The sequence below is a fragment of the Brachybacterium sp. sponge genome, from assembly GCF_001613775.1.
GTDB classification, from domain to species: Bacteria; Actinomycetota; Actinomycetes; order Actinomycetales; family Dermabacteraceae; genus Brachybacterium; species Brachybacterium conglomeratum.
This window is the reverse complement of sequence record NZ_LRMP01000004.1, coordinates 1-113612: the sequence shown is the minus strand read 5'-3', so window position 1 is coordinate 113612 and position 113612 is coordinate 1. Positions and strand designations below refer to the sequence as shown.

At 71.7% G+C, this 113612-nt stretch carries 99 protein-coding genes and 1 pseudogene (1 of these 100 running past the window's edge); 33 read left to right on the top strand and 67 right to left on the bottom strand.

Translation table 11 applies throughout. The features are described 5' to 3' along the window. A protein-coding gene (locus tag A4A78_RS15015) for a DUF3097 domain-containing protein (protein ID WP_062950660.1) crosses the window boundary here: on the top strand, positions 1-595 show its 3' portion. 302 nt of this gene lie to the left of the window's left edge; the window shows 595 of its 897 coding nt (coding positions 303-897); the start codon falls outside the window, past its left edge; its stop codon occupies positions 593-595. A gap of 203 nt (positions 596-798) precedes the next feature. After that, positions 799-1722, top strand: a complete 924-nt coding sequence (locus A4A78_RS15010; protein WP_062950659.1) for a DUF4870 domain-containing protein — start codon at positions 799-801, stop codon at positions 1720-1722. A gap of 218 nt (positions 1723-1940) precedes the next feature. Here A4A78_RS15010 and A4A78_RS15005 read toward each other — a convergent pair whose 3' ends face one another. From A4A78_RS15005 to A4A78_RS14975, 7 genes are all read right to left on the bottom strand, one after another. Further along, a complete protein-coding gene (locus A4A78_RS15005) occupies positions 1941-2231 on the bottom strand; it encodes an iron chaperone (protein WP_197466696.1) in 291 nt (96 codons plus the stop codon). 26 nt (positions 2232-2257) lie between these two features. Further along, the gene (gene hemW / locus A4A78_RS15000; protein WP_062950656.1) at positions 2258-3415 is read right to left on the bottom strand and encodes a radical SAM family heme chaperone HemW; all 1158 of its coding nucleotides are present in this window, start codon (positions 3413-3415) and stop codon (positions 2258-2260) included. Then, positions 3412-4197 (bottom strand): MOSC domain-containing protein, encoded by a 786-nt coding sequence (locus A4A78_RS14995; protein ID WP_062950654.1) that lies wholly within the window; start codon positions 4195-4197, stop codon positions 3412-3414. The genes hemW and A4A78_RS14995 overlap by 4 nt, the downstream gene beginning before the upstream one ends. Then, positions 4194-6077: a translation elongation factor 4 gene (gene lepA / locus A4A78_RS14990; protein ID WP_062950652.1), complete on the bottom strand. Its 1884-nt coding sequence runs from the start codon at positions 6075-6077 to the stop codon at positions 4194-4196. The genes A4A78_RS14995 and lepA overlap by 4 nt, the downstream gene beginning before the upstream one ends. Before the next feature lie 175 nt (positions 6078-6252). Beyond that, positions 6253-6915: a M23 family metallopeptidase gene (locus A4A78_RS14985; protein WP_369816767.1), complete on the bottom strand. Its 663-nt coding sequence runs from the start codon at positions 6913-6915 to the stop codon at positions 6253-6255. Between the two features lie 18 nt (positions 6916-6933). Then, the gene (locus A4A78_RS14980) at positions 6934-7851 is read right to left on the bottom strand and encodes an alpha-E domain-containing protein (protein ID WP_082835370.1); all 918 of its coding nucleotides are present in this window, start codon (positions 7849-7851) and stop codon (positions 6934-6936) included. Next, positions 7838-9478: a circularly permuted type 2 ATP-grasp protein gene (locus A4A78_RS14975; RefSeq protein WP_062950651.1), complete on the bottom strand. Its 1641-nt coding sequence runs from the start codon at positions 9476-9478 to the stop codon at positions 7838-7840. The genes A4A78_RS14980 and A4A78_RS14975 overlap by 14 nt, the downstream gene beginning before the upstream one ends. A gap of 62 nt (positions 9479-9540) precedes the next feature. On the opposite strand from A4A78_RS14975, the gene A4A78_RS14970 reads away from it, so the two are divergent. Then, positions 9541-10176 (top strand): type II toxin-antitoxin system PemK/MazF family toxin, encoded by a 636-nt coding sequence (locus A4A78_RS14970; protein ID WP_062950650.1) that lies wholly within the window; start codon positions 9541-9543, stop codon positions 10174-10176. A gap of 362 nt (positions 10177-10538) precedes the next feature. After that, a complete protein-coding gene (gene rpsT, locus A4A78_RS14965) occupies positions 10539-10805 on the top strand; it encodes a 30S ribosomal protein S20 (protein WP_062950649.1) in 267 nt (88 codons plus the stop codon). 85 nt (positions 10806-10890) lie between these two features. Here the strand turns inward: rpsT and holA are convergent, their stop codons facing one another. The 8 genes from holA to A4A78_RS14925 all read right to left on the bottom strand — a co-directional run bounded on the left by holA (position 10891) and on the right by A4A78_RS14925 (position 21843). Then, complete coding sequence (gene holA, locus A4A78_RS14960; protein WP_062950647.1) at positions 10891-11877, bottom strand: DNA polymerase III subunit delta; 987 nt, start codon at positions 11875-11877, stop codon at positions 10891-10893. Positions 11878-11942: 65 nt separating this feature from the next. Beyond that, positions 11943-14309 carry a ComEC/Rec2 family competence protein gene (locus A4A78_RS14955; protein ID WP_062950645.1) on the bottom strand — a complete coding sequence of 789 codons (2367 nt, stop codon included), beginning with the start codon at positions 14307-14309 and terminating at the stop codon, positions 11943-11945. Between the two features lie 28 nt (positions 14310-14337). Then, positions 14338-15225 carry a ComEA family DNA-binding protein gene (locus A4A78_RS14950; protein WP_062950643.1) on the bottom strand — a complete coding sequence of 296 codons (888 nt, stop codon included), beginning with the start codon at positions 15223-15225 and terminating at the stop codon, positions 14338-14340. A gap of 102 nt (positions 15226-15327) precedes the next feature. Further along, entirely contained in the window at positions 15328-16041 is a 714-nt protein-coding gene (locus A4A78_RS14945) for a vitamin K epoxide reductase family protein (RefSeq protein WP_062950641.1), read from the bottom strand. Positions 16042-16078: 37 nt separating this feature from the next. Further along, positions 16079-17071 (bottom strand): NAD(P)-dependent oxidoreductase, encoded by a 993-nt coding sequence (locus A4A78_RS14940; RefSeq protein WP_062950639.1) that lies wholly within the window; start codon positions 17069-17071, stop codon positions 16079-16081. Beyond that, entirely contained in the window at positions 17068-19737 is a 2670-nt protein-coding gene (locus tag A4A78_RS14935) for an alpha/beta fold hydrolase (RefSeq protein WP_062950638.1), read from the bottom strand. Before A4A78_RS14935 ends, A4A78_RS14940 begins: the two co-directional genes overlap by 4 nt. Then, complete coding sequence (locus A4A78_RS14930) at positions 19731-20762, bottom strand: 3-oxoacyl-ACP synthase III (protein WP_010551714.1); 1032 nt, start codon at positions 20760-20762, stop codon at positions 19731-19733. Before A4A78_RS14930 ends, A4A78_RS14935 begins: the two co-directional genes overlap by 7 nt. A gap of 115 nt (positions 20763-20877) precedes the next feature. Continuing rightward, positions 20878-21843 (bottom strand): sugar phosphate isomerase/epimerase, encoded by a 966-nt coding sequence (locus A4A78_RS14925; RefSeq protein ID WP_082835369.1) that lies wholly within the window; start codon positions 21841-21843, stop codon positions 20878-20880. 63 nt (positions 21844-21906) lie between these two features. On the opposite strand from A4A78_RS14925, the gene eis reads away from it, so the two are divergent. Together eis and A4A78_RS14915 are read left to right on the top strand one after the other, a co-directional pair. Next, complete coding sequence (eis, locus tag A4A78_RS14920; RefSeq protein WP_062950637.1) at positions 21907-23181, top strand: enhanced intracellular survival protein Eis; 1275 nt, start codon at positions 21907-21909, stop codon at positions 23179-23181. Between the two features lie 79 nt (positions 23182-23260). Continuing rightward, complete coding sequence (locus tag A4A78_RS14915) at positions 23261-23890, top strand: thymidine kinase (protein ID WP_062950636.1); 630 nt, start codon at positions 23261-23263, stop codon at positions 23888-23890. Positions 23891-23941: 51 nt separating this feature from the next. On the opposite strand, the gene A4A78_RS14910 is transcribed toward A4A78_RS14915, so the two are convergent. Continuing rightward, the gene (locus tag A4A78_RS14910) at positions 23942-24346 is read right to left on the bottom strand and encodes a hypothetical protein (protein WP_062950635.1); all 405 of its coding nucleotides are present in this window, start codon (positions 24344-24346) and stop codon (positions 23942-23944) included. A 283-nt stretch (positions 24347-24629) separates the two neighbouring features. Here A4A78_RS14910 and A4A78_RS14905 point away from each other — a divergent pair, with 283 nt between their 5' ends. Then, entirely contained in the window at positions 24630-28082 is a 3453-nt protein-coding gene (locus A4A78_RS14905; RefSeq protein WP_082835368.1) for a bifunctional proline dehydrogenase/L-glutamate gamma-semialdehyde dehydrogenase, read from the top strand. 236 nt (positions 28083-28318) lie between these two features. On the opposite strand, the gene A4A78_RS14900 is transcribed toward A4A78_RS14905, so the two are convergent. From A4A78_RS14900 to A4A78_RS14890, 3 genes are all read right to left on the bottom strand, one after another. Further along, the gene (locus tag A4A78_RS14900; protein ID WP_062950633.1) at positions 28319-29347 is read right to left on the bottom strand and encodes a hypothetical protein; all 1029 of its coding nucleotides are present in this window, start codon (positions 29345-29347) and stop codon (positions 28319-28321) included. Between the two features lie 284 nt (positions 29348-29631). Then, positions 29632-31020 carry a UTP--glucose-1-phosphate uridylyltransferase gene (locus A4A78_RS14895; protein ID WP_062950632.1) on the bottom strand — a complete coding sequence of 463 codons (1389 nt, stop codon included), beginning with the start codon at positions 31018-31020 and terminating at the stop codon, positions 29632-29634. Between the two features lie 2 nt (positions 31021-31022). Then, entirely contained in the window at positions 31023-32645 is a 1623-nt protein-coding gene (locus A4A78_RS14890) for an ATP-binding cassette domain-containing protein (protein WP_062950631.1), read from the bottom strand. 305 nt (positions 32646-32950) lie between these two features. Here A4A78_RS14890 and A4A78_RS14885 point away from each other — a divergent pair, with 305 nt between their 5' ends. Continuing rightward, entirely contained in the window at positions 32951-33763 is an 813-nt protein-coding gene (locus A4A78_RS14885) for a DUF899 family protein (protein WP_062950629.1), read from the top strand. On the opposite strand, the gene A4A78_RS14880 is transcribed toward A4A78_RS14885, so the two are convergent. Next, complete coding sequence (locus A4A78_RS14880; RefSeq protein ID WP_062950627.1) at positions 33757-34638, bottom strand: DUF817 domain-containing protein; 882 nt, start codon at positions 34636-34638, stop codon at positions 33757-33759. The two genes, A4A78_RS14885 and A4A78_RS14880, sit on opposite strands and share 7 nt — an antisense overlap. 347 nt (positions 34639-34985) lie before the next feature. On the opposite strand from A4A78_RS14880, the gene metG reads away from it, so the two are divergent. Further along, entirely contained in the window at positions 34986-36791 is a 1806-nt protein-coding gene (gene metG, locus A4A78_RS14875; RefSeq protein WP_062950625.1) for a methionine--tRNA ligase, read from the top strand. Positions 36792-36997: 206 nt separating this feature from the next. Further along, entirely contained in the window at positions 36998-38455 is a 1458-nt protein-coding gene (locus tag A4A78_RS14870) for a sugar porter family MFS transporter (protein ID WP_082835367.1), read from the top strand. Positions 38456-38485: 30 nt separating this feature from the next. On the opposite strand, the gene A4A78_RS14865 is transcribed toward A4A78_RS14870, so the two are convergent. The 5 genes from A4A78_RS14865 to A4A78_RS14845 all read right to left on the bottom strand — a co-directional run bounded on the left by A4A78_RS14865 (position 38486) and on the right by A4A78_RS14845 (position 44688). Then, on the bottom strand, positions 38486-40354 hold the full coding sequence (locus A4A78_RS14865) for a transketolase (protein ID WP_062950623.1): 1869 nt from the start codon (positions 40352-40354) through the stop codon (positions 38486-38488). A gap of 95 nt (positions 40355-40449) precedes the next feature. Continuing rightward, positions 40450-41178 carry a PIG-L deacetylase family protein gene (locus tag A4A78_RS14860; protein ID WP_062950622.1) on the bottom strand — a complete coding sequence of 243 codons (729 nt, stop codon included), beginning with the start codon at positions 41176-41178 and terminating at the stop codon, positions 40450-40452. A gap of 9 nt (positions 41179-41187) precedes the next feature. Beyond that, a complete protein-coding gene (locus tag A4A78_RS14855; protein ID WP_062950621.1) occupies positions 41188-42303 on the bottom strand; it encodes an FAD-dependent oxidoreductase in 1116 nt (371 codons plus the stop codon). 50 nt (positions 42304-42353) lie between these two features. Next, positions 42354-43658, bottom strand: coding sequence for an O-acetylhomoserine aminocarboxypropyltransferase/cysteine synthase family protein (locus tag A4A78_RS14850; protein WP_062950620.1), 1305 nt, complete (start codon positions 43656-43658; stop codon positions 42354-42356). A 166-nt stretch (positions 43659-43824) separates the two neighbouring features. Further along, the gene (locus tag A4A78_RS14845; RefSeq protein WP_062950619.1) at positions 43825-44688 is read right to left on the bottom strand and encodes a siderophore-interacting protein; all 864 of its coding nucleotides are present in this window, start codon (positions 44686-44688) and stop codon (positions 43825-43827) included. A 111-nt stretch (positions 44689-44799) separates the two neighbouring features. On the opposite strand from A4A78_RS14845, the gene A4A78_RS14840 reads away from it, so the two are divergent. Both A4A78_RS14840 and A4A78_RS14835 read left to right on the top strand, forming a co-directional pair. Beyond that, on the top strand, positions 44800-46317 hold the full coding sequence (locus tag A4A78_RS14840) for an NAD(P)/FAD-dependent oxidoreductase (protein WP_062950618.1): 1518 nt from the start codon (positions 44800-44802) through the stop codon (positions 46315-46317). A gap of 96 nt (positions 46318-46413) precedes the next feature. Continuing rightward, positions 46414-47958, top strand: a complete 1545-nt coding sequence (locus A4A78_RS14835; protein ID WP_369816766.1) for a peptide MFS transporter — start codon at positions 46414-46416, stop codon at positions 47956-47958. Between the two features lie 81 nt (positions 47959-48039). Here A4A78_RS14835 and A4A78_RS14830 read toward each other — a convergent pair whose 3' ends face one another. The 4 genes and pseudogenes from A4A78_RS14830 to A4A78_RS18205 form a co-directional block, all read right to left on the bottom strand. Continuing rightward, positions 48040-48219 (bottom strand): hypothetical protein, encoded by a 180-nt coding sequence (locus tag A4A78_RS14830; protein ID WP_062950616.1) that lies wholly within the window; start codon positions 48217-48219, stop codon positions 48040-48042. Continuing rightward, positions 48216-48431, bottom strand: coding sequence for a hypothetical protein (locus A4A78_RS14825; RefSeq protein ID WP_062950615.1), 216 nt, complete (start codon positions 48429-48431; stop codon positions 48216-48218). The genes A4A78_RS14830 and A4A78_RS14825 overlap by 4 nt, the downstream gene beginning before the upstream one ends. Positions 48432-48503: 72 nt before the next feature. Continuing rightward, entirely contained in the window at positions 48504-49820 is a 1317-nt protein-coding gene (locus A4A78_RS14820; protein WP_231881064.1) for a hypothetical protein, read from the bottom strand. Between the two features lie 67 nt (positions 49821-49887). Then, positions 49888-50100 (bottom strand): annotated as a pseudogene (locus tag A4A78_RS18205) (sodium:proton antiporter); the annotation flags it as partial. A gap of 247 nt (positions 50101-50347) precedes the next feature. Here A4A78_RS18205 and A4A78_RS14815 point away from each other — a divergent pair. The 3 genes from A4A78_RS14815 (at position 50348) to A4A78_RS14805 (ending at position 53186) form a co-directional block, all read left to right on the top strand. Beyond that, the gene (locus tag A4A78_RS14815) at positions 50348-50875 is read left to right on the top strand and encodes an HNH endonuclease (protein ID WP_062950613.1); all 528 of its coding nucleotides are present in this window, start codon (positions 50348-50350) and stop codon (positions 50873-50875) included. 83 nt (positions 50876-50958) lie between these two features. Then, a complete protein-coding gene (locus A4A78_RS14810) occupies positions 50959-52494 on the top strand; it encodes a UDP-N-acetylglucosamine 1-carboxyvinyltransferase (RefSeq protein ID WP_062950609.1) in 1536 nt (511 codons plus the stop codon). Positions 52495-52568: 74 nt separating this feature from the next. After that, positions 52569-53186 (top strand): TetR/AcrR family transcriptional regulator, encoded by a 618-nt coding sequence (locus tag A4A78_RS14805; RefSeq protein ID WP_062950607.1) that lies wholly within the window; start codon positions 52569-52571, stop codon positions 53184-53186. Here A4A78_RS14805 and A4A78_RS14800 read toward each other — a convergent pair. The 13 genes from A4A78_RS14800 to A4A78_RS14740 form a co-directional block, all read right to left on the bottom strand. Beyond that, positions 53176-54000 (bottom strand): ABC transporter ATP-binding protein, encoded by an 825-nt coding sequence (locus tag A4A78_RS14800; RefSeq protein ID WP_062950605.1) that lies wholly within the window; start codon positions 53998-54000, stop codon positions 53176-53178. The genes A4A78_RS14805 and A4A78_RS14800 overlap by 11 nt on opposite strands. Then, positions 53997-54941 (bottom strand): ABC transporter ATP-binding protein, encoded by a 945-nt coding sequence (locus A4A78_RS14795; protein ID WP_062950604.1) that lies wholly within the window; start codon positions 54939-54941, stop codon positions 53997-53999. Before A4A78_RS14795 ends, A4A78_RS14800 begins: the two co-directional genes overlap by 4 nt. Continuing rightward, positions 54938-55939 carry an ABC transporter permease gene (locus A4A78_RS14790; RefSeq protein WP_062950603.1) on the bottom strand — a complete coding sequence of 334 codons (1002 nt, stop codon included), beginning with the start codon at positions 55937-55939 and terminating at the stop codon, positions 54938-54940. Before A4A78_RS14790 ends, A4A78_RS14795 begins: the two co-directional genes overlap by 4 nt. 1 nt (position 55940) lies before the next feature. Next, positions 55941-56951, bottom strand: a complete 1011-nt coding sequence (locus A4A78_RS14785) for an ABC transporter permease (protein WP_062950601.1) — start codon at positions 56949-56951, stop codon at positions 55941-55943. A 7-nt stretch (positions 56952-56958) separates the two neighbouring features. After that, positions 56959-58779 (bottom strand): ABC transporter substrate-binding protein, encoded by a 1821-nt coding sequence (locus A4A78_RS14780; RefSeq protein WP_062950598.1) that lies wholly within the window; start codon positions 58777-58779, stop codon positions 56959-56961. A 185-nt stretch (positions 58780-58964) separates the two neighbouring features. After that, on the bottom strand, positions 58965-60860 hold the full coding sequence (locus tag A4A78_RS14775; RefSeq protein ID WP_062950594.1) for an FAD/NAD(P)-binding domain-containing protein: 1896 nt from the start codon (positions 60858-60860) through the stop codon (positions 58965-58967). After that, the gene (locus A4A78_RS14770; RefSeq protein WP_082835364.1) at positions 60857-61285 is read right to left on the bottom strand and encodes a hypothetical protein; all 429 of its coding nucleotides are present in this window, start codon (positions 61283-61285) and stop codon (positions 60857-60859) included. The genes A4A78_RS14775 and A4A78_RS14770 overlap by 4 nt, the downstream gene beginning before the upstream one ends. 74 nt (positions 61286-61359) lie before the next feature. Continuing rightward, positions 61360-62346 carry a LacI family DNA-binding transcriptional regulator gene (locus tag A4A78_RS14765; RefSeq protein WP_062950592.1) on the bottom strand — a complete coding sequence of 329 codons (987 nt, stop codon included), beginning with the start codon at positions 62344-62346 and terminating at the stop codon, positions 61360-61362. Between the two features lie 24 nt (positions 62347-62370). Then, positions 62371-63504 (bottom strand): Gfo/Idh/MocA family protein, encoded by a 1134-nt coding sequence (locus A4A78_RS14760; RefSeq protein ID WP_062950590.1) that lies wholly within the window; start codon positions 63502-63504, stop codon positions 62371-62373. After that, positions 63501-64295, bottom strand: coding sequence for a ThuA domain-containing protein (locus tag A4A78_RS14755; RefSeq protein ID WP_062950588.1), 795 nt, complete (start codon positions 64293-64295; stop codon positions 63501-63503). Before A4A78_RS14755 ends, A4A78_RS14760 begins: the two co-directional genes overlap by 4 nt. 49 nt (positions 64296-64344) lie before the next feature. After that, positions 64345-65154: a carbohydrate ABC transporter permease gene (locus A4A78_RS14750; protein ID WP_062951263.1), complete on the bottom strand. Its 810-nt coding sequence runs from the start codon at positions 65152-65154 to the stop codon at positions 64345-64347. 5 nt (positions 65155-65159) lie between these two features. Beyond that, positions 65160-66098 carry a carbohydrate ABC transporter permease gene (locus A4A78_RS14745; protein ID WP_062950586.1) on the bottom strand — a complete coding sequence of 313 codons (939 nt, stop codon included), beginning with the start codon at positions 66096-66098 and terminating at the stop codon, positions 65160-65162. 18 nt (positions 66099-66116) lie between these two features. Then, the gene (locus A4A78_RS14740; RefSeq protein WP_062950583.1) at positions 66117-67373 is read right to left on the bottom strand and encodes an extracellular solute-binding protein; all 1257 of its coding nucleotides are present in this window, start codon (positions 67371-67373) and stop codon (positions 66117-66119) included. Between the two features lie 319 nt (positions 67374-67692). Here A4A78_RS14740 and A4A78_RS14735 point away from each other — a divergent pair, with 319 nt between their 5' ends. The 4 genes from A4A78_RS14735 (at position 67693) to A4A78_RS14720 (ending at position 72599) form a co-directional block, all read left to right on the top strand. Beyond that, a complete protein-coding gene (locus A4A78_RS14735; protein WP_197466695.1) occupies positions 67693-69243 on the top strand; it encodes a DUF1846 domain-containing protein in 1551 nt (516 codons plus the stop codon). A gap of 138 nt (positions 69244-69381) precedes the next feature. Further along, positions 69382-70146 (top strand): hypothetical protein, encoded by a 765-nt coding sequence (locus A4A78_RS14730; RefSeq protein ID WP_156488641.1) that lies wholly within the window; start codon positions 69382-69384, stop codon positions 70144-70146. Positions 70147-70189: 43 nt separating this feature from the next. Continuing rightward, a complete protein-coding gene (locus A4A78_RS14725) occupies positions 70190-70942 on the top strand; it encodes an alpha/beta hydrolase (RefSeq protein WP_062950581.1) in 753 nt (250 codons plus the stop codon). A 292-nt stretch (positions 70943-71234) separates the two neighbouring features. Then, a complete protein-coding gene (locus A4A78_RS14720; protein WP_062950580.1) occupies positions 71235-72599 on the top strand; it encodes a GntP family permease in 1365 nt (454 codons plus the stop codon). 52 nt (positions 72600-72651) lie between these two features. Here the strand turns inward: A4A78_RS14720 and A4A78_RS14715 are convergent, their stop codons facing one another. From A4A78_RS14715 to A4A78_RS14685, 7 genes are all read right to left on the bottom strand, one after another. Continuing rightward, positions 72652-73608: an endonuclease/exonuclease/phosphatase family protein gene (locus tag A4A78_RS14715; protein WP_062950578.1), complete on the bottom strand. Its 957-nt coding sequence runs from the start codon at positions 73606-73608 to the stop codon at positions 72652-72654. A gap of 218 nt (positions 73609-73826) precedes the next feature. Next, complete coding sequence (locus A4A78_RS14710) at positions 73827-74666, bottom strand: Ltp family lipoprotein (protein WP_082835363.1); 840 nt, start codon at positions 74664-74666, stop codon at positions 73827-73829. Between the two features lie 266 nt (positions 74667-74932). Then, positions 74933-75274, bottom strand: a complete 342-nt coding sequence (locus A4A78_RS14705) for a hypothetical protein (protein ID WP_062950577.1) — start codon at positions 75272-75274, stop codon at positions 74933-74935. Continuing rightward, positions 75271-76515 carry a hypothetical protein gene (locus A4A78_RS14700; protein WP_062951259.1) on the bottom strand — a complete coding sequence of 415 codons (1245 nt, stop codon included), beginning with the start codon at positions 76513-76515 and terminating at the stop codon, positions 75271-75273. The genes A4A78_RS14705 and A4A78_RS14700 overlap by 4 nt, the downstream gene beginning before the upstream one ends. A gap of 55 nt (positions 76516-76570) precedes the next feature. After that, a complete protein-coding gene (locus tag A4A78_RS14695) occupies positions 76571-77434 on the bottom strand; it encodes a CorA family divalent cation transporter (protein WP_062950576.1) in 864 nt (287 codons plus the stop codon). 96 nt (positions 77435-77530) lie between these two features. Continuing rightward, a complete protein-coding gene (locus A4A78_RS14690; RefSeq protein ID WP_062950574.1) occupies positions 77531-78028 on the bottom strand; it encodes a nuclear transport factor 2 family protein in 498 nt (165 codons plus the stop codon). A gap of 56 nt (positions 78029-78084) precedes the next feature. Next, the gene (locus tag A4A78_RS14685) at positions 78085-78930 is read right to left on the bottom strand and encodes an SDR family oxidoreductase (protein ID WP_062950573.1); all 846 of its coding nucleotides are present in this window, start codon (positions 78928-78930) and stop codon (positions 78085-78087) included. Between the two features lie 190 nt (positions 78931-79120). Between A4A78_RS14685 and A4A78_RS14680 the strand changes: the two genes are divergently transcribed. The 3 genes from A4A78_RS14680 (at position 79121) to A4A78_RS14670 (ending at position 83831) form a co-directional block, all read left to right on the top strand. Next, positions 79121-80668 (top strand): DHA2 family efflux MFS transporter permease subunit, encoded by a 1548-nt coding sequence (locus A4A78_RS14680; RefSeq protein ID WP_062950572.1) that lies wholly within the window; start codon positions 79121-79123, stop codon positions 80666-80668. Positions 80669-80744: 76 nt separating this feature from the next. Beyond that, complete coding sequence (recQ, locus tag A4A78_RS14675) at positions 80745-82634, top strand: DNA helicase RecQ (RefSeq protein WP_197466693.1); 1890 nt, start codon at positions 80745-80747, stop codon at positions 82632-82634. A gap of 57 nt (positions 82635-82691) precedes the next feature. Beyond that, entirely contained in the window at positions 82692-83831 is a 1140-nt protein-coding gene (locus tag A4A78_RS14670) for a hypothetical protein (protein ID WP_062950571.1), read from the top strand. Positions 83832-83834: 3 nt separating this feature from the next. Here the strand turns inward: A4A78_RS14670 and A4A78_RS14665 are convergent, their stop codons facing one another. From A4A78_RS14665 to A4A78_RS14640, 6 genes are all read right to left on the bottom strand, one after another. Next, complete coding sequence (locus tag A4A78_RS14665; RefSeq protein WP_062950570.1) at positions 83835-85028, bottom strand: metallophosphoesterase family protein; 1194 nt, start codon at positions 85026-85028, stop codon at positions 83835-83837. Positions 85029-85148: 120 nt separating this feature from the next. After that, positions 85149-86855, bottom strand: coding sequence for an ABC transporter ATP-binding protein (locus A4A78_RS14660; RefSeq protein WP_062950569.1), 1707 nt, complete (start codon positions 86853-86855; stop codon positions 85149-85151). Continuing rightward, positions 86852-87883, bottom strand: a complete 1032-nt coding sequence (locus A4A78_RS14655) for an ABC transporter permease (protein ID WP_062950568.1) — start codon at positions 87881-87883, stop codon at positions 86852-86854. The genes A4A78_RS14660 and A4A78_RS14655 overlap by 4 nt, the downstream gene beginning before the upstream one ends. Position 87884: 1 nt before the next feature. Continuing rightward, positions 87885-88970: an ABC transporter permease gene (locus A4A78_RS14650; protein WP_062950567.1), complete on the bottom strand. Its 1086-nt coding sequence runs from the start codon at positions 88968-88970 to the stop codon at positions 87885-87887. Beyond that, positions 88967-90613 carry an ABC transporter substrate-binding protein gene (locus tag A4A78_RS14645; protein ID WP_062950566.1) on the bottom strand — a complete coding sequence of 549 codons (1647 nt, stop codon included), beginning with the start codon at positions 90611-90613 and terminating at the stop codon, positions 88967-88969. Before A4A78_RS14645 ends, A4A78_RS14650 begins: the two co-directional genes overlap by 4 nt. Positions 90614-90789: 176 nt before the next feature. Continuing rightward, the gene (locus A4A78_RS14640) at positions 90790-91752 is read right to left on the bottom strand and encodes a hypothetical protein (RefSeq protein ID WP_062950564.1); all 963 of its coding nucleotides are present in this window, start codon (positions 91750-91752) and stop codon (positions 90790-90792) included. A gap of 61 nt (positions 91753-91813) precedes the next feature. On the opposite strand from A4A78_RS14640, the gene A4A78_RS14635 reads away from it, so the two are divergent. Beyond that, a complete protein-coding gene (locus A4A78_RS14635; RefSeq protein WP_062950563.1) occupies positions 91814-92980 on the top strand; it encodes a benzoate/H(+) symporter BenE family transporter in 1167 nt (388 codons plus the stop codon). On the opposite strand, the gene A4A78_RS14630 is transcribed toward A4A78_RS14635, so the two are convergent. The 3 genes from A4A78_RS14630 to A4A78_RS14620 are packed head-to-tail and all read right to left on the bottom strand — an operon-like array spanning position 92968 to position 95351. Next, complete coding sequence (locus A4A78_RS14630) at positions 92968-93342, bottom strand: DoxX family protein (protein WP_062950562.1); 375 nt, start codon at positions 93340-93342, stop codon at positions 92968-92970. The two genes, A4A78_RS14635 and A4A78_RS14630, sit on opposite strands and share 13 nt — an antisense overlap. Positions 93343-93396: 54 nt before the next feature. Beyond that, entirely contained in the window at positions 93397-94227 is an 831-nt protein-coding gene (locus A4A78_RS14625) for a uroporphyrinogen-III synthase (protein WP_062950561.1), read from the bottom strand. 17 nt (positions 94228-94244) lie between these two features. Further along, on the bottom strand, positions 94245-95351 hold the full coding sequence (locus A4A78_RS14620; RefSeq protein ID WP_062950559.1) for an NYN domain-containing protein: 1107 nt from the start codon (positions 95349-95351) through the stop codon (positions 94245-94247). Positions 95352-95980: 629 nt separating this feature from the next. Between A4A78_RS14620 and A4A78_RS14615 the strand changes: the two genes are divergently transcribed. Further along, on the top strand, positions 95981-97663 hold the full coding sequence (locus tag A4A78_RS14615) for an HNH endonuclease signature motif containing protein (protein WP_062950558.1): 1683 nt from the start codon (positions 95981-95983) through the stop codon (positions 97661-97663). A gap of 76 nt (positions 97664-97739) precedes the next feature. Here the strand turns inward: A4A78_RS14615 and A4A78_RS14610 are convergent, their stop codons facing one another. Further along, a complete protein-coding gene (locus tag A4A78_RS14610) occupies positions 97740-98084 on the bottom strand; it encodes a cupin domain-containing protein (RefSeq protein ID WP_062950557.1) in 345 nt (114 codons plus the stop codon). Positions 98085-98182: 98 nt separating this feature from the next. On the opposite strand from A4A78_RS14610, the gene A4A78_RS14605 reads away from it, so the two are divergent. Beyond that, the gene (locus tag A4A78_RS14605; RefSeq protein ID WP_062950556.1) at positions 98183-98635 is read left to right on the top strand and encodes a hypothetical protein; all 453 of its coding nucleotides are present in this window, start codon (positions 98183-98185) and stop codon (positions 98633-98635) included. On the opposite strand, the gene A4A78_RS14600 is transcribed toward A4A78_RS14605, so the two are convergent. Then, positions 98574-99482: a LysR substrate-binding domain-containing protein gene (locus tag A4A78_RS14600; RefSeq protein WP_062950554.1), complete on the bottom strand. Its 909-nt coding sequence runs from the start codon at positions 99480-99482 to the stop codon at positions 98574-98576. The genes A4A78_RS14605 and A4A78_RS14600 overlap by 62 nt on opposite strands. A gap of 62 nt (positions 99483-99544) precedes the next feature. Between A4A78_RS14600 and A4A78_RS14595 the strand changes: the two genes are divergently transcribed. The 7 genes from A4A78_RS14595 to A4A78_RS14565 all read left to right on the top strand — a co-directional run bounded on the left by A4A78_RS14595 (position 99545) and on the right by A4A78_RS14565 (position 104961). Continuing rightward, entirely contained in the window at positions 99545-100606 is a 1062-nt protein-coding gene (locus tag A4A78_RS14595) for a YeiH family protein (RefSeq protein ID WP_062950552.1), read from the top strand. Positions 100607-100653: 47 nt separating this feature from the next. After that, a complete protein-coding gene (locus A4A78_RS14590) occupies positions 100654-101100 on the top strand; it encodes a molybdopterin-binding protein (protein ID WP_062951257.1) in 447 nt (148 codons plus the stop codon). Beyond that, on the top strand, positions 101097-101867 hold the full coding sequence (modA, locus tag A4A78_RS14585; protein WP_062950550.1) for a molybdate ABC transporter substrate-binding protein: 771 nt from the start codon (positions 101097-101099) through the stop codon (positions 101865-101867). Before A4A78_RS14590 ends, modA begins: the two co-directional genes overlap by 4 nt. After that, positions 101864-102634, top strand: coding sequence for an ABC transporter permease (locus tag A4A78_RS14580; protein ID WP_062950548.1), 771 nt, complete (start codon positions 101864-101866; stop codon positions 102632-102634). The genes modA and A4A78_RS14580 overlap by 4 nt, the downstream gene beginning before the upstream one ends. Further along, positions 102631-103638 (top strand): sulfate/molybdate ABC transporter ATP-binding protein, encoded by a 1008-nt coding sequence (locus A4A78_RS14575; RefSeq protein WP_062950546.1) that lies wholly within the window; start codon positions 102631-102633, stop codon positions 103636-103638. The genes A4A78_RS14580 and A4A78_RS14575 overlap by 4 nt, the downstream gene beginning before the upstream one ends. Then, positions 103635-104249: an endonuclease III gene (locus A4A78_RS14570; protein WP_062950544.1), complete on the top strand. Its 615-nt coding sequence runs from the start codon at positions 103635-103637 to the stop codon at positions 104247-104249. The genes A4A78_RS14575 and A4A78_RS14570 overlap by 4 nt, the downstream gene beginning before the upstream one ends. Before the next feature lie 463 nt (positions 104250-104712). Continuing rightward, the gene (locus A4A78_RS14565; protein WP_062950543.1) at positions 104713-104961 is read left to right on the top strand and encodes a hypothetical protein; all 249 of its coding nucleotides are present in this window, start codon (positions 104713-104715) and stop codon (positions 104959-104961) included. Here the strand turns inward: A4A78_RS14565 and A4A78_RS14560 are convergent. The 7 genes from A4A78_RS14560 to A4A78_RS14530 all read right to left on the bottom strand — a co-directional run bounded on the left by A4A78_RS14560 (position 104927) and on the right by A4A78_RS14530 (position 113160). Next, complete coding sequence (locus A4A78_RS14560) at positions 104927-105964, bottom strand: DUF3644 domain-containing protein (RefSeq protein WP_062950541.1); 1038 nt, start codon at positions 105962-105964, stop codon at positions 104927-104929. The genes A4A78_RS14565 and A4A78_RS14560 overlap by 35 nt on opposite strands. A gap of 43 nt (positions 105965-106007) precedes the next feature. Next, entirely contained in the window at positions 106008-106877 is an 870-nt protein-coding gene (locus A4A78_RS14555; RefSeq protein ID WP_062950539.1) for a hypothetical protein, read from the bottom strand. After that, complete coding sequence (locus A4A78_RS14550; protein WP_156488640.1) at positions 106877-107794, bottom strand: S-4TM family putative pore-forming effector; 918 nt, start codon at positions 107792-107794, stop codon at positions 106877-106879. The genes A4A78_RS14555 and A4A78_RS14550 overlap by 1 nt, the downstream gene beginning before the upstream one ends. A gap of 6 nt (positions 107795-107800) precedes the next feature. After that, positions 107801-108622 (bottom strand): hypothetical protein, encoded by an 822-nt coding sequence (locus A4A78_RS18005; RefSeq protein WP_197466692.1) that lies wholly within the window; start codon positions 108620-108622, stop codon positions 107801-107803. Positions 108623-108626: 4 nt separating this feature from the next. Further along, positions 108627-110567, bottom strand: coding sequence for an SNF2-related protein (locus A4A78_RS14540; RefSeq protein ID WP_082835360.1), 1941 nt, complete (start codon positions 110565-110567; stop codon positions 108627-108629). A gap of 405 nt (positions 110568-110972) precedes the next feature. After that, positions 110973-111317: a hypothetical protein gene (locus A4A78_RS14535; RefSeq protein ID WP_062950534.1), complete on the bottom strand. Its 345-nt coding sequence runs from the start codon at positions 111315-111317 to the stop codon at positions 110973-110975. Between the two features lie 145 nt (positions 111318-111462). Then, a complete protein-coding gene (locus tag A4A78_RS14530) occupies positions 111463-113160 on the bottom strand; it encodes a hypothetical protein (RefSeq protein WP_062950532.1) in 1698 nt (565 codons plus the stop codon). An 85-nt stretch (positions 113161-113245) separates the two neighbouring features. On the opposite strand from A4A78_RS14530, the gene A4A78_RS14525 reads away from it, so the two are divergent. Further along, positions 113246-113612 (top strand): hypothetical protein (locus A4A78_RS14525; protein WP_156488639.1); only part of this gene is annotated, 367 nt, incomplete at its 3' end.

Below are 113612 nucleotides of genomic sequence, written 5' to 3'. Positions count from 1 at the left end.
GCAGAAGGCGCCGGTCCGCAAGCGCTCCGCCTCCGGCTCGGTGTATGTCGAGGGGGCGAAGGCGCGCACCGCACGTGCGTCGCGGATCTGGGTCGAGGGCACCCATGACGCGGAGCTGGTGCAGAAGGTGTGGGGCCACGACCTGCGGATCGAGGGCATCGTCGTCGAGCAGCTCGAGGGCGCCGACAACCTCGCAGAGCGCGTGCGCGAGTTCGGCCCCTCCCCCGGCCGCCGGCTCGGGATCCTGGTGGACCACCTGGTGAAGGGGTCGAAGGAGTCCCGCATCGCGGCCGAGGTGATGGCCCTGCCGGGCGCCCGCGGGAACGTCACCGTGCTCGGCCACCCGTATGTCGACGTGTGGCAGGCCGTGAAGCCCGCGCGAGTGGGGCTGAAGGAGTGGCCGCACATCCCCAGGGGGACGGACATCAAGGTCGGCTCCCTCGCCGCGCTCGGCTGGCCCCACGAGGACAAGGCCGACATCGGCCTGGGCTGGAAGCGGATCCTCTCCACGGTCCGCTCCTACGCCGATGTCGAGCCGACGCTCTCGGGGCGCATCGAGGAGCTCATCGACTTCGTCACCGTCGACCAGGGCTGACCGAGCCGCGGCACGGGATGGGGAGGCGAGCCGTCGATGCGCCTCTCGGCGCGGCCGACGGCGACTCTCGGGAGTCCACCAGGGGGATATCCCCCAGCGGATGCGGCGGACCGCCGCGCTGACCGCGGGGTCTCCGGCTCGTTAGGGTGAACCCGTCACCCGAGACGACGGCCCCCGCGCCGACCGAGACGAAGAAGGATCCCATGAGCCAGACTCCGCATCCGCACGACCCGTACGGCACCGAGCCCGGCACCCCCGCCTCCGACTCGCTGCCCGAGCAGCCTGCCGCGCGCCCGGCCTCGGACCACCTCGACATCGACACCCCTGCCGCCCCCGCGCCGCAGGAGCAGGGCAGCGCGACCTCGGACCCGTCAGAGCATCCCTACGATCCGTTCGCGCAGTCCGCTCCCAGCGCGCAGCCGGCCCCCGCCGCGCAGCATGATCCCTTCGCGCAGCAGGACCCCTACGCGCAGCCGGGCTCCGCTCAGCAGGCGGATCCCTACGGGCAGTCCGCGAGCTCGGCCGCTCCGGCCGCAGCGCCGGCCTCCCCCTACGGGGCGCCCTCGCCGTCCCAGCCCTCCGCGCAACAGGCCCACGCCCAGCAGCCGTACGGGCAGCACCATGCTCCGCACGCCCAGCAGCACGCTCCCTACGCCGCCCACGGACAGACCTCAGCCGGAGGAACCATGAACCCCGACCAGGCCCCCGCCCACGTCAAGGGCGTCTTCGACGGCCCGCTGATCGGCCAGCCCACCACCGAGTCCGACACGAAGCTGTGGGCGATGTTCGCGCAGCTCTCGGCGATCGTCGGCTACGTGATCGGCGCCGGCTTCCTCGGCTGGCTCGGCCCGCTGATCATCTTCCTGGTCTACAAGGACCGCAACCGCTTCGTCCGCTACAACGCGGCGGAGGCGCTGAACGCGGCGATCGCGACGCTGATCGCGGAGATCGTGCTGGGCATCGTCTTCGGGATCATCACGATCATCACCCTCGGCTTCGGCTCCGTGCTCTTCGCCCTCATCGGCGTCCCGGCGCTGGTGCACATCATCTTCGCCATCATCGGCGCGGTGAAGGCCAACCAGGGCGAGTGGTGGAACTACCCCGTCAACATCCGCCTCGTGAAGTGATCCGCGTCCGCAGCAGCTGAGTCACGGCCGACGGCCGGACGCTGGAGCCCCCGGGAGTCGCTCCCGGGGGCTCCTGCATGTCGCGGCGCGGGCGACCGACCTCGCGCACCACAACCGGATGCCGCGCGCCGGAACTGGATACCGCGCGCCCGGGCCGGACGCCGTGGGCCAGGACTCGACACCGCGCACCGGGTCCTGCCGCACGGCGCCGCGGCCCGTCACATCCAGTTCACGCCGTCCTGCTCGAACTCGGCCAGACGGTGACGGGCCATGCGGCGCAGCAGATCCTCGAGGACCGGCGCGTCGTAGGGGAGCTTCACGCTGCCCTTGCCGGTCTCGAGCCCCTCGAGCTCCGCGGCGAAGGCCTCCTTCGCGCTCGGGGTGACGGTGAAGTTCGCGTGCGCCTTGTGGGCGCTGATGACGAGCAGGATCGTGCCGCGGGGGTGGACGAAGGCGGGGCTGCCCCCATCGATCGCCTCGGTCGCCTCGGACTCGACGGGCTCGGTCATCGAGATCGTTCCGCGGCCGACGGGTCTCAGGGCACGAGGTCGCGGATCACCGCGTCGGCGAGCAGACGCCCTTCCCTGGTGAGGACCGCGCGGCCTGCGGCGAGGGCGTCGGGATCGAGGTGGCCCCGATCGCGGTGCACCTCGAGCATCGAGCGGTTCTGCTCGGGCACGACGTCGACGGCGAGGCCGTCGGCGATCCGCAGCTCGAGCATGATGCGCTCGACGAGCCGGTCCTCGGCGGCGACCTGCTCGCGGTCCGCGACGGGCAGTTCGCCCGAGGCGAGCATGCGCGCGTAGCGGCTGGGATGCTTCACGTTCCAGGAGCGCAGGCCGTCGCGGTGGCGGTGGGCGCCGGGTCCGATCCCCCACCAGTCCCCGCCCTTCCAGTAGGCGAGGTTGTGGCGGGAGCGGTGCTCGGGGGTGCGGGCGAAGTTGGAGACCTCGTACCAGGTCAGGCGCGCCTCGCGCGTGAGGTCGTCGACGAGCTCGTACTTGTCGGCCATGTCGTCGGGGTCGGGCGCCTCGATCTCGCCGCGGCGCAGCTGCCGGGCCATGGCGGTGTTGCCCTCGATGATCAGCGAGTAGGCGGAGAGGTGGTCGACCTCGCAGGCCAGGGCCGCGCGCACGGAGGTCTCGACGTCGGCGACGGTCTCCCCCGGCGTGCCGTAGATGAGGTCCAGGCTCACCTGCAGCCCGGCGTCCTTCGCCCACTGGACCACCTGCGGCACCCGTTCGGGGTCATGGGTGCGGTCCAGGGTCGCGAGCACCGACGGGACCGCGGACTGCATGCCGATCGAGACGCGGGTGATCCCGCCGTCGGCGAGGCGCGAGAGCGAGGCGCGGGTGACCGAGTCGGGGTTCGCCTCGGTGGTGACCTCGGCGTCGTCCGCGAGCGGGATCAGCGAGCGGAGGTGGTCGAGCATCCGCACGAGGTCGTCGGCGGGCAGAAGGGTGGGGGTCCCGCCGCCGAAGAAGACGGTGGAGATCTCCTCGTACTCGTACCCGGCCGCGCGGTCCGCCGCGAGGGTCAGGTCCATCTCGGCCATCGCGTTGTCCGAGTACTCGGCCTGGGACCCGCCGCCGCCCAGCTCGGCGTTCGTGTAGGTGTTGAAGTCGCAGTACCCGCAGCGCACGGCGCAGAACGGAACGTGGATGTAGGCGGAGAGGTCCTTCACGGCCGTCACAGCCCGAGACCGAGACCGAGGCCCCGTCCGGTGGAGCGCAGCCGCTCCGGGAAGTCCTCGCGCTCGCCCGCTCTGGCGAGCGTCTTCTGCGCGGCGCCGACGAGGGTCTCGTACAGCACGGTGCCGCTCGCCTCCGCCCAGTCGAGCAGGGCGCGGGCCTGCGCGGCGTCCAGTCCCCGGAAGGCGTCGGCGATCGTCACGCCGTGGTCCGGCCGCTCGAGCACCTCGATCGCGTCGCCGGCGCGCACCTCGCCCTCGACGAGCACGCGGAAATAGGCGCCGGCCCGGCCCTGGTCGGTGAAGGCGCGGCCCCAGCGGCGGTCCCCCATCCAGGCGGCGAAGGTGCCGCAGGGGTTGCGGGGGCAGGTCGCCTCGAGCTCTGCGCCGCCGATCCGCCAGCGCTCCCCGATCACCGTGCGGTCGGTGTCCTGGCCGACGGTGGCGAGGTTCTCGCCGAAGAACCCGTCGGGCAACTCGTGGCCGAGCGCGGAGGCGTAGGCCTCGCGCACCTCCCGAGAGTAGGCGTAGACGGCCTTGAAGATCCCGCCGTGGTGCTCACGGTCGCCCTGCACGTCGCCGAGCACGCCGTGGGTGAGGAGCGTGACGGAGCCGCCCGCCGGGCGCTTGTCGATCCCGCTCATGAGGGAGCGCTCGCGCACCTCGAAGAGCTGGGCGACCGTGCACACCGCCCCGAGCCGGCCGCCGCCGGGTTCGAAGGCGACCTCGAGCGGGTCGAGGCGGCGCGGGGCTGTCTCGGGCAGCGGGCCGGGCGCGGTGCTCACTTCTTCTTCTTCTCGTCCTTCGAGGGCTCGGAGGCGTCGGAGGAGAGCGCGGCGATGAAGGCCTCCTGCGGCACCTCGACGGAGCCGATGTTCTTCATGCGCTTCTTGCCCTCCTTCTGCTTCTCCAGCAGCTTGCGCTTGCGGGAGATGTCGCCGCCGTAGCACTTGGACAGCACGTCCTTGCGCATGGCGCGGATGTTCTCGCGGGCGATGATGCGCGAGCCGATCGCGGCCTGGATCGGAACCTCGAACTGCTGGCGGGGGATGAGGTTCTTGAGCTTGCCGGACATGTCCACGCCGTAGGAGTAGGCCTTGTCGCGGTGCACGATCGCGCTGAACGCGTCGACCGGCTCGCCCTGCAGGAGGATGTCGACCTTCACCAGGTCCGCGGTCTGCTCGCCGGAGACGTCGTAGTCCAGCGAGGCGTAGCCGCGGGTCTTGGACTTCAGCTGGTCGAAGAAGTCGAAGACGATCTCGGCCAGCGGCAGGGTGTAGCGCAGCTCGACGCGGTCCTCGCTGAGGTAGTCCATGCCGCCGAGGGTGCCGCGCTTGGACTGGCACAGCTCCATGACCGCGCCGATGAACTCGCTGGGCACGAGGATCGTCGCCGAGGCGACGGGCTCGCTGATCTGGTTCACCTTCCCCTCGGGGAAGTCGGAGGGGTTCAGCACCTCGATCTCTGTGCCGTCCTCCATCACGACCTGGTAGACCACGGAGGGGGCGGTGGAGATGAGGTCGAGGTCGAACTCGCGCTCGAGTCGCTCGCGGATGATCTCCAGGTGAAGCAGGCCCAGGAAGCCGACGCGGAAGCCGAAGCCGAGGGCGGTGGAGGTCTCCGGCTCGTAGACCAGAGCGGCGTCGTTGAGCTTGAGCTTGTCCAGCGCATCGCGCAGCACGGGATAGTCGGAGCCGTCGATCGGGAACAGGCCCGAGTAGACCATCGGCTTGGGATCGGCGTAGCCGGCCAGCGGATCGGTCGCGCCGCGCACCGAGGTGGTGATCGTGTCGCCCACCTTGGACTGGCGCACGTCCTTCACGCCGGTGATGAGATAGCCGACCTCGCCGGCGCCGATGCCCTGGGTGGGGTGCGGCTCCGGGGAGCTCACGCCGATCTCGAGCAGCTCGTGGTGGGCGCCGGTGGACATCATGTCGATCCGGTCGCGGGCCTTGAGGAAGCCGTCGACGACGCGCACGTAGGTGACGACGCCGCGGTAGGTGTCGTAGACGGAGTCGAAGATCATCGCGCGGCAGGGGGCGTCGACCTGCCCCTCGGGGGCGGGCAGGGTGCGCACCACGTGGTCGAGCAGCTCGGGCACGCCCACGCCGGTCTTCCCGGACACGCGCAGCACGTCCTCGGGGTCCACGCCGACGAGCTGGCCGATCTCGGCCGCGTACTTCTCGGGCTCGGCGCCGGGCAGGTCGATCTTGTTCAGCACCGGGATGATGGTGAGGTCGTGCTCCATCGCGAGGTACAGGTTCGCGAGCGTCTGCGCCTCGATGCCCTGCGCGGCGTCGACCAGCAGGATCGCCCCCTCGCAGGCGGCAAGGGAGCGGGAGACCTCGTAGGTGAAGTCCACGTGCCCGGGGGTGTCGATCATGTTCAGGGCGTAATTGACGCCGTCGACCTGCCAGGGCATGCGCACGGCCTGGGACTTCACGGTGATGCCGCGCTCGCGCTCGATGTCCATCCGGTCGAGGTACTGGGCGCGCATGGCGCGCTCCTCGACGATCCCGGTGATCTGCAGCATCCGGTCGGCCAGCGTCGACTTGCCGTGGTCGATGTGGGCGATGATGCAGAAGTTGCGGAGCCGCTCCTGGGGCGTCGACGCGGGAGCGATGTCCCGTGCCTCATCGGCAGCGATCCTCGGGGTCACCGGCATTCGTCCTCTCGTCGATGGTGTGCCGGGCGCGCATGCGCCGGGCATCGGTCCATGGTCTCATGTGCCGCGCGCGCCTCGGTGTCCCGGGGACGGCCGATGGGCCGACGTCACAGCGAGGCCGACGGGATCACCCGGCCGGGCGCCCGTCCCGGAGGAGGGCACCGGGCCGGGACGGTCACCGCCCGTCGGCCTCCCCCGCGCCCGCCAGGCGCTGACCAGCCCGCGGCACACCGCCGGGGAAGGTGAGGGGCAGCGCCGCGGCCGTGCGGGGGTCGAGGCCGTCCATCGCCTGCAGATGCACGTGCGGCTCCATGCTGTTACCCGAGTTCCCGCACCGGGCGAGCACCTCCCCCGCCGCGACCCGCTGTCCGATACCCACGGCGATGCTGCCCTGCTGCAGATGGCACAGGACGACGAACGCCGCCCGGCCGCCGCGGGCGACCTCGAGGACGACGTGGTTCCCGGCGAGTCCCTGCCAGCCCCGGCGCAGGCGACGCCGCTGCGTGAGCGCGTAGAGCACCGACGGCAGACCGCGATGGGCGCGATGGTCGGCTTCCCCATCGTGGACGTGCCGGACGGTCCCGTCGGCCGGGGCCAGCACCTCCAGGCCGAAGCCCGCGAAGCGCTCCGGCGGCTCGGGCAGCAGGAACGACATCGGCGCGTACGGCGCCGTCCGGCCCCGGTCGTCGAGGGGCACCAGGTCGATCGCGTACGACGAGGCGCCCAGCGTCGTCCCGTGGCTGGGGACGTGGTCCGCCGGGCTGTTGCGCACCAGCGCCGCCCCGCGCAGCGGGCTCACGAGCCCCAGCGGGCCCCTCGCCCCTCTCGCCGCGCTCACCCCTGCTCCGCGGCGGGCTCAGGCGGCGGGGTGGAAGTAGGTGGTGCCCAGCGATCTCGTGACGGCGCCGGTGACGCGCTGGAGCTGCTCCATCTCGTCCTCGAAGTCCTCGGTGATGTCCTCGAGCTGGCGGAAGCGCAGGCTCGCGAGCGCGCGGCCGACGATCCTGCGGCCCGGCTCGGCGGTGCCGAGGCGGTCGAAGCTATTGCCGTGGAGCTTGGCGAGGGTCTCGAGCGCCTCGTCGATCTCGCTGAGGCAGTACGCGGCCGAGCGCGGGAAGATCGAGTCCAGCAGCAGGAACTCGATCGCGCCGGAGACGCGCACGCGGCCGCGATACGAACGGATGTACGCCTCGTGCGCGCTGCAGGAGCGCAGCAGCAGCACGGTCGCCGCGTCGGAGGTGTCGGAGAGGTCGTGGGCCTGGAGATTGCGGGCGAGCATGTCGACCCGCTCCAGCAGCTGGCCCACGCGCAGGAACAGCCACGCCTCGTCACGCGTCATCGACGCGTCCAGCAGGCCGTTGACCATGGCGCAGCGGTCCTTGGCGAACTGGAAGGCGCCGTGCATGCGAGAGGGCCGCACGCCGCGCGGCATGCCGAGGGTGGCGCTGTTCAGCGACTCCCACACCTCCGTGGACAGCGCCTCGCGCACACCCCGGGCGTTCTCCCGCGCGGCCTGGAGGGCGCCGGCGACGGAGGAGGGGTTCGCCCGGTCGGTGACCAGGCGCTCCAGCACCCGCTGCACCGTCAGGTCCTCGGCCGGCACGTCGGTGACGCCGAAGATCCCGTACACGCCCGCGCAGGAGTCGACGGGGTCGAGGGAGGCGTCCTCGGTGATCGACTGGAGCGACACGCCCAGGATGCGCGCGGTCTGGTCGGCCCGCTCCACGTAGCGGCCGATCCAGAACATCGCGTCGGCGATCCTACTGAGCATCATGGCGGTCCTCCTCCTCGTCGTCGGCCTCGATGATCGGGATGGCGGAGGTGACCGGGTCCGGCTCGACCTCCCGCTCCTCGCCGTGCTCCTCGCGGGGGTCGTCGAACTGGTCGCGCGTGTCGTCCGTCGGGTCCTCGATCCCCTCCTCGTCCTGGTCGGCGAGACCCGAGGCGGCGGCGCCGGGGCGGCCGGCGGCGAGCACCCAGGTGTCCTTCGAGCCGCCGCCGCGGGAGGAGTTCACGATCATCTCCCCGCGCGGCAAGGCGACGCGGGTGAGCCCGCCGGGCAGCACCCACACGTCGTCCCCGCTGTTCAGGGCGAAGGGGCGCAGATCCACATGGCGGGGCTCGGGCCCCTCCTCCACGAGGGTGGGGATGGTGGAGAGCTGGACGACGGGCTGAGCGATCCAGCCGCGAGGATCGGCGCGCAGCCGCCTCCGCAGCGCGTCGAGCTCCTCCCGCGTGGCGGAGGGGCCGATGACGATGCCCTTGCCGCCGGAGCCGTCCACGGGCTTGACCACGAGCTCCTCGAGCCGGTCGAGCACCTCGACGAGGGAGCCGGGCTCCTCGAGCCGCCAGGTGTCGACGTTGGGGAGGATCGGCTCCTCGGAGAGGTAGTAGCGGATCAGGTCCGGGACGTAGGTGTAGGTCAGCTTGTCGTCGGCGATGCCGTTGCCGATGGCGTTGGCGACCACGACGTTGCCGGCGAGGACGGAGCGGACCAGGCCCGGCACGCCCAGCATCGAGTCGGGGCGGAACACCTCGGGGTCGAGGAAGTCGTCGTCGGTGCGCTTGTAGATCACGTCCACGCGGCGCAGACCCGCGGTGGTGCGCATGTAGATGCGATCGCCCCGCTCGACGAGGTCCGAGGCCTCCACGAGGTCGACGCCCATCGTGCGGGCGACCAGCGAGTGCTCGAAGTAGGCGCTGTTGTAGCGGCCGGGGGTCAGCACCACCACGGTCGCCTCCTCGCCGGCGGTGTCCGGGGCGGCGGCCTGCAGCGCGGCCAGCAGCCGGCCGGGATACTCGCCGACGCGGCGCACGGGCCGGTCCGCGAACAGCTCGGGGAAGCCCTGCGCCATGGCGCGGCGGTTCGAGAGCACGTAGCTGACGCCGCTGGGGGTGCGGACGTTGTCCTCGAGCACCCGGAAGCCGCCGTCCCCGCCGCGGACCAGGTCGATGCCGGAGACGTGGATGCGCACCCCGTTCGCCGGCCGGTAGCCGCGCACCGCGTCGACCACGTAGGTCGAGGAGGTGACGAGCTCCTCGGGGATCACGCCGTCGGCGATCGCGCGGCGGTCGGAGTAGAGGTCGTCGAGGAAGGCCTCGAGGGCGCGGACGCGCTGGGAGACGCCGGAGGAGACCCGGGCCCATTCGTCGGCGTCGATCACCCGCGGGATCGCGTCGATCGGGAAGGGGCGCTCCTCCCCCGCGTAGTCGAAGGTGATGCCTTGGTCGAGATAGCTGCGGGCGAGGGACTCGGAGCGGGAGCGGAACTCCTCCGGGCCCAGCCCGGCCAGCGCGTCGTGCAGCGCCCGATAGGTGGGGCGCACGGTGCCGTCGGCGGCGAACATCTCGTCACCGTCCGCTCCGGTGCGGGCGCTGCGGAACAGCGAGGTGTCAGACATGCCTACCATTCTCACACCGACCTCCATCCCCTCGTGGGCGCTCCGCCCAGGAAGCGAGAACCATGTCGCTGCTCTCCCGGCTCGGCTCCGTCGCCCGCTCCCTCGCCCGCAACCCCTCCGTGCGCCGCGGCGCACGGGACCTCGGACGCGCCGCGATCCGTTCGGTGCAGGAGCAGCGCGGCAGGTCCGGGCAGGGCTCCAGGCAGCACGACAGCGCTCGTCCCGAGTCCGATGGTCGCGGCCAGGCCTCCGACGGCGCGCTCGCCGACCGCCGCCACGGCGTCCCGCTCGAGCTGGTCTACGCCCCGCGGGACGACGACCGTCCCGATCCGGGAGAGGTCGTGTGGGCGTGGGTCCATTACGAGGAGGACCTCTCCCAGGGCAAGGACCGTCCGGTGCTCGTGATCGCCGAGGAGGACGCCTCCGCCGGCGGGGCCGACGGGACGGGCACCGCGCTGGTGGCCCTGATGCTCACCTCCCGCGACCGCACCGAACCCGGCGCGACCCGCACCGATGAGCACGGCGCGACCTGGGTGGACATCGGCGCCGGCGACTGGGACCGGCAGGGCCGCCCCTCGGAGGTCAGGGCGGACCGCCTGCTGCGCCTGGCCCCGGGGTCGGTGCGACGCGAGGGTGCGCGGCTGGACCGCGAGCGCTACGACCGGGTCGCGGAGGCGGTGCGCGCCGTCGCGCTGTGAGCGGCCGCCTCGCCGCCGGAGGTCACGCGGGCTCTGCCCTCCCGGTGCGCGGCCTGCGCGGGCGCCGAGAAGCAGTTTGGGGCGCGCGTCACGGATCGGGAGACACGGCGCACATGAGCACCGGCCCGGGGACTGCCCTCTGTTAGCATCTCTCCTTGTATGTGTGACATACCGTTCGGTGTGCGCAGGGGTGTCCTCCCGAAGTGTCTCAGGGGACGGGCGGTTCGTGCGACCCGGGCGAGTACCCGTGGCAGCGACTCCGGGACCGACGTCTCCAGGCGAATCCCCACCGCCGTCCCCGTCGGCTCCGTTCCTCGGCAGTCCGGGATGATCCACCTCAGCAACACTGGAGAAGAGTCTTCGTGGCAAACATCAAGTCCCAGATCAAGCGCAACAAGACGAACGAGAAGGCTCGTCTGCGCAACCGCGCCGTCAAGTCCGAGCTCAAGACCTACACCCGCAAGGTGAAGGCCGCTGTCTCGACCGGCGATGCCGACGTGGCGAACGAGGCGCTGAAGTCCGCTTCGCGCAAGCTCGACAAGGCCGTGTCCAAGGGCGTCATCCACAAGAACCAGGCCGCGAACCGCAAGTCCGGTCTCGCCAAGCTGGTCGCCGGCGTCGCCAAGTGATCATCGGTCCCTGAGGACCCCGCCCCTCCGGGGCATGAGGAGCCCGGTGCGCAGCGATGCGCACCGGGCTCCTTCATGCCCGGGATCAGCGGGCGCGGCGGGCCCGGCAGATCCCCATCACCATGCGCTGCACCGACCACTGCGGGTCGCGGCCGGCGCCCTTGACCTCATGGTCCGCGCGGGCCACTGCCTCGATCGCCCGGGCCAGGGAGCGGTCGTTCCAGCTCTTCGCCTCCCGGGAGAGGTTGCGCAGCATCCAGTCGGGCATGCCGAGGCTGCGCGGGGTCGCGCCCGGTGCGGACACCTTCGCCAGCGAGCGGACCTTCGAGGCGATCGCGGCGACGATCGGGACGGGGTCGGCGCCGGCGAGCTGCGCCTGCTGGAGCAGCTGCAGCGCGTCCTGCTCCTTGCCCGCGATCGCGGCGTCCGCGACGGCGAAGGCGGTGGACTCCACACGGCCGGAGGTCAGCGCGCGCACCTCCGCGACGGTCACCTGGGCGGGCTGCTCGCCCGGGTCGGGGGTGGTGTCCTCGATCAGCTGGCGACTGATCGCCGCGAGCTCGGCGAGGTCGGTGCCGAAGGCGTCGACGAGGGCGACCAGAGCGTCGGGCTGGATGCGACGGCGGGCACGGGCGAACTCCGCGGCGACGAAGGCCTGCTTGTCCGCGGCGCGCTTGACGGGGCTCGCGTCCACGCGCGGCACTCCCGCCTTCTTCAGGGCGTCCAGGAGCTTCTTCCCGCGATTGCCGCCGCGGTGGACGAGCACGAGGGTGACGTCCTGCTCGGGAGCCTTCACGTAGGCGAGCAGCTCGAGGACGAGGGAGTCCGGGGCGGACTGCAGCTCGGGAACGACCACCAGGCGCGGCTCGCCGAACAAGGAGGGGCTCGCGACCTGGGCCAGGGCGCCGGGGCCGAGGGCCTCGCCGGAGAGGTCGTGGACCTCCACGGAGGGATCGGTTTCCTTGGCCAGGGCGCGCAGGCGCTGCACGGCTCGGTCGGCGATCAGACCCTCCGTGCCGTGGACGAGCACGATCGGTGCGAGGGCGACGCTGTGCCACTCGACATCGCTCACGGGAGCTCCTCACTGCTCAGGGGGACTGCACGATCCTAGCGGTCCGGGCCGACGCCCCGGTGCCGCTACCGCGCTGGCGCGACGCTCCGCGGCGCGGCGTCCTCGCCCGTGGGGAGCACGACGGTGCCGTGGACGTCGGTGCGCAGCACCTGGGCGCCGGTGCCGCGGACGAGGTCCAGCAGCTCGTCGGTGGGATGACCGAAGGTGTTCTCCCGCCCCACCGGGACCAGCGCCAGGTCGGGGTCGAGCTGCTCGTAGAGCGGGGCGTGCTGGAAGCGGGAGCCGTGGTGGGCGACCTTGACGATGTCCGCCGGGCCCGGCTCGGTCGCGGCGAGCTGCTCCTGCGCGGCGGGTTCGAGGTCGCCGAGGGTGACCAGGCGGGTCCCGTCGGCCCAGTGCACCTCGAGCGCGATCGAGCAGTCATTCGCGGCGTCCCCCTCTCCCGATCCCTGCTCGGCGGCGCTGGCCCGTTCGGCGGCCTCGGCCGAGTCGGGCCACAGCACCGTCAGGGCGAGGCCGTCCTGCTCCCAGCCGGTGCCGGTGGTCGCGACCTCGGCGGGCGCTCCCGGGACGACGTCGGCCGCGGCGGCCGGCAGCGGGCAGACCCATTGCTGCGCCGGGGTGCGCGCCCCGGTCAGGGCGTCCCTCCCGCCGGTGTGGTCGGCGTGCGGGTGGGTGAGGACCAGCAGGTCGATATCCGGCACCTGCAGCAGGTCGAGGCAGGCGTCCAGCGCTGCGGGGTCGGGGCCGGTGTCCACCAGGACCGTCGGCCCGTCCCGGTCGGAGCCGGCGGGGCGCAGCAGCAGCGCGTCGCCCTGGCCGACCGCGCACAGGGCGAGGCTCCAGCCGGGGGTGCTGCGCACCGGCAGCATCCGCCCGATGCCGGGGGCGAGTGCGATGACGAGCACCACCGCAGTGGCCCAGCGGACGGCGGGACGGCGCCTCCCCGCGACGGCGAGGCCGGCGATCAGGAGCACGGCGATCGCGCCGAGCACGCCCGTGGTCCCGTCGGGCACGGCGATGCGGGAGCCGGGCAGGGCGTCGGCGGTGCGGGCGATCAGGAGCACCAGATGGGCCCCTCCAGCGGCGATCCCGTACAGCACCGCGGCCCCACCGGGCCAGATGACCCCGAGCACGAGCGCGAGGAGGCCCAGCACCGTGGAGGGGCCGACGAGCGGTCCGACGAGCATGTTCACGGGCACGGCCCAGACGGAGACCTCAGGGGTCAGCAGGATCAGCACGGGCGTACAGGCGGCCTGGGCGACGAGCGGCACGGCGAGCACGAGCGCAGCCGTCCGGCCGAGCCGTCCGCCGCTCATCTGCTCGAGCGCGCGGGCGAGCGGCGGTGCCGCGAGCAGGATCGCCGCGGTCGCGAGGGCGGAGAGCAGGAAGCCGATCGAGGCGGCGGTGACGGGGTCGAGCACGGACCACAGCGCGACGGTGAGAGCGAGCGCGGCGACCGGGGAGGCGCGCACGCCGGCGAACCGTGCGGCGAGCAGTGGTGCGGCCATGGTCGCGGCGCGCTGCACGCTCGGCTCGTCGCCGACCAGCCACACGTACCCCGCGACCACGGCGGCGGCGATCAGCAGGCGGGGACGGCGGCGCACCCCGGCCAGCAGCAGCGGACCGAGCACAGCGGCGAGGACGAGGGCGATGTTCGCTCCGCTGACGGCGACCAGATGCGAGATCCCGGCGCGGCGCATGATCTCCTCGGTCTGCTCCCCCATGCCGCTGGTGTCCCCGGTGGTCATGCCGCGCACGAGCGCGGCCTCGTCCGGAGGGAGATGAGCGGTGGCGTCGCGGGCGATCTGCCGCAGACGGTGCCGAGCCTCCTGGCCCGGCCCGACACCGCCCGACGCCTCCTGCGCGGGACCGACCTCCGTGGCGCGCAGGACTAGGAGCGAGGCATCGCCCGAGACCCGTCCCCGCACATGGACGGGCTCCCCGTCGCGGATCCGTGCGAGTGCCTCCGCGGCCTCGCCGTCGGCGCGCACGAGCACCGGCACGGCGGCGGTGAGCTGCTCCTGCGCCCGCCCGATCCGTGCCGGACCCGGCTCGGTGCGGGCCATCATCTGCAGGCCGGTGCGGGACCATTCCGGGCCGCCGCTCGGCGGTGCGGGGTCGGACCCCGCGATCACGGTGAGCTCGACGACGAGCCCGTCGGCAGCGGCCTCGCCGAGCGCGTCGGCGGTGCCGTCGTGACGGTGCAGCGCCGGGATCAGGAGCAGTCCGGCGAGGAGCACCAGTGCGAGGTGGGCGAGGATGGTGCGCGCGCCGCGGGCGGGCCCGAGCAGGGTGAGAGCGGTCAGGGCGAGTGAGACGATCACGGCCCCGGCGGCGATCGCGGCGGCGCCGCCGGCGGTCACGCCGAGCACCGCGAGCGCCCAGACGCAGGTCGCGCCGGGCAGCAGGCGCAGATCCGCGCGGGTCATGTCCGCTCCTCGCTCCGGGGAGGCGCGCTCACACCGTCGCCCTGTCGCGCATCTTCTCGAGGGTGGCGGGGCCGATCCCGGAGACCTCTTCGAGCTGGTCGACGCTCTCGAAGGGCCCGTTCTGCTCACGGTGGTCCACGATGCGCTGCGCGATCGCGGGGCCGACGCCGGGCAGCTCGTCGAGCTCGGCGGCGCTCGCCGTGTTCAGGTCGATCAGGCCGCCGTCCGCGCCCCTGCCGCCCGCCGACCCTTCGCCGGCACCGGCGTCGCCCGCGGGCGGAGCGTCCGCGGCGGGCGCCGGGGCGGAGTTGGCAGGCGGCTCCTCCCCCGGGACGGGCACGTGGATCTGCTCGCCGTCGACGACGGGGCGGGCGAGGTTCACGGCGTCGAGCTCCGCCTCCCCGGTCGCGCCGCCGGCGGCGCGCAGCGCGTCATCGACCCGGGCACCGGGCGGGAGGCGGACCACGCCGGGCGAGACGACGGCGCCGGAGACATGGACGACGAGCTCGGCGGGAGCGGACGAGGCGGTGGCGGCGGGGCCCCCCGAGGACTCGGCTCCGTCCCCGGTCGTCCCGTCGCCTCCATCGGCGTCGCCGTCGTCGTCGGCGCCCTCGGCCCCGTCCGATCCCTCGCCGTCGGCGCCGCCCTCCGGGCCGGCAGTCCCGCCCTCCGCGACCGTCACCCCGGCAGGCTCCTCCTGCGGGATCGCCGATCCGGTGCCGGAGAGGTGGATGACCCCGGCGCCGATCAGCACCAGCACCGCGATGCCGATCAGCGCGGAGGCCGGCGGGGCGGGGAAGGGCAGTCGACGTCGCGGCCGTTCGGCGGTGTGGTCGCGTCGGCGGATCAGCGGCTGCCCGGTGCGGCGATGCCGCGCCGCGGTGCCTCGCTCCTCGGTCCCTGGTGGTGCTCCCATGCCCGCGAACCTAGGCGCGCGGAGCGGGCGCCGTCCGAGCCCGCTGCCGCCCTGGGGACGGCGGAGCGCTGTGGAGGAACGGTCAGGTCCCCCGGACCGTGATCAGTCGAGGCCGAGCACGACCAGCCACTGCCGCCAGAACGCGGCGGCGATCACGATGATCACCAGCAGGTACCACAGCACGGTCAGCAGCCCCCAGCGGCGCAGCAGTCCTGCGAGCGGGGCGGGCAGGCGCAGATCGCCGTGCTCGATCGTGCGGGCCAGGGTCGCGAAGAACATCGGTGCGGTGACGGTCCAGATGACCATGCACCAGGGGCACAGCGCACGGATCACGAAGATCGCGGAGATCGCGAGGAAGTGGATGTAGCCGAAGGCGAAGGTCATCCCGCCCAGCCATGCCCAGCGGAACCAGGTGGGCAGCTGCGTGCCGGAGACCATCAGCGCACCGGCCGCGGCCATGATCGCGAAGCCGGCGAGCCCGATCGCCATGTTCGGGATGCCCAGCGCCGAGGACTGCCAGGTCATCATCACGTTGCCGCACGAGATGAAGGGGTTCACGTCGCAGCCGAGGCTCGCCCCGGGGTTCGCGAGCAGGAACTCCTTGCCGACCTGCAGCTCGAGGGAGGCGATCCAGCCGATGATCCCGCCCAGCAGCAGCACCAGGCCGGCGAGGCGGCTGCTCGCCCGCGGGCGGGAGGCCCGTTCGGCCGCGAGCTCGGCGTCGATCTCGGCGCGCAGCGCGGCGTCGTCGGCCGGGGCGTGCTCCGGCGTGGAGGCCGCCCCGGTGGCGGATGGGTCGGTGTTCTTCTCGCTCATGGGCTCGGCTTCCGTGCGATGTGACGGGCTGGAGGATTCAGACGACGGGATGCGCGCGGAACCACTCCGCGAGGCGGGCGTTGCCCTCGTCCATGCTCACGCGCGGCGTCCACTGCAGCATCTCGCGGGTGCGGCGCTGGTCGAACCAGTGCGCGGTGGACATCTGCTCGGCGAGGAACTCGGTCATCGGCGGTTCGTCATGGCCCGGGCGCTTCTCCCACACCCGCTCGATGAGCCGTCCGGCGAGGCGGGCCACGCTGCCGGGGACGCGCAGGGTCGGGGCGGGCACCCCCGCGGCCTCGCACCAGCCGGCGAAGACGTCGCGGACGGTCCGCGGCTCGCCGTTGGAGATCACGAAGCTCTGCCCGTGCACGTCCGCGATCCGATCGTGCGCGGCGACGATCGCGTCCGCGGCGTTGGTGACGTAGGTGGTGTCGATCAGGGCCATGCCCTCGTCCAGCAGCGGCAGACGGCCGCTCGCGGCGCGGTCGACGATCCGGCCGACGAGCTGGGTGTCCCCGGGCCCCCACACGATGTGGGGACGGATCGAGGTCACGGAGATCCCGTCGTTCCCGTCGGCGTCCATCGCGAGCAGCTCGGCGGCCGCCTTGGTGCGGGCGTAGGGGCCGCGGGCGCGCTCCGGATCGGCGGGGGTCGCGTCCAGGCCCACGATCGCGCGGCCCAGGTGCGCGGCCGAGGGTGTGGAGACGTTCACGAGGGTGCCGCCGCCGTTCGCGCGCAGCGCGTCGAGCACGTTCCCGGTGCCGCCGATGTTGATCGCCCGGTACTCGCTCTCGGGGCCGGAGATCGACACCTTCGCCGCGAGGTGGACGACCGCGTCCGCGCCCTGCACGGCGCGGCGCACGTCGTCGGCCTCGGTGAGGGAGCCCAGCACGTCCTCGACGCCGTCGATCCCCGCGGGGCGGCGCTGGAAGGCGCGCACCGTGGCGCCGCGGTCGCGCAGGGCGGTCGCGACGGCACCGCCGAGCATGCCGGAGGCGCCGGTGACCAGGACGGTCGGGGCGCTCACAGGGCCTCCGCCCGCTCGCCCCGCAGGGTCTGCTCGGACCAGCGCGACAGCGCCGCACGGTCGATCTTCGAGTTGTGGCGGATGTCGGTGGGCAGCGCCCGGGTCTCGAACACGGCGACGACCTCGACGCCGGCGCGCTCGCGCACGGCACGGCGAACGGCCTCGGCGAGGGAGGGGGCGGCGGGCCTCGGGCGGGCCGCCTTCCCGGGCCGGTAGCCGTCCTCGGTCTCGAGGATCACGACGACCTGCTGCGTGCCGCGGGGGCCGACGACGGCGGCGCCGGCGCGGCGCACGGTCGGGACCGCCTCGGCGGCCTCCTCGACCTGGACGGGGGTGAACAGTCCGTCGGCGGTGGCCAGGACGTGCGCGGCACGGCCCTCGACCCACAGGCGTCCCGCCTCGTCGAGGTGGCCGACGTCGCCGGTGGCGTGCCAGCCCTCGAAGCGCATCGAGGTGTGCGTGGTGCCCCAGAGCATGAGGTAGCGGTCGCGCACGTGCGGGGCGCGCACGAGGATCTCGCCGGTCACGCCGGCCTCCTCGGTGATCTCGCCGGTGGTGCGGCCCCCCTCGTCCATCACCGCGACGGCGATCTGCACGCGCGGGACGGGGGTGCCGACGCAGACGCCGGAGCCGGGGCCCGCCGCCTCGATGCCCTCGAGGTCGATCGCGGCGACGGCCAGGCACTCGGTCATGCCGTAGGGGGTCAGCGCCTTCGCCTCCGGCATGATCTCCGCCAGCCCTTGCAGCAGGTGCGCGGGGATCGGGGCGCCGGCGGAGAAGAAGCTCGCGGCGCCGGCCATCGCGGCGCGACCGGCCTCGTCGAGCTCGCCGGCGGTGTCCAGGATGTTCCGCAGCGCGGCGGGGGCGGTGAACACGGCGGGGCGGCCGAGCGCGCCGATCGCGGCGGCCAGCGCCGGGGCGGTGAGCTCGCCGGGACGGGTGATGTCCATGTCCGGCACCACCGTCGGCGCGCCGAGGGCGGGGCCCAGCAGCGCGAAGGTCGCGAAGCCGGCCACCAGGCCCCGCTCGGGGGCGAGGTCGAGGGTGTCGCCGACGGCGGCGAACATGGCGCTGAGCTGGCGGTGCGTCATGACGGCGCCCTTGGCGGGGCCGGTCGAGCCGGAGGTGAACAGCACCGCCGCGTCGGAGTCGGGGTCCGGGTGGGCCACGTCCAGCGGGGCGCCGAGCTCGCGCTGGAGGGCGCCGGAGCGGGCGAGCTCCGCGATCGAGGTCTCCACGCCGAGGGCGGCGCGGTCCACGGTGGGCAGCTGCTCGACGCTGATCCGTCGGCCGGGCCAGCCCATCGCGCGGGCGCCGACGAGCGCCTTCGGGATGCCGATCAGCCAGTCGATGTGGGAGCCGATCACGGCGCGGGTCAGGCCCTGGGTGCCGAGGCCCGCGTCGGCGACGACGGCCACCGCACCGATCCGGAAGCAGGCGTAGAGCACGCCGGTGAGGTCGGCGCCGGGGGTGATCAGCAGGCTGACCCGGTCGCCGGGGCGGACGCCGTGGCCGAGCAGGCCCGCGGCGATGTCCTCGACGCGGCGGTGCAGCAGCGACCAGGAGATCTCCCGCGTGCCGCCGTCCTCCTCGGCGCCGAGCTCGACCACGGCCGGCCGGTGGGCGTGGAGCGGATCCGCGGCCAGGCGCGCGATCGGCGCGCCGATCGGGGCGGCGGGCACCTGCTCGGCGGCGTAGGCGGAGACGGGGCGCCGGGCGGGGGCCTCGGTGCGGGGCGTGCCTGCGGCGGAGAAGGTCGCCTCGAGCCACTGGGCGACGAGCCCGGCGACGTCGGCGTCCTCCCACACCAGGTGGGAGGCGCCCTCGAAGCGGTGCACGTCCGCGTGCGGGACGCGCTGGATCAGGTCGCGCAGGAAGCGGTCCGAGAAGGTGATGTCGCGCGGGCCCCAGGCGAAGAGCGTGGGGACCTGGAGGTGGGTGAGCCCCTCGGCGACCCGGTCGAGGGTGGCGCGGGAGGGGTGGTCCGCGGCGGCGGGGATGTCGGCGACGAACTGGTCGATGCCGCGGCGGCGCGAGCGGGAGCGGTAGGGCGCGAGATAGGCGTCCTGGATCTCCTTGGGCAGCGACGGCTTCGACAGCGACAGGGTGGTGCGCAGGAAGGCGTCGGTCAGCGAGGTCGAGGCGGTGCGGAAGCCGGGGGTGGTCGCGAGCTGCAGCGCCTTCGGGAGCGCCTCCTCGATCCGCTGGTGCACGCCGGTGTTGGTGAGGATCATGCCGACCACGTCGTGGCGGTTGTCCAGCGCCCAGCCGGTCGAGATCAGCCCGCCCCAGTCGTGGCCGACGGTGACGACCGGCCCGTGCAGGGACAGCGCGTCGGTCAGCAGCGAGAGGTCGGTGATGCGGTCCTGGTAGCGGCGGGTCACGCCGGTCCGCTCGGAGTAGCCCATCTCGAGCTGGTCCACGGCGATGAGCCGCCAGGGGATGTCCTCGCGCACCAGGGAGCGGAACAGGAAGGACCAGGTGGGGTTGCCGTGGACGGCGAGCAGGGTGCCGCGCGGGGTGATGCCGCGCTCGGCGAGCCAGGGGCCGGAGTCCAGCAGGTGCCACTGCCGCAGCTCGCCGGTGTGGTCGCGGACCTGCTCGGTGCGGTGCAGCACCGGGTCCAGGCCCGGCACGTCGGGGATCTCGGGGGTGCTCTTCACCACTGGACCTCCATCATCGCCGTGTTCAGTCCGGAGCCGACGCCCATCAGCAGCACCCGCTGGCCGCGTTCGATGTCGTCCTGGATGTGAGCGAGGGTCATCGGGACCGCCTCCGCGGCGATGTTCCCCCAGTCCGGGAAGGTGACGGGGATGCGCTCCATCCCCACCCCGGTGATCTTCGAGAAGTTGCGGGTGTAGACCATCGAGACCTGGTGCGGGATGACGTAGTCGACGCCCTTGAAGTCGAGCCCGGAGGCGTTGGCGGCCTTCCAGGTGTCCACGATCAGGTTGATGCCGTTCTCGAGCAGGCCGTTGGAGTCCGTCCGCATGTCCTCCATGTTCGCCACGCACAGCTCGTGGTGCTCGGTGCCCGAGCGCGCCTGGGTGACCTTCAGCCGGTGACCCTCAGGGTGCTCGTCGGCCGGGCCCAGCACGGCGGCCGCGGCGCCGGAGCCGAGGGTGAGCGAGGCGAACTGGTTGTTGAAATCGGCGCGGGTCGAGCCCTTGGTGTTCAGGCGCTCGATCGTGCCGCGCTGGACGTCCTCGACGTCCTCCGCGCCCACGATCAGCGCATACTTCACCTGGCCGGAGTCGATCATGCCGGCGGCCATGGTCATCGCGTTGACGAAGCCGAGGCAGGCGTTGGTGATGTCGAAGTTCATGCAGGCCGCCGGCAGGCCGAGCGAGTGATGGATGCCCGTGGAGACCGCGGGCTCGAGGTGACGGCGGGAGACGGAGGCGTTGATCAGCAGGCCCACCTGGTCGCGCATGATCCCGGCCTTGGCCATCGCGCGCTCGGCGGCGAGCACGACGCCCTGCTTCCAGCCGTTCTCGCGGTCGCGCCACCACTTGCGCTCGTAGACGCCGGCGACGCGCTGGAGCACGCCCTTGGGCAGGCGCAGCCGCTTGCGGGCCGGGGCCAGCATCTCGTCGATCTCGTCCGAGGTCACCGTCACCTGCGGCAGAGTCCCCTCGACCGCCAGCAGGCTCGTGTTCGAGTGGACGATCCCTGTGTTGCCGTTCCCCATCTGCCTGCGCTACCTCGTCGTTCGATCAGTTCGTGTGCTTGTCGTCGATGCATGGCGGCCGCGCGGAGCCCGGCACATGCGTGCGCCATCCTCCCACCGGAGCCTGGGGAGTCCCTCAGCGGGTGGCGGATCCCACGTCCCCGTCCTCGAGGTGGTGGCCGAGGTGGTGACGGGCGAAGGCGAGGGACTGTCGCAGGGTGCGCTCGCGCGCGACGGGGTCACGGCTGGTGGTGACCTCCAGCAGCACCGAGCCCTCCCAACCGCGGTTGGACAGACGGCGCAGCACCTCCGCGCAGGGCTGGTTGCCCTCGCCCGGGGGCAGGTGCTCGTCCTTGGTGGTGTTGCCGGACCCGTCGGCGAGGTGGAGGTGGGTGAGCTTGTCGCCGAGCCGCTCGATCATCTCCAGCGCGTCGTCCCCGGCGGTCGCGGCGTGGGAGAGGTCGACGGTGACGTGGGCGTAGTCCTCGTCGGTCGGGTCGTGGTCGGGGAGGTAGTTCAGCACCTCGCGCACCCCGAGCCGCCAGGGGTACATGTTCTCCACCGCGATCGCGATGCCGTGCTCGTCCTCGAGGCGGGCGACGCCCTCGACGAAGCCGCGCGCGTACTTCCCCTGCCACCGGAACGGCGGGTGGGCGACGATCGTCGGGACGTCCAGCGACTTCGCGATCTCGATCGTGCGCTCGATCTTCACCCAGGCGTCGCGACCCCACAGCCCCTGCAGGAAGAACAGCGTCGGGGCGTGGAGGGAGAGGATCGGCAGGTCGTAGCGGCGGGAGTACTCGGCCAGCAGGTCCGGGTCCTGGCTGTCGCGCGGGTAGGAGACCATCACCTCCATGCCGTCGTAGCCGATCTCGGCGGCGAGGCGGAACGCCTCCTCCACCCCCGAGGGGAAGACGGACGAGGTGGACAGGCCCACGGGGATCCGGCGGCGCGGCGACTGCTCGCTGCGCGGGTCCCCGGCGGAGAGACGACGGGACAGCGCCTCGCGCGCCCCGCGCTGTGCGCTGTTGGGGCGGGTGAACGGCTTGCGGCCCCCGTTCGTGGACGGGTTCTCCGACTCGCTGTCGCGGCGTGGACTCACGGCACCTCCTGGGCTGTCTCGCGAGGCAAGTATGCACCGTCGCGCGCCCCTAGACTCGTCCGCATGCCGGTCCGAGAACTCACCCCGACGGACGCCCTGGCCTACAGGCTGCTCACCTCCAGCGCGTTCGGTGGGTCCGTCGACGCCGACGATCCCGCCGCCTCCGCGCCCCTCTCCCCCGGTCAGACCGCGATCGGGATCGACTCGGCGGCGCTGCCGGGAGGAGCCGAGGGAGTGCTCGCCGCGGCCGCGCGGATCCGGCACGACGAGATCTCCCTCGGCGGCGGCCGGGTGCGCTGCGGCGGCATCGCCGGGCTCGCGGTCCATCCCGCGCACCGCGGCGACGGGCTGTTCGCCGAGCTGCTCACTGCGGTGCTCGCCCGCTGCGACGAGCAGTCCCTGCCGGTCTCGATGCTCTATCCCTCGAACCCCGAGATCTACCGCCGCCACGGATACCAGGTGGTCGCTCGCGTCGAGACGCTCGAGGTGCCGCTGGTGGACCTGCAGCGCCTGCGGTCCGTGCCCGGCCGGCGCACCGTCCCGGTCACTGCTGCGAGCATGCCGCGGGTGCGCGCCCTGTACGAGGAGGTGACGGCCAGGGACAACGCCATGCTGCGTCGCCAGGGGCCGCTGTTCCCGGAGGGACTCCCCGGTCACGGCTGGGAGGCCGTGCTGCTCGTCGGCGAGGACGGACTGGATCGCGGCTACGCCTCCTGGACCCGGCGCCGGGGCGAGGGTCCCGGACTCGAGGTGCACGAAGTGCTGGGGCGGGACCGCGAGGACCTCCGCGCCCTGCTGCGCGTGATCGGCTCCTGGTCGACGGTGACCGAGTCGGTGCAGCTGCGCGTGCGGACGGAGGATCCCGTGCTGGACGTGCTGCCCGGAGGCGGCGCCCGGCCCGCCGGCGGGCCGGTGCCGCTGGTGATGATGCGGGTGGTCGACACCGCGGCCCTGCTCACGGCACGGCCGGCACCGGCCGGGCTCTCCGGCGCGCTGCGGCTCGAGATCACGGACGACACGGTCGCCGCAGGCACCTGCCGCGCCGCGGGGGTCTTCGACGTGCACGTGGCCGACGGGCGCGTCCGCGCCGTCCCGGTCCCGGAGCGCGGGGCGGCATCGGTGGAGTCGTCGGCCGGGCCGTCGGCCGCCCCCTCGGGCGAGGCGACCGCGGGAACGGTCCTGCTCGACGTCCACGCGGCCTCGCTGCTGCTCGCCGGCGGCCGCTCCCTCGCCGACGCCCGTCGGCTGGGACTGTGCGCCGAGGCCGACGCGCCCGCCGAGGCGCTGCTCGACGCGCTGCTGGCCGGCCCCCGGCCGAGCGTGCTCGACGCGTTCTGAGCCCGCGCACCCCACCCCTCCTCGCCCGTCCCTGCGCCCCCTTCCCCCGACCCACCGCGACCCCGGAGCACCCCACACCATGGCCAAGCTGCACTTCAAGTACGGAGCGATGAACTCCGGGAAGTCCGACACCCTGATCAAGACCGCCTACAACTACGACGAACGAGGGCTGGCGACCCTGACGGTCAAGCCCGCCCTGGACACCAAGGGCGAGGACTGGGTGGTGGCCCGCGGCGGGGCGAGCCGGCGCGTGGACGTGCTCGCCCATCCGGGCGAAGACCTGCGGGAGCGGGTCTCCCGGGCCGCCGACGAGCGGGGCCTGCGGCCGCTGCACTGCGTGCTCGTGGACGAGTCCCAGTTCCTCGAGCCGCTGCAGATCGACCAGCTCTTCCGCATCGCGAAGCAGGACGCGATCTCGGTGATCTGCTACGGGCTGCGCACCGACTTCCGCACCGCGACCTTCCCCGGGGCGCAGCGGCTGTTCGAGCTCGCGGACAATGTCGAGAAGCTGCCGACGATGTGCCGCTGCGGCGCGCAGGCCGAGTTCAACTGCCGGCGCATCGGCGAGCGGTTCGTGTTCGAGGGCGACCAGGTCGCGATCGACGAGGAGGCCGGAGGGGCGGTGGCCGACGCCGTCACCTACATGTCGCTGTGCGGGAACTGCTTCATGGACGAGCAGCGGCGCGCCGGCGTCACCGTGCTGGGGTGAGGCCGGCGCGCCGCTGCGCGTCGGGGCGGGCCCGTCGGACCCGGGGCCTGCTCAGGAGCTGAGGGGCTTGTCCTCGCCCACCTCGGCGTCGCCGCCGGCGGCCGCGCTGCCGTCGGCAAGGTCCGTGTCGGCGGAGGCGTCCGCGACCTTCGCCGCGTCCTCGTCGAGGGTCGCATCGGAGCTGTTCGAGAGGCGCTCCTTGGCGGCGCCGGCCGCGCCGACCACCGCTCCCTGGGCGGCGGAGGCGACCTCGGGGGCCTTGTCCTTGACGGTCCCGGCGGTGTCCTGCGCGACGCGGGTCGCGGTGTCCTTGGCCTGCGCGGCGCGGCGCTGGACCTCGGGATCGTCGGCGACCTGGCGGGCGGTGCGCTCGAGGGACTCGTAGGGGCCGCGGCCCGCACGGGACCCGATCACGAAGCCGATGCCGAGACCGGCCAGGAAAATGAACTTCTTCATCGATGCCTCCAGTGGCGTCCGGGTGGTGTGTGGTGCGGTGTGCTCCCGCATCGTGTCACAGTCGCTGGGGCACTCGGAGGCGGATCCTGACCGGACGGTCCGTGCGGAGTCGTCCCGGAACCGTCCCGATCCGCTCACAGGATCTCCACGTCTGCGCGCCGCTCGGGTCCGCCGCTGACCCGCCGAGGACCTACGATCGGGGTGACGGGCGATGGCGCCCGCGCCGTCGACCCCGAGGGTCCGGCGAGATCCGTGATCGAGGAGAAGACCCGCGTTGTCCCCCGTGCCCCAGCCCTCCGACCGCGACGCCCTGCGCACGACCGCCCTCACCGCCGAGGACGTCGCCGCACAGGTGCGCACCTGGGTGCAGGACGCCGCCGGACGCGAGGTCCCGGCCGCCGCCGGACTCCTCTCCGACCTGCTGCGCGACCCGAAGGGGCTCGACTTCACCCTCGCCTTCGTGGACCGGGTGATCCGCCCCGAGGACCCCCGCGCCGCGGCGGTCGAGCTGCGCCGCCTCGCCCAGGACCCGCCGGCCTTCCTCCCCGCCCCGCTGCGCCGCGTCGTCGGCCTCGGCGGCGCCGCCTCGCGCCTGGCGCCCTCGGTGGTGGTGCCCACCGCCCGCGCCGCCATGCGCAGGATGGTCTCCCACCTGATCCTCGACGCCCGGCCCGGGCCGCTGACCGCCTCCCTCTCCCGGCTCACGGCCGACGGGACGACGCTGAACATCAACCTGCTCGGCGAGGCCGTGCTCGGCGCGCAGGAGGCGGCGCGGCGCCTCGCGGGCGTGCACGAGATCGTCTCCCGCTCCGACGTCGACTACGTCTCGATTAAGGTGTCCTCGATCGTGGAGCACCTGCCGCTGTGGGGAGCGGCCGAGACCGTGGACCACGTGGTCGAGACGCTGCTGCCGATCTATCTCGACGCCGCCCGCACCGACTCCCCCACGTTCCTGAACCTCGACATGGAGGAGTACCGGGACCTCGAGCTGACCCTGGAGGTGTTCGAGACGCTCCTGGACCGTCCCGAGCTCGCCCAGCTCCACGCCGGGATCGTGCTGCAGGCCTATCTCCCCGATGCGCCGCGGGCGATGGCGCGGGTGCGCCGCTTCGCCGAGCGCCGGGTCGCCGACGGCGGCGCGCCGGTCAAGGTGCGCCTGGTCAAGGGGGCGAACCTCGCGATGGAGAAGGTCGACGCCTCGGTGCACGGCTGGCCGCAGGCCCCGCTGCCCTCGAAGCTGGAGACCGACGCGCAGTACAAGCGGATGCTGCTCGAGGCGATGGACCCGGGCCGGCTCGAGGCCGTGCACCTCGGCGTCGCCGGGCACAACCTCTTCGACGTCGCCTTCGCCCACCTGCTCATGGCCGAGCGCGGGATCCCCACCGGTCCCGGGCACGGCGTCGAGTTCGAGATGCTCGCGGGCATGGCTCCGGGCCAGCAGGCCGTGGTGCGGGAGGTGACCGGGACGATGCGCCTGTACGTCCCGATCGTCCACCCGCGTCATTTCGACGTGGCCGTCTCCTACCTGGTGCGTCGTCTGGAGGAGAACGCCTCCTCGGAGAACTTCCTCTCCGCGGCCTTCGACCTCGACTCCTCCGAGGAGCTGTTCGCCCGCGAGCAGGACCGGTTCACCCGTGCCCTCGACCTCGCCCGGAGCGAGGACGCCCCGGACACGCACCGGGTCCAGGACCGTGCGGCGGAGACCGGTGCTCGGCTCGAGCTGGGCAGCCTCGCGCTGCCCGCGGTGCCCGGCGCCTTCCACGGCACCCCGGACACCGATCTGTCCACGGCCGCGAACCAGGAGTGGGCCGCCGGCATCACCCATCGCATCCGCGGCTCGGAGCTCGGCGTCGAGGAGTCCCGTGCCGCGCGCCTGACCACGACGGACGAGGTCGAGGCCACGGTGCAGGCGGCGCTCGCGGCGCAGCCTGCCTGGGCCGCGATGCCGGTCGAGAAGCGCGCCCTGGTGCTCCGCCGAGTCGCCAGCACCCTGGCCGCGCACCGCGCCGAGCTGCTGGAGGTGATGGCCTCCGAGACCGGGAAGACCTTCGAGCAGGGCGATCCCGAGGTCAGCGAGGCGATCGACTTCGCGCTCTTCTACGCCGAGCAGGCCGAGCGCCTCGCCGCACGCCGCGACCTCGCGCTGACCCCGCGCACCCTGACGCTGGTCACCCCGCCGTGGAACTTCCCCGTCGCGATCCCGACCGGCGGGGCCCTCGCCGCACTGGTGACCGGCAGCGCCGTGATCATGAAGCCGGCCCCGCAGGCGCGACGCTGCGGCGCGCTGCTGGGACGTCTCTTCCTCGAGGCCGGGGTGCCGGAGGGCGTGTTCACGCTCGTGGACGTGCCCGAGGACGAGGTGGGGCGCTCCCTCATCGCCCATCCCCGGCTCGACCAGCTGATCCTCACCGGCGCCTACGACACCGCCGCCCTGTTCGCGTCCTGGCGCCCCGATCTGCGGATCCTCGCCGAGACCAGCGGCAAGAACGCGATCATCGTGACCCCACAGGCGGATCTCGACCTCGCCGCCCGGGACGTGGCGCTGTCGGCCTTCGGCCATGCCGGGCAGAAGTGCTCCGCGGCGAGTCTCGTGATCACCGTCGGCTCCGTCTCCCGCTCCCGCCGCTTCAACGCGCAGCTCGCCGACGCGGTGCTGTCCCTCGAGGTCGGCGAGCCCGTCGACCCGACGGTGCGGATGGGGCCGATCATCGAGCCGCCCGGCGAGAAGCTCGCCGCGGGCCTCACCGAGCTCGGGGAGGACGAGACCTGGCTCGCCGAGCCGCGACAGCTCGACGAGGAGGGACGGCTGTGGACGCCGGGCGTGCGGATCGGCGTGCGCGAGGGCTCCGCCTTCCACCGCACCGAGTACTTCGGGCCGGTCCTCGGCATCATGCACGCCGACACCCTCGAGGACGCCGTGCGGATGCAGAACGGCACCGACTACGGGCTCACCGCGGGGCTGCACTCCCTCGAGCCCTCCGAGATCGCCTGGTGGACCGAGCACGTCGAGGCGGGGAACCTCTACGTCAACCGGGGCATCACCGGCGCGATCGTGCAGCGACAGCCCTTCGGCGGCTGGAAGCGCTCCGCGATCGGACAGACCGCGAAGGCGGGCGGCCCGCACTACCTGCTGCACCTGCAGGACCTCGCCGACTCCGCCTCTGTCCCCTCCCGCACCGAGGACCCGCAGGCCTGGCTCGAGGCGGCGCGCGACTCCGACCGCGCGGAGATCGATGAGTTCTTCGGCCCCCGCGACGAGCAGGAGGTCCACGGCGAGATCAACCTGCTGCGACACCTGCCGCTGCCGGTCGTGGTCCGCGCGGCCGACGGGACGACGACGGCGGAGCTCGAGCGGGTGCTGCATGCCGCGCGCACCGCCGGCGCCGAGGTCGAGGTCTCGGTCGCCGACGAGGCGCTGCTCCCGACCGCGCGGGCCGCGGGCACGCCCGCCTCGGTCGTCCAGGAGGACGCGGCGACCTTCGCCGCCCGTCTCGGCCGGCTCGCCCAGCGCCGCGTGCGCGTGATCGGCGAGGTCGACGAGGCACTGCGGGTCGCGCATGCGGAGCGGGTGGAGGTCGCCCTGTTCACCGGTCCCGTGCTCGCCTCGGGTCGCGTCGAGCTGCTGACCTTCCTGCAGGAGCAGGCGATCAGCGCGACGAACCACCGCTACGGCAACCCGCTGCCCCACCCCCTGGACCTCACCGGCGGCAAGGGCTGGGCCACCGGCCCCCGCTGACCCCACAGGCCCAGCCCCGTCCCGTCGGCCGGCCTGTCCCCGCCGGCCCGGCCGCCGCCGCCCGGACGCCGGCACATCGAGTGGCAGGTTTCGATCGGTATCACTGAGCGATACCGGTGGAAACCTGCCACTCGATCTCGTCGGCGGGCCTCCACACCCACCTTTCCGCCGAGGAGCGGCTGGACGCCCGGCTCAGCCCCGCGGCGCGCCGCTCTCCACCCAGCAGCGAGCCGCGCTCAGCCCGGCCGCCACCCGCCCCGCACCAGCTCGCGACGCACCTTCGCCACCGCCGGAGCGCAGCCGGCTCGGAGATCCTTCGCCGTCGTACGCAGTTCCACCCACCCCGCATCACGCCGACGATCCCCTCGGTCGATGTCACGGTCCTGCTGACGGCGGTCCAGATGGGACGGACCCTCGTGCTCGAGCGCGAGCTTCCACTGCGGCCAGTGGAGATCCGGCTCTCCGAGCTCGACGACCTCGCCTCCTGCGAGCACCTGATGGGCCGGTGCATTCGCGCGCGGCTCCGGCAGCCCGGCAGCGACCATCGCAAGGCGCAGCGCGGTCTCCGGCGGGGAGTCGCTGGACATCCTCACCTGTGCGACCGCCTCCCGCACCCGGCGAGCGCCTCGACCACGGTGGCCGCCGGCCGCAGCGACGAGCTCGGGGATCGTGGCGTACGGCCGGGACCGTCCCTCGTACTGCTGGCGTGGGCGTCGGACGAGGTGGTCACCTATCGCCACCAGCGCACCGACGTCGAGGACCGCGCCCAGGCTGAGGAGTGTCCCGACGCGGGACGTGAGGCGGACAGCCGGACCGTTCCGCGCCTCGAGGAGACCCACCGTCTCCGCCTCCACACGACTCCAGCGCAGAAGCCGGGTGCCCTGCCGGCGTGTACCGGGCGTGGCCATATGGAGCCGCCTGTCGACGGCTCCGCCTCGTGGAGAGAGGCTCTCCGAGCCCACGACGATGTAAGCCTGCTGCGGGGGTTCGGTCACCGGCATCGAGAGGATGCCGGGCAGCGGCATCCCCCACAATCGCGCCGCGGTGAGTCCTGCCGCGAAAGCCGTCGGGTGAATCCTGCACAGGGCGGCGACGATCTCGCGTTCGGTGACAGTCCCGCCTCCTCGCGCCCAGAGCCCGCGAGCGAGCGGCCGGAGGTCGCTGCGTGTCAGGCGCGTCGGGTCCACCCCAGCCGCCAGCGCCTCGGCGGTGGAGAAGACGGCGTACCGCAGTGTCTCGGGCAGGGGGCTCGGAGCGCGGGACATGACGACAGCATCGGAGGTCGTCGCACCGAACCGTCCCAGGCATCCACAACGGCCTGCTCACGGCTCGACGGAGACGTCTCCTCCCCACCACGCCGGCCTGGCGGTGCTCCGGAACTCCGACGCTGAGGGTCGTGCCCCACCCTGTGCGTCCCTGAACACAGATCGAGTGGCAGTTTTCGACCGGTATCGCTCACTGATACCGGTCGAAACCTGCCACTCGGTGCGTCGTCTGGTGGATCACGGGCTGGCCGGATCCGACGGCCCGGGGCCGGTCCGGGCCGGGGTCAGCCGGCGGCGGGGGTGCCGACGCGGGCGCCCTCGGGCACCTCGCCGCCCTCCTCGCCGAGCACGGCCTCGCCCACGATCTCGACGTCGGCCCCGAAGGTCCAGTCGCCCTGCACGTCGAGGCTCGTGGCCTCCTTGAGCGAGGGCACGCCCTGCGGGAAGCGGAGCTCGAAGTCCTGGATCAGCTTGTAGGAGCCGGACTCCAGGGACACCGACGGCACGCTCTGGACCTGCTGGACCAGGGCGTTCCGCTCGTCGAGCGCGTAGGCGTCGGAGCGGATCAGGAACAGGTCGCTGGTCGCCTTCACGGGCAGGAAGCGGTCGCGCCCCACCACGATCGCGGTCGCACCGTCGAACACCTCGATCGCGGCGCCCATCGCGGACTCGATCTGGTAGACGGGCGTGGAGGACTTGTCGGAGGGGTCGACGGTCTTCTCGTTGCGGATCAGCGGCAGACCCATCACGCCGTCCCTCTCCTTGAGGATCGCGTCGAGCTGCTCGAGGTCCCACCACAGGTTGTTGGTGTGGAAGAACGGGTGGCGGTGCTCGTCGGTGAAGTAGTCCATCTCCTCCGCCGGGGTCTGCGCGGTGTCGCGCAGGATGAGCCGCCCGTCGGCCTTCCGCACCGCGAGGTGGCCGCCCTTGCGGTCGGCGGGGGTGCGGCGGCACAGCTCGGCCGCATACGGCGCGCCGGTGGAGGCGAACCAGGCGGCGAGCACCGGGCTCGGCACGGTGCCGAGGTTGTCGGAGTTGGAGACGGAGGCGTACTTGAAGCCGGCGTCGAGCAGCTGCTGGAGCAGGCCGGAGGTCTGCAGGGCGGTGTAGATGTCGCCGTGGCCGGGCGGGCACCACTCGAGGTCGGGGTCCGCCTCCCACTCGACGGGGGTGAGGTCGTCGGTGCGGAGCTTGGGCTCCTTGTTCTGCAGGAAGTCCAGCGGCAGGTCGCCGACGGGCAGGTCGGGGTACTTCGAGAGCACCTCGAGGGTGTCCTCGCGGGTGCGGAAGGAGTTCATGAAGATCAGCGGCAGGCGCGAGTTCGTGCCGCGGCGGGCGGCGAGCACCTGCTCGACGATGAGGTCCAGGAAGCTCTTCCCGTCCCGCACCGGGAGCAGCGACTTCGCCCGGTCCAGCCCCATGGAGGTGCCGAGGCCGCCGTTGAGGTTGATGATCGCGAGCTTGTCGAAGACCTTCTTCGCCTCGGCCACGTCGATCTTCACGTCGTCGAGGTGGGTGGGATCCAGATACGGCTCGATCGTGTCCTCGGGGATCGTGCCGGTCACCCCCTCCTCGAGCTGCCCGTAGTAGTGGGAGAAGACGTCGATCGCGGTCTGCGCGACCCCTGCGTCCTTCATCTTCTGCTGCGCTGCGGCGAGTCCTTCGTTGCTCATGGTCACAGCGTATCGACTCCCGCTCGCCCGGCCGCGCACCGCACCGCCTCGCCGAGATCGAGGCGCGGCCAGTGCGCCAGGCGGCGCAGCACGGTGCGATCGTGGCTGGCGACGACCACGGCCGACGAGGTGCGCTCGAGCGCCTCCAGCAGGTCGTCCACGCCGCTGATGCCGAGGTGGTTGGTGGGCTCGTCCAGGAGCAGCACGTCGGGCCGCTCGGAGAAGAGCCGGGACAGGGCCCGGCGGCGCCGCTCCCCCGGGCTGCCGCGCCGCGGTTCCTGTCGCTCGTCCTCCTGGGCGAGGAGGGCCAGGCGGGCACGGCCGAGCACCCGGACCGCCCCGGCGTCCGGCGCGAGGTCGCCCGCGAGCACCCGCAGCAGCGTCGTCTTCCCGGCGCCGTTGGGTCCGACGACGAGCAGCCGGTCCCCGCCCTCGAGGCGCAGCGTCGTCTCGGGCAGCCGGGGCGGGACCGACGGGTCCGGGGTGCGGTCCGCACCGGCGGAATCGGCACCGGCGGAGCACCCGCAGGCGGAGCCCGGAGCGGCCCGGCGCCCATCGGCCCGGTCCACCCGCACGCCGTCGGCGCGCAGCAGCGGGGTCCCGGCGGACGTGCCGGAGTCCGGCAGCGACAGCCTCGGCGGCGGGGGCGGCACGTCCAGGCGGTGCTCCTCGAGCCGGGCGAGCCGGTCGTTCAGGGCGCGGACGGTGCCGGGTGCGCGGGACTGCCGCTGGTGCTTGCCGGTGCCCTTGTCGGGCCGCCATCCGGTCGACAGGCGTGAGCGGGCCGCATCGGCTCCCTCCTGGAGACGACGCTGCTCCTCCTGCTGGGCGCGATAGGCGTCCTCCCAGGCCGTGCGGGCGCGGCGTCGGGCCTGCTCCCACTCGGCGAGCCCGCCGCCGACGAGCAGCGGGCGCCCGTCCTCGGTGGGGTCGAGGTCGAGCACGGAGGTGGCGACGTCCTCCAGCAGCGCCCGGTCGTGGGAGACCAGGGCGACCGCGCCGGGATGCTCGCGCAGGGCCCGCGTGAGGTGCGCGAGGCCCCGCGCGTCGAGGTGGTTGGTGGGCTCGTCGAGCAGCAGGATCTCGTCGCGGGCGGCGATCACGCCGGCCAGCCGCACCCGGTACCGCTGGCCCACCGAGAGGGCGGTCAGCTCGCGGTCGCGGTCGGTGACGGCGCCGACCTCCTCGAGGGCCACCTCGAGCCGCCGCGGCGCGTCCCAGGCGTCCAGGGCGGTGACCCGGGCGAGGGCGTCGTCGTAGCGTCGCGCGGCCTCGGCGGTGCCGTCGGCGAGCGCGTCGGCGGCGGCGTCGTGCTCCCGCAGCGCGGCGAGAGGCCGGTCGAGCAGCGCATCGAGCAGGTCGCCGACGGTGCGGGTGCCGTCGGCGGTGGCGAGCTCCTGGCGCACCACGCCGAGGGCGCCGTGGCGCTCGACGGTGCCGGCGTCGGGCTCGAGCGTCCCGGCCAGCGCCTCCAGGAGAGTGGTCTTGCCGCGTCCGTTCTCGCCGACCACGGCGAGCACGGCTCCGGGGACGAGGGTCAGGTCGATGCCGGTGAGGAGGACGCGCCCGCCGCGCGAGAGCTGCAGTTCGCGGGCGCGGAGATGAGAGGTGGTCCGCTGGGACATGGTTCGGGTGCCTTCCGGTGGTGGGTGTCACCGGGCACGGCGGATCGCCGCCCGGTGGAGGTCCGGACGGCAGCGCGGGGTGGTGGAGGGGCGCCGCCGTCAGCGGCGGGCGCGGGGGCGCGCGATGGCGCAGGTGCCGAGGAAGCAGGTCGTCATGGGGCCACCGTAGGAGCGACCGCGCGATGCTGTCACCCGAATTCCGCCCGGTCGACGGCACAGGCCTTCCCCCGAGCCCCGAGCGGTGCTTGACTCGTGGTGGAGCGCGCCGGGCACCGCCGTCCGACGCGCGATCCGCTGGAGGCGACATGACCGATCATCCGCACAGGATTCCTGCCGACGACGTTCCTGCCGACGGCGCCGGCCCCGCCGGTCCCGGCCTGCCCGAGGTGGTGGACCGCGAGACCTGGGAGGCGGCCCGCGCCGAGCTGCTGCTCGAGGAGAAGGCGCACACCCGTGCCGGCGACGCCCTCGCCGCGAAGCGCCGCCGGATGCCGATGCTCGAGGTCGACGGCGACGCCGAGGTGGTCGGCGCCGACGGGCCGGTCCCCTTCCGCGATCTGTTCGAGGGGCGCGAGGAGCTGCTCGTCTACCAGCACATGTGGTGGGACGGCGCACCGCACCAGGGCCAGTGCGAGGGCTGCACCCTCACCGCCTGGCATCTGCACGATGTGACCTACCTGCGCGCCGCCGGCGTGTCCTTCGCGATCCTCACCACCGGCGCCTGGGAGGAGGTCGCGCCGTTCGTCGCGTTCATGGGCTACACCGAGCCGTGGTTCTCGGTGCGGGAGACTCCCCCGCCGATCGGCGGCGACATGGGCTACCTGCAGTGCTACGTGCGCGAGGGCGACCGCGTCTTCCTCACCTATGCGATCACGGGGCGCGGCACGGAGATCGCGGACCCGACCCTCTCCCTGCTGGATCTCACCGCCTTCGGCCGGCGCGAGGCCTGGCAGGACATGCCTGCGGGACGCATCGCCGAGCGCGACGCCTGCTGGTTCTGGCGCACCGACGTCGACGGGAACCCCACCTGGGGGCCGACGGGCCGGCCGGCGGCGCAGTGGACGCGCCCCGGCGCGACCGCGCAGACCAGCCTCGGCCGCACCGGCATGCATCACTGAGCCGGTTCCGGCCTTCTCGGCCGGTGCACGAGCGTGACGAGCACGACCGACACCATCATCAGCAGCAGCCAGGAGACGAACTTCGAGGCCGGCACGAGCTCCCAGCCCGTGCGCTGGTGCGGGTAGATCCACGCCCCGGCGGCGGTGCCGACGTTCTCCGCGATCCACAGCAGCCCCGCGACGCCGAGGAAGGCGGCGATCACGGGCATCCGCCGCCAGGGCGCCCGGCGATGGACGCGCAGCGACATCACGCACCGCCCGTAGAGCAGCAGCGTCGCCGCGAGCAGCACCCAGCGGGCGTCGGGCAGGTAGTGGTGGGTGAAGAAGTTCGCGTAGATCGCCGCCGCCAGCGCAGCGGTCGCGAGCAGCGGCGGGTAGCGGGTGAAGCGCAGGTCGAACAGGCGCATCACGCGCACCATGTAGGAGCCGACGGCCGCGTACATGAACCCTGTGTACAACGGCACCTCGCCGATCCGCAGGAATCCGTCGGCCTCGTACGCCCAGGATCCGACCGCCGTCTTGAACACCTCCATCGCAGTCCCGACCACGTGGAAGAGGGCGATCACGCCCATCTCCCGCAGGCTCTCCAGGCGCACGGCGAGCATCGCGACCTGCACCGCGACCGCCGCGAGGACGAGCGCGTCGGCGCGAGCGAGCGGCGCATCGTCCGGGTACAGCACTCGCGCGGTCACCAGCAGCACGAGCATCACCGCTCCGAACACGCACGCCCAGGCCTGCTTGAGGCCGAACACGACGAGCTCGACGAGGCGGGCCCGCAAAGTCCCGCCCGTGGCCGCGAGGGCCGAGGTGCGGCGCTGCGCCCACCGGTCGATCCGCTCCTCGAGCGGGGTGAAGGGGACACGGTCCGGGGTCATCCGCCCAGTCTCGTCGCGCGATGCGCAGGTCCTCGCGAGACGTCGTGGGCGTTCCGGGGAGAGGACGGGGAGCTCCTGGGGAGCAGGGACGTCATCGGCGAGGACGGCCGGTTCCTGCTGAACACCGCGGACCTCGGTGCCGCCAAGCCCGATCCGGAGGCCTTCTCCCGGGCGAGGGCCCGGATCGACCGGGTGCTCGGCGCGGAGATCCCGCCGGAGCGGATCGCGTTCCTGGACGACTCGCCGCGTCACGTCGCGGCCGCGGCGAGGTGCGGATGGCACGCGGCGCTCCACCGCGCATCGGGGACGGAACGCGCCGCGCCCCGCCTCCCCTAGAATCGGATCCCATGAGCACAGTCCTGTCCGCGGTCGCCTGGCCGTACGCCAACGGTCCCCGCCACATCGGCCACGTCGCCGGCTTCGGCGTCCCCTCCGACGTCTTCTCGCGCTACATGCGGATGGCGGGCCACGACGTGCTCATGGTCTCCGGCACCGACGAGCACGGCACGCCGATCCTCGTCGAGGCCGACAAGGAGGGCATCTCCGCCCGCCAGCTCGCCGACCGCAACAACCGGCTCATAGTCGAGGACCTGGTCGCGCTCGGCCTCTCCTACGACCTGTTCACCCGCACCACGACCCGCAACCACTACCAGGTGGTGCAGGACATGTTCGTGGCAGTGCGGGACAACGGCTACATGATCGAGCAGACCACCTCGGGCGCGATCTCCCCGTCGACCGGCCGCACCCTCCCCGACCGCTACATCGAGGGCACCTGCCCGATCTGCGGCGCGGGCGGCGCGCGCGGCGACCAGTGCGACAACTGCGGCAACCAGCTGGACCCGACGGACCTCATCGACCCGGTCTCCCGCATCAACGGGGAGACGCCGGAGTTCATCGAGACCTCGCACTGGTTCCTCGACCTGCCGGCGCTCGCCGCGGAGCTCGGCCGCTGGCTCGACGAGCGGGAGGCGACGGGGCTGTGGCGCCCGAACGTGATCCGCTTCAGCCAGAACATCCTCGAGGACATCAAGCCCCGTGCGATGACCCGCGACATCGACTGGGGCATCCCGGTCCCGGGCTGGGAGGACCAGCCGAACAAGCGCCTGTACGTCTGGTTCGACGCGGTGATCGGCTATCTCTCCGCCTCGATCGAGTGGGCGCGCCGCTCCGGGGACACGGAGGCGTGGCGCCGCTGGTGGAACGATCCCGAGACCCTCGCCTACTACTTCATGGGCAAGGACAACATCGTCTTCCACTCGCAGATCTGGCCGGCGGAGATGATCGCCCAGAACGGCGAGGGCGACAAGGGAGGGGAGCCCGGCCGCTTCGGCGAGCTGACCCTGCCCACCGAGGTGGTCTCCTCCGAGTTCCTCACGATGGAGGGCAAGAAGTTCTCCTCCTCCAAGGGGATCGTCATCTACGTGCGCGACGTGCTCGAGCGCTACCAGCCCGATGCGCTGCGCTACTTCATCTCCGCCGCGGGCCCCGAGAACCACGACGCGGACTTCACCTGGGTCGACTTCGTCTCCCGCACCAACAACGAGCTGGTCGCCGGCTGGGGGAACCTCGTCAACCGCACCGCCGCGATGATCGCGAAGAACGTCGGGGAGATCCCGGCCGCCGGCGAGCTCGAGGACGTCGACACCGCGCTGCTCGACCAGATCCGCACGGGATTCACGACCGTCGGGAAGCTCATCGAGAGCCACCGCCAGCGCGCCGCGATCGCCGAGATCATGCGCCTGGTGGGCGAGGCGAACGCCTACGTCTCCCGCACCGAGCCGTTCAAGATGAAGGCCGAGGAGCAGCGCCCGCGCCTGCTCACCGTGCTGCACGTGCTCGCCCAGGCGGTCACCGATCTCAACACGATGCTCGCCCCCTTCCTCCCCCACTCGGCCAACGCCGTGGAGAAGGCGCTCGGCGGGGACCGGGAGATCGCCCCGATGCCCCGCATCGACGAGGTCGAGGACCTCGACGGCGGCCCGGGCTACCCGATCATCACCGGCGACTACACGGCCGTGCCCGCCTGGGAGCACCGCCCGGTGACCGTGGGGCAGACCGTCGTGAAGCCGACCCCGATCTTCGTCAAGCTCGACCCGGCCGTGGCCGAGCAGGAGCTCGAGAGGCTCGAGGCGGAGGCCGCCGACGAGGCCTGATCCCTCCGGCTGCGGAGCGGGAACCGTGACCACGACCGCCCTGTAGTCACACTTTCGGAGCAAAGTGTGACTACAGGGACTCCTGGCGATCCTCGACGACTATGCGGAGCAGGTGCGGCGCAGCGGATGAGGAGCAGTCCTCGTCGGCCCCCGGAGGTGTACGGTGACCAGCACCTGGACGATGCGTCGGACGCCGACCCGAGGAGATGGTCCCCATGAGCGCACCCGCACAGACCCTCAACCCGAAGGTGGTCGGGATCAGCATCGCCGCGGCCGTCGGCGGCTTCCTGTTCGGCTTCGACACCTCGGTGATCAACGGCGCGGTCGGTGCCCTCTCCGCGGAGTTCTCGCTCGGGGCGGGCCTGACCGGCTTCGCCGTCTCCTCCGCGCTGCTCGGGTGCGCCGTGGGCGCCTGGTTCGCGGGCTCCCTCGCCAACCGCTTCGGCCGCATCCCGGTGATGGTCATCGCCGCGATCCTGTTCTTCGTCTCCGCGATCGGCTCGGGCCTCGCCTTCGGGGTGTGGGACCTGATCGTGTGGCGCGTCGTGGGCGGGCTCGGCGTCGGCGCCGCGAGCGTCATCGCCCCGGCGTACATCGCCGAGGTCGCACCCGCGAGATACCGCGGGCGCCTCGGCTCGCTGCAGCAGCTCGCGATCGTGCTGGGCATCTTCGCGGCGCTGCTGTCCAATGCGGTGATCGCGAACACCGCCGGCGGCGCCGCGGAGTCCTACTGGTTCGGGGTCGCCGCCTGGCGCTGGATGTTCATCATCGAGGCCGTGCCCGCCGCGGTCTACGGCGTGATGGCCCTGTTCCTGCCGGAGTCGCCGCGCTATCTCATCGGCAAGGGCGAGCGGGACAAGGCTTCGAAGGTGCTCTACGACTTCACCGGCGAGCTCGACGTGAACCTCAAGATCGAGCAGATCAGCCTTTCCCTGGAGCGGGAGAGCAGGGAGAGCCTGCGGGACCTGCTCGGGGGCCGCTTCGGGCTGCTGCCGATCGTGTGGCTGGGGATCGCGCTGTCGCTGTTCCAGCAGCTCGTGGGCATCAACGTGATCTTCTACTACTCGACCACGCTGTGGCAGTCGGTCGGCTTCGACGAGTCGCAGGCGCTGCTGACCTCCACCATCACCTCGGTGATGAACATCGTCGCGACGATCATCGCGATCCTGCTGGTGGACCGGGTGGGCCGACGCGTCATGCTGCTCGTCGGCTCGGCGGGAATGGCGGTGTCGCTGGGGCTGATGGCGCTGGCCTTCTCGTTCGGGGAGACGGCGGCCGGGGCGGAGTCGGTGTCGCTGCCCGATCCGTGGTCGACCGTGGCGCTGATCAGCGCCAACGCCTTCGTGATGTTCTTCGGCACCACGTGGGGTCCGCTGGTCTGGGTGCTGCTGGGCGAGATCTTCCCCAACCGGATCCGCGCCTCGGCCCTCGCGGTCGCCGCCGCGGCCCAGTGGGGCGCGAACTGGGCGGTCTCGGCGACCTTCCCGACGCTCTCGGAGATCGGTCTGAGCTTCGCCTACGGCCTGTACGCGGCCTTCGCACTGCTCAGCCTGCTGTTCGTGGCGCGCTGGGTGCCCGAGACGAAGGGCCGCGAGCTCGAGGACATGGACCAGCTGCGCCTGGGGCGGCGGGGGTCGGCCGACGACGTCGCGGCCGACGGCTGAGCGCAGTCCCGCCGCCCCCGTGCAGGAGTCTCAGCCCTCCAGCACCGTTCGCGCCGCGCGCGCGATGTGCGCGGCGTCGATGCCGGCCCAGTCCAGCAGCTCCGCGGTGGTGCCGGAGCCCGGCACCCCGTCGACCGCGAGGTGCTCGAGGTGCAGGTCGGCGAGCGGCTCGGCGGCCAGCGCCGCGAGCACCGCAGCGCCCAGCCCGCCCTCGCGATGGTGGTCCTCGGCCACCACCACTCGCCCGCCGGTCTCGGCGACGGCCGCGCGGATGCCCTCGGCATCGATCGGCTTGACCGAGTACGCGTCGATCACGCGGGCCTGCACGCCTTCCTCGGCCAGCGCATCGGCCGCGCCGAGCGCCTCGTGCAGCGTCACGCCGGCGCCGATCAGGGTCACCGCGTCGTGCGCGCTGCGGCGCAGGGTCTTGGACCCGCCGACGGGGAACTCCTCCTCGGGCCCGTAGAGCACCGGGTATCCGCCGCGGGTGGTCCGCAGGTAGCTGACGCCGTGCAGGTCCGCCATCGCGACGACCAGGGCGGCGGTCGAGGTCGCGTCGCTCGGGTACAGCACCGTGGAGCCCTGCGTGGCCGCCACCATCGCGAGGTCCTCCAGGCCCATCTGGGAGGGGCCGTCGGCGCCGATCTCCACCCCGGCGTGCGAGCCGACCAGTCGCAGGTCGGCCCGGGAGACGGGGGCCATGCGGATGAAGTCCGCGGCGCGGCTGAGGAAGGCCGCGAAGGACGAGGCGTAGGCGATGTACCCGCGGGCGGCCAGGCCGGTCGCGGCGGCGACCATCTGCTGCTCGGCGATGAACATCTCGAAGAACCTCTCGGGATGCGCCTGGACGAAGTCGGCGACGCCGGTGGAGTTCGAGACCTCTCCGTCGAGCGCGACCACCCGCGGATCGGCGTCCGCGAGAGCGGCCAGGGCGGGACCGTAGGCCTTGCGGGTGGCGAGCTCCTCCCCCACCTCGAAGGTCGGCAGCTCGACCTGACCGCGCGACGGGGCGGGGCGCTCGAACTCGGGCGGTCGAGGGCCGCGCACCTGCAGCGCGCGGACGCCGCCGAGCGCGTCGATCGCCTCCTCGGCGCGGTCCTCAGGCATCGGCTTGCCGTGCCAGTCCTCCTCGTCCTCGACCCCGGGGATCCCCTTGCCCTTGACGGTGCGGGCGAGGATCACCAGCGGCCGCTCGAGGTCATCGTCGGCACGGGCGAGGGCGGCGTCGATCGCCTCGACGTCATGTCCGTCGACGACGACCGCCTCCGCGCCGAATGCCTCGACGCGGGCGGCATAGGTGTCCATGTCCCATCCCAGCGCGGTCTCGCCGCGCTGGCCGAGCCGGTTCACGTCGACGAGCGTGACGAGGTTCGTGAGCCCGTAGTGGGAGGCGGTCGCGAGGGCCTCCCACATCGAGCCCTCGGCGAGCTCGCTGTCGCCGGTGAGCACCCAGACCCGGTACGGGGCCTGCTCGAGCTTCGCGCCCGCCAGAGCGATGCCGACGCCGTCGGGCAGTCCCTGGCCGAGCGAGCCGGTGGCGACGTCGACCCAGGGCAGGACGGGGGTGGGGTGCCCCTCGAGCCGCTGGCCGAAGCGTCGGTAGCCTTCCAGCAGCTCCTGCTCGGACACGACGCCGGCCGCCCGGAACACCGAGTACAGCAGGGGCGAGGCGTGTCCCTTCGAAAAGATCAGGTGGTCGTTGCCGGGGGCGTCGGGGTCGTCCCAGTCGTAGCGCAGGTGACGCGACATGAGGACGGCCAGCAGGTCGGCGGCGGACAGGCTGGAGGTGGGATGTCCCGAGCCGGCGGCGGTCGAGGAGCGGATCGAATCGACCCGCAGCTGGGCGGCGAGCTCGCGGACCTGCTCGAGGGAGAGTCCGTCGTGCATGGTCGTGGTCATGGGGAGTCCTTCCGTAGCGGATCCTGCCTGACCTCCCCACCGTAGGAGTCTGCGCGCCGGGCGGCCAGGGGGCGGCCGACCGTTCGGTCCCGCGCTCAGAGCTGGTGGACCCGCAGCACGACGGCGTGCTCGGTGCCGGCGGCGGCACCGCCCTGGCGGAGGATCTCCGGGATGAACTCCTCCGGGACGGGATGGTCGGTGACGTGCGCGAGATAGGCCTCGTGCGCGTGCAGGGAGGCGACCGCGGCGTCGACCTCGCGCTGTCCGACGGACTTGGCGTGGGTGGGAGCGGGGTGCCCGGCCACCACGAGCGTCCTCGTGCTCCAGGGCGCGAGGTGCTCCTGCTCGGCCAGCTCGCGGAACACCCACGGGTTCGCGGCGTCGCGGCAGGCGTCGACGGCGGCGAGGCCCGCGACCCGATGGTCGGCCTGGTTCAGCCCGCCGTACGCCTCGACCTCGAAGTTCGCGGTGAGCACGAGGTCGGGACGCACCTGCCGGATCACGCGGGCGATGTCCCGGCGCAGCGCCAGGCCGTGCTCGAGCATCCCGTCGGGGTGGTCGAGATGGCGCAGGTCCTCCACGCCGACCTGTGCGCAGGCGCTGCGCTGCTCCGTCTCGCGCAGCGGTGCGACGATCTCGGGCGGCTCCGCCATCCCGGCCTCGCCGCGGGTCAGCAGCAGATAGGTCACCTCCACGCCCGCAGCCGTCCAGGCGGCGACGGCGGCGGAGGCGCCGTACTCCATGTCATCGGGGTGCGCGACGACGCACAGCACGCGCTGCAGTCCGTCCTCGGGCAGCGGGGGAAGGGCGGTGGGAGCATCCATGGCGTCACCCTAGGCGCGGACGAGATCCCGGTCGAGGGCGGCGCCGAGCCCGGCCTCGAGGTCGCGGACCAGGCGGTTCACGGCCGCGCGCCCGGCACGGTTCGCCCCGATGGTGGAGGCGCCCGGGCCGTGTCCGACGAGGTGGATGCGGGGATCGGCGGCGACGGCGGTGCCGTCCATCGCGATCCCGCCGAGCGGGCCGGTCAGTCCCAGCGGTCGCAGGTGGCGCAGCTCGTGCCGGAACCCGGTGGCCCAGAGGATCGCGTCCACCGGGGTGCGCGTCCCGTCGGCCTCGATCACGCCGCCCGGGACGATCCGGGTGAACATCGGCCGACGGTCCAGGATCCCGCGGCGGGCGGCGCGGCGCAGCGCCGGGGTCCACAGCAGCCCGGTGTGGGAGACGACGCTGCCGACGGGGCGCCCCTCCCGCACCGCGTCCCACACCCCGGCGACAGCCTCGCGTCCGGCCTCCTCGGTGAACTCGTCCTCGCGGAAGATCGGCTCGCGGCGCGTGTACCAGCGGGTCTCGCCCACCTCGGCGATCTCCTGGAGGTGGCCGAGCGCGCTGACCCCGCCGCCGACCACCGCGACCCGCTGCCCGGCGAACTCGTCCGCGGCGACGTACTCGGCGGTGTGCAGCTGCCGCCCGCGGAACTCCGCCGCGCCGGGGACTGCGGGCACGAAGGGACGGGTCCAGGTGCCGGTCGCGTTCAGCACCGCACGGGTGCGCAGCACGGGCAGCGCCCGCCCGTCGGCCCCCACCGCACGGACCAGGAGGGGGCCCTGCCGCTCCTCCGCACCTGCCGGATCGTCCTCGACGTGGGTGACGCGCACGGGCCGACGGATCTCGAGCCCGGTCCGCGCCTCGAACTCGGCGAAGTAGGCGGGCACCGCGATGTTCGCGGGGACGTCGCCGCCGACCTCCGGGGCCGGGGCGTCGGGCAGCTCGCGGATCCCGTTGACGGTGGCCATGGTGAGGCTGTCCCAGCGGTGGCGCCATGCCCCGCCGGGCCCGTCCTCGGCGTCGAGCACGACGACGTCGTCCATGCCGCGGCGGCGCAGGTGGTAGGCGGCGGAGAGGCCGGCCTGCCCGGCCCCTATCACGACGGCGTCGAGGAGTTCCATGTCCGGCTCAACCCGGCTGCGGCCTGCGGTGTTCCCGGAGGCGAGCAGGCTCACGCCGGGACGGCGCGCGCTTCCGGCAGGATGGCGCGGGCGGCGTCGAGCCCGCGGGAGAGGTCCGCCCAGAGGTCCTCGAGGTCCTCGAGGCCGACGCTGAGACGCACGGTCCCCTCCCCCACCCCGCAGGCCTCGCGCTGGGCCGGGGTGAGATGGGAGTGGGTGGTGCTCGCCGGATGGCAGACGAGCGACCGGGCATCGCCCAGGTTCACGGCGAGGGACCACAGCTCCAGCGCGTCGCAGAAGGCCGCTGCCGCGCCCTCGCCGCCGTGCAGGTCGATCGAGAACACGCCCGAGGTGCCGCGGGGGAAGTCCCGGGCGACGAGATGCCGGTCGGGACGGCCGGGGAGCGAGGGATGGTGCACCTCGGCCACCTCGCCGGCGGCGGCGAGACGTCCGGCGAGCGCGGTCGCATCGGTGCTGATCTTGCGCAGACGCAGGTCGAGCGTCTCGATGCCGACGAGGATCTGCTGGGCGCTGGTCGCGGGCAGGGTCGCCCCGAGATCCGTGACGTACTTGGCGCGGGCGTAGGCGAGCAGCCCCGAGCCGCCGCGCGCGTACTCGTCGGCGAAGGTGACGCCGAAGCGACGGTTGCGGGTGGTCAGGCGCTCCCACCGCTCGGGACATCGCCGCGGGTCGAAGCGTCCGGTGTCCACGATCAGACCCGCGATCGTGGTGCCGTGCCCGCACAGGTACTTCGTGGCGGAGTGGACGACGACGTCGGCGCCGTGGTCGCCGGGACGGTAGAGGGCGGGGCTGGCGAGGGTCGAGTCGACGATCACCGGGACGTCATGGGCGTGGGCGACGGCGGTGAGGGCGTCGAGGTCCAGCAGCTGCGCTCCCGGGTTCGCGATCGACTCGACGATCGCGGCGCGGGTGTGCGGGGTGAACGCCGCCTCCCACGCCTCGAGGTCCCAGGGGTCCGCCACGGTGGTGGTCACACCGAGGTCGGCGAGGGTGTCGTCGAGCAGCTCGGTGGTGCCGCCGTAGAGGCGCGAGGAGGCGACGACGTGCCCGCCGGGGGCCGCGAGGGCGCACAGCGCGATCGTCGTCGCGGCCTGTCCGGAGGCGACGGCGATCGCCCCGATCCCGCCCTCGAGCGCCGTGATCCGCTGCTCGAGGACCTCGGTGGTGGGGTTCCCGGAGCGGGAGTAGGCGAAGCCGTCGGCGCGGCGCTCGAACAGGGCGCGCAGGGACGAGTGGTTGGTCTGCGCGTAGGCGCTCGAGGCGTAGATCGGTGGGGTGAGGGCGCGGTGCGTGTCTGCCCGCGTCCAGCCCGCGTGGATGCCTGCGGTGCTCATGGCGCCTCCCTGCCGTGCTCGATGTCCGTCCTGTGCGGTCCATCGTGCGGCGGCGAGGGCGGGCGCGGCGAGAAGCGTGACGAAGTGTGGCGCGGTGTCAGCCGCGCCGACTCAGTCTCCGCTCACCTGACTGAGCTCCTACCGCTCGTTCCTCGCAGTACGTCGCTCAGTCGATAGCCCCGATGGGCTCGCGCTTCTCGGCCTGGAACTGGTCCTCGATGCGTCCCAGCGCCCAGTAGGCGGAGATCGAGATCTGCTCGCGGGGGATGCCGGCGTCCTTGACCAGGAGACGACGCAGCTGCTTCGTGATGCCGCGCTCGACGTGGCAGAAGACGTCCAGGCCCTCGTGCTCCGAGAGGTCCAGCGCCGCGACCTCGTCGAGCAGCTGCTCGCGCTCTCCGAGGACCCAGCGCAGCTCGACGCCCTCGGGGTGCTCGAGCTCGAGGCGGTCCTCCTCATGGTCCAGGTGGATCAGGGCGAGACCCCGGGCGCCCGGGTCCATCGCCTCCAGGCCCGCGGCGATCGCGGGCAGCGCGGCGTGGTCGCCGATGAGCAGGTGGCTCGTCGCGTCCGCCGCGGGCGACCAGCCGCCGCCGGCGCCGTTCATGGCGATGAGGTCGCCGGGCTGGGCCTCGTCGGCCCAGCGGGCGGCGACGCCGTGGTCGTCCTCGCCGGACTCGCCGTGCAGGACCACGTCGATCTCGATCTGCTGAGCCGCATCGTCCCAGCGGCGCACGGTGTAGGTGCGGCGGGTCGGGAGCAGCTCGGGGCTCTCCGCGCGCAGGGCGTCGAGGTCGTACGGGGGCTGCAGGCCGGAGCCGGGGGCGGGCAGGAGGAGCTTCACGTACGCATCGGTCTGCTCGTTGCGGTGCAGGGTGCTGAAACCCTCGCCGCCGAGGGTGAGGCGCAGCAGGCGCGGGGAGATGCGGGTCTTGCCCAGCACCTCGAGCACGGCCTGGGGACGCGGCGCCCGGGGACGGCGCGCGGCGGGCGCCTCGGCGGACGGGGACTGGGCGGTGGTGGTCTGCATGTCCTCCACATTACGCTACTTACGCATTACGTAAATCCGTGCCGGGCTCCCGTCCGCGCCTCGGGACGTGCGCCCTGCCCTGTCGCAGCGCGGCCCACTAGGCTGGCACGCATGAGCACCTCGCCCGCGGCAGAGACGGACGTCGTCGTCGTGGGCTCCGGCCCGAACGGTCTCGCGGCCGCGGTCACCCTGGCCCGGGCCGGCCTCACGGTCCATGTCCTCGAGTCGCAGGAGACGATCGGCGGCGGGGCGCGCACCCTCGACCTGGGCCTCGCGCCCGGCATCGTCCACGACCTCTGCTCCGCGGTGCACCCCCTCGCGCTCGCCAGCCCCTTCTTCGCGGAGTTCGACCTCGCCGCGCGCGGCGTGCGCGCGATCGCCCCCGAGGCCTCCTACGCCCAGCCGCTCGACGACGCCCCCGCCGCGATCGCCTGGCGGGACGTGGAGCGGACCGCCGACGGCCTCGGCGCCGACGGGCCGGCCTGGCGCGCGCTGCTGGGCACGCTCTCCCGCGACCAGGACCTCGTCGTCGAGCTCGCCCTCGGCGACAAGCGCTCCGTGCCCTCCGCGCTGCTGACCCCGCGGACCCTGCGCACCGCCCCGCTGTTCGGTGCGTTGCTCGCGCTCCAGGGGACCCCGGCCTGGGACCTCCCCTTCCGCACCGAGCGCGCCCGCGCCCTGCTCACCGGGGTGGCGGCGCACGCGATCGGGCAGCTGCCCTCCCTCGCGCTCGGCGCCACCGCCTCGCTGCTGGGCACCATCGCACACGGGGTGGGCTGGCCGATCCCCGTCGGCGGCTCCCAGTCGATCGTCGACGCGCTGGTGGCGGACCTGCGGGACCACGGCGGTACCGTGACCTCCGGGCACCATGTGCGGACCTGGCGGGACGTGCCCCCGGCCCGCGCCGTGCTGCTGGACATCCCCGCGCCCGCCGCCGCGGACGTCCTCGCCAACCGACTCCCCCGCCCCCTCGAGGCGATGCTGCGGAAGGTCCCCCACGGGGACGGCGCCGCCAAGGTCGACTTCGTGCTGTCCGGACCGGTGCCGTGGCGCGACTCTGACGTCGGCCGTGCCGGGACCCAGCATCTGGGCGGCACCCGCGCCGAGATGGCCCGCACCGAGGCGGAGGTCGCCTCCGGGCGCTTCCCCGACCGTCCTCTCACCCTGGTCAGTGACCCGGCCGTGGTCGACCCAGGCCGGGTCCGGGACGGGCAGCGACCGCTGTGGGCCTATGCGCATGCACCGGCCGGGGACCGCACCGACCCGACCGAGCGCGTCACCGCGCAGATCGAGCGCTTCGCCCCCGGATTCCGCGACCTCGTCGTCGCCTCCCGCGCCGTGCCCGCCGCGGAGATGATCCACCACAATCCCGCCCTCGTCGGCGGCGACATCTCCCAGGGCAGGGTGACGATGGCGCGGATGATCGCGCGGCCCACCCCGCTGCCGGATCCCTACCGCCTGGGCCGCACCGGCTGGTACCTGTGCTCCTCGGCGACGCCTCCGGGGCCGGGCGTGCACGGGATGGCGGGGCTGCACGCAGCCTCCCGCGTGCTGCGATCGGAGTTCGGGATTCGGGAGCTGCCGAGCCTCGCCCCCACCCCGAGGCGAGCACAGGAGTCATCAGTCTGAGGGATCGGATCCCGCATTCTGCTCAGACCGATGGGATGGACTGCTCACATCGCCCGGTCGCCGCGTTGCACCGTGAACGGGTGAGGCGCAGGATGAATGACCGTGAATTCTCCGACACCTCCAGATCCCTCCGTCCAGCCCCCTGAGCGGACGCCCGGCGACGCCGCCGGGGTCGCCGTGGACCCCGCCGACACGCCCGAGGCGCACAACCCCAGCGGCCGCACCTTCATGGGCCAGCCCGGCCCGCTCGCGAACCTGTTCAGCGTCGAGCTGTGGGAGCGCTTCAGCTTCTACGGCATGCAGGGCATCCTCGCGATCTACATGTACTTCGCCGCGACCGACGGCGGTCTCGGCATCGACGAGGGCACCGCCCTCGGCATCGTCGGCGCCTACGGCGGCTCCGTGTACCTCTTCTCGATCCTCGGCGCGCTGGTCTCCGACCGGCTGCTCGGCCCGGAGAAGACCCTCTTCGGCTCCGCCGTGATGATCATGTTCGGCCACATCGCCCTGGCGCTGGTCCCGGGCGTGGTCGGACTCGGCCTCGGCCTGCTGCTGGTCGGCGTGGGCTCGGGCGGTCTGAAGTCCACGGCCGCCACGCTCGTCGGCGCGCTGTACACGCGGGACGACCCTCGTCGCGACGCCGGCTTCTCGATCTACTACATGGGTGTGAACATCGGCGGCCTGCTCGGCCCGCTGGTCACCGGTTTCGCCCAGCAGCAGTGGGGCTTCCACCTCGGCTTCGGCCTCGCCGCAGTCGGCATGGCCGTGGGCCTCATCCAGTACGTGCTCACCCGCAAGGGCCTGCCGGAGAGCGTGCACCACGTCCCGGATCCGCTGCCGCGCTCAAAGTACCCGCTCTGGGCCGGGCTCGCCGTCGGCGTCGTGGTCCTGGTGGCGGTGCTGGCCGTCACCGGCGTGCTGAACGCGCAGAACCTCGCGACCGTCGTCGCGGCGCTGGCCATCGTCGGCGCGATCGTCATCTTCGCGATCCTGCTCGCCTCGAAGAAGCTCGACTCCGACGAGCGCTCCCGCGTGGTCTCCTTCATCCCGCTGTTCATCGGCACGGCCGCGTTCTTCGCGCTGTTCCAGCAGCAGTTCACGGTCATCACCCTGTACTCGGACACGCGCCTGAACCGCGAGATCCTCGGCTGGGAGATGCCGATCTCGTGGGTGCAGTCCTTCAACCCGTTCTTCATCATCGTGCTCGCCCCGGTGATGGCGGCGCTGTGGACGAAGCTCGGCACTCGCCAGCCGATCACCCCGCGCAAGTTCGGCGTGGGCATCATCCTGATGGGCTCGGCCTTCCTGCTGTTCCTGCCGATGGCCGCCGTCGTCTCGGTGCCGGTGCTGTGGATCGCGATGATCATGCTGGTGGCGACCGTCGGCGAGCTGTGGCTCTCCCCCGTCGGCCTCTCGCTGGCCACGAAGCTCGCGCCGCGCTCGTACCCGGTGATGATGATGGCGCTGTACAACCTCTCCGTGGCGCTCGGCACCGCGCTCTCCGGCGCGCTCGCGGGCTTCTACTCCGCAGAGAACGAGGTGGGCTACTTCGGCGTGCTCGGCGCCGTGACCATCGCGATCGGCGTGCTCATGCTGCTGGTCGCGAAGCCCGTCGGTCGGGCCATGCGCGGGGTGCGCTGACCGACCCCGCTCACGCGCGCATCTCTCGGGAGCCGCTCCACCTCCGGGTGGGGCGGCTCCCGTGCTCCCGGGGGGCGGACCTCAGGCGCCGAGGACCGGCAGCAGCACGCCGATCACGGCGCACACGATGCCGAGCCCGCCGGCGAGCCGCAGCAGCCCCCGCGCCGCGGGATCGTCCCAGCCGCGGGCCAGGCCGAAGCCGAGGAACGCCAGGAAGCTGAGCACGGCGAGAGCTCCGACGATGCTCAGCAGCAGGATCATCGCGGGTTCCCGACGATCGCGAAGCTGACCCCGATCACCGCGCAGGCGATGCCGAGCCCGCCCGCGACGGCGTTCAGGGTCTCCCCCGTCGCGCCGCCGACGAGCAGGGAGGCGAGGAAGGTCAGCACGGCGAGGGCGCCGACGACGGTGATCGCGAGGATCTGGAGGCGGCGGACGGCGGGGAGGGGAGGGCGTGCACCGGAGGTGGCCATGGAGTCACCGTAGAGCGGAGGAGCCCGGCCCACAATGACACATGTCCTGGATTCCCCGGCCGCCCCGTGGCATCAGGGCCGGTCGGTCCGGTCCGCCTCCCCGTCGCGCCGCAGCAGGCCGACGAGCGCGAGCATCACCGCCGGCCCGCCGCGGAACACGCCGTCCTCGTGGGTGAGCACCCCGCAGTCGGCGAGGTCGCCGAGGTCGTGCAGGACGTGCAGCAGCCGCGCGAGGGCACGGGGCTCGTGCTCCGGCGGCGGCAGCTCCGGCCCGGGCGGGAGGCGCAGCCCCTCGTCCCCGCAGGCCACCAGCAGCGCCGCGATCGTGTCGGGCATGCCGCGGAACCCGCCGTCCTCGGCGCCGCGGGCCTGGCGCCCCAGCAGCGCGGCGGTGATCAGGGCGTGCCCGAACTCGACGAAGCCCTCGGCGTCCTCCGGCGCCGCCGCCGGGACCGGGCCGACGGCGGCGCGGACCCGGCCCTCCGCGAGCTCGAGCCAGCCGCCATCCAGCAGCGTGGTCCACACCCCGGCAAGCTCCGGCCGGTCCCAGAGGCTGCGGGCGCCGCCGTCGAGGCCGAGGTGCGCGAGCAGCTCCGCGGTGGTCTCCCTCCCCGGTGCGCCGGTCGCGGTCACGCGCCGCCCCTCGCCGATCACCTCCAGGACGCCCACGGCCCGCCGCACCAGGGGGCAGTCGAGATAGGGGCCGACGCCCTCCTGCTCGGCGAGCTCGCCGAGCGGCTCGCCGTCGTCCTCGAGGGCCGGCAGGAACCAGGGCCAGTCCCGCTCCTCCGCCTCGTCGCGGCGGCGCAGCGCGCGCTCGAGCAGCGGGTCGAAGGGCGTGGAGGGCTGCGCGAGCCGGCCGGTGCCGGAGACGGCCATGCGCTCCTCATCGGGCAGGGAGTGGAACCAGTGCAGGTAGTCCGCGAGCGCCTCCTCGTCCTCGAGGTCCACCCCGAGCGCGAGCCCGTGGCCCAGCACGTTGGTGGAGAAGGAGCGGCGGGTGGGATCGTCGGCGGCCTCGAGCGCGGCGAACTCGAGCTCGTGCAGCAGCGCCGGCGCGTCGGCCTCGCGCATCGAGCCGGGCGCCCATCGGTCGGTCTCGACGAGGAAGTCGACCAGGCGGCGAAGCACCGGGACCATGTCCATCAGCTGCTCGCGCGGCTGGACGACGGTGCGGGGCACCACCTCGGTCAGCAGCTCCCGGGTGAGCGCGGCGGTCCACAGCCCCACCTCCGGGCTGCCCAGCCGCTCTGCCTTCAGCCGCAGCAGGGTCTCGAGGGTGCGCACCTCCTCGAGGGCGGGGGCGTCCTCGTCGGTCCGCAGGCGCCAGGCCCCGTACTCGGACAGCACGCGGTCGCGCTCCTCCCGTCCCTGCTCCTGCTGCGCCATTCCCCCAGCATGCCGTCCCGCCGCCGGGGATTCCAGCGCTCGGACGCCGCCGCGCCGGGCCGCCGCCGCGCCGGGCCGCCTCCTCGTCGGTCCCCCGGATGCCGAGCACCCGGATCAGCAGCGGCAGGGTCCCGCCCTGGACCACCTGGGTCACGAGCGCGACGACGAAGGCGATGAGCACGAGCTGGGAGCGGTAGGGGAAGTCCACCGGCAGGGACCGGGCCGCGGCGAGGGTGACCACGCCGCGCATCCCGGACCAGGCCAGCACCGCGCCGCCGCGACCGCGACCAGCTCCAGGTGCTCCACGCCCATGCCCGCTCCTCGCCGTGGTGGGGCCTCGATCGTAGGGCGCGGCACGTGCTGTTCGCACGCTGTGCAGGCGGTCGTCACCCGCCCGTCGTGCGGGCCCGCGAGAATCCGATGGACCCGCCCGCCCCGGCGGGGGACGATGCAGGTGCTCGGTCCTCGAGCCCCTCCAGCGCTCCCGGGCCGTCGCACCTCGACGACGACGGGAAGGAGGCGATGCGATGCCGCAGGTCAGGGTCTACAACCTCGGCTACGACCCGGAGACCGGGATCGGCGAGCTGCTGCACACCACCACCGTGCGCCACGCGATGGGGATGATCCGGCGCGAGGTCGCCGTGCCCGTCGAGCTCACGGTGGTCGACGAGCGGATCGTGCCCCTCGCCCTCGAGCTCACCCGCGAGCTGAGCGGCGCCTGGGTCGAGGGGGCGGGGCGCCGCTCCGTCGGCTTCAGCTATCGCGCCGTCCACGAGCGGGACCACTGGACCTGCGCGTACTGCGGCCACAGCGTCTCGCGCGCGCCGGCGTGCGAGACGCTGCTGGCCACCGTGGACCACATCCTGCCCGTCTCCCGCGGAGGTCGCTCCTCCTGGACGAACCTCGTCTCGGCGTGCAAGGGGTGCAACAACCGCAAGGCGGACCGCACCCCCGCAGAGGCCGGGATGCCGCTGCGCTTCGCGCCCTACGATCCGGCCGTCTCCTACCGGGTGGGCGGACACGTCGAGGACCTCCCGGTGCTGCTCGGCGCCTGATCAGGGCGCGGCGCCGGCCGACGTGACCAGGAACGCACCGGCCGCGACCTGCTCGTATCTCATCTATGAGTTACTGTCGGCGCATGACTGAGACCACGGAGTTCCTCCCCCGGATCGGCGCTCTGGTGCGCGACGCGCGCCAGCAGTCCGGTCTCACGCAGGCCCAGCTCGCCACGACCCTCGGCACCAGCCAGAGCGCGATCAACCGCATCGAGAAGGGCCAGCAGAACCTCACCCTGGAGATGATCTCCCGGATCGGCAGGGCCCTGGACTCCGAGATCGTGGGCATGGGCACCTCGGGCCCGAGCCACCTGCGCGTGCACGGCGAGACCACGCTCTCCGGCGCGATCGACGTGAAGAGCTCCAAGAACGCCGGCGTCGCGCTGCTGTGCGCCTCGCTGCTGAACACCGGCACCACCGTGCTGCGCAAGGTCGCCCGCATCGAGGAGGTCAACCGCCTGCTCGAGGTGCTGACCTCCATCGGCGTGAAGGCCACCTGGCTGAACGGGCACAACGACCTCGAGCTGCGCGTCCCCGCGACCCTCGACCTCAGCTCGATCGACGAGGGCGCCGCGCGCCGCACCCGCTCGATCATCATGTTCCTGGGCCCGCTGCTGCACCGCGCGGGGAAGTTCCAGCTCCCCTACGCCGGGGGCTGCGACCTGGGCACCCGCACCGTCGAGCCGCACATGACGGCGCTGCGCCACTTCGGCCTCGACGTCGTCGCGACCGACCACAACTACCAGGCGACCACCGCCGTCGGCACCGGCCCGACCCGCCCGATCGTGCTCACCGAGCGCGGCGACACCGTCACGGAGAACGCGCTGCTGGCCGCCGCCCTGTACGAGGGCGAGACGATCATCCGCAACGCGAGCCCGAACTACATGGTCCAGGACCTGTGCTTCTTCCTCGAGAAGCTCGGCGTGCGGATCCAGGGCATCGGCACCACCACCCTGGTCGTCCACGGCACCTCCTCGATCTCGACCGACGTCGACTACGCCCCGAGCGAGGACCCGATCGAAGCGATGAGCCTGATCTCCGCCGCGATCGTCACCCGCTCCTCGATCACCGTGCGCCGCGTGCCTATCGAGTTCATGGAGATCGAGCTCGCCCTTCTGGAGGAGATGGGCCTGCGCTACGACCGCTCCGAGGAGTACCTGGCGGAGAACGGCAAGACCCGCCTGGTGGACATCACCACCCATCCCAGCGACCTGCGCGCCCCGGCGGACAAGATCCACCCCATGCCCTTCCCGGGCCTGAACATCGACAACCTGCCCTTCTTCGCCGTGATCGGGGCGACCGCGCAGGGGCAGACGCTGCTGCACGACTGGGTGTACGAGAACCGCGCGATCTACCTCACCGAGCTCACCAAGCTCGGCGCGAACGTGAAGCTCATGGACCCGCACCGCGTGCTCCTCGAGGGCCCCACCCGCTGGTCCGGCGCGGAGCTGGTGTGCCCGCCCGCGCTGCGTCCGGCGGTCGTGATCCTGCTGGCGATGCTCGCCGCGAAGGGCACCTCCGTGCTGCGCAACGTCTACGTCATCAACCGCGGCTACGAGGACCTCGCTGAGCGCCTGAACAAGCTCGGCGCGCGCATCGAGACCTTCCGGGACATCTGAGCGGTCCCTCCCGCACCGCCGACTGCCCGGTGGGTCGTGCGGGAGAGCGGTCCCGGCCTGGATAGGATCGACGGATGACCAGCGAGGAGAAGCGCGCCCGGCCCGTCATCGGACGGGCCGGCTCGTACGAGAAGGGCGTCGCCCGCCGGCAGGAGATCCTCGAGCGGGCCGCCGAGGTGTTCCGCGAGCGCGGGGCCGACGGCACCTCGCTGCGCCGGATCGCGACGGCGATCGGGGTGTCCCACGCGGCGCTCCTGCACTACTTCGACTCCCGCGAGCAGCTGCTGGTGGCGGTGTACGAGCATGCCGAGTCCAAGCGGGACACCTCCGGCGAGGACTCCGAGAACGCCGTGGACATCCTGGTCAGGGCGGCGAAGATCAACGTGGGCGTGCCGGGGATGGTGGAGCTGTACACGACGCTCGTCGCGGCGGCGCTCGCCGCGGAGAGCACGCCGTCGAACCTCTTCTTCACCGAGCGCTTCGCGCGGGTGCGCGGGGTGATCACCGAGCGCCTCGCCCAGGAGCAGGCCGCCGGAACGGTCCGTGACGATGTCGATCCCGCCGACATGGCGGCTCTCTTCGTCGCGGCGTCCGACGGCCTGCAGATCCAGTGGCTGCTCGAGCCCTCGGTCGAGCTCGAGCGCACCCTGGCGACCTTCTCCGTGCTGCTGGCTCCCCCGGCTACGTCCTGAGGCTGCCGCGCAGGTCGGGGACGTCGGAGAGCAGACGCCGGGTGTACTCGGCCTGCGGCGCGAAGATGACCTCCTCCGTCGACCCGCGCTCGACGACCCTGCCCCGCTCCATCACCGCGACCCGGTCCGCCAGATAGCAGGCCTGGCCGATGTCGTGCGTGATGAACAGGACCGTCAGGCCCAGCTCGCTGCGCAGGTCGTGCAGCACGTTCAGCACGTTCACCCGCAGCGTCGCGTCCAGCATGCTGGTCGCCTCGTCGGCCAGCATCACCTTGGGCCGCATCATCAGCGCCCGCGCGATCATGATGCGCTGGCGCTGTCCGCCGGACATCTGGTGCGGGAACTTGTGAAGCACGTCGCGGGGGCGCATGTCCACGTAGCCCAGGCACTCCTCGATCAGCGCATCGGCCTCGTCGGAGGGGATCCTCGCGAGCGCGAGGCTGCGCCGCAGCAGGGAGCCGACGGTGAAGAACTGGTTGAAGGAGGCGAAGGGGTCCTGGAAGACCGCCTGCACCTCCGACCAGTAGTCCCGCAGTCCCTTCCCGGACAGGGAGGTGACGTCCTGGCCGCGGAACGCGATGGTGCCCGAGGTGACGGGCATCAGACGCAGCAGCATGCGGGCGAGGGTCGATTTGCCCGAGCCCGACTCCCCCACCACGGCGAGCACGCTCGCCTCGGGGAACTCGAGGCTGACGTCGTCGACCGCGACCACGGTGCCGCCGGCGACCGAGAACTCCTTGGTCACGTTCGTGCAGGACAGCAGCACCTCGCGCTCCGTGCGGCTGCGGGTGATCATCTCGGGGGTCTCGATCATCGGGCCCCCACCTCCTTCTCGGGCGCGGGCGCTGCAGGAGCGGCGGGTCCGGCGGCGCCCGCGTCGAGGCCGGCGCGCCGCCTCCCCCGCTCCCAGGTCTCCCGGCTGGGGTCCAGCACCGAGGACAGCAGCGTCCTGGTGTAGTCGTGCTCCGGCTGCTCGACGAGCCGACGGGTGGGTCCGGTCTCGACGATCCGCCCGCCGCTCATGATGGCGAGCCGGTCCGAGACCTGCGAGAGCACGGGGAGGTCGTGCGTCACGAAGACGACGCCCGACATGATCCGCTGCTCCACCATCGCCAGCAGCATCTCCACCAGCATCCGCTGGCTGGATACGTCGAGCGCCGAGGTGGGCTCGTCCGCGATCAGCAGCCGGGGGTTCTGCAGCGTGGAGATCACCGTGATCATGCGCTGCTTCATCCCGCCGGAGAGCTGGTGCGCGTAGGAGTCCAGCACCCGCACCGGCATCTCGAGCATCTTCAGCCGGTCCCGGGCGAGGTCGAGCGCCTCGTCCCGGCTCACCCGCGGGTCGTGGGCGCGCATCACGTCGTGCACGAGGCTGCGGATCCGCAGGGTGGGGCTGATGGAGTTCATCGCCCCCTGCGGCAGCATCGACACGGTCCGCCCCCGGTAGGGGCGGTGGCGCTTGAGGTCCGCGACCGAGAGGGTGGAGAGGTCGATGCTCTCCCCGTCGATCTCGAGGGCGCCGGACAGGACGTACAGCGGCGGGGTCGCGATCATCGCCAGGGCGTTGCCCAGCGTCGTCTTCCCGCAGCCGGACTCCCCGGCCAGTCCCAGGATCTCCCCCTCGCCGAGCTCGAGGGAGACCCCGTCCACGGCGGTGAAGTCCTTCTCCCCGCCGCCGTAGACGCAGCGGATGTCGTGCGCCCGGGCGAGGATCGCCCGCTCCGCGCGGGCGGGGGCGGCGTCGTCGTGGCTCATGCGAGTTCCTTCCCTCGTAGGGCGCCGGCGGGGTCCTGCGCGGTGCGGGCGGTCTGCGCGGCGAGCAGGCGCGCCTCCTCGGCGCGCCTGGCCGCCGCCTGCTTCATCTGCTTGCGCTTGCCGCGGCGCAGGCGCGGGTTGAACACCTCGTCGAGGCTGGACTGCAGGAGCAGGAAGCCGAACGAGACCAGGGTCAGCACGATCGTCGGCGGGAGGAAGGCCCACCAGGCGCCGCCGCCCACGGCCTGGAACGCGAGCGCCCAGTGCAGCTGGATGCCCAGCGAGTTCGCCCCCGACGGGCCGAGGCCCAGCATCGACAGGGAGGACTCGGCGAGGATCGCGCCGGCGACCTGCAGGACGAACGCCATCACCGTGTACGACAGGATGTACGGCAGCACGTCCCGCAGGAGGATGCCGGGCAGGCGTGCCCCGGAGAGCCGGGCCACGTCGATGTGCTCCCTCGTCGCGACCGAGGAGGCCTGGGCGCGGACGGCGCGGGCGGTCCAGGGCCACGAGGTGATGCCGATGACCACCGCGAGCGACCAGATGCTGCTCTGGGGCAGCGAGATCGAGATGAGGATCAGCACGATGATCGAGGGGATCGCGAGGACCACGTTGGTGGCGCCCATGAGCAGCTCCTCGAACCAGCCGCCGATGTAACCGGCGACCAGGCCGACGATCACCCCGATGACGGTGGCGACGATCCCCGCGACCAGGCCGATGATCAGCGAGGTGCGGGTGCCGGCCATGAGCACCGCGAGCACGTCGTGGCCGAAGTTGTCCGATCCGAGCGGGAGACCTGCTCCGGGCGGGTCGTACAGCGAGGCGACCTTCTCCCCGGGCCCGGTGGGATAGACGTAGCCGGCCAGGCCCAGCAGGATCACTCCGACGACGAGGACCAGCGCGATCCAGAACCGTCCCGAGAAGTTCAGGGAGCGGAACGGGTTGCCGCGCGGGACGGCCTTCTCGTCGGCGACGGGGGCGTTGGGTGTGCTCATGTCACTTCTCCCCTGCGCTCGCCGCGCGGATGCGCGGGTCGATGATGCCGTAGGCGATCTCCACCAGGAAGTTCGCCACGAGCACCGCGACGGTGATGATCAGCGTGACCGCCTGGATGACCGGGTAGTCGTTCTGCGTGATCGCGTTGAACAGCAGGGTCCCGACCCCCGGATAGCTGAAGACCAGCTCGGTGATCAGCGCGCCTCCCACGAGGGTGCCGATCGCGAGCGCGAGCCCGGTGATCTGCGGGAGCATCGCGTTGCGGAAGATGTACTGGGTGATCCTGTTGTCTCGGATGCCCATGGCGCGGGCGTAGTTGACGTAGTCGCCGCCCAGCTCGTAGATCGCCATGGAGCGCATGCCCACCGCCTGCCCGCCGATGAACACGACCACCAGCGAGAGGAAGGGCAGCCAGTAGTAGCTCACGGCGTCCCAGAGGAACTCGACGGAGAACTCCGGTGTGAGCCCCAGCGAGTAGGCGCCGCCGACGGGGAAGATCCCCGCCACCACCGCGAACCCGTACAGCAGGAGGATGGAGAGGCAGTAGTACGGCATCGCGGAGAGGAACAGGGCGCTGGTGAAGACGCTCCGGTCCCAGTTCCCGCCGCGGAACGCCGCGATCGCGCCGACCAGGTTTCCGGCGATCCATCCGATCAGCACCGCGGGCAGCTGCACCGCGATCGACCAGGGCAGGGCCTGGCCGATCAGGTCGTTGACCGAGGCCGGGTAGTTGGCGAAGGAGGTCCCCAGGTCGCCGGAGAACACCTTGCCGAGGTAGGTCAGGAACTGCTGCCACAGCGGCGCGTCCAGACCGAACTCGGCGACGAAGCCTTCATAGATCGCCTTCTGCTGCTCGCCGGTGACGGAGCCTCCGCGGGCGAGGTTCGAGACGATGACGTCGACGGGATTGCCCGGGACGAGCCGGGGCAGCAGGAAGTTGAGGCTCACTGCTGCCACCAGCGCGACCAGGTACCAGCCCGACTTGCGGGCGATGTATCGGCCGAGGGTCACGGGACGCTCAGCCGCCGATCTTCTTCAGCTGGAAGATCCATTCGTTGCCGGCGCCGCGGAACATCGGCGGCGCGTAGTCGTTGTCCTCGGCGGGCCAGTTCGACCAGTTGCTCGCGTTGAACTCGAAGAACTCGTCGGGGCGGTACATCAGCGGGAAGGCGGGGACCTCGGCGCGGTAGATGTCGTCCAGCGCCGTGAGCGCCTCGAGCTTCGTCGCGTCGTCGGAGGCGGCGGCCGCCGCCTCGAGCAGGTCGTTGACCTCCCCGTTCTCCCATCGGCCGTAGTTGCGGTAGGCAGTCTGGCCGAGCTCCGCCATCTCGACGTTGCTCATCACGTCGCTGAAGCGCTGCCACGGGGTGGAGGGTCCGGTGCCGGCGACGTACCAGCAGGCCATGTCGAAGTCGCCGTTCTGGATGGCGGTCTGGGTCTGCGCCTGCTGGGGGAAGTTCGTGCTGGCGTCCACACCGATGGCCTGGAGGTTCTTGGCGACGACCTCGAGGGCGGCGTTCCAGTCGGTCCAGCCCTGCGGGGTGATGAGCTTCCAGGGGCCGAGCTTCTGGCCGTCCTTGGCGTAGAAGCCGTCGGCGCCCTTGGCGTAGCCGGCCTCCTGGAGCAGGGACTCGGCCTTCGCGGCGTCGAAGGTCCAGCCGTCGGCGGCGGCCTTGTCGCGGTCCAGCCACTGGTCCTCGGCTCCGTCGGGGATGATCAGCGAGGCGAGCACCTGGGAGGAGTAGCCGCTCATGGCGGTCTCCGCGATCGAGGCGTAGTCCACCGCATGCGCGAGGGCCCGGCGCACGGTGGGATCGTCAAGGCCCGGCTTCGTGGTGTTGATCAGCAGCATCGGCATCGAGCCCGGGGAGAAGTACGGCTTCTCGCGCAGGTAGGTGCCCACCGGCTTGCCGCTCTCCCACATCTTCCAGATCTGGGGGACGAACTGCTGCATCACGTCGAGCTCGCCGTTCTGGAACTTCAGGTTGCCGTCCTCGTTGGACTTGAAGATCGGGTGGATGATCTTCGTCATCGCGGGCAGACCGCCGTAGAAGTCCTTGCCCCAGTACTCCTCGTGGCGGGCGAGGATGATCTGGGTCTGGTCCGCGAGCTCGAGGGTGAAGGGCCCCGTGCCCATGGCCTCGGTGGTCTCCCAGCCGGCGATCTTGTTCCCGGTCTCCTGCGCGGCCTTCTCGAACACCGCCTTGGGGACGATGAACTGGGTGGCCAGGGAGTTCAGCACGGCGCCGACGTTCTTGCGCTCGTTGTTCACCGCGATCGAGATCGTGCTGCCGTCGGCCGTCATCTCGTCGACCTCGGTCCAGAAGGCGGCGACGCCCAGGGAGGGGTCGATCTTGCCGAGCTCGAAGGTGTACAGCACGTCCTCGGCCGTGAACTCGCTGCCGTCGTGCCAGGTGATGCCCTCCTGGAGGGTCAGCGTGATCGACTCGCTGCCGGTGATCTCGTGCGAGGCGGCCAGTCCCGGCAGCAGCTCGCCGGTGACGATGTGGAAGCGCAGCAGCGTCTCGTAGATGTACTGGGCGACGTTCGAGGAGGCCGGCCAGGCCGGAGCGCCGGCGAAGGTGTTGAAGTTGGTGGGCGGGCTCCACTGGAAGCCGGCGATGAACAGCTGGTCGGCGCCGTCGCCCGCACGGCCGGTGCCGGCCTGGCCTCCGTTGCCGACGCCGACGAGCTCCTCGCCGCCACCCCCTCCCCCTCCTCCGCCGCCGGTGGCGCCGCCACAGGCGGCCAGGGCCGCCGCACCGCCGAGCACGCCGGTGCCGGCGAGGAATCGGCGGCGTGAGGCGCCGGGACGAGGGAAATCTGCAGACTCGGACATGGAAGACCTGCCTCTCGGGAATCGCTCCGCCGTTGGAGCGCCGGATCGCCGTCGATCCGTGCAGGAATTGAACCCCGCCCGACGCGAAAACCTCCATTGGTAGGCGTCACGGTCCTATAACGATCGTGATCTCGGTCACTGCGAGGTACGGTCGTACCCGCGCGACCTTCTCCCGAAACCGGTCCTCAGAGGCGCGCCGACACCCGTGCCCGGGCCATGACCTGTCGCGCCGCGACGTCCGCGCCCGCGAGCAGCGGCGAGGGCACCCCCGGGGTCGCCCCGATCGCCGAGCCGGGCTGGGTCGACTGCGCGGGGATGCCGAGCACCACGATGGCGGGATCGACCTGGCCGTCGGCGGAGACCAGGTTGTGCCCGCCCTCGGCGTCCTCGGCGATCTCCGCGCCGGTCGCCTCCATCGAGTGGGTCTCCACGCCGTCCACGGTGTGGATCCGGGCGCGGCCGGAGTCGAGCAGGGATCGCAGCAGCGGATCGTCCGTGTCCGGGACCTTCCCCTTGGACATCCGCGTCTCGAGCAGCACCTCGGAGGAGACCTCCCGACCGGTCACGGCGGAGGAGGCGCGGAAGAGCCCCGCGTCCTCGTCGGCCTCGACCGCGGTGCCGGGGCCGAGCAGCTCGACCACGCCTGCCTCCAGCAGCGCCAGCACCAGGCGCACCCGCTCCGCCGGCGGGCCCGAGGCGAGGGCGAGCGAGTCGCCGTCGAACCACCCCAGCACGTCACGGGCCAGCGAGACGCCCGTGAAGGCGCCGCGGGCGGTGAGGCGACCGACCTGACGCCGCAGCGCCCCCATCGCCCCGTTGACCGCGGCACGGGGGTGGTGCCAGGGATCGGACATCGAGCCGAGCTCGTCGCGGACCAGGCGACGCACCAGGCGGGCCCAGCCGTCCGGGCCGACCTCCTCGCCGCGGGTGGGCCGATGCAGCTCCTCGAGGGCCCAGGTCCACTCCTCCTCGCCGATCGCGGCCTCGAGCACCGTATCGATCTCCTCGACGGTCGAGGCGGCCTCGAGCCCGGCGAGCCAGTCGCCGCCGACGGCCTGCGGACGCAGCTCGCCCAGCGCCTCGAGGTAGACGCGGGCGAACTCGCGGCCGAGCACCGGCCACACCTCGTCGGCGAAGTCGATGCCGCCGCGGGCGGCGAGGGCCGTGAACCACTCCGGGCTCGCCCAGCGCGGCACGAAGGGGCGCACGGAGCGCCCGCCCTCGGGCTTGGAGCGGTAGGGGACGCCGCGCCGCGAGCCGACCAGCAGACGCGGCTCTCGGCCGCTGGGCAGATAGCGCAGGCGGCCGTGCGGATCGCCCTCGACGGGCTCGAACGCGCCGCCCCACTCCTCGGCCAGCTGCCCGAGGACGTCGAAGAGGTTCGCGCCGAGCCCGCGCACCAGCACGTCCTGCCCCGCGGGGAGGCCCGTGAAGTCCCGCTCCGCCGGCATGCCGGGCTCGACGTAGCGCAGGCCGTGACGTGCGGCGAAGCCCGCCAGCTCCTCCACCTCGCGGCTCCGCCGCCCCTGCACCATCCCCTGGGCGAGGACGACGGCGGGCGCGCTCAGCCGGCGACCGTCCTCGAGCACGACGGTGCGGTCCGCGCCCGTGCCCTCGAGGTCGACGGCGCGGCCGAGGACCTCGGTGAGCTCGACGGCGCCCGTCTCCGCGGCGGCCTCGAGCTGGTCGCGGTAGTAGACGCCCTGCAGGCGCCGGGTGGGGAAGGTCGCGCCGGTCAGCGCCGACGCCTCCTCCACCACCCACTCCCCCGCCGGGTGCGTGCCCTCGGCCCGGACCCGCCGTGCCCAGTCCACGAGGTCGGGCCCGGGGGCGGGCGGGCCGCTCATGCGGGTCGAGTCGTCGGGGTGGACGGTCGTGGCGTCGGCCTGGGTGTTGTTGAGGTACGCGGCCGGCTGGTCGAGGCGCCAGGTCGCGCCGGGTCCGATCGCGAGGGCGTCGAGGAGCGCGACGCGCAGCGGCGCGGCCCCTTCGGCGCGGACGCGCGCGACCAGGCGCAGCACGGTGGCGACGCCGCGGGGTCCGCCCCCGACGATCACCGCGTCGAAGTGCTCCGGGCTCATCGGGGCACGGCGGCGACGGCGTCGGCGCGGATCCCGCCGTGCTCGTCGTACCCGGCCTCGGCGAGGCGCTGCTGGTCCTCCTGGGTCACCAGGGCCGGCGATACGGACAGCAGGTCGACGTGGTCGCGCAGGGCGGCGAGGGCGGGATCGGCAGGGGCGTCGGCGGCGGCGAGCGAGGGATCGGCGCCCTGGGCGCGATGCCAGGCGGCGAGGGCGCCGCTGCCCTGCCACTCCGCGGTGACGACGGCGAGTGCATGGAGCACGGGCGCGGGCAGCACCTGTGGCGTGCGGTAGAGGGCGTTGTACGCCTCGCGGGTGTGCTCGCGCACCGCGGGGCGGAGCACGCCCGGCGCCACCTCGCCCGTCGGGGCCAGTATCGCGTCGAGGAGGTCGTGGGCGGTGCGGGGCGCGGTCTCCGAGGACATATGGAGAGCTTAAGGGTGCCCAAAGGGTGAGTTCGCACCGGGGAGCTGTGCGTCGGCTCACCCCGCCGGAGCGCTCAGCCCTCGAGCCAGCGCGGCTCGACGAGGGTGATCCGGGGCCCCGCGCCCTCGGTGCGCAGCAGGCGCACGAGTTCGGCGACCGCGAGCTCGCTGATCTCGATCCGGCGCGGGTCGATCTGCGGGACGGAGGCCAGCAGCGGGCTGACGTCCACGAGCTCCGAGCCGCTCAGCGCGATGAGCAGCCGGGTGTCGTCCACCAGCGCCCCGGTCGCGGCCATGGCGAAGAGCACCTGGCGGACCCCGGTGATGCCGAAGAGGGCGGTGCGCTGACCCGGCAGGGTCAGGCGCAGGGCGCGCTCGGGGGCCTCGGCGAGCGCGCCCGCGTCCAGGACGATCTCGAGCGGGGCGTCCTGCGCCATCTGCTCCACGCCGGCGAGGAAGCGGGCCACGTCGTTGCGGGCGCGCTTGCGCCCGGGCGCCCCGAAGAGCAGCACCCGGTTGCACTCCTCCTCGAGCGCCCGCTCGACGACCATCCGCCCGAGCATCTCGAAGTCGAGGTCGACCACGGAGCCCTGCGGGAACTCCTCGGGCTTGCCGATCGTGACGAAGGGCAGGCCGGACTCGATCACGGGCGCGATGCGCTCGTCGATCCGGTCCAGCTCCATCAGGATCAGGCCTTCGCACACCCCCGTGCTCGTCACGCGGCGGATCCCGTCGGCGCCCTCCTGAGCGGTGACCAGGAGGATGTCGTAGCCGTGCCGTCGAGCCTCGCGGGCGATGGTGGCGACGAAGGTCATCAGCACGCCGTCGTCGCCGTCGGCCTCGGGGACCATCAGGCCGATCACGCCGCTGCGTCGCGAGCGGAGGGTGCGTGCGCCGGAGTTGGGGTGGTAGCCGAGCTTCGCGATCGCGTCCTCGACCCGTGCCCGGGTCGCCTCGGAGATCGGCCGGGAGCCGGTCAGCACGTAGCTCACCGTGGACTGGGAGACTCCGGCGAGGCGGGCGACGTCCTGGCTCGTCGGAGCCTTCTTCCTCGTCGGCACTGCCGTCCCCTTCCCCGGTGCCGGTCACCTCGCGCCGAGCCCCGAGGCACCAGTCTTCCACGCCTGCAGCGCCCGGCTGCGGCCGTCCGCCGAATCGAGCTCCCGCGCCTCGACGAGCGCCTCGTCCAGCAGGTCGGCGAGGAGGACGCGGCGGCCGGTGTCGGCGGAGCGCACCGCCGCTTCGACGATCGCCTGGGTCCACACGTTGCCGTGCACCTCGGAGTCGGGCACGGGCCCTCCGCGCAGCGCGGCGCAGAACTCGGCGAGGGAGGCGTCGAGCTCCCAGCGCTCCTGGGGCCCGGGGGCACGGCCGGGGACGGGGTCGCCGCCCGACGGGTGGGCCGTCGGCGGCGTCTCCCCGTCCCAGCGGACGGACCCGCCCTCGCAGTGCAGAGCCCAGTCGCCGTTCCAGCTGGTCTCGTCCCCCGGCGAGCACCAGGAGCCGGAGTAGGTGTGCACGGCGCCGGTGTCGTACGTGATGGCGACGGTCGCCGCCGCGTCCCCGGCGTACCAGCTCCATCCCGGGTTGTAGGAGGTCGCGGTGACCGAGACGGGCGTTCCGGCCAGCAGCACGCGTCCGGCGTCGAAGGCGTGGATGGCCATGTCGACCAGGAGCGGGTGCTCCATCTCGTCGCGGAAGCCGCCGAAGCGGGGCGCCTTCGCGAAGCGGGTGTCGACGATCCCCGCCCCACCGAGGCCGTCGGCGAGACGCCGCGCCTCGTGGAGGTGGGGGTTGTTCCGACGGGACTGGGAGACCATGAACAGCCTCCCGGTCTCCTCGGCGTGGCCGGCGAGGGAGACGGCCTCCGCGAGGGTCGCCGCGCACGGCTTCTCCCCCAGCACCGGATAGCCCGCGTGCAGGGCGTCGGCGGTGACCTGGTGGTGGGCGGCGGGGATCGTCACGTCGATCACCGCCTCGGCGCCGGAGCGCGCGGCGACCTCGAGCAGCTCCGTGCCGCTCGCGATCCCGGACTGCTCGTGCTCGGGCACGAGGTCCTGCACGGCGCGCTGCGCGGCCCCGTCCACCACGTCGACGACGCCGACCAGGCGCGCGGCATCGCTGTCCAGCACGGTGCGGATCCAGGTCCGCCCCATCCCTCCGGCGCCGACGACGAGCACCGGGACGAGCTCGGCCCTCCCCTGCGTCCCGGCGCTCATGCGTCCTTCCCTGCGGCCTCGGCGTCGCCGACGCCCTGCCCGGTCGCGCCGGTGAGGAACCAGTCGGTCTCGAAGCGGTCCAGGAAGGGGACCTCGCGATCGGCGACGGCGGGGCGGGCCCAGCGCACGCCGTTGGCGATCACGCGGCGCACGTCGCGGTGGTGGTAGACGGGATAGTCCTGGTCCCCGGGCGAGAAGTAGAAGATCTTCCCCTTGCCGCGCCGGAAGGTGCAGCCGGAGCGGAACACCTCTCCCCCGCTGAAGGAGGAGACGAAGATCAGCTCGTCGGGGACGGGGATGTCGAAGTGCTCGCCGTACATCTCCTGCTCGTCGATGACGATCGGGTGCGGGACGCCCTCAGCGATCGGGTGGGAGGGGTTCACGGTCCAGACCAGCTCCCGGTCGGCCTCGTTCCGCCAGCGCAACGTGCAGGTGGTGCCCATCAGCCGGGTGAAGGGCTTGGACCAGTGGCCCGAGTGCAGGACCACCAGGCCCATCCCGGACAGGACGTGGCGCTGGACCCGCTCGGCGAGCTCGTCGGACACCTCTCCGTGGGCCATGTGCCCCCACCAGGTGAGCACGTCGGTGCGGGCGAGCACCTCCTCGGTCAGCCCGTGCTCGGGGTCGTCGAGCAGGGCGATGGAGGTGGTGACCTCCTCGCCGAGGTTCTCCACGATCCCGTCGCGGATCGCGGAGTGCATCCCCTCGGGATAGTGCTCGCGCACGCGCGCATCGCGCTGCTCGTGGCGGTTCTCGCCCCAGACGGTGACGCGGAGGGGGGTGGTGGTCATGATGCGGGTCCTTTCGGGACGGGGTGCAGCGGTCATGGGTGAGCGACGCTCATTTCACGGCGCCGCCGGTGGCCCCGGCGGCGATGTACTTCTGGGCGATGATCATGAGGATCACCGCGGGCAGGGAGGACAGGACCGCCGTGGACATCACGGCGCTCCAGTCGGTGTCGTTGGTGCCGATGTACGTGTACAGGCCCAGCGTGACGGGCCGGATGCTCTCCCCCGTGGTGAGGGTCAGCGCCATCAGGAAGTCGCTCCACGCGAAGAGGAACGAGAAGATCGCGGCGGTGACCAGGGAGTTCTTCGACACCGGCAGGACGATCGACCAGAAGGCCCGCACGTGCCCGCAGCCGTCCACGCGGGCCGCCTCGACGATCGAGGACGGGAAGCTCTCCAGATAGGCCCGCATGATCAGGATGGCGAAGGGGATGCCCTGGGAGGCGTCGGCCAGGATCAGTCCGGGGATCGAGTTGATCAGCCCCAGCGGGGAGTACGCGGTGTACAGCGCGTTCGCGATCACGATCCCCGGGATCATCTGGCTGATCAGCACGAAGAACACCAGCACGCCGGTGCCGCGGATGTTGAGCTGCGCGAGGGCGTAGGCGCAGGGCGCGGCGATCACGACGGACAGCAGGCAGGCGCCGACGGCGACGACGAGAGAGGTGAGGAGGTTCTGTCCCTGGTCGGCGATCGCCCGTGAGTAGCCCGAGAAGTCCGGGTCCAGCGGGAACCACTGGGTGTTCAGGGCGTTGCCCGCAGGGGCGAGCGAGGCGTTGACCATCCAGTAGACGGGGAACAGCATGACGGCGACCAGCGCGATGCCGATCACGGTGTGCCGGGCGGGGTGTGAGGTCCTCATCGGGGTCATCCCTTCTTCGCCGCGCGGGCATTGGCGCGCAGGTAGACGATCGCGAAGGCGAGGGCGATGACGATCAGGATGTTGCTGAGCGCTGCGCCCTGGCCGAAGTCGAACTCGACGAAGCTCATCTCGTAGCTGCGGGTGGCGAGGGTCTGGGTGGCGTTGGCCGGCCCGCCTCCGGTCAGGCCGATGATCAGGTCGAGCACCTTGAGGGTGTAGATCACCCCGAGCAGCAGCACGACCGAGACCACCGGGCGCAGCATCGGCAGGGTGATGTGCCGGAAGGCCTTCCATCCCGTCGCCCCGTCGAGCGCCCCGGTCTCGTAGAGCTCCTCGGGGATGGACTGGAGCCCGCTGTACAGCAGCACGACGTTGAAGGGGATGCCGAGCCAGATGTTCACCCCGATCACGGCGATCAGTGCGGTGTCGGAGCTGACCAGCCACGGGATCGGCTCGGCGATCAGTCCGACTCCCTCCAGGAAGCGGTTGAGCACGCCGTTGTCCTGCTCGAGGATCCACCGCCACACGGCGGCGGAGACGATCATCGGCAGCAGCCAGGGAAGCAGGAGCAGGGAGCGCAGGAAGCCGGAGAGAGGGAACCGCTTGCGGAAGTACAGCGCCAGGCCCATCCCGAGCACGAACTGCCCGAGGATCGAACCGACGGTGAACAGTCCCGTGTTGCGCAGCGCCCTGAGGAAGATCGGGTCGCTGAGCGTCGCGGCGTAGTTCTCCAGGCCGATGAACGGTGCGCTGCCGTTGAAGAAGGTCGCGAAGTCGTAGGCCTGGAAGCTCATCACGATGTTCTTGAGGATCGGGAATCCGAAGAACGCGAGCATGTAGAGCACCGCGGGCACGATGAAGCCGATGCGGACCAGGAGGTCGCGGCGTCGCGCCGCGTCCCGGCCGGGGCGCGGGATGTCGGCGGGGGCGGGGGTGGTGGTCATCTCTTTCGTCCTCCTCTCTCAGCGCACGGTCCGTGCGGCCTCGTCGAAGGCCTCGGCCGGGTCGACGCCGTCGACGAGCACGCGCTGGTTGGCGGTGTAGATGGCCTTGGCCGTGGTGGGCCAGTCCGGCCCGAGCTGCGCGGTGCGCGCACGCGCGGTCGAGACCTGCTCGACGAAGGTGCCGAGATCGGGGTTCTCCGCGGCGAAGCGCTCCGCCGTCGCGGCGTGGCCGGGGATGGTCGAGCGCTCCTGGCCCATGAAGAGCTGGTGCTCAGGGGCGACGAAGGCCTTCAGGAGCTCGGCGGCACGGGCCTGCTTCTCCTCGTCGCCGGTGATCGGGACGGTCCACACCTCCCCGCCGAGCGGCGCGATCGACGCATCGCCCGCGGAGGGGACCGGGAGGGTCGCCACGCCCCAGTCGAGATCCGGGGTGTCGGCGCGCAGGCCGGCGATGTTCCAGGGGCCGTTGACGACCATCGCGGCGTTCCCGGCCTTGAACTGATCGATCGCGTCGCCCTGTCCCCAGTTCACGACGGACCGGGACGCGACGCCGTCGCGGACGAGATCGGCCCACAGCTGGGAGGCGCCCAGCACCCCGTCGCCGCGCAGGTCGGTCTCGTCACCGCCGTTGGACCACATGAAGGGCATGAACTGGAAGGTGCCCTCGTAGCTGGCGATCGCGGAGAAGGCGATCCCGTAGCGGTCCGAGGTCGTCAGCTCCGCGGCCGCCGAGCGCAGCTCGTCCCAGGTCCGGGGCGGCTCGAGCCCCGCCTCGTCGAGTGCGGCGATGTCGTAGAACAGCGCGATGGTGTTGACGGTGGGGGCGATTCCGTAGAGGGTCCCCTCGTGCATGCCGAGGTCCGCGACCGCGGGGGTGAACCCGTCGGTGGTGATGCCGTGCGGCTCGAGCGGGGCGAGCGCGCCCGAGGCGGCCACCTGCTGCACGTTGGGGTTGTCGAGCATCAGGAGGTCCGGCATGGTGCGCGAGGACCCCATCTGGAGGACCTTCGCCACGAGCTGGTCACCGGGGACCCGCTCGCGGGAGAATGTCAGCCCGAGGTCCGCCGCGCACGTCTCGAAGGTGCCCTCGATCGCGACGTCGTCGGCCGGGGTGTTGTAGTAGTCGACGATCCGGATCTCCTGCGTGCCGGTGCCGCGGGAGCCCTGCCCGCAGCCGCCGAGCGCCATCAGGGCCGGGGCCGCGAAGGCGGCGGCGCCGAGGGCGCGCCGACTCGGCCGAGGGCGCGTCGGTCTCGCTGACGAGGACGTCATCATCCTTCTCTCTTCTCTGCGTCGACGGCACCGTGCCCACCTTATCGATTCGAATCGACAAGACCGGCGGTTCGTCGGTCGGGTGATAGCGGGGAGGCGCCGAGGTCTTTGCCCGCACGCTCGACGGTGAGAGGTGCGCGGCAGGCCACCATCATCACCGCGTGTGGCGCTGATTGCAAGCGTTTTGTCGATTCGAATCGACATCGACCCCGGTCGGACGTCATGACCTGCGACCCGACGCGCCCGTGCTCTCGACCACCTGCCGCTCCCGGAAGGCCCCCGGGACCGTCCGCGTCGGGCCCCGCGGTGCTAGCGTGCCGGGGTGACCGCTTCGGACCCCCGCTCCCCTGCCGCGCCCACCCCCTCCGCCCCGGAGGATCCCGGCGCACGGATCGGGTTCGATCGCGAGAAGTACATCGAGCTGCAGTCCCGCCACATCCAGCAGCGCCGCGAGGAGATCGGCGGGAAGCTCTACCTCGAGATGGGCGGGAAGCTCTTCGACGACCACCACGCCTCCCGGGTGCTGCCCGGCTTCACGCCGGACAACAAGATCGCGATGCTCGAGCGGCTGCGGGACGAGCTCGAGATCCTCGTGTGCCTGAACGCGAAGGACCTCGAGCGCCAGAAGGTCCGTGCGGATCTGGGCATCACCTACGAGGACGACGTGCTGCGGCTGATCGACGTCTTCCGCGAGCGGGGCTTCCTGGTCGAGAACGTGGTCCTCACCCAGCTCGAGGAGAAGAACCACATCGCCCACGCCTTCATCGAGCGCCTGCAGCGCCTGGGCCTCACCGTCGCACGCCACGGGGTGATCCCCGGCTATCCGCAGGACACCGCCCGGATCGTCTCCGAGCAGGGCTTCGGCGCGAACGAGTACACGATCACCAGCCGCGACCTCATCGTGGTCACCGCACCCGGCCCGGGCTCGGGCAAGCTCGCTACCTGCCTCTCGCAGATCTACCACGACCATCAGCGCGGCATCCCCTCGGGCTACGCAAAATTCGAGACCTTCCCGATCTGGGACCTGCCGCTCGAGCACCCGGTCAACCTCGCCTACGAGTCGGCGACGGCGGATCTCGACGACCTGAACCTCATCGACCCCTTCCACCTCGCCGCCTACGGCACCCAGGTCACGAGCTACAACCGGGACGTCGAGGTCTTCCCGCTGCTGCGCACCCTGCTCGAGAAGCTCACGGGCTCGTCCCCCTACGCCTCCCCCACCGACATGGGCGTGAACCTCGCCGGGTCCTGCATCACGGGCGACGAGGTCTGCCGGGAGGCGGCGCGCCAGGAGATCATCCGCCGCTACTACAAGGCGCTGATGCACGAGCGGATCCAGGACGAGGACGACGTCGTCTCGCAGCGGATCGGGATGGTGATGTCGAAGGCCGGCTGCTCGCCGAGCGACCGCTCGGTCGTCGAGCCGGCGCTCGCGGTCGAGGCGCGCACCGGAGAGCCGGGTGCCGCGATCGAGCTGGCCGACGGCACGATCGTGACCGGCAAGACCTCTGCCCTGCTCGGCTGCTCAGCGGCGATGCTGCTGAACGCCCTGAAGCATCTGGCGGGGCTGGACGATGCGGTGCAGCTGCTCTCCCCCTCCTCGATCGAGCCGATCCAGACCCTGAAGACCGAGCACCTCGGCTCGCGCAATCCCCGCCTGCACACCGATGAGGTGCTGATCGCCCTGTCGGTCTCCGCCTCGAGCGACGAGAACGCGCGCCGCGCCGTGGACCAGCTGCGCAGCCTGGCAGGCTGCGACGTGCACACCACCACCATCCTCGGGACCGTGGACGAGGACATCTTCCGCAACCTCGGCATCTCGGTGACCTCCGAGCCGCGCTTCCTGCGCAAGGCGCTCTACCACAAACGCTGAGCGACGCACCGTTCTCCGGCGGCCCCTTGCGCCCCGCCGGACGAATCGGTCCAATGGTGATCGGCCCCACTCAAACAGCTGTCCATCACGAGGGTGGGCTCGGGGCGGGCCGTGCACGCCGATTCGAGGGGGATCACCTTGCACGCCGTCCGTCGCGCACTCGCCGCCGCCGCGGCACCGCTGCTGATCGCAGGCCTCGCCGCCTGCGGGAGCTCCGAGGAGCCGGCCGCCACCGAGCAGGCCCCGACCGTCGAGGGGACCGACGAGGAGCAGAGCCCTGCCGAGGAGCCGGAAGACGACGGCGAGGAGGACTCCCCGTCGGCCGAGCAGCCGGAGGAGCCCGAGGCCTCCGACGACGCCGGCGAGACGGGCGCGGCCGGCTCCGGCACCACCTCCGTCGAGCATCTCTGGATCGACGACTCCTGGACGATCGAGGAGATCGACGACATCTGCGGCGAGATGGACCTCTCCCCCGCCCACTACTCCGACCAGGAGGGCTTCTTCAGCTGCGGCCCGACGGCCGCGAGCGCCCTGGCCTGCCAGGTCGAGGCCGAGAACCTCGTCCGCTGCATCACTAACGCCCCGGGCCGCAGCGCGATCAGCTTCACCTCGGACAAGGCCGCGGAGGATGCCGGGGCGATGCCCGCGAACGAGGACGCCCTGCCGATCCAGGTGACGCTGCCCGAAGGCGTGACCTGCCAGCCGATCTCCCACGATCACGACCAGCACTTCGAGGACATGTTCAGCTGGTACTCCTGCGACGACGGCTCCGAGCTGCTGACCGACAAGGACATCACCGACACCTTCGCCGTCGAGGGAGAGACCTGGACGGTGCAGCGGTCCGTCGACAAGGGCGCTCCCGAGGAGGTCGTCGCGGAGACCGTCACCTTCGCCGGGAGCTGACCTGTCACCGCCGGCTCCGGGGAGGGTCTGCTAGCGTCCGCGCGTGCCCAGCCCCACCCTGCTCCGTCGTCGACTGCTCCGTCTGCTCGCCGCGCTCCTGACGCTCGTGCTGCTCGCAGCGGTGGGGCTCGTGGTGTGGAGCCGCATCGGGGTGATGGACGCGGAGGCCGCGCCGTGGCAGGGGGTGCAGGAGGATCCGCGGATCGCGGACGAGCGCACCGACACCGCACTCGTCCTACGGCCCAGCGAGCCCGAGCCCGCAGGGACGGGGCTCCTCTTCTACCCAGGGGCGAAGGTCGAGCCGGAGGCCTATGCGGCGCGACTCTCCGGGTTGGTCACCGAGCTCGGCGTGACGGTCGTGATCGTCGATCCGCCGCTGAACCTCTCCCTGTTCGACCGGCGCGCTCCCGAACGGTTCACCTCCGTCGCGCCGGAGGTCGAGACCTGGCTGGTCGGAGGGCACTCGATGGGCGGGGTGCGGGCCTGTGAGCTCGCCGAGGAGGCGGATGCCCTGGTGCTGTTCGCCTCGTACTGCGCCGCGGACCTCTCCAGCACGGAGGTGCCGGTGCTGAGCCTCTCCGGCAGCGAGGACGGACTGTCCACGCCGAAGAAGATCGCAGAGCACCGCGACGCCCTGCCGGGCAGCGCCGAGATGGTCGAGATCGCCGGAGCGAGCCATGCGAGCTTCGGGGACTACGGGCCGCAGAGCGGCGACGGCACGCCGACCATCGACGACGCCGAGATGGACGCCGCGGTCGAGGACGCCGTCGCGGAGCTCCTCGGCTCGATGCCCTGACCCGGCCGCGGTCACCACCCCGCCGTCGGCGACGACGACGCCTCATGTCATGACATCCACACGGGCACTTATCGCAGATTGACGCCGCGGGCGCCCATCGGGCTATGGAACTGGTAGATCTCTCCGCCCTGCTGCCATGTTTGTCTTGACATAAATCTCGTCGTGGCCAAGGCTGGGATCGGTCGACCCGCCGGCGGACCACAGAGCAGTGATCGTGAGCCCTCGCCGGGACGGCCCGTCCCCATCCCCCGGCGGCTACGTCGCCGCCCCGACCGTGCGAATGCGACGAGATATGACTCCCACGACCCTGCTGCTGATCGGGGCGGGATCCATCGCGATCCTGCTCGTGCTGATCATGTGGCTCAAGCTCAACGCGACGGTCTCCCTGATCGTCGTCTCCGCCGGCACCGCTCTGGTCGCCGGCACCTCGATGACGGGCCTGCTCGACCTGCTCGTGGACTCCTTCTCCTCGACGGTGGGGAAGCTGGCCCTGATCATCGGCTTCGGCGCCGTGTTCGGGCGGATCCTCGAGCAGTCCGGCGGAGCGGAGGTGCTCGCCTCGACGATGCTGCGGCTCTTCGGCGAGAAGCGTGCGCCGCTCGCGCTCTCGATCGCCTCGCTGCTGTTCGGCTTCCCGATCTTCTTCGACGCCGGCCTGCTGGTCATGTTCCCGATCCTGTTCAACGTCGCCCGGCGCCTGGGCGGACCGGTCCTGCTCTACGCCCTCCCGGCGGCGGGATCCTTCCAGGTGATGCACGGGCTCATGCCGCCCCATCCCGGCCCGGTCGCCGCCGCGTCGGTCACCGGCGTGAACCTCGGGATGGTGTTCCTCATGGGCGCCGTCGTCGCGATCCCCACCTGGTACCTGGCGGGCTACCGCCTCGCGCTGTTCATGGCGCGGCGTTTCGACATCTCCCTGCCCACCATCCTCGGAGGCGGCGACGCCTCGGAGCGCGAGCTTCCCGGGAAGGAGCCGTCGTTCGGCGCTGTGGTCAGCCTGCTGCTGCTGCCGATCGTCCTGATCGCGGGGAACACCGTGACCACGACCCTCCAGAGCAGCGGCGCCGTCCCGGAGGATGCCCTGTGGGCGAACACCGTGCGATTCCTCGGGGACACGGCCGTGGCGCTCGTCCTCTCCGTGATCGTCGCGCTCGTGGTGCTGGGCTACGCGCGACGCGTCCCCTGGGCGAACCTCAGCCGCATCGTCGATTCCGGGTTCATGCCCGTCGCCTCGATCATCATGGTCGCCGGCGCCGGCGGGATGTTCGGCGGCGTGCTGCGCGAGACCGGCATCGGCACCGCACTGGCGGACCTGCTCGAGGACGTCGGTCTCCCCCTGCTGGTCAGCGCCTACCTGATCTCGCTCGCCCTGCGCGTCGCACAGGGCTCGGCCACCGTAGCCATCACGACGACGGCCGGCCTCCTCGGCCCGGCGGTCATGGCGGCCGAGGCGAGCCCGGCGCAGCTCGCGCTGCTGATCGTAGCGATGGGAGCGGGCTCGTTCTTCGCATCCCACGTGAACGACTCAGGGTTCTGGCTCGTCGGCGGCCTGCTCCAGGTCGACACGGCCACGAACCTGCGCCTGTGGACCGTCTTCACCTCGGCGATCTCGCTGACGGCCTTCGCCGTCACCGCGCTGCTCTATCTCGTGGTGTGACCACGTCGGCGGGCGGTGCCTCCCCCTTCCAGGGAGCACCGCCCGCTGTCGTTCATGCCGTCGGCAGCTCGATCAGAGCCTGGACCGGGGCGTGGTCGGAGGGGTAGGCGCCAGACGCGTCGCGCCACACGTTGATCGCCGCCCTGCTGGTGACCAGGCCGTCGGTGGTGAGCACCCAGTCGATGCGGTCGCCGTCCTCGACCGGGTCCTCGTAGCCGGGGAAGGTCCCCCATGCCGGGGTGACGCGCTGCGCGGCGGAGTCCCAGGTGTCGACCGTCGGCCCGTCGGTGACCAGCGTCGTGTAGGCGCCGGAGTCGTGGGCATGGGAGTTGAAGTCGCCGGTGACGATGGTGGGGAGCTCGTCGAGCTCGCCGCCCTGGAAGAGGTCGATCATCGCGTCGGCGCTGCGGATCCGGGCCGGCTCGCTCTGATGATCGAAGTGGGTGTTGATCATCGCGAACTCGGCCCCGGAGGCGAGGTCGCGCAGCCGCGCCCAGACCACGATGCGGGTGACGGTGTTGCCCCAGGTGGCCGAGCCGATCACGTCGGGGGTGTCGGAGAGCCAGAACTGGTCCCACTGGAGCACCTCGAGGCGGGTGCTGTCGTAGAAGATCGCGGAGTACTCGCCGGCGCTGCCGCCCTCGCGGCCGTAGCCGATGCTGCGGTGGCGCGGCAGGGCGGACTCGATCGCGGTCAGCTGCCCGTACAGCGCCTCCTGGATGCCGAGCAGGGTGGGCTTCTCCCGCTCGAGCAGCTCGATCAGCAGCGGCCGACGGGTCGGCCAGTGGTCGGGGTCGCCCTCGACGGTGCCGCCGCCCGCGGAGCGGTCGTAGCGGATGTTGAAGCTCATCACGTGGAGCTCGTCGCGCTTCGCGCGGCCGATCAGCGCTCGGGAGGGGTTCTGCGCGGGTGCGGCGCCTGCCGGGGCGGCGGCCGCGGCGAGGGCGGCGCCCCCGGCGGCGGCGCCGAGGCCGGTGAGGATGGTGCGACGGGCGGGGGCGACGGCCATGGGGGCTCTCCTGGGCTCGGGGTCAGGACCGCGACCGACCGTAACGCCGAACTCAGAGGTGACCAGGGGGTTCGCCCGCTTCAGGGCAGGGCTTCACCGAGTCGATGCCCGACGGCCATGGTCGTCCTGGCACCGGCGCCGTGCGGCGGATGCGCGACGGGGCGCCCGCCGTGCGGCGGACGCCCCGTCGTGGGGAAGGCGGGCAGGTGCCCGCGGCCTCAGCCGTCGAGGTTCTCGACGGCGTAGTCGGCCTCCTCCTGGGTGAACTGGTCCCCGTACTCGGAGGAGAGCTGGTCGCGGATCGCCTCGGGCGACATGTCCATCGTGTCGCGGTAGGACTTCGCGGACTCGAGGGCGTTCTGGTTCCAGTCCGCGACGATGGTGTCGATCGCGTACTGGGCCTGCTCCTCGGTGAACTGCTCGCCGTACTCGGAGGTGAGCTGGTCGTAGATGCCCTGCTTGGACATGTGCAGCGTCTCGGAGTAGGACTCCGCCGACCTCAGCGCGTTGTCGTTCCAGTCCGCCTCGAGGTTGTCGACCGCGTACTGCGCCGCCTCCTCGGAGAACTGGTCGCCGTACTCGGAGGTGAGCTGGTCGAAGATGCCCTGCTTGGACATGTGCAGCATCTCGGAGTAGGACTCCGCGCTGTTCAGCGCCGAGGTGTACTCCGCGGGCACGTCGCCCTCGGCCGGGGCCTCCTCCTCGGCGGGGGCCTCCTCCGCAGGAGCCTCCTCCTCGGTGGGCACCTCCTCGTCGATCGCCGCCTCCTCGGGCGCGGCCTCCTCGGCGGGCGCCTCCTCCTCGGGCGCGACGGGAGCGGCCTCGGTGGTGGTCGAGGAGTCCTCGCCGTCGCCGGAGCTCGTCGCGACGATCGCGCTGCAGCCGGCGATCGCGAGCGCGATGATCGCGAGGCAGCCGCAGCCGCCGGCGATGAACCACTTGCCGCGCTTCTTCTTCTGCGGGGCCGGAGCGGGGGCACCGGCGGGCATGCCGAACTGGGGCGCGGAGGAGGGATCGGGAGCGCCGGGCTCCGGGGACGGGGGGAGGGTGCTGTTCACAGCGGGTGTCCTCTCTGGACAGGATTCGGAGGCTCCAGGGCGCGGGAGCGCCCAGGGGTGATGCGGGGAGGAGAGGCCTGCTGCGGGGGACGGATGCTCCGTGATCGGGGGGCCGATCGACCGCTCGGGGCCTGCACTGTGAACCTTGCACCACCGGTGGGACAGTCGAAGTCCTGAACACCTGCAATGGAAGGCAGATCACAGGGTAACTGCGATCCCCCAGGTCACAGACAGGTCACGGCGCATCGGTCACTTGGACGACCCGGTCAGTCCGGAGCCGGGCCGTCCCACAGCGCGGCGTAGCGCTCGGCGAGCAGCGGCCAGACCTGCCGGACGACGTCGGCCGGCGAGATGATCCCGTCCGCGCCCGCACTGTCGAGCACGAGCTCGTGCGGGATCACGCGGCCGGCCTCGTCGGCGCGGCCCTCGGGATCCCGCAGCCGCACGGCGAGCAGCCCGTCCGTCCTCCAGCAGCCCTCGTCCTCGTCCTCGTGTCCGGAGAAGGCTCGTTCGTACAGCGGCAGCGGATCCGCGCCGGCACCGGTGCCGTCGAGGGGCAGGAAGCGGAAGCCCCAGGTCCGGCCGCGGGTCGCCCAGAGCAGGATCATCGCCTGCTCCGGCGCAGGACGCCCTCGCGCTCGGCGCGCTCGAGATCGATCTTGAAGCCCGTGAGGATCGCGGCGAGGCTCTGCTTCTTCTCGAGCGCCCGGTCGTGGACGCCCCGGAGCTTCTCCCCCGCGAGCGAGGCGGCGTCCTGGACCATGTCCTTGCTCAGCAGCGGCACCACGGTCGCGAGCGCCGTGGAGATCAGGCCGAGCCGTCCGGGCAGGCGGTGGCGGGCGCCGAACATCGCCAGCGCCATCGCCCCGGTGCCGATGGTGCCGGCGTTCTCGGCGAGCTCCCGGGCCACCTTCGCGGGGATCTCCTGACGCCGGGCCCAGGTGACATGCCGCTCGAAGGGCAGCATCGCGGCGAGCGGCAGGATCACGTCCACCCCGATCCGCTCGCGCACGGCGATGCGTCCCGGTGTGAAGCGCGCCGAGGACAGCAGCAGCGCGTCCTCCCCCACGGCGAGCGCCTCGTCGCCCACGACCATCGACTCGATCGCCTCGCGCAGCTGGCCGAGCTCGTCGGCGGCCTTCTCGAGCACGAGCGCCTTGAAGCGGTCCACGTCCATCTCCGGCAGCAGGTCCGCCTTGGACAGGGCGAGCACCCAGATGCGGGGGAAGCGCACCAGCTCCTTGTCGCCGTCGAGGATGTCCTCGCGCAGTCGCACGAGCCCGGTGCGCAGCGTGTGGAAGAGGGCCTTGAGGTAGCGCTCCTCCTCTCCGGCCGCGTCCTTCAGCTTCTGCCCGTCGACCATCAGCAGCGCGACGTCGGAGACGAGCAGGGCGCGGAACGCCTCGACGCGTCGGCGCTCCTCCTCCGGTCCGCTGACGGAGCGCTCGAACCATTCCCCGGGGTAGTCGTGCCACACCAGCTGCACGGCGTCGACGGGCATGGCCCTGCGCTCGGCGGCGCTGGGCGTGCTGCGCAGCGAGAGGGTGAAGCGGTAGGGCTCGGCGCGGAAGCGGTTCCCGGCGGGAACCTCGGCGGAGTTCTCCATCCGGAAGTAGTTCTTCAGCAGCCGGTCGCCCTGGGTGGTGTCGTCGGCGACGAGGTCGTAGAGCTGCGGGGACTGCGAGTCCTCCCGCCCGGACTGGTCCTGGGCGGCGCCGTAGAAGGAGGACAGCAGCACCGTCTTGCCGCTGCCGCTCTCCCCGAACACGGCGATGTGCTGCTCGAGACGCCTGCTGCGCGGCGCCTGCCCGCGTCGCAGGATCCGCCGGGCCTTCTCGCGCGCTGTCATGGTCCGAGGGTAGGGGACGGCACGGGCCGACATCTCGCCGGGGTGTCCCGGCGTCTCAGGACGAGCGGGTCAGGAAGCGCACCAGGGCGAGGGTGAGGAGGGTGGCGAACGCCGGCACCACGATGCCGAGGAGCACGAAGGCGGTGAGGCTCCCGGTCCGCTCCTGCATCCAGGCGAAGTTCATCCCGAAGAACCCGGTGGCGAGGGTCAGCGGGAGGAAGATCGTCGCGACCAGGGTGAGGCGCTCGTTGACGACGGCCCCCTGCTCGGCCAGCAGGTCGCCGAGCACCGTGTGGAGGCGCGCGGCCGCGGAGCGGTTCGCGTCGAACTCCGTCGCCGCACGTCGCAGACGCCGCTGGAGGTCCTTGGGCAGCTCCTGGGCCAGCTGCTCCTCGGGGCTGCACAGCCGGTGCATCGCGGCCTGGGTCTCCTGGATGCGGAACAGGTCCGCGCGCGTGCGGCCCAGGAGGCGCCGCTGCGGGGAGGCGGAGTAGCCGCCGGCCGCGTCCTCGAACTGCTCGCTCGCGTCCTCCAGCGCGTCCAGCACCTCCTCGCCGCTGCGCGCGGCGGCCAGCAGCATCTCGACGACCGCCTCGCGGACCGAGCCTGCCTCCTCCGCCGCCTGGCGCAGCACGGCCAGCGCCTGCCGCTCGGCGAGCACCAGCATCCGCTCCCCGGCGGCGTGGATCCGCACGGAGAGCGGGTGCGGGCTCTGGTCCGGGATGAGCAGCACCAGCTCGAGCCGGTCCCCGATGATGTGCGCGGAGGGTCGACGCGCGAGCTCGTCGGTCTGCGGACCCGCTATCGCCCAGGCTTCGACGACCGCAGCCACCACGGGGTCCTCGAGCCCGCGGGCGAAGGCGCAGGCCGGGGCATCGCCCACGGCATCGAGCGACTCGGGGCTGTCGACGAGCTGCATACGGGGCCCTCCTCAGGCTCACGGCGACACGAGCACGATCCTGGTGCAGCCGAGGATGCCACGCCCCGACGGCCCGTCTATTGCGGCGGGGACGGGTCAGTACCAGCTGTCCTTCTCGAGGGTGTACCGGATGTCGGCCACGTCGGCCGCCTCCATCGGCACCCGGTCGCGGGTGATGGACTTCAGCGCCAGCTCGCGGCGGGCGATCCGCCAGCCGTCCTCGCCGCGCACCAGATCGTCGACGTAGATGCCGGTGCCGCGGATGAGCAGGTAGGTGCCCTCCTCCTCGGTGGTCTGCAGCGTGGTCCACAGCGCCTCGGTGACGGTGTGCGCACGGTCGCCCGCGATCCGGTAGCGGGTCTTGCCCACGAGGTGCTGCCCGCCCAGACGCGTGGCGTCGTTGCCGGAGAGCAGCTCGACGAGAGAGCGGGGGTCGAGCACCTTCTCGCGGTCGATCAGCACGATCTCCGCATCGGGAGTGAAGGCCTCGGGGAGGATCGACCAGTCTCGCTGGTCCAGGGCGTGGGAGTAGGCGTTGATCGCGTCGTCGATGCCGGCGCGGTCCAGCAGGTCCTGCAGGGTGGCGGCACTCATGGGTGGTCCTCTCGGTGCAGCGGGTCAGGGGCGGGAGCCGGGGCGGGGCCCGGCGCTCAGCCCCACTTGATGGTGGAGCCGGCGTCGATCGGCAGGTGCACGCCGGTGATGTAGCGGGCCTCGTCGGAGACGAGGAAGAGCACGGCGTTGGCGACGTCGATCGGGTCGATCCACGGCACGTCCAGCAGCTTGCCCTTCGAGAAGCCCTCGACGACGTCCGCGGGCTGCGGGTCCTCGAGGTCGGGACGGAACTTCCGCATGAAGTCCCGGTTCAGCACCAGCTCGGTGCCGACGGCGGTGGGGTGGGTGGTGTTGACCCGGCCGCCGAAGGGGCCGAGCTCGTGGGCCCAGGTCTCGGCGAGGCCGACGAGCGCCGTCTTGGCGGCGGTGTAGGCCGAGGAGTTCGCGCCGCCGCGGATCCCGGCGGTGGAGGAGGCGAGCACGACGGCCGACCCGTTCGGGTTCTGCTTCAGCACGGGGAAGACGGCGCGGGCGGTGTTCATCACGCCCGTCAGGTTCACGTCCAGGACGGTGCGCCAGGTGGAGTCCGGGAGGTCCTCGACCGGCGACTCCTGGAGCAGCACCCCGGCGTTGGCGAAGACGATGTCGATCCGCCCGAACTCCTCGACCCCGCGCGCCACGGCGACGTCCAGCGAGGACCGGTCGGTGACGTCGGCGACGACCGGCAGGAGGGCAGAGGGGTCCGGCAGGGAGGCGCGGAGCGCCTCGAGGGCCTCCTGCTGGCGCTCGAGGTCGGCAGCGATCACGCGGGCACCCTCCTCGATCAGCCGCTGCGCGGTCGCGGAGCCGATGCCGCCCGCGGCGCCGGTCACCAGAGCGATCCGGTCCTGGACGCGCCCGGCGGGGAGGCTCGGGGTGGTGGTGCTCTCGGTGCTGGTCACAGCTGTCCTCTCGCACGGTTCTCGGTGCGGCGGGCTCCGTGCCGCTCCTCTGTTCTACAGCATCGGCCCGGGAACGACCCGGCACGGTTCACACGACGACGCACAGGCCGGGAGCGCACGAGGCGTACTCTTCCCCTGCCTCGTCCCCTGCGCCCTCGCCGGTGCGCCGTTCCCCTCCTGGAGGACATGCATGCCCGACGCCACGCGTCCCAGCCCCGCCCGCGACCCCCGCCTGGACCGTCCCTGGCCCGCGCTGTGGTCGATCGTGCTGGGCTTCTTCATGATCCTGGTCGACACCACGATCGTCACGGTCGCGATCCCGCGGATGCAGGAGGACCTGGGGGCGGACCTGACGGGCCTGCTGTGGGTGACCAGCGCCTATCTGCTCGCCTACGCGGTGCCGCTGCTGATCACGGGGCGACTCGGGGACCGGCTGGGGCTGAAGTCCGTCTATCTCGTCGGGCTCGTCGTGTTCACCGCCTCGAGCCTGTGGTGCGGGCTCGCGGGAAGCGTGGAGATGCTGATCGTGGCGCGCGTGGTGCAGGGGCTCGGCGCCGGGATGATGACCCCGCAGACCATGTCGATGATCACCCGCATGTTCTCGCCGCAGCGGCGAGGTCAGGCGATGGCCGTGTGGGGCGCGACGGCAGGGGTCGCGAGCCTCGTCGGTCCCGTCCTCGGCGGGCTGCTGGTGGACGGGCCGGGCTGGGAGTGGATCTTCTTCGTCAACGTGCCCGTCGGGGTGCTCGCGATCGCGCTGGTGCTCCGCAACGTGCCGCGCTTCCCGCGCCGCTCGCACTCCTTCGACTGGCTCGGCGTGGCGCTCTCGGCGACGGGCCTGTTCCTGCTGGTGTTCGGGATCCAGGAGGGCGACAGCTACGACTGGGCCACGATCACGGACTCCCTCGTGATCGGCCCCGTGGACACGGGGGTGCCCGTGACGGTGCCCGGGATGATCCTCGCCGGCGTGCTGGTGCTGGCGGTGTTCGTCCTGTGGCAGGCGGTGATGCGGCGCGAGCCGCTGGTGCCGCTGTCGCTGTTCCGCGACCGCAACTTCTCGGTCGCGAACGTGGCGATCGCGATGATGGGCGCGACCGTGCTCAGCTTCGCGATCCCGACCACGCTGTTCTTCCAGCAGGTGCTCGGCATGTCGCCGACGCAGGCGGCGCTGATGACCGCGCCCTCCGCGGTGCTCTCGCTGGTCCTAGCGCCGCTCGTCGGCCGCTGGATGACGAGCCACGACCCGCGACCGCTGGCGCTGATCGGCTTCGCCTCGCTGGCGGGCGGGCTGCTGTGGCTCTCCCTGCTGATGGACCCGGACGCCTCCGTGCTGGTCCTGCTGCTGCCGTTCGTGCTGATCGGGATCGGGAACGCCTGCATCTGGGGGCCGCTGTCCCTGACCGCGACCCGCAATCTCCCGCCCTCGCAGGCCGGCGCCGGATCCGGCGTCTACAACGAGATGCGGCAGGTCGGCTCGGTGCTCGGCTCGGCCGGCATCGCGACGCTCATGGCCGACCGGATCGCTTCCCGCCTCGGTGAGGCGACCGGCGGACAGGGCGGTGCCCCTGCGGGCGCGGAGTCCGGAGCAGGCTCCCTGCCCCCGATCCTGCACGCCCCGTACGCCGCGGCGATGGCCGACGCCATGTGGCTCCCCGTCGGCCTCGCCGCGGTCGGCCTCCTCGCCGCGCTCGCCATCGGCCGACCGATCGACACCGGGGTGTGGGCGAAGGACGAGTGAGAGCACTCCCCGCCGCCGTCCACAGCCGGGCCCTCGCGCTCGCGGCCCGTCGGCCCCGCGGCCTAGAGTGGCGGGCATGAGCACCCCTCCTCCCGCCGACACCGTCTCCGCCCTGCGCGAGGGGGATGCCGGACGGACGGAGGAGGCGCTCACGATCCTCTCGCGGGTCTTCGGCTACGACTCCTTCCGCGGCGAGCAGGCCGCGATCATCGACCAGGTCGCGAGCGGCGAAGACGCGGTGGTGCTGATGCCCACCGGCGGCGGCAAGTCGCTGTGCTACCAGATCCCCGCCCTGCTGCGGGAGGGCACCGGAATCGTCGTCTCGCCGCTGATCGCGCTGATGGCGGACCAGGTCGCGGCGCTCGAGGCGGTCGGCATCCGCGCCGCGTACCTCAACTCCACCCTCGAGATGCACGAGGCGCAGGCCGTCGAGCAGCAGCTGCTCGCCGGGGAGCTGGACCTGCTGTACATGGCGCCGGAGCGCCTGGTCCTCCCCCGCACCGTCCAGCTGCTGCAGCGCGCGCAGCTTGCGCTGTTCGCGATCGACGAGGCGCACTGCGTCTCCCAGTGGGGCCACGACTTCCGCCCCGACTACCTGGGCCTGTCGATGCTCGCCGACGCCTTCCCCGGCGTGCCCCGGATCGCGCTGACCGCGACCGCGACCGAGGCGACCCACCGCGAGCTCACCGAGCGCCTGCAGATGCAGCAGGCCCGACACTTCGTCTCGAGCTTCGACCGCCCCAACATCCAGTACCGCATCGAGCCGAAGGCCTCCCCGCGCGAGCAGCTGCTGCGTCTGATCACCGCCGAGCACGAGGGCGACTCCGGGATCGTCTACTGCCTCTCCCGCAAGTCGGTGGAGACCACCGCGCAGTGGCTCGTCGACCGCGGCATCCCCGCGCTCCCGTATCACGCGGGCCTGCCGCCGGAGGTGCGCCAGGACCACCAGGAGCGGTTCCTGCGCGCCGACGGGCTGATCATGGTCGCGACGATCGCCTTCGGCATGGGGATCGACAAGCCCGACGTGCGCTTCGTGGCCCATCTCGACCTGCCCAAGTCCATCGAGGGCTACTACCAGGAGACGGGCCGCGCGGGCCGCGACGGCCTGCCCTCGACCGCGTGGATGGCCTACGGCCTCGGCGACGTGGTCAGCCAGCGGAAGTTCATCGAGGGCGGCGAGGGCTCCGAGCAGTTCAAGCGCAACGCCCGCTCGCACCTCGACGCGATGCTCGCCCTGTGCGAGACGGTCGACTGCCGGCGCGTGCAGCTGCTGCGCTACTTCGGCCAGGACTCTTCCCCGTGCGGGAACTGCGACACCTGCCTGAACCCTCCGCAGACCTGGGACGCGACGGTCGCGGCGCAGAAGCTCCTCTCCGCCGTGATCCGGCTGGACCGGGAGCGCGGCCAGCGCTTCGGCTCCGGCCAGGTGGTGGACGTGCTGCTGGGCCGCGAGTCCGAGCGCTCCCTGGCCTCCCGCCACCACGAGCTGAGCGTGTGGGGCATCGGCGAGGAGCTCTCGGAGAAGGAGTGGCGCACCGCGATCCGGCAGCTGCTCGCACGGGGGGTCCTCGAGGCGGAGGGCGACTACGGCGTGCTCGTCCCCGGCCCGCAGGCCGGCCCCGTGCTCCGCTCCGAGGAGACCGTGCAGCTCGCCGTCGACCGCGCCCCGCAGCGCGGCGCGCGCGGCGGCGGCCGACGCGCCGGCGGCGCCTCCCGCGCCGCCGAGACCCTCGAACCCGCCCAGCGGGAGCGCTTCGAGGCGCTGCGCGCCTGGCGCACCTCGGTCGCGAAGGAGAAGCAGATCCCGCCCTACATGGTCTTCTCCGACGCGACCCTGGTCGGGATCGTGGAGACGGCGCCGCAGTCCGTCCAGCAGCTCGGCGCGGTCAGCGGGGTGGGCGCGAAGAAGCTCGCCGAGTACGGAGAGGACGTCCTCGAGGCGCTCTCGGGCGCCGACGCCGGCTGAGCACCTCCCCGACTACCCTGTGGACACACGTCCACGAACGACTCCGGGGGAACCACCATGACCGCACCGACGCCGCCCCAGGGCCCTGCCCAGGGAGGGCCGCAGGGCCCCCAGCACTTCACCCCGCCGCCGGCGGAGCCCGTCTCGCAGTCCTCCGCCCGCAAGAACCTGGTCATCGCCGGCGTGCTCGCCGGGGGCGGCTGCCTGCTGGTGATCCTGGTCGTGATCGCGCTGATCATCTACTTCGCAGTGCGCGGCGGCGACTCCGGGGGCGGCGGCGGGGAGACCGGCGCGGCGGACCTCCCCCCGGAGGAGCAGGCCACAGCGCTGGTCACGGAGTACTTCGACGCCCTGGCCGCAGGAGACGCGGCGACCGCCCTGGAGCTGAACCCGGTGAACGAGGACATGGGCGCCGCGCCGCTGCCCGTCGAGGCGTACACCGCCGCCCTCGAGGCCGCGCCGATCACCGGGGTCGAGCTCGGCACCCCGGTCATCGACGACGGCGGCCTCGCCGAGGGCGAGGTGCCGGTGACCTTCACGGTCGGCGACCAGACCGTCTCCGACACGTATCGCGTGCACGACTACGACGACGACGGCGTGATGGAGCTGACCGGCGGGCACACGATGGCCCAGGTCCCGGACGGCCTCGACGGCCTGGGGCTGACGGTCAACGGCGCCGAGGTGACCGCGGGCGAGCCCATCGCCCTGATGCCCGGCGGCTACGAGGTCGCCCTCGGGGCCGAGCACTTCGCGCTGACCTCGACCGATCCGCTGCTCGTCGGCGAGCTGGCCAGTTCCCTCGAGTGGCCGGAGGCGACGCTCACCGAGGAGGGGCAGACGGCCTTCCGCGGCGCGGTGGATGAGGCGGTGCAGGCCTGCCTGAAGCAGACCACCCTCGAGGCCGGCTGCGGGATGAGCCCGGTGCCGACGACGAGCGATGACGGCTGGACCATGGTCGAGGACACCGTGGAGCGCTCCATCTCCGAGGACACGCAGCGCACGATCGACACCATGGAGGCGACTCCCTCCTCCGACGAGCCGACCTACGTCGAGGGCACCTCCGTCGGTGCGGTCGAGACCACCATCGAATGCACCAAGGACGGCCAGAAGGGCCGGTGCGAGATGTGGCTGGGCGGCGGCATGGGCATCCCGCACGTCGACATGGCCGATCCGGAGCTGCCCGTCACCTGGAGCTGAGGCTCAGCCGACCCCGTCCGGGAACTCGGCCGGCTCGCCCGGCTGGGCGCCGGCGGTGAGGTCGATGCCGTAGTCCGCCGCGTGGCGCAGCTCGGTCCCGGCGTAGATCCCCTCGACGCTCTCGTCGAGGCGGAACACGCGGGCGCCGCGCAGGCGGTGGTCCTCGGCGCCGCCGAGCCCGTAGGTGCCGAAGCCGGTGCCCGGCGCGTAGCCGAGCTGGATGCCGTAGTAGTCGGCGACATAGGTGTTGATGTGGTCGTGGCCGACGAACAGGCCCTTCACGTCCCCGCGTTGGAGCATCGCGGCGAACATGCCGGAGTTGAAGGGGCCGGGGCACTCGTCCTCGTTGCGCTCCCCGACGATCGAGTGCTTCTGGACCGCGCGGGCGTGATCGGCCTCGGTGCGGGCGTCGACGCTCGCGAACCAGGCGAAGCGGTGCTCCCACAGGGCGATGTGCTGGAAGACCAGCCCCGGGACGAGGCCGCGGTTGCGCCGCTCGAGCGCGGCGGAGGTGGAGAGGTACCACTGCACCTGGTCGGGGCGCAGCCAGTCCCAGTCGGGGTAGCCCTCGAAGTCCTGCCCGGCGATCTGCTCGGGGGCGTAGCGGCCGGAGTCCAGCAGCCACAGGGCGAAGGCCTCGCCCTTGTCGCGGCGGGGCCGGATCGTGAGGACCTGGTTGCCGGTGCCGGTGACGTCGGCGCCGGGAGTGTTGAGGTTGTGGGGGTACTGGCGCACGAAGTCGATGTATGCGCTCTCGTCGAGGCCCGTGACGGGGGTGGAGTCCTCGTCGTGGTTGCCGAAGGTCAGCGCCCACGGGATGCCGCGGTCCTCCATCGGCCGCACCACGTTGTTGATCGCCTGCTTCGCCTCGAGGGCGCTGGTGGGCGAGCCGTTGATGACATCGCCGTTGATGAGGGCGAAGTCCGGCTGCACGTCGTCGAGCACCGCCTCCTGCAGCTGGACGGTGCGGCGGTCGGTGCGGGGTCCGTCCTGGGTGTCGTTGAACTGGACGACGGTGAAGGTGCCGTCCTCGCGGAAGCGGAGCCGGTTGCGCACGATGCCGTCCTTCCCTGCGGGCGCCGAGGGCGCGGCGGTCGCGGCGCCGGCCGCGCCGGCGGTGGCGAGTCCGGCCATCGCCGCGGCGGTGGAGGTGCGCAGCAGGCCGCGCCGGGACGGGGACAGGGAGGAGGGGGTCATGGGGTGCCTTGTCTCGGGGAGGGATGAGGGCTCTCCTACCGAACCCCTCCGGCATGACGTCCTTCCCCCGGCTCCGGGACGCGGGCCTGAACGTCGGGTGAACTTGCCCGGCCCTCCTCCTCAGCCCTCCGCGCGCCCGCTCCCCCAATCCTGCGCGTACGCCTCGCGCCGCCGCGCCTGCTCGGCCGGGTCCGGGACGGGCAGGGAGGCGATGAGGCGGCGTGTGTACGGGTGCTGGGGCCGCTGCAGCACGTCCGGTCCGTGCCCCTCCTCGACGAGCTCGCCGCGATAGAGCACCCCGATGCGGTGGGCGAGGGAGTCGACGACGGCGAGGTCGTGGCTGATGAACAGCGCCGCGAAGCCGAGCCGCTGCTGCAGCTCGCGGAACAGGGCCAGCACCGTCGCCTGCACCGAGACGTCCAGGGCGCTGGTCGGCTCGTCGGCGACGAGCAGCTCGGGGCCGAGCACGAGCGCGCGAGCGAGGGAGACCCGCTGGCGCTGTCCGCCGGAGAGCTCGTGGGGATAGCGCCGTGCGTAGTCGCCCGGCAGCTCGACCGCCTCGAGCAGCTCGCGCACGCGCCGGCCGCGCTCGGCGGCGTCGAGCTGCTGCTCGTGGACGACGAGCGGCTCGGCGATGCACTGCTCGATCGTCAGGTGCGGGTTGAAGGAGGTGGCCGGGTCCTGGAAGACGAAGCCGATCCGCCGCCGCAGCGGGGTGAAGCTCCGCTCTCGCATCCCGCGCATCTCGTGCCCGAGCACGGCGAGGCTCCCGCCGGTGGTGCGCTCGAGCCCCGCGATGGCGCGGCCGATGGTGGTCTTTCCGGAGCCGGACTCCCCCACCAGGCCGTACACCTCGCCGCGGCGGATGGTGAGGTCCACGCCCTTGACTGCGCGGAAGGGGGCGCGGCCCAGCCGGCCCGGGTACTCGACGCCGAGGTCGCGGGCGACGACGAGCGGCTCCGCCTCCTCGAGCGCCTGCTGCGCGGCGGGCTCGAGCGCGCTCCAGGCGGAGTCCCGACCCAGATGGGGCACGGCGGCGAGCAGCTTCTGCGTGTACTCCTCGCGGGGGTTCGCGAAGAGCTCCGTCGCCGTCGCCCGTTCGACGACGCGGCCGTGGTGCATGACAGCGACGGAGTCGGCGAGGTCCGCGACCACGCCCATGTTGTGGGTGATCAGGATGATCGAGGTGCCGAAGCGGTCGCGCACGTCGCGCAGCAGGTCGAGGATCTCGGCCTGGACGGTGACGTCGAGGGCGGTGGTGGGCTCGTCGGCGACGATCAGCTCGGCGCCGAGCGCGAGCGCCATCGCGATCATGATGCGCTGCTTCTGCCCGCCGGAGAACTCGTGCGGGTAGCGGTCGATGCGCTCGGCCGCGTCGGGGATCCCCACCGACTCGAGCGCCCGGACGGCCTCGGCCCGGAGCTCCTTGCGGGAAATCCGCCCGCGATGGGCGCGCAGCCCCTCCCCGATCTGCCACCAGATCGGGAAGACGGGGTTCAGCGCGCTGGAGGGCTCCTGGAAGATCATCGAGACGTCCTCGCCGCGCAGGCGGCGCATCTGCGCGGCGGTCAGGCGCACGACGTCGGTGCCGGAGACCAGGACGGTGCCGGTGGCGTCCGCCGTCTCCGGCAGCAGCCCCAGCACCGAGCGGGCGGTGACGGACTTGCCGGAGCCGGACTCGCCGACCACGGCGAGGATCTCCCCGGGGGCGACCTCGAGGCTGACCCCGTCCACGGCGTGCACCTCGCCGCCGTCGGTCGCGAAGCGGATGTCGAGGTCCCGGATCTCCAGGCGTGCGGTGGTGCCGGTCGTGTCGATGTCGGTCATGCGGCCACCGTCCTCTCGCTGCGCCGACGTCGGCGCCGGGTGCGCAGCCGGGGGTCGTTGAGGTCGTTCACGGATTCGCCCACGAGTGTCACCCCGAGGACGGCCAGCACGATCGCGAGGCCGGGGAACAGTCCCGTCCACCAGATGCCGCTGGTCGCGTCGGACATGGCGCGGTTGAGGTCGTAGCCCCATTCGGAGGCGCTGGTCGGCTCGATGCCGAAGCCGAGGAAGCCCAGCGCCGCGAGGGTGAGGATCGACTCGGAGGCGTTGAGGGTGAAGATCAGCGGGAGGGTGCGGGTGGCGTTGCGCAGCAGGTGGGTGCCCATGATGCGGCGGTGCCCGGTGCCCACCACCTTCGCGGCCTCGACGAAGGGCTCGGCCTTCAGCCGCACCACCTCGGCGCGGATCACCCGGAAGTACTGCGGCACGAACACCACCGTGATCGACAGCGCGGCGGCGAGGATGCCGCCCCAGGCGTCGGACTGCCCGCCGGAGATCACGATCGACATCACGATCGCGAGCAGCAGGGAGGGGAAGGCGTAGATCGCATCGGCCAGCATCACCAGCACCCGGTCCAGCCAGCCGCCCATGTAGCCGGAGAGCAGTCCGAGCGCGACGCCGAGGAACAGGGAGGCCGCGACCGCGCAGACCATCACGGCGACCGCGGTGCGGGTCCCCCAGATCACGCGGGAGAGCACGTCGAAGCCGGTGACGGTGGTGCCCAGCGGGTGGGCGGCCGACGGGGGCCGCTGGGTGCCGAAGGCCTCGCCGTCCGCGGCGGTGTCTGCGAAGCCGTAGGGGGCCAGCAGCGGGGCGAGCAGCGCGGTCAGCAGCAGCAGGCCCACCAGCACCACGCCGGCGACCAGCATCCCGCGCTGGAGGCCGACGCTGCGGCGCAGATGGCTGACCACCGGCAGGCGCAGGTACCAGGGCGCGCGGGCGGTCGCGGCGACGGACGCGGACTCGGCGGCGAGGTCGGTGCCGGCGGCGTCGCCCTCGCCGACGGGCTCGGGGGTCGACAGCGTCATCTCAGTACCTCACCCTCGGGTCGATGAGCGCGGCGATCACGTCGACGACGAAGTTCGAGATCGCGACGATCACGGCGAGCATCATGACGATGCCCTGCACGGCGACGTAGTCGCGGGCCTTCATGTACTCGGCGAGCATGTATCCCAGGCCGTTCCATTCGAAGGTGGTCTCGGTGAGCACGGCCCCGCCGAGCATCATCGCGATCTGCATGCCCATCACGGTGATGATCGGGATCAGCGCGGGGCGCAGGGCGTGGCGGGTGGTCAGGCGCGACTCGGCCACGCCGCGGGAGCGGGCGGACTCGATGTACTGCATCTCGAGGGTGCCGATCATGTTGGTGCGCACCAGGCGCAGGAAGATCCCGCCGGTGAGGATCCCCAGCGCGATCGCGGGGAGGATCGCGTGGGAGACCACGTCGCGCAGCAGCTCGAGGTCCCCCAGGCGCAGCGCGTCCAGGAGGAAGAACGGGCTGGGGTTCAGGATGGTGCTCATCGTGATCTCGCCGCGGGTGGAGATCCGCCCCGCGACCGGCAGCCAGCCGAGTCCGACGGAGAACACGAGCTTCAGCAGCAGGCCGACGAAGAACACCGGGGTGGCGTAGCCGAGGATCGCCACGATCCGCAGCACCGCATCGGGCCAGCGGTCGCGGGTGCGGGCCGCGATCATCCCCAGCGGCACCCCGATCACGAGCGCGACGACGACCGAGTAGACGACCAGCTCGAAGGTCGCCGCCCCGTAGGTGGTGAGGATCTCGGTGACGGGGGTGCGGTCGGTGTAGGTGGTGCCGAAGTCGCCTCGCAGCACCCCGCCGAGGTAGTCGAAGTACTGGATGATCAGCGGCCGGTCGTAGCCGGCCTCGGCGCGGCGGGCGGCGAGCTCGCTCGGGGTGAGCCGGCCGCCGAGCGCGGCGGTGATCGGGTCGCCCGTGATCCGCATCAGGAAGAACACCACCGTCATCAGGATGAAGACGGTCGGGATGATCAGCAGGAAGCGCAGGAGGATGTAGCGGCCGAGGCCGCCCCCCGAGGCCCGGCGGCGCGGGCGTCGGGGGGCGTGCTCGACCTCGGTCTCGGCGGCGGCGGTCACTTGGACAGCGGCGAGATGCGGAACTTGAAGGAGGAGTCGAGCGTGACGCCCTGGACCTCCGCCGTGGAGACCGCGATCTGCGCGCCTTGCAGCAACGGCAGGGTCGAGATGTCCTCGGCGACGACGTCCTGGATCTGCACGAACAGCGCCTCGCGCTCGGCGGGGTCCGCGGTGCCGCGCTGCTTCTGGATCAGCTCGTCGACCTCGGGGTTCGAGTAGTGGTTGGCCAGGAAGTTCTCGGTGACGAAGAAGGGCGAGAGGTAGTTGTCGGCGTCGGAGTAGTCCGGGAACCAGCCCAGCTGGTAGGCGGGGTAGACGTCGGCGACGCGGTCGTCGCTGTACTGCACCCATTCGGTGGACTTCAGGTCCACCGCGAACAGCCCGTCGGCCTCGAGCTGGCCCTTGACCGCCGCGTACTCGTCGCCGGAGGAGTTGCCGTAGTGGTCGGGGTTGTACTGCAGGCTCAGCTGCACCGGGATCTCCACGCCCGCGTCCTCGAGCCGGCCACGGGCCCGTTCGGCGTCGGGACCGCCGGAGCCGTCGCCGTACATGTCCTTGAACTGGGTGCCGGCACCGGGCAGGCCCTCGGGGATGTAGGAGAACAGCGGGGTGTAGGTGTCGTTGTAGACGGAGCTGGCGATGGCCTGGCGGTCGATGAGGTCGGCGACCGCCTGGCGGACGGCGCGGGCCTTGTCGGGGTCGGGGTCCTCGGTCTTCTCGCCGTAGGGGTTGGTGTGGAAGTTGAAGACGATGTAGCGGATCTCGCCGCCGGGGCCCTCGTGGACCGTCACCGCGTCGTCGCCCTGCAGGTCGGCGATGTCGGTCGCGGAGAGGGAGCGCCACACGCAGTCGATGTTGCCCTGCTGGATGTCGAGCTTCATGTTGTTCTGGTCGGCGTAGTACGACATCGACACGCTCGCGGTCGCCGGCGCGCCGAACAGCCCCTTGTAGCCGTCGAAGGCCTCGAAGGTGACCAGCTCGTTGATCTTCCAGCTGGTGATCGCATAGGGGCCGCAGAAGGCGTTCCCGTCCACGATCTCGGCGTCGGAGAGCACGGCGTCGGCCGGGAACACCTCGGCGTCGACGATCGGGCCGGCCGGGGAGCACAGCACGTAGGGGAAGGTCTGGTCGCCGGGCTCCTTGAGGTGGAACTCGACGGTGAGTTCGTCGACCGCCTCGACCTTCTCGAGGTTGCCCAGCAGGCTCGAGGGGCCGTTGGGGTCGGCGATCGCGAGCTGCCGGTCGAAGGTGTGCTTGACGTCCTCGCTGGTGAGCTCGTTGCCGTTCGCGAAAGTCAGCCCCTCCTTGAGGGTGACGGTGTACACGTTGTCGCTGGTGAACTCCGCGGTCTCGGCGAGGTCCGGCTCGGGGACGCCGTCCTCGGAGCCGACGGAGGTGTTCATCAGGTAGGCGTAGCACTGGGTCCACACCGTCGAGGAGCCGTTGTCGTAGGCGGCGGCGGGGTCGAGCGCGGTGACCTTGTCGGTGGTGCCGATGGTGAGGGCGCCGCCGCCCCCGCCGCCGGATCCGCCGTCGGACCCTCCGTCCTCGGTGGTCTGGGCGCAGGCGGTCACCAGCACGGGGACCCCGGCCATCGTCAGCAGCATGGTGCGTCGCGTGGGGGTCATGGCGGCGTCGAACATCGGGGTCCTCCAGGAGGCCGGTCGGCATCAGGGGTGGTGATGCCGTGCAGGGGACGGGCGGGGATGTGATCCAGCGCACCCGCACAGGGGTGGCCCGCACTGTATCGGCCCGTCGGCGCGGCCGGGGCGGGTTCGCGCACGCCGGCCGTCACGGTGATCGAACTGTGACCCGGCCCTCAGCCCTCGCCCCACCAGCGCAGCACCCGCAGCGCCTGCAGGGTCAGCCACGGCGAGGGCTCCCCCACCGGGACGTCGACCTCGAACCAGACCGCACCGGGCAGGCGGTGCTGCTGGAGCCAGGTGCCATCCTCCTGCTGCGCGTCGAGGACGGACCGGGCGGCGTCGGCCATCCGCGGATCGCGCAGATCCCGCTCGCGGAAGTGGTCGAGCGCCCGCAGCGCGGAGTAGATGTGCCGCGGCGGGTACAGGAAGTGCTCCACCCAGGGGCCGACGATCTCCCCGGTGCTCTCCCGGCGCATGAGGCGCCGCTGCAGGAGATACTCCTCCGCCTCGCCCCTCGCGGCGCGCAGCACGGGCGAGCCGCCCGTGGCCTGCTCGTGCACGTGCAGGGCCCGCAGCACGTTCAGGGTCGAGTGGAAGCTCGCGCGCGTCGAGCCGTCCTCCCATTCGCAGTTCCAGCCGCCCTCGTCCATGCGGTGGGCGAGGAACCAGCGGGGCAGGGCGGAGACGTCCGCGTCGAGCCAGAGGCCGTTGGCCAGCGTCATCGCGTTGATGCAGCAGTCCACCTCGCCGCCCCAGTAGGGCAGGGAGGGGTCGTGCTCCCAGTGCGCGTGCTCGGCGAGCTTCGCGGCGGTGTCGCGCTCGATGAGCGGGGCGGGGTCCATCCCCCATTCGCGCAGCGTGGTCAGGGACCAGGTGGTCGCGGTCCAGGGCTGGCCGGGCAGCTCGAGGTTCTCGGGGTCGTCGAAGAACCCGGCGGGGAAGAACGCGCCCCCGGCCCACAGCCCGGTCTCCGGGTCCTGATGGTCCAGCAGCCGCGCCCCGAAGCCCTCGTGGGGGATGCGCGCGCGGGTCGCCTCCCACACCTCGGGCGGCTGGTCCAGCAGATCGCGCTCGACCTGCCAGCGTAGGGAGGGGTCGGTGTCGAGGAGCCAGGAGACGACGTCGGTGGGAGCCACCCTGGGATCCTCCCCGCGAACCGCGGCGCGGGCAACCCCGCCCGCCGCCTAGTCTGCGCTCATGCTGCGCCCCGTCTCGGCCGGGATCATCTCCGGTCTCGTCGCGTTCACGAGCTCCTTCGTCGTCGTCCTCGCGGGTCTCGAGGGGGTCGGCGCCTCGCCCGCGCAGGCGGCGAGCGGACTGCTCGCGGTGAGCGTGCTGATGGGGCTGTGTTCGATGCTGCTGTCGCTGCGCACCCGTCTGCCGATCACGGTGGCGTGGTCCACCCCGGGCGCGGCGCTGCTCGCGGCGACCGGCGCGGTGGACGGCGGCTGGCCCGCCGCGGTCGGTGCGTTCGTGCTGGTCGGGGTGCTGATCGTGCTGACGGGGCTGGTGCCCGCCCTCGGCGCCCTGATGGCCCGGATCCCGACCCCGATCGCGCAGGCGATGCTCGCCGGGGTGCTGTTCCAGCTGTGCCTGGGCCCGGTGCTCGGCGTGGCGGCGAATCCGCTCGCGGTGGCGCCGGTGATCGTGGTGTGGGCGCTCGCGCAGCGGCTCTCACCGCGCTGGGCCTCCCCGCTCGCGTTCCTCGCCGCGAGCGTCGTGATCGTCGTGTCCCTGGCGGCGGCGCCCTCCCCGTCGGCCGCTCCCCCGCTGCTCCCGGCGGTGGAGCTCACCGTCCCGACGCTGACCGTCGGCGCGGTCGTGGGGGTCGCGCTCCCGCTGTACCTGGTGACGATGGCGTCGCAGAACGTGCCGGGCGTGGCGGTGATGCGGAGCCTCGGCTATGAGGTGCCGTGGCGGGCGTCGATGGTGACCACCGGTCTCGGCACGATGATCGGCGCGCCGCTCGGCGGGCACGGCGTGAACCTCGCCGCGATCACGGCCGCCCTCGCGGCCGGGCCGGAGGCCGGAGAGGATCGGGACCGGCGCTGGATCGCCTCGACCGCCTCGGGCGTGGTGCTGGTGCTGTGCGGTCTCGGTGCGACCGCCTTCGCGCAGCTGATCGCGCTCGCGCCGGAGGGCGTGATCCCGGCGGTGGCGGGGCTCGCGCTGCTGGGCACCTTCGTGGCCTCGCTGCGCTCCGCGCTCGCGGAGCCCGAGGAGCAGCTCCCCGCCGGGGTGACGGTGCTGATCGCCGCCTCGGGCATCGCGGTGGCGGGGATCAGCGCGGCGTTCTGGGCGCTGCTGGTCGGGCTGGCGCTGCGGGCGCTGCTGCGCCGGCCCGGCAGGGCTCAGAGAGGGTAGGGCCCGAAGCGGGACCAGGCCACCACCACCGACCCGAGCGCCAGGAGCATCGAGGGGAGCATGGCACGGAACGGGTCGCCGCGTCGGGCGTGCACGAGCGCGGCGAAGACCATGGTGATCGCGAGGCCAGCGGCCGCCAGCGGCACCAGGATCGTAGCGATGCCGGTGAGGGCGGGGACCACGAGGCCGAGCGCGCCGAGGATCTCCAGGGCGCCGATGCCCTGGACGACGCTGTGGGGGAAGTCCTCGGCGTAGGGGGTCTTCTCGATCTGCTGCTCGCGCGGTGCGAGGAGCTTCATCGCGCCGCTGGCCACGAAGACCGCGGCGAGGGCGAAGGCGAGGATCCACAGGAACGTGTTCATCGGACGACCTCCTTGTCCCGGGCGCCCCAGTATCCCCCTCCCCACCTCCTGCTGTCAGGAGAGTGCGGCGAAGTGCTGCACGACGGTGCGCACGAGGGAGCCCGTCCTCGCCCGCTCCGCCTCCAGGACGGGCAGGTCACGGGCGGTCAGCGCCGCGGAGGTCACGGGGCCGACGCTCGCGAGCACCAGCTCGCCCGCCCGGGCGCGCTCCCGCACCGCGCCCAGGGTCCCGGCTCGTGCGGCGGCGTCGAGCCAGCCGGTCGCGCCGGGCGCGGAGGTGAACAGCACGGCGTCGGCCCCTCCGGCGCCGGCGAGCTCGACCGCGCGGGTGAGCGCGGCGGGATCCGACGGCGGCCCCCAGCGGTAGACGGTCAGGCTGACCACCTCGGCGCCGTGCGCGGTGAGCAGCTCGTCGAGCCCGTCGTCGCCGGAGCCGTGGTGCTGGACCGCGATCCGCAGACCGGCGACGCCGCTGCGCAGCAGCTCCTCGCCGAGCTCGGCCGCGGTCTCGGAGGTCGCGACGTAGACGCTGTCCAGGCCCGCCCCGCGCACCGCGCCGTGGGCCTTGGTGCCGCGGGAGTGGATGCGGGAGGCGCCGAGCGCGGCGCGGAGGTCCTCGCCGAGCCCGGCGGCGTCGGCCGCCTCGAGCCAGCCGCGCATCCCGACGCCGGTGAGGACGACGGTCGCGTCCGGCGGCGCGGCGATCAGCGCTCGGGTGCGCTCGAGCAGCGTCTCGTCGTCGACGTGCGGGATCGTGGACATCGCGGCGGCGGGCACGACCCGCGCACCGTGCCGTTCGAGGGCGGCGGCGAGCTCCTCGGAGCGGCGGTCCACGGCGGTGATGACGGTGCGTCCGGCCAGGGCGTCGGAGAGCAGGGTCGTCATGGCGCGCCGGTGCCCCGTCAGTCCTTGGCGCGCACGAGGCGCTCGTGCCCGGTCTCCTCGAGCACGGCGATGTCGGAGTTCGCCTTGAGGAACTCGGAGAAGGAGCGGTAGCCGAGGGCCTTCTCGCTGAAGGAGGGGTCCATGCGGCGCATGTGGGACTTCACGGCCGAGCTGTGCAGCCATTCGCTGTCGCCGCGCCCGCCGAGCTGGAGGGCGCGCTCGAGCAGGCGGGTGGCCAACTCGCGGGGGTCCTCCTCGCCCTCGTCCTCGAGCGTGTCGTCGAGGCGGTCCTCGATCTCCTGCGAGGCGGTGCTCGCGGCGCTGTCTGCGCCGCTGTGCCGGCCGCGGCCGCCGCGGCGCGAGCCGGAGCCGCCGCTGTTCTCGGTGCTCTCGGTGCTGGTGGAGCTCTCGGTGTTCTCGGTGCTCTCTGCGCCGTCGGTGCCGTCCGTGCTGTCGGCGCCGCCCTGGCCGCGCCGGCTGCGGGAGCGCGAGGTCCCGCGTCCCTCCTCGTCCCCGCCGCCGAGGCGCCGGGAGCGGGAGCGTGCGGGGGCGGAGGGCCGCTCGACGCCGGGGAGGTTCTCGTAGGACTCGAACTCGTCGCAGGCGGCGGCGAGGGACTTCGCGGTGGAGCCGGCGACGCCGAGCGCGATCACGTAGCGGCCGAGGCGGCGGCAGCGCTGGGCGAGGGGGACGTAGTCGGAGTCCCCGGCGACGATCACGACGTGGGTGAGGTCGGGCAGGAGGTAGAGGTCCTCGACGGTGTCGACGGCGAGCCGGATGTCGGCGCCGTTCTTGGCGTAGGCCGCGGCGGGGAACAGCTGGACGAGGTCGACGGCACGGGCCACGAGCTGACTGCGGTAGACGGCGTTGACCGGCGAGGACCAATCCGCGTAGGCGCGGGTGAGGGTGAGGGACCCGAAGGAGGCGGCGAAGTCGATCACGGCGCCGACGTCGACGGTCGCCTTCGCGAGCCGCTCGGCGATCTCGGGCTCGGTGGGGTCCTCCGCGATGCGATGGCGGTCGCGGCTGTACGCCTGCCGCCCGTGCACCCGGTCGTACCAGGACATGACGATGTTGTCGAAATCGAGATAGACCGCAACGCGGGGATCCTGTGGGTCAGCCATGCCCCCAGTCTGCCTGGTCGTGGGGAGGACGCGCGAACTGTGGGGTGCGATGCGGCGTGCGCCGCGAGCGTGCGGCGTGGAGGGAGAGTCGACCGGTCGGTCCCGCGCGCCGGCGGCCGATGGGGAGCGGGCGGCGGAAGGCGGGAGGCCGGCAGCGGCGGGTGGACGACGGGAGGGCACGGGAACGGAGGGCGGGAGGATGCGCGAGCGGAGGGCCGTTGCGCGCGACCCGACGAGGGGTCGCGCAATATCGCCGGGCACCTTCCCGAGTTGCCCGAAAGCTATTCCCCGAAAGAGATCGAGCGCATTTCGGAATGGGACCTCGACAGCGATTCCGCCTGATGCGCACCGAATGAACAACAAGAAGACTCGAGACACACCCCCACGCGACACGCCCTACACCCCACCCCCGACAGACGACGGACTCACAGCTCAGATTGTGGATGACGCACCCGAGCTCCCTCCATCGGAACACGACCTCCCCTCCCCACACCTCACTTTTCCACACCCCGCACACACCATTCTGTGGATACTCCTGGGGAACATCCGAAACTCATCCACACACCTTTCTTCTGTCACACCGACGCCGTAGTCTCGAGATATTCCAGGACGACCGAGGGGGTGGGGACATGAGCACCGCGACGAGCACGCCGGCGAGCGCCGGCGACGACGACATCCACCGCTCCGACGTCGATCGCTCCGACATCGACGGCCCCGCCCTCGACCCTGCCGCCCTCGCCTTCCTCGACTCCCTCCCCTCGCGACTGCGCGTCGTCCGGGCTCGCGCGGCGCGCACGCGGGAGGACCTCCCCTCACGCTCCGGCTGCGAGGAGGACATGCGGCTCGGCGAGGCGGCCCAGCGGGTCTGGGACGCGGAGACGGCGAGCGCCCGCGCCCTGGCCGCGCGCCTCCGCGCCCTCGCCGCGCTGATCGAGTCCGAGGGCGGGGACTGCGCGGATGACGTGGACACCCTCCGCGCCGCGATGGCGCTGCGGGTGACGCACGGCGTCGCGCACCGGGAGCTCCTGGCGGCGCACCGCGCGGTGGACCAGCTGCCGCGCACGCTCGCACGCCTGGAGGCGGGTGCGCTGCCCAGCTGGTGGTTCCAGAAGGTGCTGCGCGAGTCGGAGGATCTCGGCGACGAGTCCCGGAGGCTGCTGGATGCGGCGCTCACCGCCTGGCCCGCCGACATCCCCGTCGAGCGATTCCTGACCCTGCTGCGCGCGCTGGTGCGGCTGCTCGCCGAGCGAGAGCAGGCACAGGCGAAGCCGGAGGAGACGCTGCCACGCGAGGTCGAGCTCACTCCTGACGGTCGCGCCGGGACCGTAGCGGCGTCGCTGCGCGGGCCGATCCCCGAGGTCCTGGCGTTCTGGAAACGTCTGGACGAGACCGCACATGCGATCCAGGCAGCACAGCGCAGCGCCCTGCGGGAGGGGACCGAGATCCCCTACGACCTCGACGGCATCGCGAGCGCGACCCAGCGCCCCGTGCCGCTCGACCGGCTCCGCTACGACCTGATGCTGAACGCCGAGTTCGACACCGACGGGGTGCGCGTGCCCGCGCCGCGCTTCCGCCTGAACGTCACCGTGCCGGTTTTCACCCTGCTGGGCCTCTCCGACGCCCCCGGCATGCTCGAGGGCACGATCCCGCTCCCTCCCGCGGTCGCGCGGGAGATCGCGGGCGGCGAGAGCGTCTGGTACCGGATCCTCACCGATGCGTGCACGGGCGCCTTCCTGCCGCTGCCCCCGGACCGCTATCCGCCGACGCAGGCGATGCTCGAGCACCTCCGCCTGCGCAGCTCGGCCTGCGCGGTGCCCGGCTGCACGCGACCGGTCTCCTGGGCCTCCGAGGCCGACCACATCGAGGAGTTCGACCACGCCGACCCTGCCCGCGGAGGTCGTACTGAGCTCGAGAACCTCCACCTGCTGTGCTGGCAGCACCATCAGGCGAAGACCGCCGGCGACCTCGACCCGACCAGGCTCCCCGCCCCGGCGCGCGGGCCCGAGCCCGGTGAGGGACGCGGTCCGGGACGCACGCGCTGGCGGATCGGCACCCGCGGCGAGCAGGTCATCACGGCCGACGACATCGACCTCGGCACGCGACTCGCCGTCGAGGACCTCGACCGTGCCTGGCGGGCCTACGTCGACCGCCGGACGGCGCCGTCGCCACCGCCGCCTCCGACACCACCTCAGCCGACGTCACCACACCCGACGGCAACACCGACTCAGGAGGGGCCGCCCGGCCCGGGTGAGCCGACTGCGCGAGGTGCGGAGCACGAGAGGCCTCCCTACGAGGATCCGCCACCCTTCTGACGTGCTCCCTCACGTCGAACAGCGTCACGCGCCACTGCGGCGTCCCGTCCGGACGCGGGTGACCGCTGCATCGCGCTCAGTCTCGCGGCCCCTGGATCGTCAGCGACCGGCGGCGCCGGTGCACGGTGAGGTACTCCAGTCCGTCCTCCCCCGCCCGGAATCCGCGCACCGTGCGGCGGGGCAGCAGCGCGACGTCCCCGGCACGCAGCGGCTCCTCGCCGTCCTCCGTCGTGAGCACGCCGTCGCCGTGCACCACGTGCACGAGCGTGTCCACCTCGGCGCCCACATGGGCGGGGATCTCCTCCCCCGCGGGCAGGCGGATCAGGTTGGAGTCGAGCTCGCGCTCGGGCACGGCGATGGACCAGACGGCGCCGCGACGCGGTTGTTCGGGCTGCTCCGCGGTGTTGGTGAGGATCGGCATGTCGCACCCTTCCGGCTCTCGATGTCGCCTCCGAACGTACCCCGGCCGCACCCTCGGGCCGATGCGGCGCGGAGGGGTCGCAGGAGAGGCTCGTCAGCATGAGCCACGACCGCACCCGCCGCCTCCCCGTCCTCGCCCTGCTCGCTCTCGCCCTGCTGGGCATCCCACGCGTGGTCCTGCACGATCTGGACCAGCTCCACGAGGGGACGGCCGTGAACCTGGTCTTCGTCGCGGTGCCACTGCTGGTGTGGGTCGCCGTGGTGCTGGCCTGTCGCGTCACCCGACCCTTCACCACACTGCTGCTCGTGGGGCTGCTGCACGGTGCGATGCTGGTCGTGACCCATCAGCTGCTGTGGAACGCCGCCTTCGACGGGGCCCCGCCGCAGCTCGGCGGGAACGTCGCGGGCCTCGACCCGACCACGCAGGCGATCATCCTGCGCCTCGCCTCGGTGCCCTCCGGCCTGGCGACGGGCGCGCTGCTCGGCGCGATCACCGGGGCGGCGGCGTGGCTGCTGTCGCGACGGCGACGAGATCCGCTGCCGGGCCGCTGAGCCGGCGGGGCCCGTTCCACACCGCGGTCAGCGGGCGGCGCAGACGGGATCCCGCCAGCGGCACCCGCAGCAGCTGCCCGCTCTCGAGCTCGGAGCGGACGGCGAGCATGCTGAGCACCGCGGGCCCTGCGCCCGAGGCGACGGCGATGCGGACGGCGGCGTTGCTGCCGAGCTCCTGGACGGGCGGGGTCCCGCCCGCCGCGGGGACGAGCTCCTCGAAGGCGTCGCGCGTGCCGGACCCTCCCTCGCGCACCACGAGCGGGGTCGAGGCGATCTCGTCGAGCCCCAGCGGCCCCTCGCGCAGCGCCCAGGGATGCTCCGGGGCGACGACCACCACGAGCTCGTCCTCGCGCAGCGTCAGCGTGTGCACGTCCCGCGGGAGGCGGGGCGTCTCGACGAAGCCGAGCCGCAGGTGCCCGTCGTGCACCCCCGCGAGGACCTGGGTGGAGTTGAGCACCTCGAGGTCGACCCGGGTGCGCGGGCTGCGGCGGCGCAGCTCGGCCAGCCAGGCGGGCATCAGGTGCTCCGCGATCGTCATCGACACCCCCACGCGCAGCTCCTGCACGCCCTCCTCACGGCTGTGCCGCAGCCAGTCGGAGAACTGCTCGGCCGCCTCGAGCAGCTGCCGTGCCTGCGCCGCGTACAGCAGCCCTGCGGAGGTGGGACGCGAGCCTCGCGGGTCGCGCTCGAGCAGGGCGGTGCCCGCCTGCGCCTCGAGCTGGGCGATCATCCGGCTCGCATTGGGCTGATGGATCCCGGCGCGCCGGGCGCCGGCGCCGAGCCCGCCCTCGTCCACCACGGCCACGAACAGGGCGAGGGCCGACAGGTTCGGCAACGAGGATGGCATATCAGAACTATATGCCCTGCTGGTGAACTGCCGACTACCGGCAGGTCAGAGGCGATGGAACCGTGGACGCCATGCCCTCCACCCCCTCACGCACCCTCTCCTCCGGCACCGCCCCCTCGACATCGACGCCCTCGACGCCCCCGGCCCCCTCGATCCTGCCGGGCCTCGCGCTCCCCCTCGGCGTCGCGGTCGTCTCGATGCTCGTCGCCCCGCTGCTGCCGGGGATCAGCGCCCTGGTCCTCGCGATCGTCGTCGGCGTGGTGCTCGCGAACGTCGTCCCGCTCCCCCGGGCCGTGGCGCCGGGTCTCGCGATCGCCTCGAAGAAGCTGCTGCGCGCCGGGATCGTGCTGCTGGGACTGCAGGTCGCGCTCGGCGACCTGGCCTCCCTCGGCATCGGGATGCTGCTGGTCGTGGTCGCGGTGGTGGGGGTCGGGATCCTCGGGACCGTGCTGCTGGGCCGGCTCGTCGGCGTCGGCCGTCACCTCACCCTGCTGATCGCCTGCGGGTTCTCGATCTGCGGCGCGGCGGCGGTCGCGGCGGCCGCCGGCGTCACGGATCCGGACGACGAGCGCGAGGAGGACACGGTCACGGCCGTGGCGCTGGTGGTGCTGTGCGGTTCGCTGATGATCGTGCTGGTGCCTGCGGCCGCCGCGCTGCTGGGTCTGCACGGCGAGACCGCCGGCCTCTGGGCGGGCGCCTCCATCCACGAGGTCGCCCAGGTCGTCGCCGCGGGCGGCGCGATCAGCGGGGGCGCGGCGCTGACCGTCGCCGTGATCGTGAAGCTCGCCCGCGTGCTGATGCTCGCGCCGGTGATGGCGGTGATGTCGATGCAGCAGCGCCGGCACGGCGCGAAGGACGGGAAGCGGCCGCCGCTGGTGCCGCTGTTCGTGGTCGGCTTCCTCGCCATGGTGCTCGTGCGCTCCTTCGTGGCGCTCCCCGAGCCGGTGCTCGAGGCCGGGTCGCTGCTGCAGACCCTGCTGCTGGCCGCGGCGATGTTCGCGCTCGGCACCGGGGTGAGGATCTCGCTGCTGAAGCAGGTGGGGCTGCGCCCCTTCCTCCTCGCCGCGCTCTCGACGGTGCTCGTGGCCTCGGTCGCGCTCGGCGGGGTGCTGCTCGTCGCCTGAGGACCTCCGTCCCGCACACCCGCATCTGCGCGGCTATGGTGTCCGTCATGACGCAGATGCGGGTTCGTGATGCCGCCACCTTCCTCGGGGTGAGCGAGGACACCGTGCGACGGTGGATCGAGAAGGGGACCCTCGAGGCGTCCCAGGACGCGAGCGGCCGGAAGGTGCTCGAGGGGGTCGAGGTGGCGCGCCTCGCCCGGGAGCTGGCGGTGACGCCCGAGCTGCACGGCGCGACCGCCTCCTCCGCCCGGAACCGCTTCACGGGCCTGGTCACCCAGGTCGTCATGGACACCGTGATGGCGCAGGTCGAGCTGCAGTGCGGCCCCTTCCGCGTCGTCTCGCTGATGAGCAGCGAGGCCGCCCGGGAACTCGGGCTGGAGCCCGGCAAGGTCGCGAGCGCCGTCGTGAAGGCCACGCAGGTGGTGATCGAGGCGGAGCCGGAGCCCGCCGCACCCGCCTTCGGCCCCACCCCCACCGAAGGAGACGCCCTGTGAAGACCCTGCTCCGCTCTACGGCCGCCGCCGCGGCGATCGCGCTGACCGCCGCCGCCTGCGGCTCCGGCGGCAGCGCCGAGGACCCGGCCGCCGCACCGGTCACCCTCCACGTCTTCGCCGCCGCCTCCCTGCAGGAGCCCTTCGAGGAGCTCGGCGAGCAGTTCGAGGCCGAGCACGAGGACGTCACGGTCGAGTTCAGCTTCGCCGGCTCCTCCACGCTGGTCGAGCAGATCCAGCAGGGCGCCCCGGCCGACGTCTTCGCCTCCGCGGACACGAAGAACATGGACAAGCTCACCGACGCCGGCCTCGAGGCCGAGCCCCCTGTCGACTTCACGACGAACACGCTGAGGATCGCGGTGCCGGCCGGGAATCCCGCGGGCGTCACGGACCTCGCCTCGCTCACCGGCGACCTGAACCTCGTCGTCTGCGCGCCGGAGGTGCCGTGCGGCGCGGCGACCACGACCGTCGAGGAGGCGGCCGGGCTCGAGTTCCAGCCCGTCAGCGAGGAGCAGTCGGTCACGGACGTGCTGAACAAGGTCACCAGCGGCGAGGCCGATGCGGGCCTGGTCTACGTCACCGACGTGGAGAAGGCCGGCGACGCCGTCGAGGGGATCGACTTCCCCGAGGCACAGGAGGCCGTGAACACCTACCCCATCACCACCGTGGACGGCTCGGCGAACCCGGAGCTGGGCCAGGAGTTCGTCGACCTCGTCACCGGCGAGGAGGGCCGGGAGATCCTCGCCGGATACGGCTTCGGCGGCGCATGAAGACCCTCCCCCGCTGGATCCTGCTGCCGGCCGGGCTCGGTGCGCTGTTCGTGATCCTGCCGCTCGCGGCGATGGCGCTCCGGGTCGAGTGGAGCGACTTCTGGGGCCTGATCACCTCGGAGTCCTCGCTGGCGGCGCTGCGGCTGAGCCTGCAGACCTCGCTGGCCAGCGCCGCGGCCTGCGTGATGCTGGGCGTGCCGATGGCGCTGCTGCTCGCCCGCTCGGACGGCCGCGCCGTCTCCCTCCTCCGCTCCCTGGTGCTGATCCCGCTGGTGCTGCCGCCGGTGGTCGGGGGCATCGCGCTGCTGTACACCTTCGGGCGGCAGGGCCTGCTGGGCCGGCACCTGGAGGTGATGGGGGTCCAGATCGCGTTCTCGACCACCGCGGTGGTGCTCGCACAGACCTTCGTGGCTCTGCCCTTCCTGGTGCTCAGCCTCGAGGGGGCGCTGCGCACGGCCGGCACCCGCTACGAGCGGGCCGCCGCCTCGCTCGGGGCGCGCCCCTCCCGCGTCCTCACCCACGTCACGCTGCCGCTGGTGCTGCCCGCCCTGCTCTCCGGCACCGTGCTCTCCTTCGCCCGTGCGCTCGGGGAGTTCGGCGCGACGATCACCTTCGCCGGCTCCCTGCAGGGCACCACCCGCACCCTGCCGCTGGAGATCTACCTGCAGCGCGAGAGCGATCCGGAGGCCGCGGTGGCGCTCTCCTTCGTGCTGATGCTCGTCGCGATCGCGGTGATCGCCCTCGCGCATCGGAGGCGGAGCGCATGAGCCTCGTGCTGCGCGCCGCCGTCGCCGAGCGCGACGTCGAGCTCGACCTCGAGGTCGCGAGCGGCGAGACCCTCGCCCTCGTCGGCCCGAACGGCGCCGGGAAGTCGACCGCGCTCTCGCTGATCTCCGGGGACCTGCGCCCCAGCTCCGGCTCGGTCTCCCTCGACGGCAGGATCCTGGCCGACGAGCGGACCTGGGTGCCGCCGCACCACCGTCGCGTCACCACGCTCAGCCAGGACCCGGTGCTCTTCCCGCACCTCACCGCGCTCGGGAACGTGATGTTCCCGCTGCGGGCCCAGGGCGTCCCGCGCCGGGAGGCGCGTCGACGGGCCGAGGTGCATCTCGCGCAGATGGGCCTCGCCGATCTCGCCGCCCGCCGCCCCGCCCAGCTCTCCGGCGGTCAGGCGCAGCGGGTCGCGATCGCCCGGGCGCTCGCGGCGGATCCTCGCCTGCTGCTGCTGGACGAGCCGATGGCGGCGCTGGACGTCGACGTCGCGCCCGCGCTGCGCGAGCAGCTGCGCGGATTCCTCGCCGATCGCACGGCGATCGTCGTCACCCACGACGTGCTCGATGCGCTCTCGCTCGCAGATCGCGTCGTGGTGCTCGAGCAGGGCCGGGAGGTCGACGCGGGGCCGACGACCGAGGTCCTCGCCCGGCCGCGCTCGGCCTTCGCGGCGCGGCTGGCGGGGCTGAACCTCGTCGCGGGCCGATGGGACGGGCGCCGGATCGAGCTCGACAGCGGCGGCCGCCTCGCTGCACAGAGCCCTCTCAGCCCCGGCACCGCAGTGCTCGCCGCCTTCCGCCCCGCCGCGGTGCGCCTCGCCGAGCAGGGGCTCCCCCGCACCGTCCGCTCCCTGACCCCGCACGGCGACCTGGTCCGGGTGCGCACCGAGGATCTCGCCGCGGACCTGTCCCCGCAGGACGCCGCCGCCCGGCATCTCGCCCCCGGCACGATGGTGCATCTCGCGGTCGCCCCTGAGGACGTGACAACCTACCTCGCATGATCGACCTGCGCGCCCTGCACCGCGAGCTGCTCGACCGGCACGGCCCGCAGGGCTGGTGGTGGCCCGGCGAGGAGCCCTTCGAGATCGCGCTCGGCGCGGTGCTGGTCCAGCGCTCCCGGTGGGAGCAGGCGGCGCAGGCCCTCGCCGCACTCACCGCCGCCGGACTGCGCGAGCCCGCCCGGCTCGCGTCGGCCGACGAGGAGCACGTGCGGGAGCTGGTCCGCCCGGCCGGCTTCCCGCGCACGAAGCCGCGGCGCGTGCAGGCGCTCGCGGCGTGGTGGGCCGGCCGTGCCGCGGCCGCCGACGAGCTGGACGACACCGCCCTCCGCCGAGAGCTCCTCTCCGTCGAGGGCGTCGGCGAGGAGACGGCCGATGCGATCTCGCTGTACTGCTTCGCCCGGCCCGCCTTCCTCTGCGACGAGTACGCGCGGCGGGCCCTGCGCGAGCGCGGCGCCGAGGTCCCGGGCACCTACCGGGCCTTCGTCCGTGCGCTCGTCCCGGCGCTCGAGGAGGCGGCCTTCACCGTGCCGGAGCTGGCGGAGCTGCACGGCCTGATCGTCGAGGAGGGGAAGCTCAGAGCGCGTCCAGCAGCTCCCGCACGGCGAGGTTGAACGGATCCAGATCTTGAGTGTGCAGATCTCCGACGCGCTCCCCGGCCCCGGTCGCCGGCAGACAGCGGATGCGGGTGCAGAGGAAACCCCCTTTGGTCCCGGTCCCCATAACCAGCAGGGCCCGCGCTCGAGCGCACGCATCGCGCCGCCCGAGCGCCTGCGCACGATCCTGCGCCAGCCGGTGCGCTGAGCCTCCCGACACAGCAGAAGGGCCCCGGCTCTGCCGGGGCCCTTCTGACGAGTCACTGTCTCACGAGATTCTCGAGTGGGGCTCCTACGGACTTACTGCAATCGTAACGAGACAACCCGGCAAACGGGTGGTCTGGTCGCGGAGGACAGGGGTCAGGCCGGAGGCGTAGCCCCGCAACGCACCCCTCGATCTCCGCAACCCGCACGGGCAGGCAAGCAGTTGCCTGCTGAGACGGAGCGCGCCATCGCAGCCGAGTACCAAGCGGGGCAAACGATGAAAGCGATCGCCTCAGCGCACCGCATCCACCGCGTGACTGTCAGCGAGGTGCTCGACCGCACAGGCACGGCGAAGCGGCCGAAGGGCATGAGTCCGAGCCAGATCGACATGGCCGCTCGGCTCTACGAGTCTGGGCTCTCGCTCGCCAGCGTCGGCGCGCAACTCGGCTTCAATGCGACTACTGTTCGCACGATGCTTTTGCGGCACGGCATCACAACGCGCGACTCTCACGCCCGGGAGAGGTGATCTTCGGAGGACGCGTCCGCAAGTGCTCCCGGTACTCAGCACGGATCGCGTCGTACTGCTTGTCAGTCAACGATGCCAAGTAGCTCACGGCGTCGCCCGACCAGACGTGTGTGACGCCGTTACTGTGCTTCCAAGCATATTTGGTGTTCTCGCGCAGCGACTCCTTCCAGCAGATCGCCTGGTAGTCATACGTCGTCAGCTTCCGCCCAGCGTGCTTCTCGTTCACTTTGTCCAGCAACTCCGTCGTGCTGAACGGATGCGTCTGGTTCGGGTCTGTCTTGCGCAAGACAACCTGGCCGTCCGCGGTCGGCGACACGGCGACGACGAGGTCAGCACTGGTCATCTTCTTCACTGACTGCATATTGATGTCGTAGACCGTCGCCACGCGCGCCAAGTCCTGACCTGCAGATTCGACGTCATCCATGAGGTGCCGCAGCTCATCAATGAACTCCTGCACCTCGGCCACCATCGTGGCGTTCTTGTCGACCTTCATGAATTGCACCGCATCGGCGGGCGCCGTCGCGCCCAGCGGCAACAGCTGCCACGTCATCGAATCGGCCAGATCCTTCTTGAACTTTGCCAGCATGAAGTCCCGGTAGTTCAGGACGTTCTGCTGCAGGAAGGGATAGACCACCGCGCCCAACCCCTGCGCATTATAGAGATGGATCGCCCGGTCTCGATACTCGGCCAGTGCCTTGATGTTGGCGGTCACCGCGGCGCCGTCGATTCCGGCAGGCCAGAGATTACTGGCGGCTACCCTTCCCAGGGCATCGTCTAGCCCAACCGAACGGTACCGTTCGCCGCGTTGCTTCGGGTAGAAGATCGAGCGCTTCTTCTGCCGGAGCGTCGCCTTGAGCGCCAGCTCCCAGGCGTTGACAATGAGCATGACCGTGACCTCATCACGGTACGTCATCTGCGGCTTGTTGTAGACCTCGACCGCTGCCAGCATCGCCGCCAGCGAATTGTCGACCAGCCGCTTGATCGAGACGTATGGCGCGCTCATCGGTTGCTCCTTCTGGTGCCCGGCAGGTTCCTCGCTGAGCCGTCTAGTTCGGGAAAGTGGAGCCGAGGATGATCCGCCAGAGGCGCTTGGCCTCGTCGTGGTCGCCCCGCGCTTCTGCCTCGTTCGCTCGCCGTGCGCGATCGGCCGCCGAAGAAAGCGCCGTGAGTAGCTCTTGGCGCGCGCTCCAGGTCAGGTAGCCACCGAGACGGCCGCCCTGCTTGCCTGGATCATTCACGTCCAGCCAGTTCGGCGTCCATTCAAAGAAGCGTTGTAACGCGCTGCGGTGGTTTCCTCCCAGGTTCTTGAACATACTGGCAGAAGCGGTCTCAAGGTGGAAGGATCGCATTCTCTTTGAGTGCACGCGGTTCCACGCTTTCGCTAGGCGCACGAGCGGAGCCAAGTGGTAGCCAAGAGCGCGGTGTCGCTCGTCAAACCAATCCTTCGCAACCGTGGGTGCCGTGAGGATCCATCCGCCTGTACCGTCAGGCAGATGATAAACGCCGTCTCCACGAGAGAACACGGGAGCAACGTCCACATGCCCGCCGGTCTTGTAGAAGACGCGAACTGCCTGTCCTCGCGTGCCGACCTGCTGGATCAGCGTCCCGCTGTAGGCATCGCGAACTCTGTAGATAAACGCGTGGGAGTCATTCCAATACTTGTCCCACGCCTTGTTGACATTGCTAAACACAGCCAGCACGTCAATGTCATCCAGCGGGCGAATGATCGTGTTTTTCGAGGCGGACCCCATGAGGATTCCGCGTGCGTACGGCATATCCGAAGCTGAAGGGAACTTGGCCGAGAGCTTCTCGTCGACCGACTTCTTACGGGCAGGAATGAAGCTCGTGCGTTGATACTCGGTGGCCGTGATGTCCTCGAGAAACTTGTCAAACGCTTGCCGCGTGGTGAGAGACATCAGTCCTCGTCCTTTCGAGATCGCGTCTGTTCGGCAATGACCTTCGCACCTTCGGTCATTTCGTCCTCCGTTCGCGACCGCAACAGCCAATACAGCCAATCTGGCACCAGGGGCGAGTCGCGCCGCAACGCGAACAGTTGAGACTGCCAGGTCAGGAGGTGGTCGGGTGGGACGGGCGTATCAGTCGAGATGGCATCCTGAATCTCGTTCGCGATGGCGCGGCGTTGCTTCCCCGCAGTCCGTACACGGAGCCACTCATCTACAGCGTCCAGGAACGGAGGCAGAGTGGGGAGCGCCACCACCAGCAGGAACGTGAGCAAATCGAACTTACTCGCGATCCCTATGGCGAATGCTACGAGGATCCAAGCAATCAGGAGCGCCGCCCATAGGGTCGCGTTCTTCGTCAGGAGCGTCTGCGCGTACACGAGGTTTGCACGTTGCGAGATCGCGATCGCAGTGCCGCCATCCACGTCCTTCCGCACCGGATACCAGTCCTTCAGACTCTCGTCTGAGTAAAGCTTCCTTCGTTGCGTCCGGCCGCCCGTCAGCCTGCGAACTTCCTCTGGGACAAGCCGTGGTTCGCGAACAGCAATAACGGGCATGCCGAATATGGCAGTGTCAAACTGCTCCTGTGCTGACGCGGCGCGCTCCACGTAGCGCTGCTCGATGTGCTTGAAGAGCAGTCGATTCAGCACGAACCAGCTCGCCGCGATGGCCGCCATCGGGAGCGCGGCTTCTTGCCAGATGGCCGTCAAGATCGGGGCGGCGATCGCGACGACACCGACACCGAAGCCTCTTATACCAGACCAGACTTTAGCGATTGAATACAGTTTCCGTTGCGCGAGTAGCAGCCGAAGATTTGAATCGGTGTTCTGTGCGTCGGCGATCTGATGGGCGGTTGGCGGCGAGTATGTCATGTCGCCCTACTCGTTGAAGAGCAGCTTCAGCTGCGCGATCGCGTTCACGTGGTCGCCGTCGCCCGCGTACTCTTTCGCCTTGCGAGCGCGGGTGACCGCCATTGATAGTTTCGATAGCGCTTCAGTTCGCTTCGCATCCGAAGAGCACGCCCCAAACCGCGAGCTAAGCCCGGTTGGATCATTCATCGAAGCGAGCGCGACGTTCTCGAGATGCTTGAGCGCCCCGTGCAGGTCGAACAGCACGGCGTAGGTCGACTCGCCGCTGAGGTACTTGGCGGCGCGCATCTCGAGATAACACGAGGAGACCGGCACGTCCCGCAAGTACTTCCAAATCTTGAGCTGACGCGCTAGGGCCTTCGCCGCACCGTTGTGCTTCGCGTTGATCTCATTGACGTACTTGTTGTGCTCCGTCGGATGGGTTTTCATCCATCCACCAGTAGGATCGGGGATCCAATAGCCGTTGTCGTAGAAGGCTGGCACCACTTCAACGATGCTTTCGCTGAAGTAGCAGACAACAGCAGGTTGACGGATAACGATCGTCGTAGACTTGAATCGCTCTTGAAGAGTCTCCTTGACATTAGTAAGAGTCGTCCACGGAGACGTCGGCCGGCTACCCTTGAGCGAGACCAGATAGTCAGCATCGCTATACAGCCAGACACCTGTGCCGTGACGCAACGAACCAATCTCAAACATGCCAAAAATGCCGAGAAAGGCATCGAGACGCGACTCGATTGCTGCGCGATGGCTCCTTGCAGCATCGAACTGTGTTGATGACGGGATGTACCTCCGCGTCAGATCATCAATCCAGGTGTAAGCATTTGCCGTCATCGCGCTATATCCGCCACTTTCCGGGCACTGAGACCGCGTAGTCCGGCACGCCGATCGCCTCGAAGTGCTGCTTTGCGGCCTTGATTTTGGCGTTCTCTGTCGGGCGGCGCTTGATCTCGTCTTCCGTGCTCTTCGTCTCGCGGATCATGTAGACGCGCTCCTCACCGTCCTCGTGCTTCACTATCGCCCAGTCCGGGTTGTACGGGCCGACAGGGGTATCGATCTTGAACTTGTCGGGCAGCTTCATGAAGAACTTGATGTCCTCGCGGCCGTCGAGCAGTTCCGCGAACTGGCGCTCGGGGTCGGAGTCGTAGACGACGTAGTCGAAGTCCGACTTGTCCGCGTTCTCCAGCTTGTACATCTGGTCGAGGAAGCGTTCCTTCTCCTCCTCACCGTCCTTGCGCAGCTCACGCAGCTCGTAGACGGAGCCTGCGATCTTCTCGTACTGCACGCCGTCGACGACGAGCTTCGCGAGCTCGGTCTGCATGAGCCGCTTCGTCATCGCGATGAACTCGCGCAGCCGACCGCTGCCGACGAGGACGTCGACAATGGTCTTGCGGGTAAGGGAAGTGGCCTCCTGCAGCTCCCCGATGATGTCCGGCAGCTCGTAGCTGCCTCGGAGTTCCTGCTGACGCGTCCCGAGTTCCTGGCCCTTCGCGCCGCCGCGAAGCACCTTCACGCCCGCGCGGGTGACCTGGATGCGCAGCGGGTCGATGTCCGGTGCTTCCTTGATCGCGCTGACCGAGTTCTCAATGATCTGGTCACGTTCCACCTCGACGCGGTACGTCGTGCGGCGGCTGATCGTCTCCCAAGACTTCTCGAACTCCGGGTTCGCGAACAGCTCCTTGTTGAGCTTGCGGGAATGGCGCTTGCTCTTCGGCTTCACGTACTTGCCGATGTTGGCGCGGCCGACCAGCTCGATGACGAACGGCTCGGCCCACATGAAGTCGACGGGCATGTTGAGGCTGAAGTCGAGCGTGTTCGGCTGGAACTTCGGCTGCACAACGCCGTCCTTGTCGATGAACTTCTGCGTGAGCAGATGCTCCCAGATCGACACGGAGCCCTCGTAGCCGAGGTTCTCATCGGTAAGCGAACCGTCAGGGTTCTGCAGTGGGATCTTCGAGAACTCTGCCTTGCGCACACGCCCGATCTCGGCGCCCGCGTCCTTGTACTCCTTCTGGAGCGCTTCGGCGAACTGCTTGTACGACTCGTTCGCCACCACAGTCAGCGTCGCAATGCCGCGATCGGCGACACGCTCATAGCCACCCGCGCTCTTGGCGACAGGCAGGCGCAGACCACGTCCGAGCGTCTGGCGGCGCTCCGTCTCGGCGCCCATCTCGCGCAGGGTGCAGATTTGGAAGACGTTCGGGTTGTCCCAGCCCTCGCGCAGGGCAGAGTGGCTGAACACGAACCGAGTCGGCTCATTCTCGTCGAGCAGCCGTTCCTTCTGCTGCATGATCAGCTCGTAGGCGACCACCAGATCCCACGACCTCAGCAACGAGGTCTCGTGGCGGAGGACGAAGTCGTACGAGCAGATGAGCACCTCGGCGGCGCGCGTGTCCGTCCTTGCCAGTACCGAGTCCTTCGACTTGGCGTCGAGGATCGTGGATGGGATGAGGAACTTCTCGTACAGCTCCTGCTTCCACTGCTGACGCAGGCTCGAGGGCGCAATGATCAGGATGCGCCGCTTGAGTTCAGCCCAGTACTGGGAGATGACGATGCCCGCCTCGATCGTCTTGCCGAGGCCGACCTCGTCCGCCAGGATCACGCCCGGCAAGAACGGGGTTTGGAGCGCGAAGAGCGCCGCGTCGATCTGGTGCGGCTTAGGCTCAACCTGCGCGTCGAACAGCAGGCCGGCGAGCTTGCCGACGTGATCGTTGGCGTAGCTGCGCTGCAGCTCGTAGGCGAAGTACTTCGCCTGGTAGTCGGTGAGGGGAGCCGTCATCGGCGGCCCTTCCGGGTGGGGCAGGGCAGACACATGGAAGCTGCGGCGGCCGGGCGGCCGTCGCAGCGGATCGATCCGGCCGCTCTGCGCTCCATCAGGTCATGCTCCTCCGCGCCAGCGGCGCGATCTTAAGTTGTGCTCATAGTGCCGTGTCCAACGGTACCGGGGACCTCCGACACGTCGAGCGTGGCGCGTCTACCCGGGCGGGTTGGGGCTGTCGCAGGCGGGAGCGGGGCGGCTCGACCGGGACACTGCGATCTGCCCCCATTTTTGCACACTTTTGCATTCAGAGGAATATCACTTCATAGGCTGCCGCGACGATAGAGGCGACGAGCGCGTTGGTGGCAGCAGCCGTGCCGGAGGAGAACTCGCGTTCTCGACTCCGGGCACGGCTGCCGGGGTTGTTCAGGAGTCCGAAGACGCCTGCTTGGTGGAACGAGTCGACGGCTTCGCACCCTTGGCGTTACCGCCAAGAACGGCCTCGATCGCGCTGCGCCGGGTGGCTGCTTCGCGTTCGATGTCGGCTCGTACTTGCTCGGCACGCTTGAGCACAGCCGGGTCGGGCTTGGACTTGTCGACCCAGTGCTCCAGCGCGTACCGCGTCTCTTCGGTGAGAGAGCGGTCGTTGAGCTGGGCGAGGATCTCGAGCTGCGCTCGGGTTCCATCGCTCATCCGGACAGAGAGGGGACGGAGTGGCCCCATCCCGTTCTCCGTGATGCCGCCGGTTCCGGCGACAGACTTCTCGCTCATAGCGAGACCTCCTTCGTGCGAGCGGCCCGCGATCCTGGACGGATCACGTTCAAGCCGCAGGGCACGAACGAGGTGAGGACTGATTATGACGAAGAAGGCAGCAGAGTCAATGGTCCGTTCGGGACGTTGTGAAAACTACGGCGAATCAGGAGCGATCCTCCGCGTGCGGCCGTAGGGCCCTGGTGTTCGAGAACAGCACCATCGTGATCCCGGCGCTCTTGCTGCCGTTGTCGGTGAAGATCCGCACGAGCCTGTCCGTCACCGGCCAGTAGATTCCTTGCCCGTAGTCGTAGAGCGATGCCTTCTGCGCCTTGATGCGGAAGCGCACCAGGCACTCGCCACCTGGTGCGTACGACCCGAGTAAGTAGTAGCCGAAGCTGTCCGGGTCAGGTGTGAAAGTCTTCCAGCCGCCGCCGGTCTTGCTGTTGCAAATCTCGATCGTATTGCCGTAGTAGTGGAACGCCTTCGGGAGCTTCAGCAACTCGAGTCGGACGTTGTCCTGCTGCACAGCACCAGTGTTTCTGTAGTTCACGCGCGTCTCGATCACTTCGCCGGGCTCCAGCTCGATCCGCTCCCGGTATGGCTCGCGTTGCACTTGGCCTGGCAGGTAGGGTCGCGCCGCAAGCGTCAAGGTGAAGTCCGGCTTGTCGAGTACGAAGTCGAACGTGACGACCGCCAGTTTGTCTTGCTCGGTCGGCAGCACCCCGTCGGCGCTCCCATCGTGACCTATGAGCACCCCCTCGTCCTTGAAGAGCTCGTGCGCATCCAGTGGCGTTCGGTTGTCCGTCCCATCCGTCGCCCACAGCGCGGCAGAGTTGGGGACGACGCGCAGGGCCACAGCCGAGTCCGGCTCGGGCAGCGCGATGACGCTCGAGTCCCAGATGACTGCCTGCTCGATATTGTCCGCGCGCAGCTCAGCGGAGAGGCGAGCAGATCCAGTGAAGCGGCCCTCACCTTTGACGCGGACACGTACGTTCCTGGCGGTCGCGTCGGAATGCTTCGGGTCGGCGTCGTTGCTGACCCAGATCATGCCCCGGTACGTCCGGCCTGGTTCTACCACGATGTCCGACGTCGGGATGGTCAACAGCTGGCCGGCCTCGTTCACCTCCGCAACCCGAAAGAAGCTCGTGGTATCACCGAGTTGCGGATGGTCGTCTCGCGAATTCAGTACAGGGTGGTCTGGCCGCAGGTCGTGCAGCCAGGTGTTGCGCGGTGGGCCCCAGCCGCCCTTGGCCGCGGGCATGAAGCGGCCCTCGTCTCCGTCGGCGCGCTCGTATTCGTAATGCTTCCATAGCTTGCGCATGGTCGGCTTCGAGTCGAGCAGAGCGACGAGTTGGTCGCGGAGCGCTCCAGCGACGGGCAAGCGATGCGGGCTACTGGACTGGAAGGGCCGCCGAAAGGTGCCGAGCCGCGAGGCATGCGCGGCGTACATCTGGCGTGCGCCCTTTCGGCGCGTGAGGAACTCCTCGAGGGTCTCCGCATTACTCTTCACTCCCGACTTGTCCTGCCGCGTCAGCGCATAGAACCTCTCGAGCGTCGTACCAATCTCCCTCTCCGCCGTACGCTCGTCGTCGTAGTCACCCAGAACGAGCAGGTGACGGGCCGCGATCAAGGGCTCCACTCGCTCCGGCTGCTTCGGGGCTGTCTGTACGGCTTGGACGATCAGAAACCAGGCGAAGCCTGGGTCGCCGAGCACGGCACCACCGGATGCCTCCCGCGCACGTGCAGCAGCGAGCCTGTTGAGGGTCTGCGTGTCACTGGTGTCGCGTGGCAGCTCATCCGCACCGAAGAGCAGGTGCTCCAGCTCGTCTCGAAGAGCGGCACGCTCAGAGGGAGAGATCATGTATTGATTATCAACTATTGACAAATGACAGACGATAGTTCACGATACGCACCGGGTTGGCTTCCAATTGAAGGGAGGCCATCCCATGGCCCATCACTATTCCATCCATTACGTCCCGACGGTGCGTGGCGCCGTCATCGGATTCGACCACTTCACGCGCGACGCCGACTACGTCAGCCTGGCGCTCGATTCCCTCGACGTTTTGGACGGCCGGGCTCCGAGCTGCACGCTCGACCTGGTCTATCTGTGGCTCGTCGCCTCCACGACCTCGGACGAGGACCGTGAGGAGTACTTCAACCGGGGAAACGCATCGCAAGCGATGCCGTTCTACCTCTACTGCGAGACCTACGAAATCTTCTTGCAGGCAGCACTCGTGATCAGCGACGCATGGTCGAACGGAGTGTTCGAACGCTCGCTCTTCGCGTCTGAGTTCCCTGGGATCGTGACAACGT

Bases quoted from the DNA above. Each gene is read 5' to 3' on its own strand.
- A4A78_RS15010 (WP_062950659.1), top strand. From the start codon at position 799: ATGAGCCAGACTCCGCATCCGCACGACCCGTACGGCACCGAGCCCGGC.
- A4A78_RS15005 (WP_197466696.1), bottom strand. From the start codon at position 2,231: ATGACCGAGCCCGTCGAGTCCGAGGCGACCGAGGCGATCGATGGGGGC.
- lepA (WP_062950652.1), bottom strand. From the start codon at position 6,077: ATGCCGGTGACCCCGAGGATCGCTGCCGATGAGGCACGGGACATCGCT.
- A4A78_RS14980 (WP_082835370.1), bottom strand. From the start codon at position 7,851: ATGATGCTCAGTAGGATCGCCGACGCGATGTTCTGGATCGGCCGCTAC.
- A4A78_RS14975 (WP_062950651.1), bottom strand. From the start codon at position 9,478: ATGTCTGACACCTCGCTGTTCCGCAGCGCCCGCACCGGAGCGGACGGT.
- A4A78_RS14970 (WP_062950650.1), top strand. From the start codon at position 9,541: ATGTCGCTGCTCTCCCGGCTCGGCTCCGTCGCCCGCTCCCTCGCCCGC.
- A4A78_RS14955 (WP_062950645.1), bottom strand. From the start codon at position 14,309: ATGACCCGCGCGGATCTGCGCCTGCTGCCCGGCGCGACCTGCGTCTGG.
- A4A78_RS14950 (WP_062950643.1), bottom strand. From the start codon at position 15,225: ATGGGAGCACCACCAGGGACCGAGGAGCGAGGCACCGCGGCGCGGCAT.
- A4A78_RS14945 (WP_062950641.1), bottom strand. From the start codon at position 16,041: ATGAGCGAGAAGAACACCGACCCATCCGCCACCGGGGCGGCCTCCACG.
- A4A78_RS14930 (WP_010551714.1), bottom strand. From the start codon at position 20,762: ATGGGGAACGGCAACACAGGGATCGTCCACTCGAACACGAGCCTGCTG.
- eis (WP_062950637.1), top strand. From the start codon at position 21,907: ATGCCGGTCCGAGAACTCACCCCGACGGACGCCCTGGCCTACAGGCTG.
- A4A78_RS14915 (WP_062950636.1), top strand. From the start codon at position 23,261: ATGGCCAAGCTGCACTTCAAGTACGGAGCGATGAACTCCGGGAAGTCC.
- A4A78_RS14910 (WP_062950635.1), bottom strand. From the start codon at position 24,346: ATGAAGAAGTTCATTTTCCTGGCCGGTCTCGGCATCGGCTTCGTGATC.
- A4A78_RS14900 (WP_062950633.1), bottom strand. From the start codon at position 29,347: ATGTCCCGCGCTCCGAGCCCCCTGCCCGAGACACTGCGGTACGCCGTC.
- A4A78_RS14895 (WP_062950632.1), bottom strand. From the start codon at position 31,020: ATGAGCAACGAAGGACTCGCCGCAGCGCAGCAGAAGATGAAGGACGCA.
- A4A78_RS14890 (WP_062950631.1), bottom strand. From the start codon at position 32,645: ATGTCCCAGCGGACCACCTCTCATCTCCGCGCCCGCGAACTGCAGCTC.
- A4A78_RS14885 (WP_062950629.1), top strand. From the start codon at position 32,951: ATGACCGATCATCCGCACAGGATTCCTGCCGACGACGTTCCTGCCGAC.
- A4A78_RS14880 (WP_062950627.1), bottom strand. From the start codon at position 34,638: ATGACCCCGGACCGTGTCCCCTTCACCCCGCTCGAGGAGCGGATCGAC.
- metG (WP_062950625.1), top strand. From the start codon at position 34,986: ATGAGCACAGTCCTGTCCGCGGTCGCCTGGCCGTACGCCAACGGTCCC.
- A4A78_RS14870 (WP_082835367.1), top strand. From the start codon at position 36,998: ATGGTCCCCATGAGCGCACCCGCACAGACCCTCAACCCGAAGGTGGTC.
- A4A78_RS14865 (WP_062950623.1), bottom strand. From the start codon at position 40,354: ATGACCACGACCATGCACGACGGACTCTCCCTCGAGCAGGTCCGCGAG.
- A4A78_RS14860 (WP_062950622.1), bottom strand. From the start codon at position 41,178: ATGGATGCTCCCACCGCCCTTCCCCCGCTGCCCGAGGACGGACTGCAG.
- A4A78_RS14855 (WP_062950621.1), bottom strand. From the start codon at position 42,303: ATGGAACTCCTCGACGCCGTCGTGATAGGGGCCGGGCAGGCCGGCCTC.
- A4A78_RS14850 (WP_062950620.1), bottom strand. From the start codon at position 43,658: ATGAGCACCGCAGGCATCCACGCGGGCTGGACGCGGGCAGACACGCAC.
- A4A78_RS14845 (WP_062950619.1), bottom strand. From the start codon at position 44,688: ATGCAGACCACCACCGCCCAGTCCCCGTCCGCCGAGGCGCCCGCCGCG.
- A4A78_RS14840 (WP_062950618.1), top strand. From the start codon at position 44,800: ATGAGCACCTCGCCCGCGGCAGAGACGGACGTCGTCGTCGTGGGCTCC.
- A4A78_RS14835 (WP_369816766.1), top strand. From the start codon at position 46,414: ATGACCGTGAATTCTCCGACACCTCCAGATCCCTCCGTCCAGCCCCCT.
- A4A78_RS14830 (WP_062950616.1), bottom strand. From the start codon at position 48,219: ATGATCCTGCTGCTGAGCATCGTCGGAGCTCTCGCCGTGCTCAGCTTC.
- A4A78_RS14825 (WP_062950615.1), bottom strand. From the start codon at position 48,431: ATGGCCACCTCCGGTGCACGCCCTCCCCTCCCCGCCGTCCGCCGCCTC.
- A4A78_RS14820 (WP_231881064.1), bottom strand. From the start codon at position 49,820: ATGGCGCAGCAGGAGCAGGGACGGGAGGAGCGCGACCGCGTGCTGTCC.
- A4A78_RS14815 (WP_062950613.1), top strand. From the start codon at position 50,348: ATGCCGCAGGTCAGGGTCTACAACCTCGGCTACGACCCGGAGACCGGG.
- A4A78_RS14810 (WP_062950609.1), top strand. From the start codon at position 50,959: ATGACTGAGACCACGGAGTTCCTCCCCCGGATCGGCGCTCTGGTGCGC.
- A4A78_RS14805 (WP_062950607.1), top strand. From the start codon at position 52,569: ATGACCAGCGAGGAGAAGCGCGCCCGGCCCGTCATCGGACGGGCCGGC.
- A4A78_RS14800 (WP_062950605.1), bottom strand. From the start codon at position 54,000: ATGATCGAGACCCCCGAGATGATCACCCGCAGCCGCACGGAGCGCGAG.
- A4A78_RS14795 (WP_062950604.1), bottom strand. From the start codon at position 54,941: ATGAGCCACGACGACGCCGCCCCCGCCCGCGCGGAGCGGGCGATCCTC.
- A4A78_RS14790 (WP_062950603.1), bottom strand. From the start codon at position 55,939: ATGAGCACACCCAACGCCCCCGTCGCCGACGAGAAGGCCGTCCCGCGC.
- A4A78_RS14780 (WP_062950598.1), bottom strand. From the start codon at position 58,779: ATGTCCGAGTCTGCAGATTTCCCTCGTCCCGGCGCCTCACGCCGCCGA.
- A4A78_RS14775 (WP_062950594.1), bottom strand. From the start codon at position 60,860: ATGAGCCCGGAGCACTTCGACGCGGTGATCGTCGGGGGCGGACCCCGC.
- A4A78_RS14770 (WP_082835364.1), bottom strand. From the start codon at position 61,285: ATGTCCTCGGAGACCGCGCCCCGCACCGCCCACGACCTCCTCGACGCG.
- A4A78_RS14760 (WP_062950590.1), bottom strand. From the start codon at position 63,504: ATGAGCGCCGGGACGCAGGGGAGGGCCGAGCTCGTCCCGGTGCTCGTC.
- A4A78_RS14755 (WP_062950588.1), bottom strand. From the start codon at position 64,295: ATGACCACCACCCCCCTCCGCGTCACCGTCTGGGGCGAGAACCGCCAC.
- A4A78_RS14750 (WP_062951263.1), bottom strand. From the start codon at position 65,154: ATGAGGACCTCACACCCCGCCCGGCACACCGTGATCGGCATCGCGCTG.
- A4A78_RS14745 (WP_062950586.1), bottom strand. From the start codon at position 66,098: ATGACCACCACCCCCGCCCCCGCCGACATCCCGCGCCCCGGCCGGGAC.
- A4A78_RS14740 (WP_062950583.1), bottom strand. From the start codon at position 67,373: ATGATGACGTCCTCGTCAGCGAGACCGACGCGCCCTCGGCCGAGTCGG.
- A4A78_RS14720 (WP_062950580.1), top strand. From the start codon at position 71,235: ATGACTCCCACGACCCTGCTGCTGATCGGGGCGGGATCCATCGCGATC.
- A4A78_RS14715 (WP_062950578.1), bottom strand. From the start codon at position 73,608: ATGGCCGTCGCCCCCGCCCGTCGCACCATCCTCACCGGCCTCGGCGCC.
- A4A78_RS14705 (WP_062950577.1), bottom strand. From the start codon at position 75,274: ATGATCCTGCTCTGGGCGACCCGCGGCCGGACCTGGGGCTTCCGCTTC.
- A4A78_RS14700 (WP_062951259.1), bottom strand. From the start codon at position 76,515: ATGACAGCGCGCGAGAAGGCCCGGCGGATCCTGCGACGCGGGCAGGCG.
- A4A78_RS14695 (WP_062950576.1), bottom strand. From the start codon at position 77,434: ATGCAGCTCGTCGACAGCCCCGAGTCGCTCGATGCCGTGGGCGATGCC.
- A4A78_RS14690 (WP_062950574.1), bottom strand. From the start codon at position 78,028: ATGAGTGCCGCCACCCTGCAGGACCTGCTGGACCGCGCCGGCATCGAC.
- A4A78_RS14680 (WP_062950572.1), top strand. From the start codon at position 79,121: ATGCCCGACGCCACGCGTCCCAGCCCCGCCCGCGACCCCCGCCTGGAC.
- recQ (WP_197466693.1), top strand. From the start codon at position 80,745: ATGAGCACCCCTCCTCCCGCCGACACCGTCTCCGCCCTGCGCGAGGGG.
- A4A78_RS14670 (WP_062950571.1), top strand. From the start codon at position 82,692: ATGACCGCACCGACGCCGCCCCAGGGCCCTGCCCAGGGAGGGCCGCAG.
- A4A78_RS14665 (WP_062950570.1), bottom strand. From the start codon at position 85,028: ATGACCCCCTCCTCCCTGTCCCCGTCCCGGCGCGGCCTGCTGCGCACC.
- A4A78_RS14660 (WP_062950569.1), bottom strand. From the start codon at position 86,855: ATGACCGACATCGACACGACCGGCACCACCGCACGCCTGGAGATCCGG.
- A4A78_RS14655 (WP_062950568.1), bottom strand. From the start codon at position 87,883: ATGACGCTGTCGACCCCCGAGCCCGTCGGCGAGGGCGACGCCGCCGGC.
- A4A78_RS14645 (WP_062950566.1), bottom strand. From the start codon at position 90,613: ATGTTCGACGCCGCCATGACCCCCACGCGACGCACCATGCTGCTGACG.
- A4A78_RS14635 (WP_062950563.1), top strand. From the start codon at position 91,814: ATGCTGCGCCCCGTCTCGGCCGGGATCATCTCCGGTCTCGTCGCGTTC.
- A4A78_RS14630 (WP_062950562.1), bottom strand. From the start codon at position 93,342: ATGAACACGTTCCTGTGGATCCTCGCCTTCGCCCTCGCCGCGGTCTTC.
- A4A78_RS14625 (WP_062950561.1), bottom strand. From the start codon at position 94,227: ATGACGACCCTGCTCTCCGACGCCCTGGCCGGACGCACCGTCATCACC.
- A4A78_RS14620 (WP_062950559.1), bottom strand. From the start codon at position 95,351: ATGGCTGACCCACAGGATCCCCGCGTTGCGGTCTATCTCGATTTCGAC.
- A4A78_RS14615 (WP_062950558.1), top strand. From the start codon at position 95,981: ATGAGCACCGCGACGAGCACGCCGGCGAGCGCCGGCGACGACGACATC.
- A4A78_RS14610 (WP_062950557.1), bottom strand. From the start codon at position 98,084: ATGCCGATCCTCACCAACACCGCGGAGCAGCCCGAACAACCGCGTCGC.
- A4A78_RS14605 (WP_062950556.1), top strand. From the start codon at position 98,183: ATGAGCCACGACCGCACCCGCCGCCTCCCCGTCCTCGCCCTGCTCGCT.
- A4A78_RS14600 (WP_062950554.1), bottom strand. From the start codon at position 99,482: ATGCCATCCTCGTTGCCGAACCTGTCGGCCCTCGCCCTGTTCGTGGCC.
- A4A78_RS14590 (WP_062951257.1), top strand. From the start codon at position 100,654: ATGACGCAGATGCGGGTTCGTGATGCCGCCACCTTCCTCGGGGTGAGC.
- A4A78_RS14580 (WP_062950548.1), top strand. From the start codon at position 101,864: ATGAAGACCCTCCCCCGCTGGATCCTGCTGCCGGCCGGGCTCGGTGCG.
- A4A78_RS14575 (WP_062950546.1), top strand. From the start codon at position 102,631: ATGAGCCTCGTGCTGCGCGCCGCCGTCGCCGAGCGCGACGTCGAGCTC.
- A4A78_RS14570 (WP_062950544.1), top strand. From the start codon at position 103,635: ATGATCGACCTGCGCGCCCTGCACCGCGAGCTGCTCGACCGGCACGGC.
- A4A78_RS14565 (WP_062950543.1), top strand. From the start codon at position 104,713: ATGAAAGCGATCGCCTCAGCGCACCGCATCCACCGCGTGACTGTCAGC.
- A4A78_RS14560 (WP_062950541.1), bottom strand. From the start codon at position 105,964: ATGAGCGCGCCATACGTCTCGATCAAGCGGCTGGTCGACAATTCGCTG.
- A4A78_RS14555 (WP_062950539.1), bottom strand. From the start codon at position 106,877: ATGTCTCTCACCACGCGGCAAGCGTTTGACAAGTTTCTCGAGGACATC.
- A4A78_RS14550 (WP_156488640.1), bottom strand. From the start codon at position 107,794: ATGACATACTCGCCGCCAACCGCCCATCAGATCGCCGACGCACAGAAC.
- A4A78_RS18005 (WP_197466692.1), bottom strand. From the start codon at position 108,622: ATGACGGCAAATGCTTACACCTGGATTGATGATCTGACGCGGAGGTAC.
- A4A78_RS14540 (WP_082835360.1), bottom strand. From the start codon at position 110,567: ATGACGGCTCCCCTCACCGACTACCAGGCGAAGTACTTCGCCTACGAG.
- A4A78_RS14535 (WP_062950534.1), bottom strand. From the start codon at position 111,317: ATGAGCGAGAAGTCTGTCGCCGGAACCGGCGGCATCACGGAGAACGGG.
- A4A78_RS14530 (WP_062950532.1), bottom strand. From the start codon at position 113,160: ATGATCTCTCCCTCTGAGCGTGCCGCTCTTCGAGACGAGCTGGAGCAC.